Consider the following 115343-nt stretch of genomic DNA (forward strand, 5'->3'; position numbering starts at 1 on the left):
GAGGGGGTGGCAGACGGAATGTGCCAGCGATAGCCCATGCCGTATACGGTCTGGATGGCATCGAACTGGGGGTCAATCTGATTGAACTTGCGGCGGATGCGTTTGATATGGGAGGTAATGGTGTTGTCGTCCAGTACTACGCTGGCGGCGTCCATCAGCTGCTGGCGGTTTTTTACGTGGCCGGGGTGTTTGGCCAGAGCGTGCACAATCCAGAATTCGGTCAGGGTCAGATCCAGTGGCTGCTGACGCCAATTGGCGTGCAGCCGGTCAAGATCCAGCAGCAGTTCGCTGCGTTGCAGTCGGTCCTCTTGCTGACGCGGTTGATTGAGGGCATCCAGGCGACGGAATAGAGCCGTGATGCGGGCCGACAGATGGGGCAGGCTGATGTCTTTGGTGAGGTAATCGTCGGCCCCCAAGCGCAGCCCCGAGATGGCGTCCAGCTCACTGTCGCGGGCGGTCAGGAACAGAATGGGCAGGTGGGGGGCGATCTGGCGCAGCTCCCTGCACAGGTCAAAACCACCTTCGATTTCATCTTTGAGGCCGATGTCGATCACCGCCATGTCCGGCAGGGTCTGCTGCATGCCTGCCAGCGCCTGGGGCCGTGATTCGTAGGTGCTGATCTGGTAGCCCTGCCCTTGCAGAAAGGCTTTGTAGTTTTCGCGGATAGCGGCTTCGTCTTCAATCAACGCAATGTGTTTGGCCATGATCGCTCTCAATATGGGAATGGCTTAAGTGTACAACAGTGTGTTGCTGACAAAAGGCTTTGCCACAATTGATCATGATTCATTGCGGCTTGGTCAGCGTTGGCGGGCTAAATTGCCATGGTGTGGGTGTGTACTGGGGCTTGAGCGCACACAATGAGAGGAGACTCACCATGAATTTGAATGCTTTGCCGTCAACACCCATTAAGCGTCGCTGGAGCAACCGTTGGTATTTCACTGTACTGCTGCTGGCGCTGCTGGTGTTTGGATTGCGTGGGCTGGATGGCCTGGGGGATGATCATTTGGCTGTACAGATTTCGGTGTATCCGGCGCAGTCCGACAGGATTCTGCTGTGATGGCCGTGGCTGACAATGCAGTTTGCAGAAACAAAACAGGCCTCGCAAGGAGGCCTGTTTTGGGTGGCCGGCTGATTTAGATGCCGTACACGATGTTCTTTTCACTTTTCAGCAGTTCGCGCTGCTCCTGCCAGATGTAGTCGCCTTTTTTGCGATCCAGCAGCTTCAGGGTGATGCGGTAGTACACTTTTTTGGTTTTGGGCTCGGTGCGAATCAGGTTGCTGATTTCACCCACCAGCAGATAGTCGGCATCCACCGCTTTGGCCAGATCCAGTCCACTGGCGGGCTCTTCAAACAGCTGATACAGGCTTTCCTTCCATTTTTCGCTTTCTTGCGACATCAGGCCCTGATCAGAAAAGCGGAAGCGGTTCACCTTATTCAGCTCATTCATGATTTGACCATTGATGGTGGCCAGATCCAGCTTGTCGTAGGTGAAGTTGATGAGTCCGAACACGGCCAGCATGGGGCGGCCGCTCTTGGTGGCATTTTGTACCTGCGCGTCCGCCAGCATGCCTTCGAGCATAGACAGCGAGCTTGCGCTGATGCTGTCGGCGCTCACATCCTTGGTGATGGTTTTTGAGGCGGGCGTGTCATCGTATTTTACGGTGTTGGTGCAGCCTTGAATGATTAGGCTGGCGACCATCGCACAACCCAATACGAACTTTTTATTCATTGATTCCCTCTGCTTATTCTTTTTGGGACTACAAACACCTAGTGTCCACGGAAATTGCGCATCAATCAAGAGCATTCCCCTGCTAAAGCCGCTCTAAACTGGCGGATTTACACGTTGTCTACCATAGTTAATGGTGAGTGAATTGATCAATTCCTGGCCAGGAAACCAGGTTTTCGGAACGGCGGAGCCCCCCTTTATATAAGCGTAAAAGAGTATCCCGTATGAAGCAGTTTTCCTTTCTCCAATGCGTATCAGGTCTGACGGCGGCGACTGTGTTGGTTCTTTCAGGATGCGGTGGTGGAGGGGGTGGCGACCCCTATGTGCCCCCCTCGTTGTCCGACGGCGTCATTTTTACTTACCCCATTGATGGCCAGACCGATGTGCATCTGGGCACCCGTTTTTATGTCACCTTCAGCAAGAATGCCAGTCAGTCGGCCGTGGATGCGGCTTGCAGCGTGGATGGCAGTGGCAATGTCACAGGTAACTTTTGCCTGATCGGCCCTGGGGATGCGGTGATATCCATAGCACCCAGCGTCAGCGGCAAAATAGTGCAGTTTGAAACAGATCAGCTGCAACAGGGGACTCGCTACGAACTCTATGTGCGCAGTGCGGTCATTGGCGGCGGCAGCACCAATCTGCCGGCCAGCGATCCATTGGTGACGTTCCTCACCACCCAGAGCGATCCTGTCAGCGGTGTGGCCCCTACAGTTACTGCCATCAACGGTGAAGATCCTGATGTGTATTCCACTACGCTGCCGTCCCCGCCGGATGCCCGTTATCCCATGATGGACTTCTCTACGATGCGAGTGGAGTTCAGCGAGCCTCTGGATGAAAAAACCGTGCAAGTGGGAACCAGCTTTGAGTTTGTGGAAGTGAATGGCGCAACGGAAACCCCGGTGGTGGGTGCCATGGTGGTGCGTAAGCAGCACATCAGCTTTGACCCGGATGAGGATCTGACCCCCGGAGTTACTTATCGATTGCGCCTGGGCAGCGGCATTGTGGATCTCAATGGTGAAGCGGTAAACCCGGTTACCTATGAGATGGTGCCGGTGAATTCCAATAGCTGCGATTGCGTTATTACCCAGCGGTTCAATACCACGGCGGCCTATGGTGAGGCAGGTTTCCCTCAGACCTCCCGTCTCACTGGACGCCCCCTTAATGCCATTGATTTGTATTCGCCGTTGATCGGCAGCAACGATATCAATCTGCGGGATATCACATTGGAGGCGCGGCTGGCAGACCCCAGTGCGTTTGGTGGCCTGATTCCATTTGTGATCCGCAAAGGCGTGTATCTCGATATTACCGGGCTTGATCTGCGGCTGGGCGGTGAGGTGCCCGCCAATCTGCAAACCGGCGACATCACCGCCAGTTTCATTACCGACGTGACCGGTTACATGGATCGCAACCCCTACCGGCCCTACAGCACCCAGGTGGACGACGATAAGTCGCCCATCTTCGTCTATCTGATTTTTGATCTGGCACTCACCAGTGCCGACCCCAATGGCAATGCTGTGCTGAATCAGACCATTCCCCATGTCCAGGCTACCGGCACCGCCTATATCGAAGACGGCACCCTGTACATTGAAAGCGTACGCACCTTAGAGATGGATTTGTTGGGATTGGATCGGGCACCGGCTCACCTGGTGCTGGCGATCAATTCCGATCTGGTGAGCACACCGGTAGAGGATACCGTGGCACCCACCATTACCAGCGCCTACCCCGGTGATGGCAGCGCCGACTTCCCGGTGCGCGATGAGCTGTCACTGATTTTCAGCGAGCCCATGGATAATGCCGGTGTCGACCCTCAGGATGAAATCGTGCTTACCAATGTGACCGATGGTGGCCAGGTTGCCTTCCAGATCACCTGGGATGGCAGCACCATGCTGCTGCAGCCCGACAGCCCCCTGGCCTACAACAAAACCTATCAGATCACCCTGGGGGCGCTCACGGATCTGGCCAATAACGCCTTGGTGCTGGACGGTGCCGATGCCACCGGCGGGGATGGAGCCATTCAATTCAGCACCGAAAACCCAACAGCCACCACGGTTGGCCCGGTGGTGAGTTCCATTCATTCGGGAGCAGCCTGTACCCTTACCGGAGCCGACGCCAGCTTTGCCGGTCGTTGTAGTGGCGGGCTGTCCGGTGATGAAAAATACCTGCCGTTCACGATTCCAGCCGATGTGCGTCTCGAAGTGAGCTTCAGCCAGCCCATGGATTTGTCCACCCTGACCCTGGGCAGTGCCTGTGGCAGCGGTGCTGTGCGCGTAGAAGAACTGGATGGTGGTGGTGCCTGCGTGGGCGTGGTGGATGGCTCATTGATCGCCGATACCCGCAGCTTCAAGTTTGTACCCCGCAACGGCTGGGTCGAGGGTACCGACTACCGCCTGACCCTGGTGGCCGGAGCCAACACCAGCTGTGGCGCCGGTGAGATCTGTAGCGAGAACGGAATCCCTCTCAACCCTGATCCTATTAATGGCGGTCAGTCCGGTGATGCCGGTGGCGGCAATATCGTCAACACCTTTACCGCGGTGGCCGCCAATAATGATGTGTTTCTGCCCCTGAAAATGCAGCCGTTCAGTGATCAGAATGGTAACGGCTACCTGGATGCCGGTGAAACGGCCCATAGCGAAAACAGTGCCGGGGTAGCGGTGACCGGCGTTGGCGGAATTGTTGTGGGCGCGCTGATTGATGGCGACCCCAATATCTACCTGAGTGGCTCGTTACCCGTCACTGTGGGAGAGCCGGAACCCATCACCGTGGATGGCCTCACCTGGGGTATGACCATCGCCGGAACCAGCCAGATACCGGTTACCGTGCACCCCGGTATTATTTATGGCACCTCGATTCGCCTTGATACCACCGCACGGGTCATCGTTACGATACCGATCAATAATGTGGATACAGGGGTCAGCATTCTTCGGTTGCGCCAGGCAGGTGGAGAGCCTGTCACAGGTTATATCGTGGAAGAAGAAGGGGTAGCGGAACCCCAGTTTATTGCACAGCTTGATCTCTATATGGATGCACCGGACATGGTCATCGAAGTGCTCGGAGTGATCAGTGTGGCTCATGATCTAAGCAGCAAACCGGTTCAGGTTACCATAAAAGGGCCTGTGGAGTTTCTGGAGGATGGGCGCATTCTCATCACCCCGGAAAGCTTGTCGCCGGTTGATCTGATCGTCAACGTATCGGCATTGAATCTGCCGGGCAGCATCTTACTGCAGATTCCCTCAGGCGCCATGAAAATGAGCCTTATCGGCAACCCACTCAAAGGTCGTCAATAGGAGACGCGTATGAACAAGGTATTTTCATTCGCCCTGCTGGCGACCATCATCACCACCCCGGTTTGGGCCCAGGTAGAGCAACCTGATCCACACCAGGAAGCCAACTACTGGGATCGATTCAAAACCAAAACACTGGGCATGGAGAAGGGCGCAAAACCCTTTTACTTCCGCGCCGGATACACCTCCCTGCAGCCGGACTCCTCCAGCTCCGAAGTGGTACTCAGTGGTGTGGACGGAGCAGCCAGCCTTGCCATCGACAATGGCCCCATCGCCGGTTCAGGTGCTGGCGTGGAGCCGGTAAGCTTCCCCAGTGCCGTGGTGGGCTATCGCCTGCCGTGGATGGATGGACACCTGTCGGTGGAAACCATCCTGGCGCTGCCCTTTACCGTGGAATTCACTGCCGAAGGTACCCTGGCCACAGAATCCATTGCCCCTTATGCATTGGGCAACATTCCTACCGGGGTGCCGCCTCTGGGTTCAGAGTTTGGCGAAACCAAAGTGCTGCCCCCGGTGGTCACCCTGGTGTACCGTTTCATGTTGGATAAACCCCTGCGCCCCTATGTGGGGGGCGGCATGGCTTATATGATCACCTACGATTCCAAAGTCACCAACCCCATACTCACTCAATATGGTGAGCCCGAACTGGAGGTAGACGACGTCTTTGGCTACGTAGTGCAGGGCGGTGTAGAGTACAAATTCTATAAAGACTGGTGGGTGAATGTTGATGTCAAATTCATTGGCGGGCTGGAAGCAGACGCCAAAGTGACCGGCATCTGGGTGGATACCCCAAGCCTGCCCACCTACAGTCCGGCAGAAGTGGGCGATGCCAGCGTCAGCGTCACGGTCGATCCCTGGGTCTACCATATCGGGGTAGGCTTCGACTTCTAGACATCTGTCATCCCAACGCATCATAAATCGGTATAATGGGCGCAGTTTCTATTCGAATCTGTCGCAAGCAACTCAAAGGAAGCTGTGCCCGTGACCACCTTCTCCGCCCGCCTTAAACAACTGCGCTGGCACCAATGGACCCTACTCGGGCTGGTGCTGGTTTATCTAATTTACATCGCTTTGTCCTACCTGTACCTGCCGGGCAAACTCAAACAAGTCGTGGAAGCCGACGTGTCCGAATTTGTTGGACGCCAACTCACGGTTGAGCGCTTTGAGTACAACCCCTTCGATCTGTCATTACGGGTGTACGACTTTGCTGTGGCAGACAAACCCGATGCGCCACTGCTCGCCTGGCAGCAATTCTATGTAAACTTCACGCCTTGGGGCTCCCTGTTCAGTTGGGACATCAAATTTGAGGCCATCCAGCTGGATCAGCCCCTGGTCAACATCGAGAAACACGGTGATCGCTTCAATTTCAGCGACATAATCGACAAGTTCTCCGGCGATGAGGCTGCGGTGGAGGAACAACAAGGCGACACCCGTATCGCATTGGAAGTGGTAAACACCGCCATCAATCAGGGGGTTTTTCGCTTTACAGATCTCAGTGGCAGCAAGCCCGCCCGCTCCGAAATGGATGACATCACCATCGAAGTGCTGGATCTGTATCTGGCCACCGGTGATGAGCATCTAAACCCCTTCAACATCACGGCTGCCATTCCTGGCGGTGGCCAGATCAAGTTGGCCGGAGAATACCGCCTTGATCCGCTCTACGTGGATACCAACGTGGAAGCCATGGGCATTGAACTGAAGGAATTCAGTGATTTCGTTAATAACGTTGTGCCCATGACCGTGACGGGCGGGCGCTTGGGCCTGAACGCTCACGTGTTGGTACAGCAGCAACAAGAAGACGTCGCAGTCAACATCGATAACACCGACGTTACCGTAACCGAGCTGGCCCTGGATGATGCCATACCCGAGCCGCCCATGGCCCGCATCAACACCATCACCATCAGTGGCCTGCAGTTTGACTTGCTGCAGCAGAGCCTTGAGATCGGCAAACTCAATGTGGATCAGGTGCTGCTGAATCAATGGCTTGATGCCGATGGCGCGCCCCGCTTCCAACACCTGCTGGTGCAAGAAGTGGTGGAGCAAAACATCGAAGCGCAGCACAGCCCAGTGGCAGCCGAACAGGAAGCCGCTCCCTGGAAGGTAGTGGTGCGTCGGCTTGAAGTGGGCAACAGTCAGCTTAACTTCTCGGATCAGAATGAAAAAATCACCCGTGGCCACACTGTTAGTGGCATACAGGTAGCGCTGGATGATTTTACGCTGACCGAGCAGCAGCCGGTGCCACTGAGCATTCAGGCCACATTAGACGAGCAGGGCATGCTCAAAGTAGATGGTGTGGTTACATTAGTGCCGTTCTCCATGCAGCTTGAGTACGGCTTGCAGAATCTGCCGTTACCGTCGTTTTCTGAATACATCGAGCTGGCCACCTATCTGCGTATCGAAAAAGGCAGCCTCAACCTCAACGGCAAAGTGGATCTGAGCACCGAGGGCGAGGTGCCGGTGTCGTCGCAACTGGCGTTGGAAGTGAACGATTTTCAGGCCGAAGACCTGCGTACCGGTAAGCCAGTGATCCAGTTCACACAGATCAAAGCCGCCGACGCCGTGCTGGAAACCCAAAGCAAACAATTCAAACTGGCGGCGCTCACCATCACCGAGCCCAATCTGCTGGTGGAGATCGGCAAAGACAAACAACTGAACTGGGCCACCATCGCCAGACCCGATCCAGGGGTGACAGAGGCGGTCGCCAGCGCCGAACAGGAAGTGGCAGCGGATGCACAGCAAGCGGCAGCAAGCGGCTGGAATTACGTCATCGGCAAAGTAGAAATAAACAATGGCCTCACCCGCTTTGTAGACAACAGCGTATCGCCCGTGTTTCAGACCGGTCTGCACAGCATGGCGTTCGAACTGGATGAAGTGGCCAGCAACAACTCCACGCCGGTGCCGTTCAGTCTCACCAGTAAAATCGACCGTTACGCTCCGTTCAACGTCAAAGGCACCCTCGACCCCATAGCCAAACAGCCAGGCTTTGAATTCAAAAGCCAACTGCGAGGATTGGAGCTGCCGCCACTTTCACCTTATTCCGCCGCTTTTATTGCCCACAACCTGGAGAGCGGCAAGCTCAACCTACAGCTGGATTATCGCCTGCACGACCGTAAATTGAAGGGCGAAAACGGCATTATTGCAGACCAACTCTATCTGGGTGAAAAAGTGCCCAGTGAAGACGCCATTGACGCACCGGTGTCCCTTGGGTTGGCGTTGCTGCGGGATGTGAATGGCGTTATTGATCTGGATGTGGGAGTGTCTGGCGATCTGGACGATCCGGGGTTCAGTATCTCAGGGGTTATCCTCAAAGCCTTCTTGAACGTCATGGTGAAAGCCGCCAGCTCGCCGTTTCAGCTACTGGGCTCGCTGGTAGGCGGGAGCGAAGACATAGGTGAAATTGAATTTGCGGCGGGTTTTGCCGACCTCACCGATGATAGCCAGCAACGCCTGCAGAAGCTCACAGAAGCACTGCAGCAACGTCCGCAGTTGATCGTGCGTTTCCACGGTGGAGCGTTCGCCCCCGAGGATGTGCCCGTATTGAAAAAGCTGCGCATACAGGATCGAGTAGCGGATGATCGTAAAATGTCGTTGCTTGAATTGCGCGAAGAAGCCGGTGATGTGGACTGGTGGAGCGTGCGTGCCAATCGCAAAGCCATACTGCGAATCAACGATGAACTGAAACTGCCCGACACCGGTGAGCGTGAGGATGCGTTGCAGGCGCAGAACCCTGAATTAAAAGGGAATGAGCTGGAGGCAGCCGTCTATCAAGCCATGTACGAGGACGTCGCGGACAAGCAAGAGATCACCTCGACCGACCTGCTGGCACTGGCGGACGCCCGCGCCCTGGTCATCAAACAATATCTAGTGGATGTAACCCAATTGAATCATGGGCGGGTGTCCGTGGCCAAAACCAAAAAAGCCCACCTGAAAGGCCGGGTTGTGAAGCTGGGGATCGATGCCCGATGAGCTCAGTGCAGGGGGATTGGGTTTTTCTGCGGGGGTTAGTGCGTCAGCAAAAACACTGGGAGCAGTTTCCTGAACTGTTTGCCAAGGCGTTTCCAGAAGCACGCATTCATCTGCTGGATCTGCCGGGAAACGGCGCCTTGTGTGATCGCCCCAGCCCGTTAACCATCCGCGAAATGATGGAGTCCGCCCGACGTTTGTTGAAAGCTCGAAGCGTGAACGGCCCTGTCAACCTGCTGGCGATTTCATTGGGTGGGATGGTGGCTCTGGAATGGATGCACCGGCATCGGCAGGAAGTTACCTCTGCCGTAATCATCAACTCCTCCATGCGGGATGTGGGCACGGTGCTGGATCGGCTGCAGCCTGAAAACTACCTCGCCATCTTGAAACAGGCTTTGCTGGATCGAGACCTGCAAAGCCGTGAGCAACTGATACTGGATATCTCCAGTAACCTGTATCCACACAAAGCTCAGTTGGCGCGCAAGTGGGCACAATACGCCCGCACTCATCCTACCAGTACCAAAAACGCGGTGCGCCAATTGATGGCAGCGGCCCGTTACCGAGCGCCCAAGCGCTGTCCTCATGATCGAGTGCTGTTATTGAACAGCGCCCGTGACCGATTGGTAAACCCGATCTGTACCCGGCGCTTGGCTGAGCGTTGGTCGTGGCCGCTGGCAACTCACGCCAGTGCGGGGCACGATTTACCGTTGGATGATGGCCGTTGGATCATTCACCAAATTGAACATTGGCTTCAGGAGTCAGCGTAGCCATGAGCTTGTCGGTGATTCTGCGCTCATCCCGTATTCCGTTTTTGATTTTAACGCCCATATGCATATTTCTGGGGGCAGCAGCAGTGATCGCCCAGGGGCTGCCAATCTCGGGGCAAACCTTAACGCTGGCACTGGTGGGGGGCTTGCTGGCTCACATCAGTGTGAACACACTGAACGAGTACCTGGACTTTGCCAGCGGCCTGGATCTGAATACCCGCCGTACCCCTTTCAGTGGTGGCAGCGGCGCGTTGCCCGAGCATCCGGAGCAGTCCCGTGCGGTATTATGGGTTGGGGTGATCAGCTTGTTGCTGGTCATCGCAATTGGCCTGTATTTTCTGTGGCGGCACGGCCTTGCTCTGCTCCCATTGGGTGTGGCGGGGCTGCTGCTGGTAGTGTTGTACACTCGCTGGATCAATGGATTGCCGTGGTTGTGCCTGATTGCACCGGGTCTGGGATTTGGTGTGTTGATGGTCGTGGGCACCCAGTTTGTACTCACGGGAGATTACCGCATAACCTCCCTGCTGGTTGGCCTGATTCCATTCTTATTGGTCAATAACCTGCTGCTGTTAAATCAATACCCGGATGTACAAGCCGATGCATCCATCGGCCGTAATCACTTTCCCATCGCCTATGGTGTGGCCGCCAGTAATGTTGCTTATGGCATTATGTGGTTGCTGGCTGGCCTGTTGATCGTTTTGTATGCCGTGTCTGGTCTGCTTAGCCTGTGGAGCCTGCTTGCATTGGCACCCTGGTTATTGGGGGCGGTGGCGTGGCGAGGAGCCCGAACCTGCGGCTTTGACATAGGCCAGCAACCGCAACTGCTGGCACTGAATGTCATGGCAACCCTGCTAACACCGTTAACGTTGGCACTGGTGTTAGCTTTGGCGTAGTAACGCATGGCGGATTAGTTAAGCGGTAATCCGTTTTTCAGGCGTCGGCGGAAATCCCACAACAGCGCGCTGGAGGGCAGCTGACGAAGCTGGCGCGGCATACGGTTGTTGACGGCCCCCAGCAACTTAATGATGCGGTTAAAGTTACGCTGTTCTTTGTCACCCCATTTCAAGCCCATTTGCGTGCGGATGCGGGGGTGCAGAAACCCAGCCGTCATCAGTTTGGCAAATCGGCCAAAGGGAATACTCACAGCAGGGCCTGCAAAACTCAGATCCACCAGCTGCAATAACCAGTCTCGTACGTCTTCCGGCATTTCCATGCGGTCAAGGTTTTCATTCCAGTAAACCCAGAACGCATTGATGTCTTTTGGCCACATGTCCGGGCGCACCTGCAGGGTTGTGCCCAATGGCTTGGCGTATTCATAAAACCGCTCCAGATCCGCCTGGGACATCGGGCCGCGCAATTTTTCATATACATCCACATGGCCCCAAAACAAGCAAGCGGCCACCCACAGCTGCAGTTCCGGATCCAGTGCCCGGTACTTGATGGGGGAGGCTTCAGTGGAGGTTACCTGTGCATGGGCGACATTAATGGCGCGCCGATAAGCCAGTTTTTCTTCGGTGGTGCCTTGCATGGCCACCGCCAGATAGGTCAACGTGGTGCGGGCGCGCTTGATGGGGTGATGCAAAATGGAGCCGGACTCAACACGGCTTTCCATCACCCCGTGGCCAACCCCGGGATAGGCCAATTGCATAATGGTATTGGCAACGCCGCTTAATAACCCCACGCTGTCGATGCAGCCCGGAATCGCCGCGTCGATCTCCTTTCCGCTTTGTGGAGCCCACTGGGTTTGTATTGGCTGGTGGCTGGGCTTTGGGTCTTCAACCTGTTTCTTGGCAGCAGAATTCATAATCTTGCTCTTATGGTATGGTATTCAGATATCCTAAACTAAGCGAATATTCAGAAAAACTCGGATATTAATTAAGCAGGATAAGACCCTTTGACAAAGCGACAACAGTTTGATTTAAAAGAGAAAAAGTCTCCAAGGCAGGCGCGCTCCAAGGCGACGGTAGGGGCTATAATCCAAGCAAGTGCTCAGTTATTGGAAGAGGAGGGTTATGCCGCATTAACCACCAATGGGGTGGCAGAGCGGGCTGGGGTCAGCATTGGCTCAGTCTACGAGTACTTCCCTGGCAAAGAAGCCATCGTGGCTGCGGTTGCCACGCAATTGGTCGAAGTATCACTGCAGAAAATGCAGGCTGCATTGCTGAGCGTGGAAGATATGGATTTTGAGCCTGCCATGCGCAGCTGGATTTACAGCCTTTATGCGGTGTCCCGCGATCAACACCGGCTGCTTAAAGTGCTGCTGTTCCAAGTGCCTTTTATACATAAAGTGCCCGCAGTGGAGGGCCTGCGCACAGAGCTGTTTCGGCTGGCGTTGGTTGGGGCCAGTAAAACCCGAGAACACCTGTTTATAACACCCTCGCGGGAATCGCTTTACCTTATCACCACCATGACCGGATCAACATTATTGCAACTGGCCATTATGCCGCCACCGGGTCTGCAGGTAGAGGCAATCATAGATGAGCTAGCCCATAAAATGGTGCAGTGGCTGCACGAGCTGCGGGATTCACCGCCGCCCGGCTAACGCACAGCTAAGCATCTGGGTTTACCCTCGCAACATCACCCGCCCTACCAGGTTAGAGAAGCCCTGTGGGAAAGTGCGGGTGAGTATGTCCAGCACATAAGCATCTTTACCCACCAGCAGCCGCTGCTTGTTCTTCTGAATACCGCCGATGATAATGCTGGCGGCCTTTTCTGCTGTTGTGCCTGCGATTTTGTCAAAGCGGGCGGCTGCCTGCTCTTTGGATAACTTGGGATCCAATGGTTGCACCACACGGCTATTGCGCACGATATTGGTTTTGATGCCGCCGGGGTGTACTGAGGTGATGTGGATATTAGAGCCGCGTAATTCCTGAATCAGCGTTTGGTTCAGTGCTTTCACCGCATGTTTGGCGCAATTGTAGGGGCCATTACTGGGGAACGGAAAGAAGCCGTTTACGCTGGAAATATTGACAATATGACCTTCTGGGCGCTGCCTTAGATAGGGCAAAAAGGCTTTCGTGCCATACAGCACACCATAAAAAACAATATCAAATACCCAATTGAAATCGTCGTAATTCAAATCTTCAATCAGCCCCTGTGATGCCACGCCCGCATTGTTGATGATCACATCAACGCCGCCATGAGCGTTCACGACATCCTCTGCCCATTGATACACCTGATCCTTGTTGGAAACATCAACAATGTGAGTGGTCACCCGAGTTGATGCAGGCAGGCTTGCTGCGGTCTCCTTTAGCCCCTCTGCGTTAACGTCCGCCAGTGCCAGCTGGCAGCCCCGCTCAGCCAGCTGTAGTGCCAACGCTCGCCCAATACCCGAAGAAGCGCCGGTTAAGGCAACCACTTTGTTCGTCAATGATTTCATCTTGGTTCCTGATCGTTATGGTGTTATTAAGGAAGTAGCCAGTCATTGTTATGTCTAAACCTTAAACAAAATTAGAACCGGGAACCAGATGGTAATGGGACGAAATGATTGTCATATCAGGCCAGCTGCTACGGACTTTGAGGTAAACTTGGTTTTGGGGTGAATAGCTGAGGTATGCCATAGTGGATGTAGTATCCTGGCTTGGGCTTTATTGATTTAACTCGCTGCGATGAGTTTAATTCCTATTAAACGATCCAGACTGAACAAAGGAGAGGGGTATGATTACGTATTTTTATTGGCTGGTGGTGGTTGCCCTGGCTGTCGGTGTGCTGGGTATTTTCGGGAAAATGAACCACTGGAAACCTGCCCTGATCGGATGTGGTGCGATTTTAATGGTGGGTTCACTGGCCTACTATTTTCACTTTCAACAAGTGTTTGTTAAGCGATATGGCGGTGTCATGACCATTGAGGTTCCCGCAGGTCAGCAGCATATAGCGGCAACCTGGAAGGATGACAATCTATGGGTGGAGAATTACGACCCTAAAGCAAATGTTTGCCACTTTAATGAATATTCCAAAGGCAACTTATTGCAGGGCAAGGTCACCATAAAGAATTGTTTCCCCATCGCGGCGCAGAATCACAAAAAGCAGTCGCTTGAGGCAAAGTAAGCCCAAGGCATGACAAGTTACATCATCCTAAGCTGGCTATGTATCGTCGCCAGCTTCCCATCTGGGTGATGTCTTTAGCACCATCCAGGCCGCAAGCTTCACAGATAAAACCGCTCTCCCAACGTCCATCATTCAACTGTACTTTGCCGATGCCCAAAGGTGCAGGAATTTCAGCTACAAAGGTTCCTAAGTGCTCCATAGGGATTCTCCACACTTCTACTTCAATGGATTGGCCACCGGTTTCGCATCGCATCATGCCGGGGCGAAAGGGTGGGCCTCCAGCCAGGGCGTAGAGCTTGTAATGCGGAGCTGATTGTGTTTTTTCCACCAGTGTGGCGCCGCGCTCATGTAATTGCCAGTTGAGGGGAAGCCCCTGAAGATGTGCACCGCACACCACCACATTGATGTGGCTGGGGGCGGATCGAAGATCCTGCTTGAATGGGGCACCAGCCAAAGCGGTGGCGCCCAAAGGTAATGAGTTGGCGCGCTGTAGTGCACTGCATAATCCCAGCAGTCTCTTGTCTGAAAACGCTCGGTGGAAAAGTGTGACACCAAAGCCGACACCGTTTTGGTAAAAGCCGGATGGAATTGCAACAGCGCTGCAATCCAACAAATTCATAAAGTTTGTATAGAATCCCAGTTTGCTGTTGAGCTCGATGGGGTCATTCAGTACCTCAGCGACCGTATAGATGCTGCCGTTGGTTGGGGTTAGGATGGCATCTACCTTGTTAAGCTGTAAGTTGGCTGCTTGCGCGTATTCCTGCAGCTTATATTGGGCTTGGAATACGTCAATAGCGGATGACTTGTTGCCACTACTGATAATGGTGTGTATTACCGGCAGCATGGAGTGGGGAGAGCTTTCAATTATATCCTGTGTGGCCAGATAGCGCTCGGTAACCCATGGGCCCTCGTACAGCAGACGGGCTGCACTGGTGAAGGCATCAAAATCTATTTCAATGATGTTTGTACCCAGTGCTTGTAGCTGACTAATGCTGTCTGAGAACAGTGCTTTGGCTTCTTCGTTGCCAAAAAAATCAAGTTGTGAGGGTGCGGGCACGCCGATGGTTAACGCTTCAATTTGGCTACTGTAATAGCGCTTCCCGTTCTCGTACGTGTTGGCGCGCGCATAAGCGTCGCTGCTGTCAAACCGAGCCGCCACATCGAACACCGTATTGGCATCGTCAACAGTGAGTGCGAATACTGTTAAGCAATCCAGGCTGCGGCAGGCGGGTACTACGCCAGTGGTACTGAACAAGCCTTTGCTGGGTTTCAGCCCCACGATGTTATTGAGTGAAGCGGGAACTCTGCCAGAGCCTGCGGTGTCGGTGCCAAGAGAAAAGCACACGAGACCATTGGCAACAGTGACAGCAGAGCCTGAACTCGAGCCACCGGAAATGTATTCAGGGTTCAGTGCGTTGCGACATGGCCCCCATGGCTTGGGCGAACGAACACCCACCAAGCCGGTGGCAAATTGATCCAGGTTAGTTTTGCCTAAAGGTATGGCGCCAGCATCCAATAACAGTTGCACTACGAATGCATTGGCTGGTGGTATGTAGGCGAAATCAGGGCAAGCAGCTGTAGTTGGAATGCCTGCAAGATCAATGTTGTCTTTAATTGCGAACGGAATACCAAACAGAGGGAGGTCTTCAGGTTTGGCATCATTTATACGTTCCAAATACAGGTTGAGTTCATCTTCGCTTAAAAGATGTATCCATACAGGATTGGTTTCGTTGAACTTGGCATTGGCTTCGCGCAGGCTGTGAAGCAATGATGCTGGTGTAAAGTCGCCGTTAGTATAGTGCTGTTGCAACCCGGTGATGGTCATATTGACAGTGCTTAGATCCAACATAATTATTCCTGTTTCAAAATAAGTAGGGGCTGCCCGGCAGAAACCTGTTGATCCTGTTGGCGGCAGAGGGATTGGACTGTGCCGCTATCGGAGGACATTACTTCTATTTCCATTTTCATTGATTCAAGTATGCATACGGTTTGGCCTGCAGAGATCTTTTCGCCTTCTGCCACTTTCCACTGCCAGATGCTGCCCGCAACGTGGCTTTCAATAGCAATGCAGTCATCACCCAGAGCTTGCTCCGATGCTGATTGATCATGCCCTGATGGTGTGGAATCGAAATGGAATTGACCACTGTCAATCCAATGTTGCAGCTCGGTTTCGAATGCTTGATTGCGTTGCTCAGTGAAGCAATGAATGCTGGTTTCATTGTCCATTAGAAACGTCTGGTATTGTTTCAAGCTGAACGTGGTTTCTTCAATCTTCAGCGGATACTGTCCGCGGGGAAACTGTTGGCGAATCTGTTTCAGTTCATCTGCGCTCACTTCGTAAAATTTGATTTGATCGAAGAACCGTAATAACCAGGGTTTGGTGAATTCTGCTGTTTGGCGGTAGCGATTCCACATCTGCAGCGTGCGCCCTATAAATTGATAGCCCCCAGGGCCTTCCATGCCGTAAACGCACATATAGGATCCGCCAATGCCGACAGAGTTCTCGGCGGTCCAGGTGCGGGCTGGATTGTATTTGGTTGTTACCAGGCGATGCCGTGGATCCAGTGGCGTTGCTACCGGTGCCCCTAGGTAGACATCACCCAAACCCATTACCAGGTAGTGAGCATCAAATACAATTTTTTTCACCTCTTCAATGCTGTTAAGGCCATTAATGCGCCGGATAAATTCAATGTTGTTGGGACACCAGGGGGCATCTTTGCGTACTGATTGCATGTACTTCTGGATAGCTACCCGGCAGGCTTCATCATCCCAACTTAAGGGGATGTGAACGATGCGTGCTGGCACTGTTAAGTCTTCTTGATGTTGTAGTTCCTGTTCCGCAGCAATCAGTATCTGAACGAGTTCATCAAGTGGCAGTTTAAGGCTGTCATAGTGAATTTGCAGAGAGCGAATGCCAGGCGTCAGTTCCTTTAGAGCCGACAGTGCAGGGTTGGCATGTTTATTTTCCTCTAGCCAAAGCATTAGCGTATGAACAAGAAACCGTAACTCAACATCCAGTTTCTGTGGGCCGTATTCAACCAATAGATATTTGTCACCGGCTGCGCGATACACCACCTCTACGCCGTTTTCAGCCTCACTCAGCCTACTGTGGATGGGCGCAAGCTCAAACAGCGATGCAGGCTGAGGTTCATAGGCTGACACTTCAAGGTTGCTAATTTGATGCTGTTGCGCCAGTTCCATGTTCTTAGCAGTATGCTGGGTAACAGGAACGAACTGTAGAGTGTCACCTGCTCTTAGTTGACCGAGTTTCCAAAGGTCAGCTGTAACGACGGTGGCAGGACAAACGAAGCCTCCCAGCGATGGGCCATCTGGCCCGAGAATCACCGGCATGTCGCCAGTAAAGTCGACAGTGCCAATGGCATATGCATTGTCGTGGATGTTGGAGGGGTGCATGCCTGCTTCACCACCACTGCTACGAGCCCACTCCGGTTTGGGGCCAATCAATCGTACACCTGTGCGACTGGAGTTGTAGTGAACTTCCCAGGTGTGTGCAAAGAAGCTCTGGATATCTTTTTCTGTGAAGAAATCTGGCGCACCGTGAGGGCCATAGGTTACGTGTAGTTTCCACCGATTGGAGATGGCGGGTTTAAGCGCGTCATCCAGTTTTGGAGTGGCCTCTTTAAGGGCATCTTTGTTGCCAGGATCAGCAGTTGTTGAATTGGGCTGCAGCAAGTGCAATACATCACCACTGCGTAAGGCGCGTCCACTGAAGCCACCAAATTGGCCCAGGGTGAATGTGGAGCGAGAGCCCAGATACTGATTGCCATCGAAGCCTCCACTAACTAATAGATAGGCTCTGGCGCCAGCCGTATCTACTTTTCCCAGTATCAACGTTTGCCCGGCTTGCGCACTTATGGTTTGCCAGTTTGCGATGCCCGTGCCGTCGAGTGTGGCTTCAATGGGCGCGCCCGTAATTATAAATTGAGCGTCGTGATTGAACAGCAGCGTCGGGCCGTTGAGAGTGATTTCCAGGCCTGCGGCCAGGTTGGAATTGCCCAGCAAGCGATTACCCAGTTGAAACGAATAGCAATCGAAGGGGCCAGAAGGCGGTACGCCAACATCCCAATACCCAACTCGGCCGGGGAAATCCTGAATCGTAGTAAGCGTACCGGGGCTGATTACATCCACGGTGGCGGGATGATAGGCTAGATCGTTCAGGTAGCGCGTGTGTATACTGCCGTGCTGGAATGCTGCGGTGCGCAGTACAGTTTGTACATAGTCGATATTGGTCTCGATGCCTTGAATAACGCAATGTTCAAGCGCGCGATCCAGGGCGGCGATGGCATCTTTACGTGTTTCAGACCAAGTAATGACTTTTGCCAGCATCGGATCAAAAAAGGGTGAAACTTCGAGTCCGGAACTGATCCAGTGATCGATGCGCAGCTGTGTGCCATCCGTCGGTGGTATCTCTACTGCAGATAATAAGCCAGCGCTGGGCTGAAAGTTACGGTGAGGATTCTCGGCATAGATTCGGGCTTGCACCGCGTGGCCGTGGGGCTTTAAATTTACACTAAGTTCCTTGAGGGAAGGTAGTTTAGCGCCCGCAAGTTGTACCATCCAACGCACCAGATCTACGCCGTAGACTTGTTCGGTTACGCCGTGCTCCACTTGTAGACGAGTATTTACTTCCAAGAAATAGAATGTCTGATCATTTTGATCGTAGATGAACTCGACGGTGCCAGCATTGCGATAATTTACAGCGCTTACGAGGTCAGCAGCTACTTTATGCAAGGTGCTGCGAATGTTGTCGGGCAGGTTGGGCGCGGGGGTCTCTTCTATGACTTTTTGATTGCGGCGTTGGGCAGAGCAATCCCTTTCACCAAGAGCAATGGCGTTACCGAAGCCATCACCAAAAATCTGCACTTCGATATGGCGAGCCTGTTCGATATATTTTTCCAGAAACACGCCGTCGTTGCTAAAGTTGTTGGCGCTTAAGCGTTTTACACTAGCAAATGCATTATGTAGTTGGTCGGGATGATAACAGGTCTGCATTCCAATACCACCGCCACCCGCAGTGCTCTTTAGCATGACTGGATAGCCGATACGGTCTGCTGCTTCTAGGGCCGAGTCGAGAGTGAGCAGCAGATCCGTACCAGGCAGCAGGGGCACCTGGTTTTGGCGTGCAATATCTCGGGCGGTATGCTTCAGACCGAATACGCGCATTTGTTCGGCCGTGGGGCCAATAAAGACAATACCTGCTGCCTCGCAGCGTTCAACGAAGTCAGGATTTTCGCTTAGAAAACCATAGCCAGGATGTACCGCATCAATTTGTTCTTGCTGCATGATATCAAACAGCTTGTCTTGATTAAGATAGGTTTCTCGAGCACCACCCTCTCCCAGGCTGATGGCGCTGTCTGCCTGCGAGACATGAAGGGAATCTGCATCTCCCTCTGCATAAACGGCAACGGAATGGATGCCCATCTGCTTAAGTGTGCGTATCACTCGAACTGCAATGGCACCGCGATTGGCGATCAATACTTTTTCTAACATGTCGATATCTGTGGCGGGCCGTCCCGCTGTGAAATACTGAGTTAGGTCGTCCTGCTCAGGGTGAATTCATCAGTTCCAGATCAGCACTTCCACGGGCGTAGGGTTGTAACCGTTACAGGGGTTGTTCAGTTGCGGGCAGTTGGAGATCACAACAATAACATCCATGGCTGCATTCATTTCCACATATTTCCCTGGTGCGGAAATTCCGTCCTCAAAGGTAAGCCCACCTTGTGCGGTTACTGGTACGTTCATGAAAAAGTTGATGTTGTGGGTGATGTCGCGTTTAGTGAACCCTAATTCTTCGTGCTCGGCGATGGCCAGCATCCAGCTGTCACGACAGGCGTGCATGCAGCGTTTCTCAAGATCATAACGTACGCTGTTGCTCTCTGTTGCACAGGCCCCTCCCAGTGTGTCGTGGCGGCCACAGGTGTCTGCAACAATAACAAGCATTTCGTTGCCAAGGTTTGACATCAATTTGCTGCCTGCAGTGAGATAGATATTGCCTTGTTCGCGTATGGTATCCATGGAACTGTAGCGTTCAGAAACATCATTAGCATTATAGAATAATGTGTCTGCAGCCTGATTACCTTCTAGATCCAGGATGCGGAGGGTTTGCCCCGCCGCAATGACTTTAAGAAAATAGTCGCCCGCTGGTACTGTTTGACGGAACACGGCGTCCGCTGCTTCTAAGGTGCTTTCTTGTATCATGGTGTCACCTCCTAACGGAAAAAGTGATAAAGGCGATTGTTCTCAAAGCCACGCCGGTTTTCTGGGCAAAAGTTCAAACAGTAATCATCCTCTGGCATTGGTGGCGTGGTCATCAGCTCGCAGTGCACAGGTTTGTAGGGGTACGCCGCTTCACTGTTGAGCGGATGAGGGCAGGTGTGCAGTATTACTAGAGTGTCCATTTCAAAACGCAGAGAAATGTTGGCTCCGGCTTTTATGTGTTTAGCGTCGAGGCTCAGATTGCCTTCGTTATCGACCACAACCTTGCTGAACAGGTTGAGGTTGGAAGCCAGATCCTTGCCGTTCAGACCATATTTGGCCAGTTCGACCAGGAAGCTGTCGTAACCGTTTTGATGCCACTCGTTATGGGCAGACTGGTAGTTTTTCTCGCCCCACTTTTTTTGAACCATGGCTTTGTTTGCGGTTCCGCAAACAGTGTCATGCCAGCCAAAGGAGTCTTCAGTAATTGAACAGAATATTCGGCCCATATCTGAATACAAACAGTTGCCCTGCGTAAGTTTAAAGGTGTGCTGGCATTTCAGGGTGTCTGGTGCATTATACTTTTCAAGCAGGTCTTCAGGGTTGTATAGCATCATGCCTAGATTGGCACCACCTTCTACATCCGTAAGGCGTAAGGTAGTGCCACGACGAATTCGCAGGGACCAATGAGCAGCTGCGGGAACCGTGTATTGATAAAGAGTTTCGGTCATGGTTTTACTCCGCATGTTCCGGATTGGATATTGCTGTTTGTTGAATTGATTTCTCTAGAGTCTTGCTGATGTCTGCGTTTACTGAACCTACAGGTACGTCATAGGTGATACGTGCGCCAAATGCGCCGGGTGCTTGCGGGTCAATTCTGTCTTTATCGAATACCCAAAGTCGTGTGCCTAAATAAAAGCCTTCTTTTAAATCGTGAGTGATCATAAATATTGTGAGCTTATAGCGTTGCCAAAGGTCTAGAACCAATTGATGCATGTCTGCACGAATACCGGGGTCCAGTGCGCCGAAAGGTTCATCCAATAACAGAATGCGTGGCTTTTTGATAAGCGCTTGAGCAATGGCGAGCCTTTGCTGCATGCCGCCGGACAACTCATGTGGATATTTGTCCAGTGCGGCGCTTAGGCCAACTGCCTCAATCATTTCGCGGGCTTCTGTAGCTGCTTTGTGTTTCGCATCGCCAAACAATCTCGAAAGCAATGGGCTCTGCTCAAACTCGCGGGATAGCAACACATTCTGCAGTACGGTGAGGTGAGGGAACACAGAATAACGCTGGAAAACAATGCCCCGCTCTTGATCGGGTTCGTTGCGCAGTGGTTTTCCGGCTATGCTGATGCTGCCTCTGGTTTGGGATTCTGTGCCGAGCAGCATGTTTAGAAAAGTTGTTTTACCGCATCCGGAAGCACCAACAATGGTAATGAACTCACCTTCTTCGACTTGATTATTGATGCGCTCCAGTACAATTTGATCACTGTACTCTTTCCAAACATTATTTATCTCGATATAGCTCATGTCTATTTCCTCTCTGCAGTCTGAGAGTGAAACCATGGGTATTGCCAGCGTGAGAGTAGGCGCAGTAGATAGTCAATTGCGAATGCCAGCAGGGTTATCCATAAGACATAAGGTAGTATTACGTCCATCGATAGGTAGCGTCGCACTAGGAATATTCTATAACCTAATCCATCGGTGGCAGCGATTGCTTCTGCGGCAATTAAAAACAGCCAGGCCGAGCCCAAGGAAAGACGTACGGCCGAGATCAATCGTGGCATGACTTGAGGCAATACAACCCGCACAATAATTTGCCATGTGTTGGCCCCTAGTGTTTGCGCCTTAATGAATTGTTCTGCGGGTATCTCCATCGATCTTTGCTGTATGTCGCGCACAAGAAAAGGGGTTATACCGATTACGATTAGCATCACTTTGGATAGTTCACCTAGCCCAAGTACGATAAATAGTATAGGTAGTATCGCCATGGGTGGAACCAGTGAAATAGCGGTGACCAGTGGCGACAGATTGGCCCTTACGTAAGGAATGGTGCCATTGGCCACCCCCAGGATCAGAGCCAGTAAAGCACTGATGCCGACACCAATCATCAGTCGCTGTAAGCTGCTTGCGGTGTCTTGCCAAAAAACATATTCACCGCTGCGTTTGCTGGGCTCAAAGGCCAATCTTTCCATTGCATCAGAGATGCTGCTGAATGAAGGCAAAAGTTTGTCATTTGGGTTCTCCGCCAGGCGAGCGTTAGAGGCGCCCATATAGAGAACCAATAGAAGTATGAAAGGCGTAATGCCTAGGAACCAGAGACTTGCTTTGTTCGGCTGTTGATTTATGAGTTTCTTCATAATGTGGGCCGCATCAATAGGTGATGAGAGGGGGTGGCTGTAAGCCAACCAGCCCCCTGTACAGTGTCGCTGGATTACAGCTTTTTCTCAGCGGCCATCTTTGTGAAAGATGGATCAAAGCGCAGCTTAATATTGGCTTTGTCTCCGTAAACACCTGATGGGGTTTCGATGCCTATAAAGCCTGCGTCAGCTGCGCCATCACCCAGTAATCCATGTTCGAAAGAGAACTCTGCAACATATTTCATGGTGGTTTTAAGTTTGTCACTGTTAGTGAATTCAACGGCATCTTGTGGTGTATAGAACATTTTGGTAGACGCCAGTTGCGCGTCGTAACCCGCTAGATCAGTGCCGGAAGCCTTGCCCATGAATTCGCGTGCCTCTTTACCCGTTTTACCTTCTGCGCTCATGAGACTCATGATTTCGTACCAGGCGCCTACCAGCGCCTTGCCGAATTTAGGGTTGGCTTTCAGTGTATCGGTATTGACTACCATGAGGTCGATGATTTCCCCTGGGATCTGAGAGGAATCAAATACCATATGACTGTTTGGCATTGCAGTGATTTCGCTCAGTAAAGGGTTCCAGGTAACCACCGAGGTTACGTCACTTGTAGTGTAGGCAGCGACCATGTCGGCGTCAGAGGTGTTCACAACTTTTACGTCTTTTTCAGCCATGCCGACCGATTCCAGGCCTCGAGCTAGTAAGTAATGCGAAACACTGAGCTCAACCAGGTTTACGGTTTGGCCTTTAATATCCTTCAGGGACTTTTTATCTTTCAGTACCACGCCGTCGTTGCCGTTAGAGAAGTCACCAACGATCAGCGCCGTGGAATCGACTCCGCCAGCTGCGGGGATTGTTAATGCATCCATGTTGGTCATGCTGCAGCCATCGTATTGACCAGCCGTGTACTGGTTAATGGACTCAACGTAATCATTGATTTGTACAACATCAATCTTGATGCCATATTTATCCGCCCATTTTTTTACGATGCCTTGCTGCGCGCCGTAATCCCAGGGCATCCAGCCCACGTAAATGGACCAGCAGATCTTGAACGAATCTTTGGCGGTGGCGTGATTAGCAAAGCTGGTAAGAGCGGCGAGGATGCAAAGTGCAGTAGTGAAGCGCTTGGTCATGGTTAACCTCCAGAGGTTACACGTTTTTAAAGCAGAGGAGTCAATGGCATCTATGCCATGATTGCCTCCCGGGCTTTTATCCCGCCGTGTAACCCCTTGCCTGCGAAGCGGCGAAAGGTCGAAAGCTCTCGGACCAGCCATCGATTGCCCATATAACTGGACACCGATCGGAACCCTAGCGTTCTATTGGTGTTGCGCCTAAATGTGTTCAGAGCCAATAGCATGATGCCATTGATTCCTCTGATTAGCTCACTTAAACCAAAAGCAAAGCTTGTGCCATGCCCGGCGCCTGCGGCCGATGTTCGGGTAATTTATTTTAAACCATACCTTTTCTTACGGTAGGCTGCGGTAATCAAGTAAAAAGACGGCCCCGAAAAGGCGCGCTTTTGAGTCTGGCGTACTCTAATGGTGCAGATTTCATCGTGCTGGCTTAATACTTTGCCGCTTGCAGATGTTCCCTCAGTTTTTGAATAAAGCGGGTGTCGCCGCCTTCGTCGGTTGCCAGAAACAACACGAAATCACTGTCGTCTTTACGTTGAATATTGACGATGGTGTTCTCCCCCAGAGTGCTGCCTTTGGTTACCTCGATATCCGCTATATCGCTATACAGGGCCAGCTCGCTGCTTAAGGTGCCGTCTTCTTCTTTCCAATAGGAAAACACGTGGCGCTGCGTGATGCCGTTGCCATCTTCCATGACTGACAGAAAGCCATCACTGTAAAAATAGAGAATGTCATCGCCGGGCTGAATGATGCCCTGGCGCTGCATTTGCTTTAGATCCCGCTGCCACAAACGATCGCCATTGATAACAATGGAGTTGGGGATAGCGCCTGATTCCTGTGCCAGGGTAAGCAGTAACGCAGGTGTTGACACGATCAGCAGCAGAATATGCCTGAATCGCCATTTTGAGAAGTGTTGCACGGCATCTTTATGTTCAGCATTAATGAACAATATGTAGTTTGCCAATGGAAGGCATAAGGCAGCTGAAATAATCAGGCAGGGTATCCACAGTACGGTATTGTTCATCATGATCGCTACAATAAAAAATACCGCTGCTAACAGAGTAGCCAGCGCTTTTCCGGGCAGGTGCGAGGCCTCAAAGCGTGTGTCGTTATCCTGCTTTAAGTGTTGCCATAGATTGAAGTACCACAGGTAGTAAAAGATCCCTCTGGGCGCTGGCATAATCGCACTTTGCTGCTGCTGGCGGATATAGAGAAAATTTCGGTAATACCAGTACATGGGGTATATGCCTAACGTTGCGACCCACATAAACAGAAATTTTGGTAATGTGACAGGGAAGAATATAGCTTCACCATGAAACGGGTTACGCCATTGGTCCAGACGCCACAGCACAAAAATCAGAACGTAGGCGAGCAAATAAATCAGTATGAATATGCGGTAGTCGAGCTCGTGCCACTCGATATTGAACAGGGTGTTTTCGGCGCTGGATGAAGAATCGGTTGGGGCTGGTGTGTCTTCATCATGGTACTGGTAGATGCCGTAGCTTAAGTAATCCTGGGTTTTTTTCAGTGCGTTGATATAGTTGCTATATTCATTGGCAGGAACGTGATCGCTGTTGGATTCATACTTGAAATTGAGCTTCAGGGTTTTGGCAGTTTTGTTGTATTTGGCTCGATAATAAAACGTAAAATAGGGGTTTTTCTCAGTGAAGGTTTCATTGTCGAAATTCCAGTCATCATCTGCGAACTGTATCTCAATGGTTTGCGCAATGCGTTGAGGATAGGTCAGGTACAGCGGTTGTTGACGGCGGAGCTCGTCAGGTATGTCAAGATAGCTACTTAATGCATTGGGATAAAAGGAGCTGGTGAATTTGCCTTCCTTAGGATTGTCCTCCCAGAAGTTATTGATGCTGTAGTATTCCGTAGCGGCTAATCTGTTCTCGCGCTGATCATCTTTTATCGCTATATCTTGTCGTACCTGAATGTCCGGGTAGTAATATTCAAAGAAATCCAGATATTGTTGTTGTAGCTTGGATTGTCCATTGCTGGCCAGTTGGTTGCGCTGCCGCTCTGCATTCCAGCCTTCGTATATGGACGAGGTTGTGAATAGTACTGGCAGGTTGGTGTCGCGTTTCAGAACAAACCGATCCATAACCTCCAGACCGAATTGGGTGTTGTTTGGCGCCATTTCTACCAGCTGGCTGGTGCCAGGGCGAAGCACCAATGCCATACCAAAGTCGGGTTGGTGGATATAGTCGATTAAGCCATGCTGATAGGTGCGCGTGGGGTCTAGCCACCAGGTTTTGCCATTATGATTAACGTAGGTGATGACGTGATCAAAGGCGCGATTGCTGGGCAGGCGTTTTGCCAGTTGTTCGCCAAGGTCAGTGTTTACCAATGCTGGATAAGCCTCTACACCCAATTTGTTCAGCAGTGTAATCAGTACCACGGTTTTATCTTTGCAATCGCCATAACGGCGCTGAAACGTTTCGAAAGCTGTGCTGGGTTTGTGGGAGTTTTCTCCAAGCTCTATACCGAGATAGCGGATCTCGTCTTGAACAAAACGCAGCGCTTTGCTGATGCGTTCTTCATCGGTGTCGGTTGTGTTGTTGATGTCATTGACCAAGGCATCCATTTCTTCATTGCTGAGCCATACCGATTCATAAAGGCTCGCCCCCCAGTCAGCAACTTGCTGCCAATCTTTTGATTCGCTGAAATGGACACTGCCCCAGGGATCGAACCAATCCGGAGTGGAGTCTTCTTTGTGAATGGGCGCGATGTTTTTTGTGTTGATGGAGTACTCTATGCCTTGCGGTGTTTTGTTTTGTGTTACAGCAAGGCTGGAATGAGTGAGTTTGTAATGCAGCTCGGTTGGCTTGTTCCACAGGATGCGCAACTTTAACTGGCCCACGGGTACGCTCCAGTTAAGGTAGTGGCCGAAACCAAATATGTTCCTGTATACCGGGTTTTCGCCGTTGCGTGTGAAGCTGTACTCGATGGTGTCACCTACGCGAACATCATCTAATATGATATTCAGGGTGTGTTCACCGTTGTAGATCAGGTTGCTCATTTCATCTTCCCGCTGCAGGATCTTCATGTCTGCAGTGGGGATCTTGTCGATGCGTGTGCCTTTTCTGATGAGCGCCAGTGTATGCAGTTGCACGGTTTCATAGGCGGGATCATAGCTGATGTTGATTTGTGAATGCTCTTCTACCCCGTTTTGATTCACGATGTGTTCGGCATAGTGCTGAAATACTTCGCTAGGCTGTTGAGGGTTGGCTCGAACCTGAACATCTAAAAACAGATAGTAAATGCCATTCTGTATTTCGGATTCCGGGTATTCGATAGTGGGCGGCACTACCAGCGGTGTGACCCAGGCAGGTGTATTGCTGATGTTGATGGAGTTGGCGAAGCAGGTTGCTTCTAGCAGGAGCAGAAGTAGCCCCAGAATCGGGGGCAAAGCCCAATTTTTCTGTGATGTATGCATGGTCGTAACTGCTTGTAGTTGTGTTCTGACACTGAATCAAGCATCCCTAAGGGCAGTCTATGACTCAGGTACGTATACTTGATTTCAGTCTAGCATAGCCTCGCCACGATAACTGTTAACCCGCTTTAGCCAGCCCGGTAGCCACTTTTGTTGTTCTATCGGCTTTGGCGCCAGCGCGGCTCGACGGGTCAGTATATTGGCCGCCGACTGTGCAAAGGCGTCGTTGGGCGAGCTTGATTCATCCATGTTCTGCAATACCTGTAACAGGCCCCAGCCCTGTCCCTGATACGTTTCCCCGGCTGTGAGTCCTTCACCTTTAAAATTCACATAATCAATTAGCCCATACCATCCCCTGGAGGTGTTGCAGAGGGCGTCCAGTTTTTGCAGCAGCGTGCGCCGTTGTGGTGGCGCAGTGTGTTCTACCAACCGGGGTAGCGCCAGTTGAAGGCGTTGCATCATAAACTCCGTTTGTTCTGCTGTATGCTGTTCCAGAAACTGGCGCAGAATTTCAATATTCTCGCTGTTTGCGCTGCCTATGAATTCGTTGCGGTTGGGCCATGGTGCATCGAAAGGATGAAGCCGTTCCAGCCATTTTGGTATCGGAGCGTTTCTGCTGCGCAAATACTGAATCAGTTGGGGGAAGCTTTCTGTATAACCTTGATCCAGGTTGGCCGGATACCAGATGAAATGACCGATGCCCAAGGAGGGAAAGCTCTCCCCCTGATTCCAGTCCACAAGGCATTGTCGTTGACGATTGCATTCGTTGCGGTAAATCCAGTCGCCGATGCGAATCAGTGCGGAGCGGGATGGAGGCTGCTGGCAAACGTTTGGCTGGGGGGGCAGTGCTTGCGAATGTATACTGACAGCAAGCACCAGCAGGCCAACGATGGTGTGGAGAGTGAATGGTTTCTGCAACCGCATCAGGGCTTGGGTTGGATGGTGTGTGCCGCTTTTGCTTGCATGGCTTGGGGTACGCGCTGGGCTACAGTCTGAACCGTATGGTCTAGGGAGGCGCGGACAGCTGTGAACAGCTTTTTACCCGATGGGGTATTGGCAAAGGCGAGGAACTCTTTGATGGTGTCATCGCTCACGCTTTCCATGGCTACGCTTTGTTGCAGCAGGAGTTGTTTGCTGAGTTGTTCCCGCATGGGGGCTTTGCTTGAATCGAAGCTGGCATGCAGCTGTTGAAAGCTTTGAGGCTTATTGGGGGCAATGATCACACCAAGCCCGCTCATGAAAGCGGCTTGCAGGTTGACCACCATATCCAGGGCAATGTCGTTGGCCTGGGTTGCGGTGCTCATTTGTTGTAATAGTGCTTTGCGTTGTTCGCTGATGTTCGCGGTCTGGGATAGCAGCACCGCGCTCATTTTCTCGATGGCTTCTGGCCGGGTAGCCTGGGTTTGTGCTTCAAGCATGATCCGGGCGTTACTGCTTGTGTACCATTTCATTGAATCCAAAAGAGTGGGTACATCCAGCCGTTTTATTAAATCCGCTGACAGGATGGCAAGCATCTCTTTGGGGTCAAACACGTCGATCAGCGATGTGATCAGTGGGCTGATCAGGCCGCTGGCAGGGTTGTTGGGGGATTCTGCGGTTTGTCGCAATGCTTCCGGTATCTGCTGGATTTGGTTTTGCAGGCCGGTGGCCTCGATCAGTTTCTGGATCTGGGCCGGGTCCGGTGTAGCCTGCTGTGCATGCAATATGGTGCTGGGCAGTAGCAGGGCGATAACGATCAGTAGTGCGCGCATGTTGTATTCCTAGTTTCCATTTTTGGTGCCGGCAAGAACTTCCTTTTCCAAGGCCCAGAGTCGATCCTGGCCCCAGAGTGTGAGCCGGCCGTATTTGAATGCGGGTACTCCCCACAAGCCCAATTTGCCGAGTTCATCCCGGTTCCGTTCTGCTAGTTTGCGCCAGTTGTCCCCACCGAGAAATGCTTCGGCTTCGGCCCAGTCCAGTTCGGCGCGTTCGACAATTTTTTTCATGTGGCTTTTGCGGGTCATATCCAGTCCTTCCGACCAGATTCCGCTCATCACGGACACAACGTATTCTTTGTCGAGACCTTTTTGCTGCGCGAATTCGAACAGAGCCATGGCGTTGTTGATACCATCACCCAGGGGGTCGCTGATTTTGCCGAATGGCATGTTGTGTTTTTCTGCCTCTCGCTTGGCATCCTTAAGGATGTATTTCCGTTTGGCTTTGGGCAGGGCGATCCCCCGGTTGACCATGGGCATGACTGGCTTGGGAATCACAGGAATTTTGTACAGGTCTGCCAGTTTGAATACTCGATCTGCCGCCAGATAGGAGTAGGGGCTGCGAAACGAGAAATAAAAGTCCAGGGTTTTGACCTGTTTGGGGCGCGGCCGCAGAGTGTTGTAGCTCTGCAATACATGGCGATACTGGCGCTGATAATCGGCGATGTCGCCGGTGGCACGACGAATGCCGGGTTTGTTGAGCCGGTCTGCCAGGTGAGCCAGTCGGTCCAGCCCCCAATACCATTCGCCACCATAATACAGCATGGCGGAGTTGTAATGGCCCCGTGCCAACAGTTCGGCTCCCGATTGGGCCAGTAAGTTACGTGCTTCGGCTTCTTTGAGGCTGCCATAACGCTTGGCAGCGCTCTGAAATGTAGTGGTGCTGCAACCCCACAGTGCGCCGGTTACTTCGGTTACCAGATGCAGTAACTTGGGTCGGGTTTGATGTTTCAGCAGAATAGCGGTGGCTTTGAGGGCGTCTTCGTCGGTGGGCAGCTCGGCATCTTCAGGGAATACCAGATCATGCAGTTTGGCGAGACGTTTGGCGTCTTCCAGTGCATAGCGTGCCTGTAGATCTTGATGCGGATTGGCGTCTTCTGTCAAATCCAGCACGAAACGGATCTGCAGGTTGACTTTAAAATCTTCCAGAAAGCGGGGTAATGCTTGCAACAGCAGTAGCGAATAGGGGTCGTTTACCCGATGGTAAAAGATAACCGTATTCAGTGACGGCAGTAGTCGCCGCTTTACTTCAAACCAGCCCCGCTTCAGGTTGCGGGTCTTGGGGCTGGTTGCCATCTTCGCAAAGAATGGAATGAGCATTCTACTTAAAGTCATATTGGTTCTGTATGTTCCCCCAGTTCGCTTCCCGCGAAACTGTGATTTATAACGCCAACGCTCCCTTGCTAGGCGCTTTTTAAAGCTAGGTGCTTTTTACGGTCAGCCGTTTTACAAATACCTTGGAATTGCGCTGGTAATTGTACAGGGATTGACGGTGTTGTGGCAGCTCTGAAATGGTCGCACTCCTGAACCCGCGTTCCATAAACCAGTGTGCTGTTCGCGTGGTGAGAACAAACAGACTGCCAAGCCCTAGCATGGCGGCACGCTGTTCGATTGATTTGAGCAGTGTATCCCCCCGATTGCCCTGGCGATACTCAGGATGAACCACCACGCAGGCCAATTCGCCGCTGCTTTCATCCTGAAACGGATAAAGGGCTGCGCAGGCGATGATTTTGTCATCCCGTTCAATGAGGGTGAAGTGTTCGATTTCGTTTTCCAACAGTTCACGAGAGCGGCGCACCAGTACACCTTCCTGCTCAAGGGGTTCAATCAGTTCCAGCAGGCTGGCTACGTCGTCGATATTGGCAAGGCGCACTTTTTCGTAGGTTTGCTGTGTAATGAGGGTGCCGTTACCGTTTACGGTGAACAGTTCCTGCAGCAGAGCGCCGTCGGTTTCGTAGCTGATGATGTGGGCTCGGCTGGTGCCACGGGTGACGGCGTTGCGGGCGCTGATTAAGGTGTAATTGGGGTCTTCGAGCTGGCTGATCAGTTCGTTGGCCTGGGGCACGGTAAGTTCACGAATCAGCTCGCCAGCAGGTGCCAGTATGCCTTCAGCTTCATTCAGATAGATTATTTTATCCGCTTTGATGCTGGTGGCGGTGGCTTCTGCCACTTCTTCCCAAACCAGGTTGAAGGCTTCGCCGGTGGGAGAGTAGCCCAGTGGAGACAATAGCACCAGATGGCCATTATTCAGCTGCCTATGTATGGCGTCGTGGCGCAATTTGCGTACCTCGCCACTGTGCTGGTAATCGATGCCCTGGTGAACACCGTAGGGCTTGGCGACCACGTAGTTGCCCGTTGAGACGATGCTGTTGTCACCCAGGTGGGCGGCGGCCATGCACTGAACCAGTTGGCTTTGGACTTGAATCGCGGTGCGGCCTATGGCTTCCATCACGGCAGGCAGGCTCGCCTGATCGGTTACGCGGCGGTGGTGTCCGATTTGAATGGGGAGTTGGCTGTCGACCATGCGCTGATCAATTTGTGGGCGAGCACCATGAACTAAAACCACCCGAATACCCAGGCTGTGCAGCAACACTACATCCTGCATCAGTTGTGGGAAGCGGGCAGCCGTGACTGCCTCGCCGGGAAAGGCCACGACGAAGGTTTTTCCGCGATGGGCGTTTATGTAGGGCGTGCTGTTGCGAAACCAGTTTACGTAGTCTGTGGTGTTCGCTGCTTGATCAGGTTGCGTATCGATGTTGCTAAACCTCCGGGTAGTCAGGGGTTATCTTAGCCTTGCGGCCCCCCTGACCTCAATCATCCGTCAATAATTTTGTATTGCCACCGACCGCCGCCGTATTGATGGAGATGGTTTTTTCATTTGCCAAGCGCAACAGATAGTGTGGCCCCCCGGCTTTCGGGCCTGTGCCCGATAGATCCTGGCCGCCAAAAGGCTGAGAGCCCACCGTTGCGCCGATCATGTTGCGGTTGATGTATACGTTGCCGACCTGTGCCCGCTTGGCGACGGTTTCACAGAACTGATTGATGCGACTGTGAACCCCCAGGGTCAAACCGAAGCCGGTATTGTTGATCTGGTTGAGAACCTCTTCAACTTTGTCAGAGTGGAAGCCGATAACATGCAGTACCGGGCCGAATACCTCTTCATGCAGTTCGTTCAGATCATCCAGCTCGATAATGGTTGGTGGAACGAAATGACCTTCTAACTCGGGCAGTTGGCCCTCATACAGTAATCGATCTTTCTGGCGGAAGCGTTCAATGTGCAGCATCAGTTCAGACTGGGAGGCGCTGTCGATCACCGGGCCGATGTCGGTTTCCCAGTCCAGCGGATCCCCCAGGGTGAAGGTATCCAGATAGCCCTTGAGTGTGTTCAGGGTTTTTTCTTTGACATCTTCTTGAATGAACAGCACGCGCAGGGCGGAGCAGCGCTGGCCTGCGCTGTCGAACGCGGACTGGACAATGTCGCGCACGACTTGCTCGGTGAGGGCAGAGCTGTCGACGATCATGGCATTCTGGCCGCCGGTTTCGGCGATCAGGGGAATGATCGGGCCGTCGCGTTCGGCGATCTGACGATTGATTTGCTTGGCGGCGGCGGCGGAGCCGGTAAACATGACCGCGCGCAGGGCCGATTCTTTGAGAATGGTGTCTTCCACCAGCTTGCCGGGGGCGATTACGGCTTGTACCACGTCTTTGGGGAAGCCTGCTTCATGAAACAGTTCGATGGCGCGTTTGGCAATCAAGGGCGTCAATGTGGAAGGTTTGGCGATGACTGTGTTGCCTGCCGCTAGCGCGGCTGATATCTGACCGGTGAAGATCGCCAAGGGGAAGTTCCATGGACTGATGCACAGTACAGGGCCTTTGCCCTCCAGTGAGAGGCTGTTTTCTTCACCGGTGACGCTGGGCAGCCTGGTGGGTTCGAACAGATGGCGTGCCTGATTGGCGTAATAGCGCAGAAAATCTACCGCCTCCCTCACTTCTGCGAGGGCGTTACTGAGGGTTTTGCCGGCCTCTTGCATGGTGATCAGCATTAACTCGGCGTAGTGTTCTTCATACAGGTTGGCGGTGGCCTCCAGCAGGGATGCGCGCTCTTCGACATCCGTTACGCGCCATTTCTTCCAGGCGGCGCGGCTGGCATCAAAGGCGTGATGGCAATCCTGTCGCCCTGCTTTTTTATAGCTGCCGATGATCTCCTGTGGATGGCTGGGGGAGTATACCGGAGTGCGTTTTTCGTCTTCGGTGCCCAGCACAGGCGGTTTTTTGAGCTGTTCCTGCATGGACTTGCTGAGATTTTGCAAGGCTTTAAGGCTATCCAGGTTGATGCCTTGGGAGTTTTTGCGCTCTGGCTGAAAAATTCTGCGGGGCAAGGGAATGCGGGGGTTGCGCAATCTTTCCATGGCTTGAATGTTGGCGCTGGGTTCTTCGATTAGCCAGCTGCCATCGCTTTGCGCAAGCTGGATCTGGCGCACGAAGGAGGTGTTTGCGCCGTTTTCCAGCAGCCTGCGCACCAGGTAGGGCAGCAGTTCCTGAAACCGGCCAACGGGCGCATAAATGCGACAACGGACGTCGTCGTAGCTATTGATTAAATGATCGTAAAGGGATTCACCCATGCCGTGCAGGCGCTGAAACTCATAGCTGCCCACCTTGCTTTGCTGCGCCAGAGTTATCACGCTGGCAACGGTGTGGGCGTTATGGGTCGCAAACTGGGGGTAGAGGAAGTGTTTGTTGCTGAGCAAGGTTTGCGCGCAGTACAAAAAGCACAGATCGGAGTGATCCTTCTGGGTGAAAACCGGATACTCCTCCAGCCCGAGTTGCTGGGCCTGTTTGATCTCGGTATCCCAGTAGGCACCTTTTACCAAGCGCACGGGAATCTGGCAGTGCTGGGTCTTGCTCACGTCCATCAGCCACTGGATCAGCGCAGGGGCACGTTTTTGGTAGGCTTGTACCGCGATTCCCAATTTGCCCCAGCTGCGCAATCGGTTGTGTCCTATGGCTCTGGCGAACAGCATCAGGCTGGGCTCCAGGCGCCAGGTTTCTTCGGCATCAATGGTAACGGCGATGTCTCTCTCCTGGGCCAGCAGTAATAGCTCCATTAGCCGTTGGTAGAGCTGATCAAGGCTTTTGCCCTGACGTAATTCAAAGCGTGGGTGCAGCGCTGACAGTTTTATGGAGATCCCGCCGTGATCCTTGCGGGTTTCCAGTTTTTCGCTCAGGCAGGTAATGGCACCTTCGTAGCTGTCCATATAGCGTTCTACGTCCGCCATGGACATGGCTGCTTCACCCAGCATGTCGTAGGAATGAAAATACCCTTTCTCGGACTCCTGCTGGCTACGCTGCAGTGCGTCTTCGATGGTTTCACCGGCCACAAATTGCTGGCCGATCACCATCATGGCCTGACGGACTGCGCTCAATGCCAGCGGTTCACCCATGCGCCGAATCAGGCTTTTAAAGCTATCAGACAGCCAATTGCCCGGCATATCCTCTTTGGTGAACAGCTTACCGCTGATTAATAGCCCCCAAGTGGAAGCGTTAACCCAGCGGGCATCGCTGTGCCCTAAGTGCTCTGCCCAGTTGCCCTGTTGCAAGCGATCCTGCAGAAAGCGCTCGGCGGTATCCTGATCGGGGATGCGCAGCAGTGCCTCTGCCAGACACATCAGGGTAACCCCTTCTTTGTTGTCCAGGCCGTACTCTTTGAGCAGGGTTTCCACCCGAATGCCGGGTTTGGCGTTGCGAATCGCCACCAATAGCTCGCTGGCTTGGGCCTTGATGCGATCTTTGGAGGGGGCATCCAGGGTGTAGCCCATGAGCAATTCCTGCACAGCGTCTTCCTCGCTGCGCAAGTAGTGGGTAAGCAGGTTGTCAGGGAGTGGAAATTCCAGTCCCATGGATGAAGGGGCTTTACAGCGTGCCACGGAGATTCCTGTGCCAAAACAATGATATTAAAGTAATTTTGGCACAGGTTGGGGGGGAGCGTGAGGTTTTTGGAGAAATGAACACGCAAGGTGTGCGATTGTGCTGAAAAATGGCTGGGTGTATTGCTCAAGTTTAGCCATGAGGGTTTGGTATTCACAGTGGGTTTCAGTACACTGCTGAGCGGTACAGGCTACGAATGGAAAGGTAGTAAGCAGTGTTGCTGGAAGCGTTTGTTAATCGATATCGAAATCCTGGGGTAGCCCCCATTCATTTTGCCACCATCGTGCTGCCGCTGACGATGATTCTGGGTGCATTGATCTGCTTTGTGGGCACTCCCACGGTGATCATTATGGCGGTGTGTGATATCTACCCCGAAGTGTTCAGCCCCAAGCTGTCCATGGTGTGCGCTCTGGCGGGGGGTGGGCTGTTTTTGGCCCCCTTGGCGATCGGTGCCATGCACGGTCAGATCCGTGAGAAACAGCGCGGCATTGTGCGTGAGGGCTACGGCCCCAAGATGATGGCGTATTTGTTTATGTTGGGCATCGCGCTGCCATTTCCTGCGCTGTACGGTGCCAAGTTCTTTTATAACTATCCCTTTGCCCATTATCCTTCTTATATTTTGGAAGTGAAGCCCAGCCCTGAGTTGAAGGCGGAGATCGAGCGATTTGGGTTGGCGGAGATTAAATGGCATACACCTTATGATTACTCGTTGGATCGGCAGGTGATACGGTATGATTTTGGGGAGCCGGTGGATGGGGATTGGAGGAGTTATTATTCTAAATTTGAAATTTTAAGGGAAGTGGTCACTCAGGTTAATCGTGAGTATATAAATGCCGTTGCGTTAGTGTCCCCTGAAGGGCTCGTTTTAAATGATGCGACGTACCCTTTTGTATTAAACGAATCCAGTCCTGATAGAGTTTGTGTCGTGGAAGTGGGTGGGTTTGATGTTGGAAAAGAGAAAAACGTCCGATATAAACTCGGAGACGAGGTTCAAAGTATTCCATTGATAGCATCACGTACATCTTCTGGAGAGCCGGTGATCTACCTTGATCTGTCTTCGGTATTTGGTGCGTACAAAAAAGAAACAGCTTACGGCTATGTTGATAGTGATTACTCCTGTTCCCTGTATTCGTCTTTCGGAGATGCCTACTTTGTTGTTGTGCCTCAATTGATGTTTCCGGTTCTTTATCAAAGTATCTATTCATTCAAGAGAGATAGAAATCTTTCGCTCGACCTAGGGTTTGACAACTTTGTGTTATCGGTTAGATCATTATAAGCCGCGCGGGTCTGAGGTTGCCCATGTATCTGTGTGTTTGTCGCTAAGTTCGTTTTCAAAAACTTCATTTTTTCTGTAGGGAAAAAATACATCGCTCTTAGAAAATAGGTCGTTGTTGGCCGAAGATGTGATCCGAGTCCAGCAGACGAATTCCATGGATTTTAGGTCATCTGTGAGGTCTGATACATGCTGATATTTGAGAGTCCGAATGATGCACAATTTGTTCGATTTCGGCAGCAAGTAGTCTCCATCTGATTCTGGCTCAGATGTAGCAGATATCGAGAAGTGACTGATAGTTAAGGTGGTGCGAGACTTCTTGGTGGAGGTGTCCTGAAGTTGCAATCTAAAGGAATCGACCGAAATTTCTTTGCTGAATACAGATGGTGACTCTGTGATCTGAACATGTAATGACGACTGCCCCTCCACAAAATACGGAGCGTCTATTTCGACGATAAACCGAATGGAGTCGATTTCTCCTTTAAACGGTGTGTACCCGGCTGCGATCGCAGCACGGCCAAACCGTTTATGCATCACCTGCCCATTTGCATCCAAGGCCTGCATGGACAGTTTGGTCTTGACCGGGAACAGGCCATTCAGCAGCAGCTCTAAACTGGCGGTGCCTTCGTGCCCCTCGCGGGTCATGGGTTTAGTGAATTCTTCATCATCAAATTCCCACCAGCGGTCAGAGAAGCGATCCGAGGTATCGGAGGCGATGCTATTCCCCAGCACTTTGTTGATCAGGTTGTCCAAATGTTGACTGACGGCGGCTTTGTTGGCGGCAATGGGGTTGCCGATTTCGGCGCAGGGGATCAGTTTGGATTGCTGCTTGATGTAGATAGTGTTGTCGTGGGGCTGGAGCCAGAACTTGGGCATGGAAGAGGTCATGTGCCCCTCACTGTACATGAGTCCAAGTGGTTTATAATTCTGATCGAGTATCAGTGAGCCCAGTATGCGGCCAGTCAGCTGGAGATCTGGCAGGGGCTTGCCGTGTTCGTCTTTTAGGGTGCTGAATTTCGAGGTCAGGTAGTGCGATATGGTGGCAGCGGTATCTAACTCGGGTCTGGGCAGAGCGCTTAAATGATCCATCACTGCCCTGGTTTCGAAGCCCGGTAGAGCAAATGTGTCCTGCCCGGGTTTTTTGAGAGTGATCTCGGTCAACCCGAAATCGCGCATGGGGATTAAGTGGGATGCGCGCACGGGCTTGTCTGCACTGAATGGCCCCTGTTCCAGCCAGGTTTGCAGCAGGTTGTCTTCCTTGAAGACGAAGGTCTTCAGCAGTACCCCGGCAACCCCAACTACGATACCGATGGGGCCCAGAACCAGGCTAGTCGTGACCATGCCAGCGAAACCGAGTACCCCGCCTACCACCATGACGGCATCGGCGTACATAGCATCATCACCTTCTTGCCGATTTTCGACAAAATCGAGCAAGCCAACCGCAATCCCCAAACCAGCCGAGAAGGTGCCGCAGTAGCCAAGGAATTTGGCGGTATTTAAAGCCGTAGTGGACAGCGTGCGCCCCAGCATAACCTGGCCATAGGTGGTGCTCAGTTTTTCGGCGTTGCTTAAATAGGCGCGATGGCTGTGCACTATTTGCCAGAAATCGGCGATGCTGGAGGCGGTGCCCAGTATATTTGCCACGAGGTCGGTGATATTGCGGCCACTGGTGGCCTTGTCGGAGGTGCCAAAGACGACGCGGGTGATGTTGTAGAGGTTCAATGCATCAAACGCCAGCAGTGCGGAACTTAAGCTGGCATCACGCAGCGCATTCTTGGCGACCCCCTGCGACGGGTCGGCGGCATACAAGTGCTCACCACCTTCTAACACCAAGTAGTTACCTTGCAGTTGTTCATTCCACAGCGTGCTTTGGTATTCATCCAGTACGATGTGGTTGGGGCTGGTGTCGAATTCTGCTTGTTTGGCCTCGAAGTCGGTGGCGCTGCTGGAGGTGATGATCTCGGTTTTGCGGGCCTGCTCCAGGCGGATGGTTTGGCTTTCGTAAAAGTTAAGCAGCTCCCGGCCTTCGGGGGTGGATGTGTTAATGGGCAGTCTGCCTTGCTGCTCAATGTCGTGTACGGTTTTATCGTAGTGTTGGCTGTGCGTGCTGATCTGTTCGGTGGTGTTGGCTTGCAACTCAGCTCTTTGGTTCAGGTGTTGTTGATCCTGTTGGAGGAGTTCGTGCAAGGGGTGTGCAGGATCATGGCTACGTTGATACTGGACGCGATCTTGTTCTATGAGGGTGTCCAGTGCGTCGATGTCTTTACCGGATCGAGCACTGGCCTCGATGTCGTTTTTTAGGGCGGTGATGTCCGCATCGAGTCCGGCGATGGCCTGATCCAGTTCATTCCAGCGTTGCCGTTGGACTTGGTACTCGCCATCGGCAGCGAGCCGCTCTTGTGCGAGGCGCAGGTAGTCTGGATCGCGCTCGGCGGAGGCTTCCATGATCTCTACGTTGCCCGAGCCATCATTGTATTGGCGCACGACCTGATTCATTTCGTTTTGCAGAGCGGCTTTCTGATTGCTGAGGTCCGCCAGGCTGCTGCGCAATTGGTTTTGCTCATGGGTGAACTGTTTTTTGTACTCGGGCAGCAGTTCATCGCGCAGCTGCTTTTTCAGGTTGCGGCGTTCGGTGGCGTGGCGGCGTTTAAGGTCATCGATCGTGGTGTCCAGTTGCGTTTGCTGCTGTGTGGCGAACTCGTCCGGGCTGGTAAGAGCAAATTCCTCGGTCCGTTGCTGCTTGGCACTGGTTAAAAACGTGGCAATGATTTGGGTGCCGTGCTCCAGTTTGTTTTGGTAGATGGTGTCGAAACTGGTGTAGCGCAGATGGGTTTCCTGAACGGTGTTGAAGGCGTGGCGTAGTCGTTCCACGGTGGTGTTCAGTTGATTTGGGCGCAAGGTGTCGCCGGTGAGTTTGATGGCCGACCCACCCAAGGTGCCCAGTACGCTGCTGGCCAGTCGGATGGTGGATAAGCTGACTTTGATCAGGGTGGAGGGCTCTACCTGCCCTTCTTTGTCTTGCGTGTCCTGGTTGCGCTTTTTTTGATGCTGTGTAGCGGCATCAGGGCGATACAGGTTGGCTCTGGGTTTGCCCTCGGTACGTAACGCGGCCAGCAGTTCACGCTCTTGTTGGTAAAGGGTGTCACTGTAGGCTTGACCTGCGTTGGCGTTGATGCGCTGGGCCAGCTCTGTTAGTGGCATCTGAAACCTGTACAGGGCCACTTGCGGTGCGTTGAAGGCCAGTTCGCTCAAGGTATGTTTGCCTGTCAGCAGGGCGGCAATGAGTTGTGGGCCGGGGCTTTTTTCTGCGTCTGCGGCCAGCTCCAGGCCAATGGGGTCGCGTTCGATGAGCTTTGCGGTGGCTTGGGGCGGTGTGCCCAGTAAGGTGAGCAGAGCAGACAGGTGATACCAGCGGCGATGGGCGTAACCCCAGTAGGCGGTGTCTTCGTCATCACCACCAATTGGGCCGGGTAAGTCGGTCATAGCCCAGTAGTCATCCAGGGTGGCGCGCAGAGCGGTGTCCCATTTCTGCCACTGGGCATCGCCGTTCAGCAGCTGGGCGAGGCGCGTTTGCCAGTGGCTGATCAGTTGGTAGAGGCTGCGGCGCAGATCCAGGGCCAGTGCGGACTGGATGTCTTCCAGACTGAGGTGTTTGAAGGCTTCGTCGCTGTATTGATCCTGTTGCCAACGGGTTTTGCCTTTGGGTAGTTCGCCGCGGGTGTAAAACACTTGATAAGCCAGCACGGCGCTTTCATAGAACTTGGCATAAGGGTAGGTCGTGTTGCTGGCGTCTTGCATGTTGGTGGTGACGGTTTGCAGAAGATGCCAGGCAGTTTTTAAGTGGGTGCTCATCTGTTGCCCGATCAGCAGGGGATCTTTTACCGGTAGCAGTACCCAATCGGCGACCCATTGTTCAGGCTGCAGAGCGTCCTGGTGGTTCTGGCAGGCGGCCAGTTCCGGCACGGTGGCAACGAACTCGGCAGGAAACAAGGGGGTCGGCGTTTGGCTCTGGCGCTCCAGCGGGTGCAGCAAGCCCTGGTCTGGCAGGGTGCTGGGGGATTGGGTGATGCAGCGTTCTGTGCGCAGCGCGCTGGCGATTTGCGGGCTCCAGTCGATCAGGTTCGGGTCTTGTGCGGGCTCGGGGATACCGAAGGCGGGGATCTGGTGATCTTTATGTAGTCCACCTAACAGCTGAATACGCAGCCATGGCCATTGACCTTCACTGTAGGCGATTTGGTAGCGGCCTTCCTTGGGAATCAACACATAGGGTGCTGGGGTGTGGGCATCGTCGATTGCCCGCTGATCCAGGCCCTGCGTGGTGATCAGGTCGATGGCCTGGTAGGTGGTTGTGAGGCTGTGCGGATCGAAGGTGGCGCGATATTCAGCCCATAGGGTGTCGTTGCGGAATATGTACAGGTAGCCATCCCGCAGCGGGCGCCATGTGGTGTCGAGCTGGTCTTGGATGATGTCGAGGTGCTGGTCCAATATCACTTGATCATCGGGTACACCCGCCAAGTCTGGTAGTTCATCCACGGCCAGCTGATGGGTAATGGGCACCACAGCTTGATACAGCGGCGGTATACGAATCACCAGTTTGTTGGTGGTGTTCATGCGGAACAAGGTGTCGGGCAGCTGGGTGAGGTTGGCAGGTGTGGTCATGATGGCGTTATTGTCCGTATACTTTTTTCAGCTTGGCCTGGGTCTGTGGGCCGATGATCCCGTCTACATCCAGGTGTTGGTCTTTCTGAAAGCCTTTGGCGGCGGTGCGGGTTTTGCGGCCCATCAGACCATCCACCACACCGGCGTTGTAGCCCAGGTTATTGAGGCGTAGCTGTTGGCCTTTTACGGTGCTGACCTCGGGCAAGGTGTCGCCCTCGGTTTTGAATGCCAGTCGGTGGCTGGGGCTGCCGTCGTCGTTGAGGCCCAGTTCGATTTCTGCCTCGCTGATGGGGGACTCTACAATGACCTCCAGCACACCGTGTTCATCGGTAACCCCCGTCAGGGTGCCGCTGGCGTGGGTCAGGGTGAAGGGTTTGTTGGCAAAGGGGCTGCCCTGGCTATCTTGCACCTGCAACACAAACTTCTCGCCAATAGGTGTGAGGTAGGCGGTGGGAATGTTGTGCTGGCGTGCCCGTCTCAGGTGGCGACCCTGTTCGCTGATGACCTCATAGCCGCTTGCGGGATCGATCCGCTGATCCAGCAAGGCGGTTTCGATGTCGCCCACGTCTCCTTCGCTGTTGGCAAAGCTCTGTTGGTTGCTGTACTGGGCAATGGCAGCCAGGGAGGTGCCTTTCGCCTGCAGTTTGGCGCTGTCGTTTTCCAGAGATTCTATGTAGGGGAAATCCAGCTGCTTTTCTGAGTACAGCATGTGCAGATTGGCGCTTTGATCTGCGCCGTTCAGTTTGTAGGGCACCCATACTTCGCTGAGCCAGTGGCCGTCTGCTTCCCGCTTGTTGGCCTGACCCAGATCGCCATTCCAGTTACGACGAAAGAAGTCGACGTTGATGTCTCGCAGGGTCTGGTTTTGGCCCACTTCCAGTTCTCGCCACAGTTTGCTGTTCCAGAACACGTAGACGTAACCGGGTTTGAGCAGGTCAGTTTGTTCCCGCTTGCGTGCTTTGTTGATGTAACCTAATGGGCGTACGGGGATGATTACGGTATCCCATTCGGCTTTGCTGGTTTGTTCGTCGCTGGTGGGTTGGCCGCTGACCAGAGGCAGTCGGATGGGGCTGGCGGGGCCGCTGGTGGCGATGATCAGGGTGAGGTCTCGGGGCGCATTGGGAAGGCGTTTGAATTCCACCAGGCTGCGGTGTTTGGCGTGATGATCCAGGCGTACACTTTGTGTTTGCTGACGCTCCCCGGTTTGGCTGCCTCCGTTTAACGCGTTGATCTCCAGGCGCTGCTTGTGACAGCGGGCGCGGCCAGCTATTTCTATGCAAATTTTATGATGGGTTGCATCGTCGGTCGATGTGGTGTTGCGATCGGTAACAGCTCCGCCACCGGTTGCTGGTGTGTCAATTCCTGGGCTTTGAGCCAACATGCTGCTGAGTACGCTGCTGCCTTCATCCACCCCCATCATTTGGCGCATGACTGGGTTGCTGAACAGTTGGGAATGGGCTCGTTCTGCCCGGTAAGCAGACGTGCCTGTGGGGGCTTTGGCCGCGCCACCCCCGCTGGCTGTGGTGCCTTTTTGTATTAACAACTGGCCTTTTTCCAGTTGCTCCAGCAGCAGATCCTTGGGCTGCTGATTACCGGCGAGGCTCAGGTAGCGCTTCAGTTCTGGCAGCTGTGCCTCGTTCTGTTCCAGCAGTTTGCCGATAAAGCGTTCAATGTCATGGCGTTGGCGCAGGGGCAGTTTCCATTGATGCACGACTTCGCCTCCCTGGCTGGGATTCACCAGATCGTAAAGTTGGCTATCGACGGAAAAGCGGAACGGCATGCACAGAGCCCCATTATGGTGTGTATGCTTTTATAGACTGAAGTGGGGCAAAAATTTAGCGAGTGGAAAGGTTCAGCCCGTGTGTCGTTTGCGATACTCGCCGGGGGTTTCCCCTGTCCAGCGTTTGAAGGCTTTGGTAAACGGGCTTTGTTCGGAAAACCCCAGTAAAAAGGCAACATCCACCAGCGCCATGTCGGGATCATCCAGATAGTGGCGCGCCAGCTCAGCCCGGGTGTTATCCAACAGCTGTCGAAAACTGGTGCCAGACTGCTCCAGTTGATGTTGCAGGGAGCGGGTAGGCGTGTTCAGGCCGTTGGCGACGCTGTCCAGGGTGCAGCGGCCGTGGGACAACTGTTGCACTATGATGCCCCGCACGGTCTGTTGATATTCGTCGGGGCGCTTCAGATCCTGTATCTGCTGGATTACCTGCGACACCAGTAATTGATGGCTTTCGGGATCGTGGTAGGTGATGGGCAGTTGCAGGTAATCTTTGGGAAATCGTAATTGCGTTATCGGTTGATCAAAGCGCACGCGCCCACCAAACAGGTGTTGATACTGGGTTATATCCCGCGGGGGCGGGCAGGAGAATTCGACGTCGGCTATCAGATCACTGCGACCAGTGTGGCGCTGTGCGAACACCACCCAGCTGGCAACGGAAATTTGCATCAGGGCCGGGTGTAGATCGGGGATACGGGGTATCCACTGCAGTGCGATTTGGTCACCATCGGCCAACAGCTTGGCATCGTTAGCGTCATCAATCAGACGCTCATAGCGGATCAAGATGGCGGCAACCTCCGCCAGGTTCTTGCAGGTCATGGCGGCGTAGGCAAACACTCCCCAGTGTTTGGGGATTATGGATTGGGCGAGCTTGAGTGGCAGATGTTCGTCATCGGTGACGGCGATGGCTTTGGCCAATAGATCGCTCCACAGTGGTACAGGAATTCGCTCACTGAGGCAGTCATCATCCAGGCGTTGTTGCAGTTCCGGAGAAAACACCGACGCGGTGGCCAGGTCATGATCTTCCAAGTAGTCCAACAGTGCTCGGACATAGCCTACGCGAACTGTGCCGGTGACCGCGCTTTCCATTTTGCTTCCTTTTTATTATTTGTACGCACAATGGGTGGCCATATTTAACATGATTTGGCCGTAAAGGATAGCAAAGCATACCTCTAATATGATGGGTTTTGTACTGCTGATGGCGTTGCGCTGTTGGTCTATCGGACTTGGTTTTCGTCAATACGTTCTTCGGCTATTGGTCTACAGTGCGGATGATCATTCAGCACAAAAACAATAACTAAGAGGGTAGGCCGGTGTATATGTTAAAGGGTCGTATGGCGATAGTGGTATTGGGGGCCTTGCTGTTATCCGCCTGTGGGAGTGACTCAGAAGACTCCCCTCTGAACTCGCAGGCTTCGTTGGAGCGTGATGTATCCCTGCAGCAGGAGACTGAGCAGTTTGAAGCAGTAGCCGATGCCGAGTTTAATACGGCACTCTACCATCGTGCTGCCGATTATCCTCGGGTCTACATTGCCCCTATGAGCTATATACCTATATCGTCAGGTCAGCAATTAGGCATGCGCCTGACGCTGCCCGCCGATGAGCAAGGTGAGCCCTTGCCTGGGCCGTTCCCGGTGATTCTGGTGCAAAGTGGTTACAACATTGGTTTGATGTCGATTGCAGCGGCACCCGGTGGGGTGTTGCTTGGCATACCGGATTCGTATTTGGTGCGCCGGGGTTATGCCATGGTGTCGGTGGACGTGATCGGTGGTGGCATCTCCCAAGGGGGATGGGAGCTGTTTGGTGCCAAAGAGCAGGTCGGTTATGGCGATACCGTGGATTGGGTGAAGGCGCAACCCTGGAGCAATGGCAACATCGGTGTGGCGGGTGCTTCTTATATGGGGATTACCTCGCTGTTTACCGCGCAACAGCGGCCCGATGATATTAAAGCAGTGTTTGCCAGCGTGCCGCTGGGGGATGCCAAGCGTGGCATCGTGGGCACGGGCGGGCTGCTGAATGGGGTGTTTATGGGGGAATGGATGACGCTGACCCATTTGACCTCCACACAAAATGTGCCGCTGATGTTAATGCAGCCTGCGCTGATGCCGCAGGTTATGGCGGCCACGCAAGAACATATCGATCATATGGACGATTACTATCTGCCGTTGATTGAAAAAGCGATCACCGGCGACCCCGAGCTGGCCTACGACAGCCCGTTCTGGCGGGTGCGTTCACCGTTGGAGAATATGGATCGAATTAAAGCGCCTACGATCATCACCGGGGCGTTGAATGATCTGTTTCAACGGGATGCACCTTTGCTGTACGAAAGTCTTAAAGATCGTGTCGATGCGCGCTTGATGTTGTTCGACGGTGATCACCTCAGTAATTTTGCGCAGGCTATTCCAGGTACCGATAAAAGCAGCCCGGTGTTGCATGTGATGCTGCAATGGTTTGATAAACACCTGAAAGGGCTCGACTCCGGTACTGAATCTATCCCCCCCGTTACTCAATATGTAAAGCACTACAAACAAGGTAATTGGCAGGGCTTTATTACGGCGCAGGATTGGCCTCACCCCGCTGCTGAACCCCAGCGCTGGTACTTACATGGTGATGGTGCGATGTCGCAACAAATGCCGTTTATGGAAGAACAAACCCGCACCATGGAGGCCGCCCCCTTTGCAGATTACGAATACGGCAAAAGCGACGATGGCGGTTTTCTGAAATTGCACATTACGCCCAATGATGGCTCTGAGTGCTCGCTGAGCTATGTGCAGTGGACGCTGGGCGTAGCGGGGTTGACCGCGATAAAACCCTGTTTTTGGGATCATCGCAAGCTGGAAGCCAATGCGTTGAATTATGAGACGGCAGTGATGGCGGAAGACTATGTTATCGCCGGGCCCATACAGGCGGATCTGTGGGTCTCCAGCACCGCACATGATGCGGTGGTATCGGTGCGGGTTGAAGAGGTGTTGCCTGGTGGACGAGTTGTGCCCATTACCAACGGTTTGCTGCTGGCGTCTATGCGTGCGGTGGATGAAAGCCGTTCCCGTTATGTATTGGGCGAGATGGTGCAGCCCTATCATTTCTTAACTCAAGAAAGTGAGCAGTTATTAACGCCGGGTGATGTGGTGAAAATGCAAGTGGAAGTGTTTCCCACCAGTGCGATGATTCGCGCAGGCAGTCGTCTGAGGGTGTCGATCAGCCCCAGCAATCAGGCTCAGGGAGTGCTTAATTTAGTGCAGCGTGAGAATGTGGTGGGTGGTGTTACCAGCCTGCATCACGGCCCCCAATACCCTTCTAGCTTGGCCGTGTTGTCGGTGCCATTATCTGAATTAAATTAGTGCTTGGCTGTTTGCCGCGGCGTAGCAGTGCACACCACACTGACTACGCCGTTTTTTATCCGTTGACTGCCGACTCTCCTGGGAGCGGTTCATCGCGGGCCGACGGTGCATCCTTTTTATCACCAAACAGTTTCAGCAACAAAATGGGCAATAGCACCAGATCCACCAGTACAGCGCAAATAATGGTTATGATGGTGATCAGCCCCAGATCCTGATTGGGAATAAAATCCGAAAACAGCAGTGCGGTGAAGGCGATGGACATCATGGCGGTGGTGAGCAGCATGGCAACGCCGACCGTATCCATGGCGTATTCCACGGCTTCATAGTTGTTGAGATGCAGTTGTTCGCGGGCGTATTTATACTTGGCCAGAAAGTGAATGGTGTCATCCACTACGATGCCCAGCGTAATGGTGATGCCAACGGACATACCAAAACCGATTTTGCCGCTGATCAGAGCCCATACACCAAATGCCATGGCCGCCGGGAACAAGTTGGGGATCATGCTGATCAACCCCAGGGACCAGGAGCGAAACATGGCGATCAGCAGCAGTGAGATGAAGATCAACGCCACCACAAACCCTTTCGACAGGTTGTTCACGTTGGTGTATTGCATGTGGGCAAAAGCCAGGTTGGCGCTGCCGATGATAGCGTGCTTTGTATCAAAGGCGTGCTGATCCAGCCAGCTTTGAATATGCCCCTCAAGATCGATGAGCTCCTTATCCGACAGTTGATCGTACACTGCGATCACACGGGTTTCCGAGCGATCAAAATTGATCAGGTTGTTCAGATCCTGGCCGAACGGCAGTGACATTTCGTACATCAGCAGATACTGGGAGGCAAGCTCCCTCGATTCAGGGATGCGATACCAGTCCGGGTCGTCTTGGTGCAGATTTTTGTTCAGAGTTTTCATTACCTCCAATAGAGAGGTGGTGAAACGCAGTTGTGGGTTTTGCTGTAGCCGCTGCTCCAGATCGTCCAGCAGGTTCAGGTATTGGGGATCGTAAATGCCGCCGTTTTCGGTGGCGGGAATACTGATGTTCACCACCACGGAGCCGCTGATGCGTTCGATCATGAAATCCATGTCGCGGCGTACTTCCAGTTTCTTATCAAAAAATTCAACGAAGTTGTCATCCAGGCGGTTCAGGGGAATCAACGATGCCAGGGTGATCATCACCAGTACAAAGCCTACGATGATTTTGTTGCCGTGGGGTTGATAGTAGTGAATCAGGCGGCCCATGGAGGGCAGCTTGGTGACGCCACGGGCTTTGCTGGGCAGGTAATACACCAGCGCCGGCAAGAAGGTGAGTGAGGCCAGCATGGCGTAGAGTATGCCGACGCCAGCGGCAGTGCCCATGTGGGCAAACGGTGGCGATTCGCTGAAGTTGAGGGCAAAAAAGCTAACGGCGGTGGTGAGGCTGGTGAACACAATAGGGGAAAAGTTTACCTCGATGCTTTTTTCCAGGGCGGTTTTCTTGTCCAGCCCTTTGTTCAGCCCCTGGGCGTAATTCACCATTAGATGAATGCAGTCCGCCATGGCAATGATAACGATGATGGCCGGTGTGTTGACTAAAATGGGTGACACTTTGACACCGCTCCAAAGCACCGCACCCATACCAGCAAAGATGGCCAGCACAGAGGTGGCAATGCAGGCCAGGTTGCCGATCAGATCCCTTAAGGTGAAGCTGAGGAAAGCAAACACCAGAATCAATGCAAACGGAAAAATGGTGCGGCCATCCTGCTGCACGATGGCGGGCAGGGAGGTTTCCACCGCTACACCGCCTACCACGCGGAAATCAATGTCCGGATATTGTTGGTCGATTGTTGCAACATAGTCACGCACGTATTCCACTACTTTTACCGCGGCCTGTCCGCTGTCCTGTTCGGGAAAGTTCAGGATGACTGAGACCAGCGACAGATCGCCGTCCCGAGTGATCAAATAGTCCTTTACCCCGGTTTTCTGCGTGGCGTAGCGTTTGCGTGCCAGCAGTTCCTGGGGGGAAAGCGCGTTCACGTCTTCCACCAGAAATTCCACCATCAGCTCGTCGCCGTCTACGCGGGTGTAGAGATGATTACTCAGGGATTCCACCCGTTGGGAATAGGGGATAGACCAGCCGAATTCGGTCAGTTGTTGGATGGCGCGCAGGGCGTTGGGGCTGAAGATATTCTTGTTGCGAGGTTCCACCAGCACCATGACATTCTTGTCGCTGGTGTAATCCTGCTCGATTTTGATCAGGTTGTTGAGGTTCTGGTCCGTTGGTTTGAAGAAGTCCCGCTGATTGGCCGAGAACTGGGCGTCTTTGCCGCCCATGCCCAGCAGCAGCGCCCCCAGAACCACCAGCATAATGCTGGCGATGCGGTGATTCATCACCCACTTTGCCCACTGTCTTGCTAACACGTTGACTGCCCTCTGTGTCTACTTCTTATAAAGCGTCTAGGTATATAGAGTGTTTTGGATGAGACATGATAATGGCGCTGTCTTGTGGAAGACAGCGCAAGAAGAGACAGAAAAATGTGATTTTGTGCCAGTGTGGGGCTGGCGCAGGGTTATCTGCGCACGGGCCCCAAGGGGGAGTTGCTGAATCCTTGCTCATCAAACGAGTCCGGATCCGGAGTGCCGTTCGATGTGAGGCTGTTCTGGGTATTTGGTGCAACAGCGTGCAGGGCGCGGGCAACCGAGCTGCTGGTAGCCGCAGGTGGCACCACCTCAACAAAGTCGGCGGCGTTGGTGGCCACGATGTTGATGAAGGTACTGAGGTCGGTAGAGGTGCTGAACAGGCGGCCATTGCGGTCGCTGGCCAGCAGCAAACCATCCTCCCGTAGGTTCAGGTCGTACAACGAGCCTCCTACGTTCAGGCTGGTATCAATGGTTCCATCTACATTATGGCGCTGAATCAGGCCTCCCCAGGTGGCGCTGTAAAGGGTGCCGTTGGCGTCCACTGCGATGGCTCTTGCCTGGTTGATGCCCGTACTGTTCATCAGCGACAGGGACTCCAGGTCAAAGGCATGAACGGTTGTACCCCGATCATCCAGAGCATACAGCACCCCATCCAGACCCAGGGTCAGATCGATGTAGTCGTCTTCGGCAAAGTAGGTGACTTGTCCGGTGATGGCATCAAAGCGAATCAGACCGCCCCGGTTGTAGCGGGCGTTCCTCATGTTGCCCACGTAGACATAATCACCGCTGCTGGCGATGCCACCGTAAGTGCCATTGTTGATGAGGGACCAGTCCTCTGCCTGCAGGTGCGTCCAGCGGTGGGTGGCCGGGTTATAGAGGCTGAGCTGGGGCGAGAAGGTGCCGTTGAATACAGCGATGCGGCCGTCATCCAGCAAGGTGAGATCCCGGGGGTAGTCGCAGCAGCCACCAGCCGGGGGCACGGCCACTTCCCGCATTACTTGGCCGTCTGCTGAATACAGGCGCAGAGATTCGTCGTAGATGGTCAGGAACGCGCCGCTTTGAGCGGACCAGCCGGTGCGGCGGGAGACCTGCACGTTGTCCAGATAGACTGTGCAATTCGAATCAGCGTGGAAGCGGATGCGATTGAAGCCACGGGCCACTGGGAAGGTGAAGGTGGACCAGCCGGGGGCTAAGAGGGTGAAGCTGAAGGTTTCCTGGCCAGTGTCTATCTGTAGCAAACTGTTGAACGAGATGCAGTTGCTGGCGGCCTGGATCTGGACATTGTTGCCTGCGAAGAAGCCGCTCCAGATGATGCTGCCGTCGCTGTCAGGTGCCTGGCGTAGGGCTTGGTTGCCGTCACTGGCGAGGCTGGTGCTGAGACTCCAGTCCGGGCTGCCGTCGGTTTCCCAGCCGGTGGGCAGCTGTGGGTCTTCGAACGAAAACGAACCAAATTCAAGGTACGGCGGAGTGGAGGTGGGATCATTGGGATCGGTGTCCGCCAGTGATTCTTCATGGTTGCTGCTGGTGTCGCCATCCGGGTCGAGGTTGGCGTCGGTGGGATCGTTGGGCAGCAATTGGTGACGGGCTTCCCAGCCATCACTCATCTTATCGCCGTCGGTGTCCGGCAGGTCTGCCTGGGTGCCGTGGACGCTGACTTCGTCGTAATCGCTCAATTCATCGCCGTCGCTATCCGCCAGCAGGGGGTTGCTGTAATGGGCATATTCCTGGCTGTTGGTGAGCAGGTCGCCGTCGGTGTCAGTGTTGGCGTCATCGGTGAAATAAGGATCCAGACCATAGCGACGTTCCCACCAGGTGGGCAGGCCATCGCCATCGTAATCGGGTTGGGTGTTGATGGCGGATAAGCGGCCTTCGTCCGATAGAATGTACAGAACATGGTCACTTCCCAGCAGCAAATGGCCGCCGGAGTTGAATTGCCAGTGTTCTGCACCGCTGGCTCGATCCAGTGCATGGGTTGTGGTGGCGGTGGAAATCAGGATCAGGTTGCGGGTGACGATGATGGCACCGGTGGCGTTGGTCGGTGCATCCCATTGCCACAAAATACGTTGGTCGGTAGCCGCAATGGCCTGCACACTGGAGCCATTATTGATGGCGTAAACAGTGCCGTCGGCGTAAGCCGGCTGGGCTGAAAACTCCTCACTGAGCTGCCAGTCAAGCGTCATTTGATTGAGGTTGAAGTTGAGCAGTCGACCCTGTTCCGCCACGATGGCGTTGCCTTGGCTGGTTAACACGGGCGCGTATTCCACGTCATAGCCATGCCAGCTGTAATCGGGGTCGGTGATGCTGCCCAGCACGCTTCCTGAGTGGCGATCCAGCAGATGAAGCGCACCATCCATATAGCCAGTTACCCAATCTGCATTGACTGCCGGGGTCCAGCTATCGAACTGGGGTAACTCCGTGAACCAGAGCGATGTCCCGCTGGAGAGGTCAAAGGCCTGGAGGCCACCGAAAGCTCCGGCGTTGACGTAAACGGTGTCGTCAAAGGGGGTAGGTGCCAGATAGTCTTCCCATTGGGCGCTGAACATGCTGGCGAATTGCTGTGCGCCGGTGCTGGCGTTGAAGCTGTATAGAAAGGGCTTGTTGGTGCAGCTGCTGCATTCCTGGCCTACTTGCAGTAATACGCTGTTGGCTGCGTAGGCGGGGGGATTGACTGAAGTGACGGCTGAGCTGAAGCGGTGTTGCCAGGCCTTGGAGCCATTGCGAGTGCGCAGAGCTTGCAGGGTCTGGTCAGCCACAATAAACAGGTGCTGGCCGTTGCTCACTGGAGGTTGATAACTGGTGCTCCCCAGGTCCGTTTGCCACAGCAGGGAAAAGTCATCTGCATTCAGGGTGATGGGTACGTAACCGTCGTGGCTGGCGTTGCCCTGCAAAGTGATCCAGTCCGGTGCTGCGGATTCTTCTACAAATAGGCTGACCTGCGTTTCCCGAGAGACAGCGTCGCCATGGCTGGCGGTGTAGGTGAACCTATCCCAGCCGCTGTAGCCCGCCGTCGGGGTGTACATCAGGTTTGGTGCGGTACCGCTCAGGGTGCCGTGCTCAGGTTGGCTTACTTGGTAGGTGAAGCTGGAGCTGTCCAGATCTTTGGCATTCAGGGAGATAGCCTGGCTGCTGCCGGCAGGAACCACCTGGTTAATATCCGTTGTGGTGGGTTTGCAAGCCGCAAGACCGAATGCCACGGCAACCAGCATACCTTTGCTGATCAAAGCGTGTGTCTGGGTTTTCATTAGATTCCTTCCTTTTTTTGTTATAACTAAATTTCAGAACGGAGTGGCCTTTCAGAAGGCTCACCCTGTTCTGCTCGTTCAGTGCTTACTTGGCCGTCTTACTGGCCCGATCCATCTTGTCCATGATCTGCATGCACAGGGCTGAGACCACAAAGCCCATGTGGACGATTAGAAGCCACATGATCTTGGTTTCGGCCATGGCGTCGCTATCGGGCTTGAATTCCATATATACTTTCAATAGATGGATGGCTGATATGGCCACAATCGACGCAGATAGCTTCAGTTTCAGCGATCCTGAGTCCATCTTCCCCAGCCAGCTCAGTTTTTCGTCGCCTTCGTCAATGTCAATTTTGGAGACGAAGTTTTCGTAGCCAGAGAACATGACCATCACCACCAGGCTGCCCACCAGGGTCAGATCCACTAAGGTCAGGATCTTCAGGATCAAGGTCTGCTCCGGCATGGTGAGCAGCGCGGGTACAATATGGATCAGCTCCTGAAAGAATTTGAAGGCCAGCACCACCAGCAGTAAGCTGAGGCCTAGATAGACCGGAGCCATCACCCAGCGGCTGGCGTAGAGGGTTTTTTCGATCAATGATTCCATGGGGATATACTTCCGAGTGACCGTTTGGATGAGGCAAAGATACCGGAAATTTGGTGCGGGGTCACGGTTCTGTAAAGCTATGGTTGGTTTGGATAAACGCTTGAGTCTACAATTGTTTTAGTACCAACCCTTCGGCCGGTGTTTAAGCCGGGGCCACTAACCAGCAGAGCATTCAATGTGACCAGTATTCAGAAAAGCAAAGCCAACTTTATGCAGCCCAGTATTCGCATCGATATACGCTGGGTGCTGGATGGCCTGTTTGAGGATGGTCGTATCAGCGAACGGGACCTGAATTTCGTCTCCGGGCAGCGGCGTGAAAAGTCGGAGTTGAACTGGAACCCGTTGCAGTTTCTGGCCAAGTTTAATCTGCAAGATCAGCAGAATGAGTCTAAAACCCTGGATTTGGACAGGCTGACCGAGTGGCTTGCCAAGCGTGCGAATCAGTCGCTTTACCATATTGATCCACTGAAAGTGGATGTGGCCGCTACGACGGCAGTGATGTCGTTCCAGTTTGCGGAGCGTCACGAAATTCTGGCAGTGGCCGTGGATGATGAAACTGTCACCATTACCAGTGGCCAGCCATTCAGTCGTGACTGGGAACAGGGTTTGGAGCAGACCCTGAAAGGTAAGCGCATCAAGCGGGTGATTACCAACCCGGCCGAGATCCGGCGTTTCACTCTGGAATTCTACAACCTGGCGCGCTCAGTAAAGGGGGCCAGTGGCGGTAAAGGGCCATCCAACGTTACCAATTTCGAACAGTTGCTGCAGTTGGGTGAGCTGACGTCGCCGGATGCCAACGATCAGCATATTGTTAAGATTGTGGATTGGTTGCTGCAGTACGCCTTTGACCAGCGTGCCAGTGACATTCATCTGGAGCCCCGGCGGGAGGCCGGTAATATTCGATTCCGCATCGACGGCGTGCTGCACGATGTTTATGAGCTGCCGGCACCGGTTATGGCCGCCGTAACCAGTCGTATTAAAATCCTCGGTCGCATGGATGTGGCAGAAAAGCGTCGCCCCCAGGATGGTCGCCTTAAAACCAAGAGCATGGAAGGGGATGAGGTGGAGTTGCGTCTTTCTACTTTGCCTACCGCGTTTGGCGAGAAGATGGTGATGCGTATTTTTGATCCGGAAGTGCTGGTTCGCTCTTCGGCTCAAATGGGTTTGGCAGACGAAGACTTCGAGCGCTGGAATGCCATGGTGACGCAGCCCAATGGTATTGTGTTGGTAACCGGGCCTACGGGTTCGGGTAAAACCACCACGCTTTATTCCACTCTTAAGCAGCTGGCCACTCGGGAGGTAAATGTCTGCACCATCGAAGACCCCATCGAGATGGTAGAGCCTTCCTTTAATCAGATGCAGGTTATGGATAATATTGATCTGACGTTTGCCGATGGGGTGAAGTCGTTGTTGCGACAGGATCCTGACATCATCATGGTGGGTGAGATCCGTAACCTGGAAACCGCCAATATGGCGATTCAGGCCGCCCTCACCGGTCACTTGGTGATCTCCACTCTGCACACCAATGACGCGCCTTCTGCCATTGTGCGTTTGATCGATCTGGGGGTGCCGCCTTATATGATATCCGCCACTCTGCTGGGGGTAATGGCGCAGCGTTTGGTGCGAACTCTGTGCCCTCACTGTAAGCGCGATACATACGTAGACCCCGATGCCTGGCAAAACCTGATCAGCCCCTGGAAAGGTAAGCAGCCGGAGAAGATCAAGGCTCCGGTGGGTTGCCTGGAATGCCGCAAGACCGGTTATTTGGGGCGGGTGGGTATTTACGAGGTGATGCCTCTTTCACAGGAGCTGAAAGACATGATCAGCCACTCGGCCGATCTGAGTGATCTGCGTAAGCAAGCCATGAAAGAGGGTATGCGTACCCTCCGATTGAGTGGTGCGCAAAAGGTTGCAAGCGGGCTTACTACCCCGGAAGAGGTCATGCGTGTCGCCCCTGTAGTGGGTTCTGGCTAGGCTAATTTGGTTTGTGAATCAGCCTGCAAATATGGGATTCTGCGGTTAAGGTTTCCCTAAAAAGTGAATCCGTTGTTAGAATGGGGCATCCGAATAATACAGACTCTTTATCAGGAAGATGAACTTGCTGTCGGGAGCCATTGGGCACAGCGGTCTGACATAACAATAAGAAGTGACAAAAATGAGTTCCCTGTTGTCTGCGTTTTCACCAGTTCGCAACCTGAAACAACTCTTTGTTCGCCCGGAATCTAATTTTCCTGTGCTGGATGGTTTCCGCGCGCTATCCATGCTGTTGATTCTGGTGTTCCACACTTTCAGTATTTACTGCGTTTATAACCCGGAAGTCGAGCTCATCGATATGGTGGAAGCCAGTGGTTGGTCTGCGTGGATTTGGAACGCGGATAAGGGTGTTGATATCTTTTTTGTGATCAGTGGATTCCTGATCACCGGCATCTTGTTGCGCCAAATCGATCGTGATGGGCGCATTCGCTTTGGTAATTTCTATTGGCGCCGCTTTATGCGCTTAAGCCCCGCTTACTGGTTCATGATTGCACTGTACGCCTGGATGGGGTTATCCACTATGGATCTGGAAGCGCGGCAGCAGCTGCATCTGGATAATCTGTGGGCCAACCTGCTGTATGTGAACAACTTTATCCCTTATCAAGAGCAGGCCATGAATTGGACCTGGTCTTTGGCTATAGAAGAGCAGTTCTATCTGGTATATCCGTTGGTGCTGTTTGTGCTGGTGAAACATACCCGGCGGCCTCTGCTGGGTATGTGGGTATTGATGGGGGTGTCGTTTTTGGTGCGTTTTATGGTGATCATGTTAGATGAGCCCATTCGCACCATGTCTGGTAGCGATCTGGCTTTGGATAAACAGTTCCATGCCTACCACTTCTCGGTGTTGTACGACAATTTGTACACGCGTTTCGGTGCGTTGCTGAGTGGTTGTATCGCAGCATTCTATTATTTTCATAACGAGCAGGCTCTACGACAGTTTTTGAATTCCACCCTGGGCAAGGTGTTGGAGTTTGCCAGCTTTGGCATCATTGTTTTCGTGATGTGGTTGCCGGTGCTGAGTCGCAGTATGGATGATCAGCAGGCATTCACCATATTGTACCAGACGTTCAGCCGCAATCTGTTCAGCGGAGCTGTGGCCTATCTGGCGCTTGTCTGTCTTGAGAAAAGTTATCTCAGTCGTGTTCTCAACCTGCTGTTTTCCAATCGTCTATGGTATCCCCTTGCGCAGCTTTCCTACTCCATGTATCTGCTGCATATATTCCCCATATTGATTTTGGTGCAGTTGGGGGTGTCGGCTATGCAGAAGTATCCTGAGCGTTATGACTATACGCACTGGGAGGCCATGAGCCTGATCTGTGTGTACGCTACCGGTATTACCATTCTGGGCGCAGTGATTGTTTATCTGATCATTGAGCGCCCAATCATGAATTTGCGGAAATAACATGACTTCAATGGCTTTGGATAAGCGTGCCTGGTGTGCGCTGGTATTGGGGATCGTGTTGGCGTTGCCTTCCCTGTGGGTGGGCATGCAGCTGGATGATTATTTTCATTGGGGGCTGGTGACTCAGCGTAGTCAGGTGCTGCAGACGGTGAGCCCCGCCAGCCCCTACGGGCTGTTCAGTTTTGTGGATGGTGATCCTGCGCGGGTAATGGATTTGATGAACCTGGGTCTGGCCCCTTGGTGGACCTATCCTCTGGTGGAATACGCGTTCTGGCGACCCCTCACTGAATTGACCCATGGTCTGGATTATTCGGCCTGGCCCCATTTGCCGAAACTGATGCACGTGCACAGCCTGATTTATTTCGGCTTGATGTTGTGGTGTGGGTTTCGTCTGTTCAAGCTGATTCAGGGCCAGTCATCCGCTTGGCTGTGGGCGGCGTTCATTTTCGCTCTGTCCTACACCCATGGGGTGCCTGCGGGCTGGTTGGCCAATCGCAACGCGGTATTGGCTGTATTGTTTGTGGTTCTTACGGTCGCCTCTCATCATCAGTGGCGGCAGGGCAGCCGTAGCCCCCTGGATTTCAAATCCAGCGTGTTTTTCACCCTGGGATTGTTGTGTGGTGAGATGGCGGTGACGGCGGGTGCCTATTTGTTTGCTTATGCCCTGATGCTGGAGCGCGGCGCATTGCGGGAGCGCATTTACTCCTTGCTGCCATACGGTGTGATTGGTGCTGCCTGGCTGGGGATGCGATCTTTGCTTGGGTATGGGGCCAGTGGTTCCGGTCATTATATTGACCTGCTCCAAGCGCCGGGGCTGTTCCTGCAGATGCTGGTGGGGCGTGGGCTGGATTTGCTGGGTGGTCTGTTCTGGATGGTACCGCCCGAGCTGGGCTCCGGTTTGCCTGAATGGCGGCGGCTGGTGTTCATGCTGCTGTTTGCGCTGTTGCTGGTTGTGTCCTGGCCGCTGCTGAAGGCGGATCGTCGAGCGCGTTTTTGGCTGCTGGGTGCGCTGCTGTGTTTGGTGCCGGTGGCCAGTACCATTCCCCATAGCCGTTTGTTGATCGCAGCCAGCGTCGGCAGTGCTGGTTTTATGGGGTTGTTGTTTTCCGCTTGGCGCAATGGCGAGTTGGCCGTCAGCGGATGGTTGAAAGGTGTCACCACGCTGCTGGTGGGTGTGTTGGTGGTGCTGCAGATTGGTTTGTCGGGAGTGCTGTTGCCATTAGAGATGGTGTCCATGCGTCTGGTGGGGGATAACTATCTCAACAGCGGTGCCCGTTCCTGGGATCTGAGTGATATTCCCCGTAAGACTACGCCCATCCTCATTAATCCACCGCTATCCAGTGCCGGTGGTTATATTAATGGTGTGCGGGCCTATGATGGCTTGCCGGTGGCGTCAAAAACCTGGTTGTTGGCGTCGGGCATGCAGCCTCTCACGCTGACGGTGCTGAATGCCTACACCCTGGATCTTTACAGTGAAAGCGGCTTGTATGATGGCGTGCAGGAAGGCGTGCTGCGGGGCCCACAGGTTCCCTTCACCAAGGGAGACAGTGTGCAGCTGGCGGGTATGATCGTCACGGTCATGGAAGTGAGCAACGGCGTCCCGGTGCGAGCCCGCTTCCAGTTCTCAAGCCCCATCACCAGCGATCTGTATCAGTTTTCCCACTGGAACAGTGGCAATGTAGCGCTCTGTGTATTACCCGAAAAGGGGCAGTCGATAGAGTTGAGGCTCGATTCTACCCAGTGCGCTACGCCTTAAAGGTGTGTGTCAAAGGCTTGCTTCCTGGCAATTTGTTGCAGATCATGGTGCCGACTCCCGCCTTGACTAATAATCAAGGCATCTGAGCCAAACGGCCTGCAAAAAAAGGATCACTGCCTGCCATGAGTTTGTTTTCGCTGGATCGTATTCCCGCAGCGGTGCTGCCTGCACTGCAATCCAATTTACATCGATATGAAGAGGCCCTGTCCGACGCCGGCCTGCTGGATCAGGTTGCCGGTCTGGGGGCTGCCCTGCTTCAGGAATTACAGGGCTGCTTTCTGGCCAGTGATTATGTGGCCGCACAACTGATTCGCTTTCCTGAACTGCTGTTGGAGCTGGCGGGTAGCGGTCAACTCCATCGCAGCCACGAGCCTGGATATTACGCCTCCACACTGCATACCCTGTTGCAGCCTGTTGCCGATGAAGCCGGGCTATCCAAGCCGTTGCGCCAATTCCGCCGTCGCGAGATGGTGCGCATCATCTGGCGGGACAGCAATGGGCTCGCCGATTACCAGGAAACCGTCCGTGACCTCAGCGCCATGGCAGACGCCTGTATCGATCAGGCGTTGAATAAGATTTATCCCTGGATGGAGCCTCAATTCGGGCTGCCCTATTACAAAGACAAGTCCGGCGGGCAGAGCGATCAAACCATGCCCTTGGTGGTGCTGGGAATGGGCAAGCTGGGTGCGCGGGAGCTGAATCTTTCCTCCGATATTGACCTGATCTTCGCCTACGCCCATGAAGGCGAAACCCGAGGTGGGCGCAAGGACATGGCCCATCGTGATTTCTACAACCGTTTGGGTCAAAAGCTGATTAAAGCGCTGGATGAAAACACCGTCGATGGCTTTGTGTTTCGGGTGGATATGCGTTTACGTCCCTATGGCAGCAGTGGTGCCCTGGCACTGAATTTCCGGGCCATGGAAAGCTATTACGAAGAGCAGGGCAGGGAATGGGAACGTTACGCCATGATCAAGGCCCGCGCCATTGGCAGTGATAATGGCGACGGCGAAAAACTGCTGCAGCGGCTGAAACCATTCGTGTATCGCCGTTACGTGGATTTTGGTGTCATCGAATCCCTGCGTGAGCTGAAAAAGCTTATAAATCAGGAAGTGCTGCGGCGTGGCAACGAGGATAACGTCAAAACCGGAGCGGGCGGAATTCGTGAGGTGGAGTTTATCGCCCAGGTATTCCAATTGATCCGGGGGGGGCAGGATGTGGAGCTGCAGCAACGTAACCTGCTGCAGGTAATGGGCATTATTCGGGATCTGGGTTTGTTGCCCCCCGAGATAGTGCAAACCCTGTGTGATGATTATGTTTTTTTGCGTAATGTCGAGCATCGCATTCAGGCGCTTCAGGATCGCCAGACCCAACTTCTGCCAGAAGAAGAGGTACAGCAGGCGCGCATTGCCATTGGCTTAGGCTTTGCCGATTGGGCCACGTTCTACCAAACCCTGAATCAGGCGCGGCAGCGGGTGCGTACCCATTTTGATGCAGTTATTGCCGCCCCCCAGGATCAGGATGAGGTGGCCGTGCTGGATCAAGCGGTGAGCCTATGGTTGACGGAGCAGAGCGCAGAACAAGCGATCGAAGACCTGCAGCAACTGGGTTTCAGCGAGCCCCAGAACACCTGGAATCTGCTGCACGAATTCCAGACCAGCCGTCAAGTTACCCACATGCAAGCGGTGGGGCGCGAGCGTCTGGATAAGCTGATGCCCCTGCTGATCAACGCCTGTGCTCAGCAGGCCGATCCGGATCTGACCTTTCAGCGGGTGCTGCGTCTGGTGGAGGCCATATTGCGTCGCTCTGCGTACATCGCTCTGCTGGTGGAAAACCCCTCTTCATTAGAGCGGCTGGCGATGCTGTTTGCCGCCAGCCCCTGGGTGGCCGACACCATCGCCCGCTACCCCATGCTGCTGGATACGCTGCTCAATGAAGCTACCCTGCTCAAGCCCACCGATGTCGACACCCTTAAGAACGAACTGCGTCAGGTTTTGCTGCGTATACCCGAAGATGACCTGGAGCGGCAGATGGATGCGTTGCGCCAGTTCAAACACAGCCACGTATTACGGGTGGCCGCCTCAGAGATAGCCGGTACGCTGCCTATAATGAAAGTGAGTGATTACTTGACATGGCTGGCTGAAACCTTGCTGCAGGCAGTGCTGGATCTTTCCTGGCATCAGATGGTGGAAAAATACGGTCGGCCCCTGCGGGCCGATGGCTCCCCTTGTGAGCAGGATTTCATCATCATAGGGTACGGCAAAGTCGGGGGTATAGAGCTTAGTTACAGCTCTGATCTGGATCTGGTGTTCATTCATGATGCCGACTCCAGTGGCTCCACCGATGGGGAAAAGAGCATCGACAACAGCGTCTTTTTCGCCCGGCTGGGGCAGCGCATTATTCACATACTGACAAGTAAAATGGCCTCCGGTGAACTCTACGAAACCGACATGCGCCTGCGCCCTTCCGGCAATGCGGGCCTGCTGGTGAGCACGCTCAAGGCCTTTCAGGATTATCAGCAGGAGAAAGCCTGGAATTGGGAGCATCAGGCGTTGGTGCGAGCCCGTGTTGTGGCCGGTTGCCCGCAATTGGCCGAACGCTTCAATGCCGTGCGCGAAGGCATCCTGTCTGCCCCCCGTGACGAAGCCAAGCTCAAGCAGGAAGTTGTTGAAATGCGGCAGAAAATGCTAAGTCATCTAAGCACCTACAAAGAGCTGGAGCTAAACCCAGACCGTCTGGGAGCGGATTTCACCTTCAACCTTAAGCAGGATCCCGGTGGCATCGTAGATATCGAATTCCTGGCGCAATACCTGGTATTGCGCTGGTCTGGCGAAAAGCCGCCAGTGGCACAACGGACTGACAACATGAGGATACTCGATAGCGCGCTGGAGCAAGGTGTGATGAGCCCCGATGACGTTTCAGCACTGCAGAGCGCCTATCTGCTCTACCGCAGCCAAACCCACGCCCTGGCGCTGCTCAATGGGGGAACCAGCGTCAGTGCTGACCTGTTCATCAATGAGCGTCGACAAGTGCGTGAAATCTGGCGTAAAACCTTTTCTTAGTATGTTATAGTTGCGGGTTCGGGCGACCCGCCTGAAAAATCCATTATCGGAATCTGAATTTCATAGGAGAAGTAGATCATGTCCATGGCCGACCGTGACGGTCTTATCTGGTTTGACGGAGAAATGGTTCCCTGGCGCGATGCCCAGGTGCACGTGCTGACTCACACCCTGCATTACGGCATGGGTGTCTTTGAAGGTGTCCGCGCGTATGAAACCGTCAACGGCCCGGGCATTTTCCGCTTGCAGGAGCACACCGATCGTTTGTTCCGCTCTGCACACATCATGAACATGACAATTCCGTTCACGAAAGAACAAGTGAACGAAGCCCAGTTGGCGGCAGTACGTGAAAACAACCTGCCCCACGCCTATCTGCGCCCCATGGTGTTCTACGGATCAGAGGGCATGGGCCTGCGTGCCAACAACCTCAAAGTACACATGATCGTTGCTGCCTGGGAATGGCCATCCTACATGACCCCGGAAGCCAAAGAGATCGGCATCAAGGTGCGCACCTCTTCCTACACGCGCCATCACGTCAACATCACCATGTGCAAGGCCAAGGCCAATGGTAACTACATCAACTCCATGCTGGCGTTGAACGAAGCCCTGTCCTGCGGTGCGGAAGAAGCACTGCTGCTGGATCCAGAAGGCTACGTGGCTGAAGGCAGTGGCGAGAACGTATTTATTGTCTACAAAGGCAAAATCTACACACCAGAGCTGACCTCTTGTCTGGATGGTATTACCCGCGCCACCGTCATCACCCTGGCCCAAGAACTGGGCTATGAAATCATCGAAAAGCGCATTACGCGGGATGAAGTCTACGTAGCAGACGAAGCCTTCTTCACCGGTACAGCTGCAGAAGTACTGCCCATTCAGCAACTGGATGGTCGCGTGATCGGCTCCGGCAAGCGTGGCCCCATCACCGAACAGTTGCAGAAGCTCTATTTTGACCATGTAATGGGTCGGACCGACAAGCATCCAGAGTGGATCAGCCTGGTTTAAGGTGGATTTTGTCCCAGCGCATGCCGTGATGCGGCAATAGGCAGACCATTCATGACAAGTGCCAGCCCCCGTGTATTGTGGATCGTTACCGACGAGAAACCCGGCCACCGTAGCCAGCAAGAGGGCTTGGTGGAGCGGCTACAGGCGTTGGCCCCGTTTGAAGTGCATTGGGTCAACGTCGACAGCCTCAGTATTGCCTGGTTGGATGTAATACTGCGGCGCCGGGTGCGGGCCGATCTGCCCCAACCGGACTGGATACTGGGAGCCGGTGCCGGTACCCACAGCCTGATTCTGAAATTGAAACGCATCTTTCGCGCAAAAACCATCTTGCTGATGCGGGGCGCTTTCCCCATGGCCTTATTCGATGCCAACATCACGCCGGTGCACGATAATCCCCCCAAGCGCAGCAACGTACTGCCCACAATTGGTGTCATGAACCCAGTAACCCCTCGTTATGAAGGTCGTGATCGTAACACCGGTACCTTCCTGATCGGAGGCACTAACGATCATTACCAGTGGGATGACGCCGTCATTATTGAGCAGGTGGAACAAATCTGTCGGGCACAGCCACAAGTACAATGGTTGCTGACCGACTCCCGGCGTACGCCAGAGGCCTTCTTGCCAGCCTTGGCGATGAAAAGCCTGCCCAACCTGAAATTGATCTCCCACAAAGACACCCAGCGCGGCTTTATCAAACAGCAGCTGGATACCACCGGCCAGCTGTGGGTCACCCGTGACAGCGTGTCCATGGTATACGAATGTATTACCTCCGGCGCCCCCACTGGCCTGCTGGATATGAAACCCCTGCGCCAGTCCCGTGTAGTGAAAGACATGAATAAACTGCTGGGGCAAAAATGGGTGCGTGACTATGCCGAATGGAATGTAACGCAGTCGCTGCCAGAGACAGAAACCAAACTGTGGGAGGCGGATCGGGGGGCTCGTTGGTTATTGGCGTATCTGACTTAACCTTGATTACCTGTGTCTGATTCGTGAGTAGAATTCTATGTATTCCCGCAGGATATGCTGTTTGCAATAACCCTCTGCATACACCTTGCTGCCACCTGTAATCAGGGATTGGCGCAAATCATCGCTTTCCAATACTCGCACTATCGCCTTGCTGAGAGCATCAGCATCGTCAATCGGTGTGATCAACCCGCTGAGTTCATCGGTGATCGCTTCCCCTGGGCCTTGGGAGTTGGTGGCCACAATCGGGCAGCGGTGCGCCCAGGATTCCATCACGATAGAGCCTAGCCCCTCGTGTCGTGAAGGGCACACAAACAGATCCACACTGGCCATCAGGGTGGTCACATCGTTGCGCCAGCCCAAAAAACGAACTCGCTCATCCAGACCCAATTGATGGCATAGAGCTTTAAGATTGGTTTCTTCCGGCCCAGAGCCCGCCAGCCACAAGGTGACATTAGGCGTTTGGGACAGGCTGTGCAGCAGCACATCAAAGCCTTTGTTCACATGCAACCGACCTGCTGCCAATATTAGAGGTCGTTCGGCGGGGGTGTTAAAGCTATCCCGAGGAATCGGATTGACAGGTGTCTCGTCGGCAAAGTTGGGTATATAGACAACCCTTTCTTTGGGGAAGCCGCCATCAATCATATGCTGGCAAATGCCACGACTGATACCAACCCAGTAGTCTGCATGGCGATAGTACTTTAGCTTATAGTAATGCCCCAGCCGGTTGACCAGTTGATACTTTTTTGATGCCGGAGTGCTGCCACTGGCCCGACTCATCCAAGTCATTACAATTTCAGGATCGAAGGATTTCAAAGCGTGTAGATACTGCCACTTACCTAGCAGATCGAGCTTGCCACCAAAACGAAAGCCTTGCGTATCGACGTGATTGTTGCGCAGAGAGTCAATGCGGTGGGCGTGGTCACGAATAAACGCTTTCTCATTCAGTTCGGGGCACCCATTTAGCCCGCTTACTAGTCGCACAAAGAAGTTTTCCGCCCCGCCTTGTTCGGCACCGGCCAGTACCTGAGCGACGCGAATGGGGTTACTGTTCATGGTCTTTATCCTCTACTCCTTCATGAAACAGCTGGCCGTGGAAGCCGGGGAAGGTGTCGGCGCCGCGCTGATTCACGAGCGCTTCTATTCGCTCTCGAAGATTTTCTGTTTTACGACGGGCTTTGTTGCGGCGTAATGTCAGTGGCTGTAGCCACATGGGTAAAATGTTTTGATTGCCTAAGCCATCAATCAACACCAAGCGTACAATAAGGCCTTTGTGATTTCTTTGGGCTACAATGTTGTGTAAAAGAAGATCTCGAGAGGGTACTCCCAGGTCGATCCATTGATTACAGAACGTGTTTACCGCGTGCTGGCTATCTTCTGTGTGATCGTGATCCCAAAGGTATTGCTTGAGAGTGTGGGATATGTGTCCGCTGTGATCGCGTATTAGTTCTGACGTCAGTCCTCGGCCCATGTCAGTGTCTTCAAAACCGTAGCAGCGGCTAATCAGGTTGAATATGGGCATGCCAAACTGCTGTTCAAGCTGTTGCATGACATGAAATTCTTCAAGGTTGTCATCAAAACTGGAAAGAGGTTTAAGGTTCTTAGGGAACCCCTTTTTGCGTCGTCGTGCTTCCAGAGAAAAATCAGGGCGTCGAACTTTCACGCAGCGGTCAGGGTGCTTTGGGTGTACAAAGCATAACCGGTTACCACCTTGGGCAAAAGGGCGCTGCGACGATAGCATCAAAGTCATTTCATGGTGCCGTTAAGGTTGATATCCTGCGCCCAGACGTAGTTGTGGCTAAATGGAGTGAGGGTAGACGCTTCAAGAATGTATTGTGCATATAGTTTGGAATTCATTTCGGAATGGAAAAATTCGTGAGCCCTAGCTGCCCACGCCTGGCGTTTCGCATCATCGTTATGGAATTCACGAATTTTTCTTAATAGATCATCTTCGTGTCGAAAATAGACGGCGCTTTCTGCGGGCAAGAGTTCGTTAAACATTAGATCCGAATGTGTGAACTGTAAAATTCCATTCCCGGCCAGTTGTGCCATGCGTGCAGAAGAGTACCAATAGTGACCTTCTTGGCGGTTAAGGTTTAGTCCCATTTTTGTGTTCGCCAGTGCTCGATCATAATCGCGCCCCCATACGGGTGGCTCGCCAAAGCTGCCGTAGGTTTTGAAATTCATTTCATTGGATAGGGCATCTTTGAATCGCTTGATCATTTGCAAACGTTTGGTGAAATCGTTGCTGTTGCTACAGAAAAGCAAATCTATGGGCAGGTCGGATCTTTCGTGATTGTTGAGGTTCTCGATAGATGCGTCCACTGGATTGGGCATGTGGTAGACGCGAGCACCAAAGCCTTCAAATATTTTCAATTCACGACGACCGGTTGAAACGAAAACGGCGTCAGTGACTGTAGCGCGATGCTTGATGCGCTTGACATTACTGGGAACAAAAAGCGGGTCGTTGTTACAGTGAACGACAGCGCATTCGGGAAAACGCTTTTTAATGGCCGCAAGAGTATCGTTGCTGATCATATCGCAATGACCAGCGATTACTAAGTCAGGCTCGAAGGCATCTACGGTTTCCAGTAAGCGCCGATTGGCTTTTTTGACGCCAAGATCTCGTATGCCCAAAGGTGCCTCAAACGCGGCGACGTCACGATCACTGAATCCCTGGGTATAGTGATCGTTCTTAATTAGTCCGAAGGTCAGTTTCTGTGCCCAGCTGACCCGTGTTTTCCCGTAGCGGCGCAGCTGTTGGTAAGCAATATTGAGTACTCTCATGGAGTGGTGTTCCCAGGGGTGATATTAGCGTAATTTGCTCTCGATTATACCAGTGCTGGTCGCAGCGCATAACCCGTGCGGGTGCAGGTCAGCGCTTTTGTTGCAACAGGCTTTCATAAACCGCCAGGGTGCCTTGCACCTGACTTTCCAGATAGAATTCCTTTGGCAGGTAGATATCGTATTTGGTGCGTAACAGATCACTGACACGCGAGGCAAAAGCTGCAATGTTGTCCGGTTCCACCAGCCCTTGCTGGAAACCCGCATTCAATGATTCGCTGGCGCCGCCGCGGTTGTAGGCCGCAACGGCGCAGCCGCAAGCGAGAGCCTCTGGCACGGTCCGGCCGAAAGGTTCGGATTTGCTGGACATATGACATGTGATGTCGGCTACACCATAGAAGGCCTGAATATCTGAACGGTGACCCACAAAAGTTACCTTGTCGTTCAGGCCCAGCTTATCGCGAAGTTGCAGAAGTTCGTCAAGATAGTGCTCTTTGTTGGCCTCTGCTGCTCCCACCACCACGCCGTGGACGCCAGGCTCCCTTTCGATTAACTTGGCCATCATCTGCAGAAACGCCTCCTGGCCTTTCCAGCGAGATAGGCGCCCCGGCATCAGAATTATGCGCTTTCCCTCTAGTTCGGGGTATTGCTTAAGCAGTGTTGCTCTCCATTGCTCCGAGCAAGCTCTCGGGTTAAACGCTGAGGGGTCCAACCCGCGGTAGATGCGGGTTATGTTTTCCGGGGGTACATCGTAGTTATCCAAAATATATTGATGTACACAGTCAGAAATAGAGATCACCCGTTCAGCCTTGCCCATTATTGCGCTATAGGGTGTTACCGAATACATACCATGAAACGTGCTCACCAGGCCTGGGCGAGTGCTTGGCGGCATCTTGCGCCAGGCTAGCCAGACGATCCAGGCAGGGATGCGTGATCGCACGTGAACAATATCCGGCTTGAGCTCCGTAAGCAGCTTCCGCATTGGCCTGACTTGCAGCAGAGAGCTGAGGGACTTCTTATGTACCGGCATTTCTATGTGCTCGGTGCCCTCAGCCACTAGCTGATCGACCATGCGCCCACCGCTGGAGACTACAATTGAGTGATGCCCTTGCGCTGCAATCTCTCTGGCAAACTCCACGGTGCCGCGTTCCACCCCGCCCGAATTTAAGGCAGGGAGAACCTGGACAATCTTCATTGGTTTGTCAGCTTGGTTCACTTGATTGGAGCCAGAGAATCCCCGCGACCCACAGCGTAATAAAGGAAGCCTGCGGCCTTGGCGTCCTCTGGATTGTATAGATTTCGACCATCAACCACCACGCTGAACTTGAGCTGCTGCTTGAGCCAGTCAAAGTCCAGTGTGCGGAATGCTTTCCACTCGGTGCAGATCACCAGTGCGTCGGCTCCGGCAACAGCCTCATTGCGATGCTCGCAGAAAGCCAAGTCATCGCGGTCACCGTAAATGCGGTGGGTTTCTTCCATCGCTTCAGGGTCATAGGCCCTCACCTTGGCACCAGCAGCCCAAAGGGATTCCATTAGATTACGGCTGGGTGCTTCGCGCATGTCATCGGTGTTGGGTTTGAAGGATAAACCCCACACCGCGATGGTTTTACCCTTCAAATCGCCGTCGAATGCCTTGTTTACCTTGTCGAATAGCACGGACTTTTGACGTTCATTGACGTTTTCAACAGCTAACAACAATTCAGGGTTGTATCCAATATCCTGTGCCGTTCTGGCAAGTGCTTTGACGTCTTTCGGGAAGCAAGAGCCGCCATAGCCACAGCCAGGATAGATGAAGTGGTAACCGATGCGCGGATCGGAACCGATACCTTCACGTACATGCTCGATGTCGACGCTCAGTCGCTCCGCCATTTGCGACATTTCGTTCATAAAGCTGATTTTGGTGGCCAACATGGCGTTAGCGGCGTATTTGGTGAATTCTGCCGCACGCACATCCATAAACATGAGCTTGTTGTGGTTGCGCATATAGGGGGCATAGCATTCTTGCATGACCTCTTGAACCCGCTCTGAGTCCGTACCCACTATGATACGAGCGCCTTTAGTGAAATCCTCAAGCGCGCTTCCTTCCTTGAGGAATTCAGGGTTAGAGCATACGTCGAAGTCGATGGCCTCACCTCGATTGGCCAGCTCGCCGGCGATCGCTGCCTGAACCTTTTCCGCGGTACCCACAGGAACGGTGGACTTATCCACAACGACTTTATAGTCAGTCATGTGCTGGCCAATGGTTTTGGCAACAGCCACCACGTACTGCAGATCTGCAGCGCCGTCTTCGTCGGGCGGAGTGCCCACAGCGATGAATTGTACCGTGCCATGAGCAACACCTTCGGCAGCAGATGTGGTGAAATTCAAAGTGCCTTCCGACACGCAGCGCTTCACTACGTCCTCTATGCCGGGCTCAAATATTGGGATAAGCCCTTGTTTTAACTTGTCTATTTTAGCTTGGTCTATGTCTACACAGACCACGTTATGACCCACATCAGCCAGGCAGGCGCCAGTGACAAGACCTACGTAGCCGGTTCCGAATACGGTGATTTTCATAACTAGTGCTATCCTGCATTGCTATTTGTGAAGTGTGTGAATGTTCAAGGCTTTACGACAATCAAAGGGCGAAGGATAAACGTCTTGTGGGCAAAATTCTACGTGCATTTCTTACATGCAGGGGCTGTTTGTTAGGAATCATCGTGCAGATTATTTATAACATTAGCCGCAAGTGAATAGCGCTCAATACGTTATAATGCGCGGACATGTGTATTCGAGGCTAGTGAATGACAGAGCAAGCGAGATTGTCCCGTACGAGTCTGCAGACCTATTGGCGGCTATTAGGGTACTTGAGTGGTTTGAGAGGGTATTTTGCCTTAAGCGTATTCGGATTTTTGGTATTTAGTGTTTCTCAGCCAATGCTGGCCAAGCTAATGGAGCTGGTAATTAATGCAATCGAGCACAAAGATGCAGATGCTCGATGGGTGTTACCATTTGTTGCTGTTGGCATATTTGCTGTGCGTGGGTTCGGCATGTTTATGGGCAACTATTTTAATGAGTATGTTGGGGCAAGTGTCATTCGACGCATAAAATATGAACTTTTCCAGCATTTAATCGTTCTGCCAGCAAGGTACTATGATCAGGCATCTCAGGGACAGTTGCTGCATAGGCTTAATAGTGGTGTTCATCAAATACAGACTGCAGTGACGAATGCTTTGAAGGTGCTTGTTAGGGAAGGCTTCACGATAATAGCTCTATTATCGTGGGCATTTTACCTTAACTGGAGGCTCTCCTTGACGTTTCTTGCATTGACACCGCTGCTTGTGCTTTTGGTTTCTTACTCGACAAAACGCCTAAAAAAAGTAGCAAAAAAGAGTGAGGGTGCACTAGGCGATGCAATGCAGGTTTCTAAAGAGTTAATAAGTAATTACGGTGTAGTTAGAGGTTTTGGTGCGGAAAAATATGAAAGCCAACGATATGGCAAGGCCTTGGATAGAGCATTTAAAACACAATTAAAAATCCGAAAAATATCATCAATATTTACTCCGTTATCGCAATTAATAGTTGCATCTGCAGTGGCTATAATCATTTTCTTGCTTCTAAATCCTATATTTCTGATGAGCAGTACAACTGGTGAGCTAGTGGGTTATCTCACAACCGTGGCGTTGCTACCTAAGTCGATGCAACAACTCAGCGGTATTAACGTGACGATACAACGAGCATTGGTTGGAGCAGATTTGGTTTTTTCGATTCTGGATGTTGAGCCAGAGAAAGATTTGGGAAATTTCGAAATTCAACGAGTGCAGGGAGCTGTTCGTTTTGATGGCTTATGCTTCCGCTATCCATCTTCAACACAAGATGTGCTTTCTCAAGTCTCGTTCTCCGTTAACCCAGGAGAAATGGTAGCTTTGGTGGGGCGTTCTGGAAGCGGAAAAACCACTCTGGCAAGTTTACTTTATCGGCTTTATGAGGTGGACGACGGCTCCGTTTTTGTTGATGATGTCGACGTCAATCATTATAAACTGACCAATCTTCGAAAGCAGATCGCGCTTGTAAGCCAAAATGTGTCGCTGTTTGAAGATACTGTGCGTAATAATATTGCTTACGGGGATGCTGCATACACAGATGAGCAGATAAGAGGTGCTCTTTTAAGCGCGCATGCTGAAGATTTTGTCAATGCACTTCCTCAAGGTTTGGATACAATGATTGGAGAGAATGGATTAATGCTGTCTGGAGGGCAGCGTCAACGAATTTCAATTGCGCGAGCATTTCTAAAGGATGCTCCAATATTGATCTTGGATGAGGCAACTTCTGCGCTGGATAACGAATCTGAATCTAAAATTACACAGGCTATAGAGGAACTTGCTGATAGTCGTACTACCTTTGTAATAGCTCATCGATTGTCCACAATATTAAAAGCAGATAGGTTGATCGTGATGGATGCAGGGCAGATTGTGGAGCAAGGGCGCCATGAGGACTTGCTTGCTAAAGGAGGTTACTACGCCAATTTATATAACTCTGAGTTGGTAAATGATTGAATGAAAAGCTTTCTCGTTAGGAAATTTGGTAAAAAGAAGAAGTGGGATTACCCTATCATTGATGGGATTACCTATGTGCATCACAATCCCAGTCGCGGCAATATAGGCGATTTTCTTTGTTCACCTCGTCATTATTTTACATGGAGTGAGCCGCTGGAAAATGTTGTTATTGTCGGTGGAGGTGTTTTTGTTGAGTTTGCTGTACCTAAATTGAAGGCGCAAAGTGTGGACTTCAGGAAGGCTGTGCTTTGGGGGGTAGGGCAGTCGATTCGAGATGAAAGTATGAACAATAAGCAAGTAGCGAGTTTACCATATTTAGCATGGGGGGTAAGGGACAAAAATTTTTTGTCAGATGAACGCCGTTTTCTGCCGTGTGTAAGCTGTTTGCACCCTATGCTTGATCAGGGTAGTGAATCAGATGAGACGTTGCTCTTCTTAAATTTTGACCCCAAAGTAACTCCCCCTCAGGCGCTCGAATCTGTCTGCTTGTTGGCGCAAAGCAATGGGTGGCGTCTGTTGTTTAACAATTGCAGTGAGGGCGAGTTTAGGAGTGCGTTGGCGTGCTCAGAACGAATTATCACTAACTCCTATCACGGAGCGTATTGGGGGCTTTTGTCTGGCCGGAGAGTCAACCTTATGGGTTACTCTTCCAAATTTTTTAGTTTACTCAAGAGCTTTGGGTTGTCATCGAGAGCGTGCTTTCCTGTAGGGCGAGGAAGTGTGGAGGATATTTTGACGGCACTGGTTGATGATTCCTTTTTGGACGCTGAAATAAAATTGGATGACTCACAATGTGTTCTCGCCGGATACAGAAGAATTAATATCTGCTTTGCAGAAAGCCTCATAGAGGTAGGATTGTTTGGTGGGTTTAATTTAAGAGTTGCCTAGTTAACTCTTCTGACCAACATTTCTTTAGCGGGCGGAATTTTTCACTGTTTGCCCAGTCTATTATTTGGCCGATTGACAGGTTGTTTAGTTCGCAGCGGATTATCTTGCCTGATTCTTCGAGTTGTTCAACCATAGGTGTTACTAGGTTGTTGTAGCCCCTGCCCTGGGGGCGAATGGTAACGGTTGGTAAGCGTGCGTTAACACCTTCGCTAATCATTGAAGCGCTGTCTTCTGTCGTGACTAGGATATAGCATTGGGATATTGCATCTATTAAAGAAATTCTTTCATCGTCCTTGTGCCATAGGTGGAGTTGGATTCTTTCGTTGGTTTTTGGGAAAGCCTTACTAAGGATTTTTGTGCATGTCTCAGGGGTTCTAGGGGATGTCGATATCGTCCATTCAATTTCCAGATCAATGCTGGAGTCAAGTATGTATTGACAGAGCCTTTCCCAGAATTCTTCGGAATACTGGTAGCCCTTGGTGTTGCCTCCAATTAGTAAAGTAAGTTTCTTTTGGTTTGTCAGGGCGCGTCGGGACAGTGTGAACTGCTGGAAAGTAATGCTGGTTGGTAGTGTTTGAAGGTTAATGTGGGCATGTTGTGCTGGAGTGGATGGGGTAGATATTAGCGTTGCGATTGTTTTGTGATCGATTCGCTTAGGTGCTCCCATATATATGATGCAGCTCGAATAAGCTTTCGATAATATCAAGGCCGGATATTCGAAGGGGGCCGTTTTAGCGATGATGAATGATCCTGCTTCAATTTCGGGGTGCTGCCCGATGCAGGCCCAAGCGATAATCCTCTTTAGGCTAGGGTTTTCTATTCTAGTTAAGGCCCATGCTGCAATTTTATATAAGTTGAAAAATATGCTTCTGCGTGACCGTGTCTCGCAATGAAGTTTGTTGATTAGGTCTGGATTGCTCTGTAATGCATTGGCAATGGCGTTAAGTTGGATGTTACTACCAATATGCTTTGATTCTAATACATATATCATTGGTTGATGCGTGCCCATTTTTGATGCCATTAATAGGTTGATTGGGGTAGATTATAAGTCATAATCGTAAGCCTGTATTTTCTTTAGGCAATCTAAAGCATTGCTCCATACATTCACTTGAGGTTAGAACAGGTAAACGATGCTGCACTACTTTCTAAAAAAGCGCCTCAAAAAGCACGATGAGAATAATAATATTCGATTAAAATCGATGATGACTATGCTTCATCTTGAGCAGTCGGCCATCGCTCGTTGTGGGTCTGGGATAGGGAACGATTGTGCTCAGAACATTGTTGTGTCATTGACATCCTATGAGAAACGCATAGACGAGCTTTATTTGTGTATCGAGAGTTTGTTTAGACAATCGTTAAAAGCAGATAGGGTTATTCTGTGGCTGTCGGTTAAGAATTTCCCCGGAAAGGATTTACCTAGAACGCTCTTGTCTCAGTGTGAAAAAGGTCTTGAAATTAGATTTATTGAGGATGATCTTGGACCCTATAAGAAGATCATATATACCCTTGACGAGTGCCCTGAAAGTCTCGTAATCACAGTCGATGATGATGTTCTGTATCCGGTGGATATGGTGGAGAAGCTATATCGATCTTACTTGCTCAGTCCTGCTGCAGTTCACTGTCATCGGGCCTATAGAATGCGGGTTCGCAATAACAATCAGCTCGAACCTTACAAGAAGTGGGATGTCGTTGGTTGCGAAGGGCAGACCGGTATCGATATTTTTCCGACAGGTATCGCAGGTGTATTGTATCCTCCTGGGAGTCTCCATCGGGATGTGCTTGATGTGAATCTGTTTATGCGTCTTTGTCCGGGGGCGGATGATGTGTGGTTGAAAGCGATGAGTCTTTTGGCGGGCAGTCTTTCTTCCAAGGTTGAAGATTCTCGTTCATGGAAGAGTCGATTCTTGACAATCGAAGGCTCGCAAGCCCAGAGTCTTAAGCGCGATAATTGGAAGCCGAGAAATGGTAATGACAGCAAGATCAACGCCGTCTTTGGTCACTATGACTTGTATCGGTTTTTGTGTGTATAGTTAATGCCTAATTCGTTTGCTTCTTCCAATGTCTTTGGGTGGAGTTGATGCAGGGAAGAAATCTGCGTAGTGCCGAAATCTGAAGTAGTGTCTTCGTAGGCTCCGATAAAGTTTGTTAAGTCTCCATCTGAGGATTACCTCAAAATTCCGACTTATGATCCCTTCAGTTTTCTTAATGGTTGTTGGGTGCGTTTTTTCGTAGATGGCGTGGGGTTCTACGCTATAGCATCTTAGGTTGTACAAAAAGAAGCTGTCGTAGAACTTATCGATGGGCATGGATATCTCTGAGCCGTGCTTAAGTATTATTTCCATCCCTCTTCTGTTTGCTATGTATCCCTGTGTACCTAGGCCTCCTCTTATTGGGCGAGTTAGGATGTGAGTATCAGTTAGCATCTTGATTCTTTTGCGCTTTCTGAGTTTTAGCGACATGAGTCTAACTAGGTGGGCGCCCTCACCAAGATTCTCGATAGCGTCCATTACATCGCCAATGTGCGCTTCCGCAATGACGTCGTCTTCAAATATGGCTACATGTTGGAGGCCAGAATTGTATGCTGTTTTAATGGCCCTGAGGTGTGACAGGTAGCATCCAACTTCTGATTTTGTCAGTTCGGCCTTTCGGTTCGTTAGTGCTTTGTGTTGATTGATGGATTCGCCCTTAAGCAGTTGTGGAAAAACGATCCTCCCATCAACCGCTGGAAAAATTTCCGCATCAACGCCGTCTCGTGCAAGTGCGTTTTGGAGGTTTCTTGCGGTCTCATTGTCTGGTGAGAGAGAAATGATAAAAGCTTTCATTTTGAGTTGATCTGCTGCTTATGGATGTGGGTATGATTGGGCCAAGTATAGTGAAGGGTGATGCCGGTTAGTAGGCCGTATATATATATGCCAGTAGAATAAAACATATACGATTCGAAGCAATTTACAATCAACCACATTGAAAAGTATGCCATATAAAACGCATAAATATCGGTGTGAATCATGCGCCGTCGCCAGGCCGAAGTGATATGAGTGAATGTCCAGAAATAAAGGGACGCTAATGCTGCGAGCCCTAAAGCGCCATAATTTACAGCGACTTCCAAGTATGTATTGTGGAGATGTCTGAATTTGTTCCTAATATTCTCTGGAAGGTTTGTCGAAGTTTGGATGGCAAGCTTCTTTCCATTCCCTCCCCAGCCTACAATGGGGTGCTGTTTGTAAAACTTGGCTGCTTCTAGCCATGTGTGAATTCGAATTCCAATGCTAGAATACGGCATTCTTTCAAAGTTGAAAGAGGTAATGGCGCTCAACGTGCGGGACTCCTTTTGCCACCTCTCGGACTTTATGTATTGGTAATTGAAAGCAATAATGCTTAGCAGCATTGCAAAGCAAATGGAACCGTATGTTAGCGATCTCGCTTTGTGCCCACCTTTGAGATTCTGAAAGAGGAAGAACGATATGGTTGTAGCAATGGCTATAGAAAACCCTAAGAATATCGCCCTAGTATCAGAGAGCTTCAGTAACACTGCTGCATAGATCATTGCTGTCACAGTTGCTATGATTGCAAGGGCTTTTGATCGAGATGTTTTTTGGCTTTGGTATACCCGTCTGCTGAAAATGATTAGGCCGATCAAGGCTGCCGCAGATAGCATGCTTGCGTGTTCCCAATTTACAACGCCGAATCTAGGCCGTTCACCATTAAATCCTTTTATGAAGTCATCGATACCCTCACCGTTCGTCCATGCGGCGAGAAAGAAGCCGGTTAGCGCTAGGGTCAATAATAACCACGGAGATTGGTTGTTCGTGCGCAAGGTCCAAGCCACTGGTATGAACAGAAACCAAGGAGCCAGACGGTGTAGCTTAAGGGAAGTTTCGGCTAGCTCTGGATGGTATAGGTGGCTGTTAATCCACGAGATGGTTTGTACTAGTATGCATAGGCCAAATAGCAAGAAAGGTGTGGTTCTAAGAGTGCTCTTTTGCATCAGAATACTAACGCTTGCAGCTAAGATCAGTAGCTGCATTAGCAGCTTTCCTGTATCTGGAAAGCAAAAATAGGTGAACGTAAACCCATATAAAAGCCAAAGACATAGGAGGTTAATTTTTCTCTCGCTGATGTGAAGTGCTTCTCTGAAGCCAGAATTTGAGTCAGATAGGGGCATGGTTGCTACTGGGCTTTTCGCTATTGCTGAATAGGGGTAAAGTATCAGGGTTTGGCTGTGACGAGGCAAGTGCTGGCTTGTAAATTAACAAGGTCATGGAATATTTGTGGCGTCATTACTATGGTCTTAAGTGTCCACCCATTATACTCCCAAATATAACAATCATTTGGATCTGCAATGCTGACTCGCTGGCTTTACACTTTGGCCTTCTATGTGGCTGTACCCTTTCTGTTGCTGCGTTTACGCAAGCGGGCGAAGAAGAACCCTGCGTATCGCCTGAGAATAGGTGAGCGCTTTGCGCTGTATCCCCCTGGTAAGCCGCTACAGGGCTCGCTCTGGTTTCATACGGTGTCGGTGGGCGAATTTCTGGCGGCAAAGCCGCTGATTGATCGTATCCTGCAATCTTACCCGGATTCGCCCTGTCTGATCACCACCATGACGCCTACCGGGTCTGATCGTGTGCAGCAAGCCTATGCTGATCAAATCCGGGCTGGTCGCGTGCATCATGTCTACTTGCCTTACGATTTGCCGGACGCCATCGGCCGTTTTTTGAAGCGCTTCAACCCTAAGGTGCTGGTGATTATGGAGACGGAGCTGTGGCCTAATACGCTCCATTTCACTCACCGCCGCGGAGTGCCTATCGTTGTTGCCAATGCGCGTTTGTCTGAAAAATCTGCAGAGGGTTATCGCAAAATATTGCCATTGTTTCGCCCTATGATGCGCGAAGTTTCCCTGATTGCCGCGCAGTCTGATGTGGATGGGGATCGGTTTGTGGAATTAGGGTTGCCGCCCCGTAATTTGCAGGTCACCGGTACGGTGAAGTTCGATATGGATATCAAGCCCGAGACCAAGGCGCAGGCGCTGGCGTTGCGGGAGCAGTGGGGTGGTCAGCGTAAGGTGTTGATCGCCGCCAGCACTCACGCTGGTGAGGATGAGCAGGTGCTGGAGGCTTTCCTGTATCTGCGCAGTAAGGTGCCAGGCGCGTTGCTGGTGATCGTGCCAAGGCACCCTGAGCGTTTTAATGATGTGGCGGAATTAATAGAGGCTATGGGGTTGACCCTAAGCCGTGTGAGCACCCAAGACCCTATCGGAGCAGAGACAGATGTGATTCTGGGGGACACCATGGGGGATTTGCTGAAGCTGCTGGGTGCTTCTGATGTGGCCTTTATCGGTGGTAGCCTGGTGCCGGTGGGTGGGCACAATATGCTGGAGGCGTTGGCTATGGGGGCGCCCGCGCTGACCGGGCCTCACGTGTTCAATTTTCAGGTGGTAGCTCAGATGCTGACCGAGCTTGATGTGCTTAAGACAGTCACCACCCCTTTGGGGCTTGGTCAGGCGGTAGAGATGTTGTTTATGGATGAATCTGCCCGTTATGCGCTGTCCAAGCGTGGCAAGTGCGTGGTGGATGAAAATCGCGGTGCAATGGACCGTTTATTTGGGCTCATTTGCCAGCAGATTTCCTGACGCCGGTTGCTGCCGTCTGGCGCACTGGTTATAGTTCCCCTTCTAAGTTTCACCAAGGTTACATTGATGTATTGCGGGTTTGACCCCCGTGCATTTCGAGTAAAAACCCTGCATTTTCTGCGGTTTTAGCCTCCATTCGCAACCATAGAGAGCACCATGAGCGCTTATTCAGACGATTTTCTCAGCCAGAAAGCCAAGGTCGACGAGGCCTCCGTTCAACCGTTTCCCAATTCTCGCAAAGTGTACGTAGAAGGGAGTCAGCCGGACATTCGTGTGCCCATGCGAGAAATATCTCTGGGTGACACGCCCACGGATTTTGGCGGCGAGAAGAATCCGCCAGTGTATGTGTACGACACTTCGGGAGCGTATTCTGATCCTGCGGCAACCATCGATGTGCGCAACGGGCTGGATCCCATTCGTCAGGGTTGGATTGAGCGGCGCGCCGATACCGAAACGTTGTCCGATTTGACCTCAGCCTATGGCCAGCGTCGTAAGAATGATCCCATGTTGGCGAATTTGCGCTTTGATCATCTACGGCAGCCGCTGCGGGCCAAGCCCGGCGGTAATGTGAGCCAGATGTATTATGCGCGTCAGGGCATCATTACCGACGAAATGGAATTTGTTGCCATCCGCGAAAACATGAAGCTGCAGGACGCCCGTGAAAATGGTGCTCTGCAGCAACAGCACCCAGGCCAGCCATTTGGTGCCAAGATCCCTGATGAGATCACGCCTGAGTTCGTGCGGCAGGAGGTGGCCATGGGGCGCGCCGTTATTCCTGCCAATATCAATCATCTTGAGCTGGAGCCGGCAATTCTGGGCCGTAATTTTCTGGTGAAGGTTAATGCCAACATTGGAAACTCTGCCCTGACTTCATCCATTGAAGAAGAGGTCGCCAAGATGACCTGGGCCACTCGCTGGGGGGCCGATACGGTGATGGATCTTTCCACCGGCAAGAACATTCACGAAACCCGAGAGTGGATTGTACGTAACTCGCCTGTACCCATTGGCACTGTACCCATCTATCAAGCGTTGGAAAAAGTGGATGGCGTGCCCGAAGAGCTTACCTGGGATATTTTCCGTGACACCTTGATCGAGCAAGCGGAGCAGGGGGTGGATTACTTCACCATTCACGCCGGTGTCTTGTTGCGCTACGTGCCGATGACGGCCAATCGCCTTACCGGCATTGTGTCTCGCGGTGGCTCTATCATGGCCAAGTGGTGTCTGGCTCACCACAAGGAAAGCTTCCTTTACACCCATTTTGATGACATCTGCGAGATCATGACCGCCTATGATGTCACCTTCTCGCTGGGGGATGGTTTGCGCCCCGGCTCGATTCGGGATGCCAACGATGAAGCGCAGTTCAGCGAACTGCGTACCCTGGGCGAACTGACCCACAAAGCCTGGGAGCACGGTGCTCAGGTAATGATCGAAGGCCCAGGTCATGTCCCTATGCACATGATCAAAGAGAACATGGAAGAGCAGCTCAAGCACTGCAGCGAAGCACCGTTTTATACGTTAGGGCCGCTGACCACCGATATCGCACCCGGTTACGATCACATTACCTCTGGTATCGGTGCCGCCATGATTGGCTGGTATGGCACTGCCATGCTCTGCTACGTAACGCCCAAGGAGCACCTGGGCCTGCCGAACAAGGCAGACGTAAAAGAAGGCCTGATCACTTACAAAATCGCCGCCCACGCTGCTGATCTGGCGAAAGGCCATCCTGGCGCACAGATACGGGATAATGCCATGTCCAAGGCGCGATTTGAGTTCCGTTGGGCGGATCAGTTCGCCCTGGCGCTGGATCCGGATACCGCCAAGGCATACCACGATGAGACTCTGCCCAAGGAGGCTCATAAAGTGGCTCATTTCTGCTCCATGTGTGGCCCTAAATTTTGCTCCATGAAGATCACACAGGATGTGCGGGACTATGCTGCTGCTCAGGAGGCCGACAAAGCAGCGGCCAGTGAGGCGGAGCAGGGCATGCTTGAGAAGTCTCGCGAGTTCAAAGCGCAAGGCGCTGAAATCTATAAAAAAGTCTAAAGTCAACCGGCCGGGTGCGAAAATAGTGCCCGGCCTTGCGTTGTCGCAGGCCGGTATTCTGGCTAGCCTTAAGAGAGAGTTCACTGACGGATAAAGGTGTATTCATGGATCGGAATGAAGGGCACTGTTTTGGCCACGAAGACGTAGAAGTGGAGAAAAAGGAGCTGGTGTATGACGGCTTCTTCAAAATGCAGCGTTATCAGTTACGTCACCGCCTGATCGAGGGTGGCTGGTGTAAGCCTTTGATTCGAGAGTGTTTTGATCGTGGCCCTTCGGTTGGCGTGCTGCTCTATGACCCTTACAAAGATACTGTGGTATTGGTGGAACAGTTCCGTATTGGCGCTTTGGAAGGTAATGAAGGCCCGTGGCAGCTCGAACTGGTAGCAGGCATCCTGGAAAAGGGTGAATCGCCAGAGGATGTTGTGCATCGCGAGGCCATAGAGGAAGCCGGCAGTGACGTGCTGGCGTTGGAATATATCTACGAGTATTACCCCAGCCCAGGCGGTTCCAATGAAAAACTGTACCTGTACTGCGGTGGCATCGACTCCTCTGGTGTGGGTGGTGTGCATGGCCTGGCTGACGAGGGTGAAGATATCTGGGTGCAGGTCTTCCCGCGGGAAGAGGCCTGGCACATATTGCAGGAAAACTACATTAATAACGCGGCCACCATCATTGCCCTGCAGTGGTTGCAAATGAATTACAAGCGCTTGCAGGAAAAATGGCAGTAATGCGGTCATGAAACCGAAAAAAGGCTACACCCCGAATCTGAGCAAGCTGATGAGTGATTGTGAAATCAACTACCATCGGCTGATGCGCCTGCTGCCCGAGATCGATGATCTGGAGGAGTGGCGTTTTGGAGTGGACGCCAATACCGAGCAGTTAAAGCAGGTAAGCATCCACATCGTTGAGCGCAGCAAGTACACCACGACAGTGGCCGTGGCGCAGGAATCCCTGCTGGATGACTGGGTTCCAAAGCCCACATTGACTGTGCGGCTGTATCACGACGCGCAGATGGCAGAGGTGCTGACCTTTCAGCGTAACCGTTATATTCGTCAAACCTACGCCTACCCGAACGAGAAAATGTTCCAACCTGATGAGAAGGCCCAGCTCAACGTGTTTTTGGGCGAGTGGTTGGAATTCTGCCTGCGATCAGGCCGGGCTTTGTTGAAAGCCTGATGTGATATGGTGCACAGACTCTGAAAAAGTGAAAATTCACGCTAAGTTGGTTTTGATTTTGACGTATTGTTTTGTCCCTGTGGATAAAAAACCCGTTATACTGGACAAATTGCCGTCTCTCTTGGCAGCGCCCGAACTCGTGGGTTATAAGCACCTAATGACAAATAGAATGGATTGACCTTTGGTTAGAGACACTACCCATCCCTCAATTCGTATTGTTCAGCTCTCAGATTGCCATCTGTTTAAAAGCACAGAGGGCAAGTTGTTGGGTTTGAACACCGAGCATAGCCTGGCGCAGGTCATGGACCTCATTTGCGCCGAGCAGCCTGCTATCGACTTGGTGTTGGCCACCGGAGATCTTTCTCAGGATGGCAGCAGCGAGTCATATGCACGTTTCCACAAAACCATGGATGCCTTCAGTTGCCCTGTTTACTGGCTTCCTGGCAATCACGACCTCACCGATATTATGGGTAATCACCAGATCGCCCAGCGCATGAGCCCTTGTGTCATCGATCAGGGTGATTGGCAAATCCTCATGCTGGATTCCACCATCCGAGGCAAAGTGCCTGGTAATTTTTCTGATACCGAACTGCAATTTCTAGAGCAAGCCCTTGTGGAATCGACAGGCAAGCATGTGATGATTGCATTGCATCATCAGCCGGTACCGGTAGGCAGCAGTTGGCTGGATCAGCAAATCGTGGGCAATGCGGCTGAGTTTTTCAAAATAGTCGATCGATTTTCCAATGTGCGCGCCATCATATGGGGGCACGTACATCAGGTGTTTGAAGCCCAGCGCAATGGCGTACAGCTGATGTCAGTACCTTCTACCTGTGTACAGTTCATGCCCAATAGCCAGGATTTTGCGGTCGATAAAGCGAACCCCGGCTATCGTTGGATTGATCTGAACGCCGATGGCAGCCTCAGTTCTGGAGTGTCTCGCGTGACGGGTGTCGAATTTGTAGTGGATTACAGCGTGAAAGGCTATTAGTCTCACCACATGTCACAGCGCTTTCATCTTTTCTACATACACGGTTTCAACAGTTCTCCTCAGTCCACCAAGGCCCGTATACTTCAGCAGGCACTGGCCGGATATGACGGAGTTCAGTTTCATGTACCCGCGCTACCCTACGATCCAGAGCAATCCATCCAGATCCTGCAGCAAGCGGTAGAAGCCTGCCTGCCAGAGCCGATAGGATTGGTGGGCAGCTCCATGGGCGGCTTTTACGGCACCTGGTTGGCGCAGCGTTATGATCTGCCATTGGTGCTGATAAACCCGGCAATCAAACCGTACGAACTGCTGCAAGACTATCTGGGCATTAATGAGAATATGTATACTGGTGAGCGCTATGAATTCACCGAGCGACATATCGACCTTCTACGGGCCCTCGATGTGGCGCAAATTACCAAGCCAGAGCGCTACCTGCTGCTCACACAAACCGCCGACGAAGTGTTGGACTACACTCAAGGCGTGACAAAATACGCCGGCAGCAGACAAATTGTAGAAGAGGGCGGCTCTCATGGCTTTGATGGCTTTGAACAACACCTGCCCACCCTCTTCGAGTTTTTTAATATCACACCATCAGACCAAACATCGGAATAACCACGCTTTATGGCAAACGACAATTACACATCCGAATCCATTGAAGTCTTAAGTGGACTGGACCCGGTGCGCAAACGCCCCGGTATGTACACCGACACCACGCGCCCCAACCATTTGGCGCAGGAAGTTATCGATAACAGTGTGGATGAGGCACTGGCAGGGCACGCCAGCAAGATAGAAGTGACCCTCTATAAAGATGGATCACTGGAGGTGGTGGATGATGGTCGCGGCATGCCGGTGGATATCCATCCCGAGAAAGGCATTCCCGGTATAGAAGTGATTCTGTGCACCCTTCATGCAGGTGGCAAATTCTCCAATAAGAACTACCAATTCTCCGGCGGGCTGCACGGAGTTGGTGTGTCTGTGGTCAACGCCCTGTCAAACATGCTGGAAGTTACCATTCGGCGCGACGGTAACGTGTATCGCATGGGCTTTAAAGATGGTGAGAAAGCCTCCGACCTGGAAATCATCGACACCTGCGGCAAGCGCAACACCGGTACATCGCTGCGCTTTCTTGCTGATCCCAAATATTTTGATACCAACAAATACTCCGTTGCCCGGCTAACGCATCTGCTGCGGGCGAAAGCTGTGCTCTGCCCCGGCCTGCATGTAAAATTCACCGATGAAAACAGCGGCGAAACCACCGAATGGTACTACGAAGACGGCCTCAAAGACTACTTGCTTACCGCTAACCGTGGTTGGACTCTGTTGCCGGAAGACCCTTTTGTGGGTGTGATGAGCGCAGATACTGAAGCCGTAGACTGGGCCGTTCAATGGTTGCCTGAAGGCGGCGAGCTGATCACCGAAAGTTACGTTAACCTGATTCCCACCGCCCAAGGTGGCACCCATGTTAACGGCTTGCGTACTGGCCTGTTAGAGGCCATGCGCGAATACTGCGAAAACCGCAACTTGCTGCCCCGTGGAGTGAAGCTCACCGCAGACGACGTTTGGGACAAGTGTACCTACGTATTGTCAGTAAAAATGCAGGATCCCCAGTTTGCAGGGCAAACCAAAGAGAAACTGTCATCCCGACAAACAGCGGCATTCGTATCCGGTGTGGTAAAGGATGCCTTCAGCCTGTGGTTGCATCAGCACACAGCAGAGGGGGATGCACTGGCAGACCTTGCGATCAACAACGCACAGAAGCGCATGCGCGCCAGCAAAAAAGTTGTGCGTAAAAAGGTCACTGCTGGCCCGGCGCTGCCTGGCAAACTGGCGGACTGCTCCAGCCAGGATTCTGATCGCTCCGAACTATTCCTGGTGGAGGGTGATTCGGCAGGAGGCTCCGCCAAACAGGCCCGCGACCGTGAGTTTCAGGCCGTGATGCCGCTGCGCGGAAAAATCCTCAATACCTGGGAGGTCGATTCCAGCGAGATACTGGCATCGCAGGAAGTTCACGATATTTCAGTCGCCATTGGGCTGGAGCCTGGGTCGGATGATCTAAGTAATCTACGTTATAACAAAATATGCATCCTGGCCGATGCCGACTCCGATGGTTTGCACATTGCAACACTGTTGTGCGCGTTGTTTGTGCGGCATTTCCGCCCGCTGGTGTTGGCTGGCCATGTCTATGTGGCCATGCCCCCTCTGTATCGAATTGATGTGGCGAAAGATGTGTACTACGCGCTGGATGAAGATGAAAAGCAGGGCGTTCTTGATCGTATCAAGGCAGAGAAAAAACGCGGCAATATTCAGGTCACCCGTTTTAAAGGCCTGGGTGAGATGAACCCTTTGCAGCTACGGGAAACCACCATGACCCCTGATACTCGCCGCTTGGTGCAGCTAGTGGTGGAGCCGGGTGACGACACGAATGAAGCGATGGACCTTTTACTGGCCAAGAAAAGGGCGGGGGATCGTAAGGAGTGGCTGGAGAGCAAGGGTAACTTGGCGGTGGTGTGATTTTTTGTAAATTAGTACATAAAGTTGAACAGTTCGACATAAGCTTGAACAAATAAGTACATAAGTTTGAACAAAAGCCCCGCCAAACTCGATTTGCCGGGGCTTTTTTATGGGCCACGCAATAATAAGAACAAAATCTATTGGCTTGTGATGATGTTCTGACGATCTGTTCGATAAGAAGTGAACTCAGATTTCATGGTCACACAATAAATTAGTTTTCGAGAGAATACTTTTGGATACTTTGACATACTGCGGGTCATAACATCTTTAAGACTTTAGGTAGGATGTGCATATGCCTCGCCCTGAATTTGATTAACTCTATGTCAAACCTTGGTAATCCATGATCCCGATTTCGCTAGAGCGAATACTCGACCTATTGCGCGATGACCTGTACTCCGGTTGTGTCGCGCTAGTTGTCGAAGCTGAAAACCGTCATCAAGTTATTACGTTGTTAGAGAAGCTTGGAAATGAACGGTGTGGCCGCGTGCAGATTATGACCTTGGATTCGGAGACAGCAATTGACCTGCCCTTGGAGTCCATTGATGGCGATCTATTGCTTGTTGATGGTTTGAGCAAGATTGACCCCTATAGCCAAGAGGCCTATTCGCTGCGGACATTCCTTGATGTCAGAAGAAATACAGCGGGGAAAACGATCATAATCTTAGACCCTAACGGCTACAGATCCCATTTCTCCGACAGCAATGCACCATTCTATTTGTTTTGCGATTTTGTCTTCGAATCAGATCTTTCTTGAACGGGTGGCTATTTATCGATAGCGGTGCAGGCCTATTTCAGCAATGAAAGGTTCATCGTGTATGCTGGATTCGCGTTGAATTCGGGGTTCGACATGCTCGCGTTGAGATGGCGGCTGTCGCCATTGCAGTCGTGGCAGGTTTTTCTGTGGCAAAACGACTACACCGGATAAGGGCGTTGATTTCGGTATTCGAACGCCATCTTCAAAATAGGCATAGTTTGCCCGGAGCTGCTCCTTCAGGGGAGTAACCTTTGCAAATTCATTGTCAGAGCATAGCGCCAGGGCTTCGAGGGCAGATTCTTTTTCGTCGTCGGTAAGATTTTTAGCCAGTTTTAGGGCGTCTGACCGTGTGACTTTGGTTATCCGCTTGTGTGAGCTTGACCAGGTCCAGCTAAATACGTCCATGTCTTTTGGTAAAACACGAATCATGCAGCGGCATGCTTGGAGATCGATCTGGTTGTAAATAATCTGTTCACGTGTCGCGAGATCAAACAAAGATCTTTGTGTCCCTTGCTTCAGTTCATTGCGGAGCAATGTTGATATAAACCGTCCTGGTGTGGAGCTATTCGACACACCATAAATGCGTTGGGCTTTTGTGGTTAAGTGAACGAAGGTGTTCTTTGCATTGTTGAAAACTTCGAATTTTCTGGCAAGTTGATCTGAAGTGCACAGGATGCCAGCCGTAAGGATTTTATCATCTCTGTTTGCCCTGAAAATTTGGGTCATGCTGTCGATTGCTGCCAGCCGGGCAACACTTGACCTATGTTCTTCTTCAGATGTGCCTATTGTGGGCACATAAACTGGATAGGAATCCATCTCTTCTAATGCAAGCTCTCGGATATCTTGTGCTACTAGAATGATGTCGGAGAGGGAAGAAAAAAGCCTTTCCACAAGTTCGGCTTGAAGTGATCGATCCACGAATGACTCTAGAGTTTATGAAAGTATTTTAAATAGGTATATGCAGGGGCCAGGTAGCGGCCAATCAGGTGGTATGTCGGAAATCCAAGCACCGCAAACAGCGTCAATATGAATCCTAGCTTTGTTGCAAGTGGTACCGATAATAGAGCGACATTCAATCCAATTCTAATGGTGGCAGCGGTGGCTGTTAGTAACACTACGCAACCAAACAAAAAAAGAACGGTTTCAAGAACCGAGTGCCGGATAGCTTGACCATCCTTTTGTATGTACCGACCAACAAACAAACGGTGCACCAGAGTGTCATTGGGAAGCTTCTGGAAGAGTAAGTTCTGTTTTTCTCGCTGGGCGGCAGAAAGTATGGTTCCGTACAGTAGTGTTTCTTCATGTCTTTGAAATTCATTGAAGCGGGTTTTCGCTGCAAAATCATTGTAGTCATTTTGCGAGGTGATCTGGTTAAGCGCCTTGAAAGAAGCATGAAGCTTGATCAGAGACCGGAGCCGACCAAAGAGTATTAATGATAAAAGGTGGCGGAACACGGTCATTTTTGTGCAGCTTGTTTGCTGGGAGATTGAATTTCGGTTAACAAATCCAAAAACCGACTGAGCCTGTGCTCCAAATCCAGGAGTCGGCCTTCTTTATCTCTACAATCCTGGTCTGCTTGGATGAAGGCTTCTCGAAGGTGTTGGATGTCACATTGATCATTTGCCAGCGTGGCGTTTGGCAGTAAGACATGCGGACGAAATCCCAGCTCAAATAGCTTATCCAGGTAGTCGGCATTGGGTGCCCGCTTGCCCTGTTCATACAAATACTGAGTACCAGCCTTAATTTCGCAGGCATCTGCTACATCGTTCACCTGTAGATTCAGGCGTTTACGCTCCGAACTGAGAGCTTGCCCGAAACGTTTCCTGTCCAAACCCATTAACGTAGGCTCCCATCTATCGTTTAGTACAAACATATTGAAAAGTGTTTGTAACTGTATAATATTGTCATAAATGTATCAATTGAGAGTTTAGTTGAATCCCATGAAATCACCCGAAGAGGTCAAGCAGGAGTTTGCCGAGCGCGGCCTCAGCATCAGTGGCTGGGCCAAAGAGAGAGGCTATTCCCAGGCATTGGTGTATCAGGTGCTGAATGGGAGCCGGAAAGCGTTGCGTGGTGAGAGCCACAAAATTGCCGTTGAGCTTGGGTTAAAGGAAGGAAAAACAGGCTGCTACGAGGATCTGAGCTTCTATAAAGCTGAGGTGATTCAATGACTTAGAAACAAAAAACCCGACAACAATTGCTTGCTATCGGGCTTTAGGTGTAGGTGATACCTACGGTGTGGTGCCTAGAAGTATCTCCCCTCCCTGCTGTCCCGTCAAGAGCAAGCCCCGAATACTGCCGCGAATCGACATCCGTCGAGGTTGGCTCGTGTCTGCGATCCAGCTTTGAGCCGAGAGTGGATTGCGTGGTTGCGCCCAAAATTCACGGATTCGGCATTATTGCTCAATGCCGGGAGGTACTCTTATGCGCCGAAAACCCGCTCGGAAGATCAAGGCTTCCGCTGTTAAAAACATCTTCAAGTTTCCGTCTACCAAGTCATTTGTTGAGCCCTGCCATCGGAGATATCAAATGGTGTTGGTGGAGTCGATGCTGGAGAAAGACTATTGCTTTCACTTGGAAGCGAATCCAAACGTCGTGGTGTACTTCCCTCAGCCCAAGACCTTCATGGTCAATAGCACGTTGTTGAAGAATCGGGAGTACACGCCAGACTTTGAAGTCCATTTTCGCGGCGGTCGAAAGGCTTATGTGGAGGTCAAGAAGGACTTCAGCTCTCTGGATACGGTCTATCTGCATAAGCTGGAAATAGCGGCGATTGAAATGCGGCAAGCCGGATATGACTTTTTATGTGTCGATGAACCTCAGATACGCATAAATCCTCTTCTGCAAAACCTCCGCAAGTTGCAACGCTATCGTGACAGATTAACGAGTAACTCAGGCACCCTTACGTTGCTTCAAAATGCCGTTCCTCATCCAAGAACGTTGAAAGACCTGATTGCAAATCCACTGGGCATACGTTTGGAGACCATTTACAAGCTCATTGCCAACGGGCAGATAACGGCAAATCTCTCGGTAGCTAAGCTCTCGTTGGATGCAGAGGTGCGCTATGCATAATCTTTCGAGATGGATGCCCGGCATTGCATTCTGTGCAAATTTCGATGGTCGGGATGCTATATGGATGATAAGGCGGATCAACGGTTCAAATGTCACCTTGGCCGATATCGATAATAAATCTGTGTTGGTGAAACCGGAGGCGGAGCTTGAAGAATGCCTGGAGAACAAGGCGCTTCAGTTCATGGCAGATGATCGCTATAACGGTGAAATCGTATTTCAGGATTTGCCGGAGGAGTATCAAAAGGAAACCGCTCGCAGATATGCATACGTTCGAGAATTTCTTGATTCGGATGATCAAAAAAGATCGAAGAAGAAGCTTGAGAAAATAATCGAAAAGGTAGCTGAAAAGATAGACGATGATACGCCACCGGCCTGGAATACGTTCAATAACTGGCTGAATAAGTATTTCAATGCCGGTTGCCGAATTAAAGGGTTGTACCCAAATGATCCTAAAAAGGGTCGCCGAGATATAAGGGTTGATCCAAGAGTTCGTGAAATAATTGATCAATCGGTGAAGTTGTATTTCAAAAATGGCCAGATGCTAGTGAGCAGCATTCATCAGATGGTGGAAGCGAAAGTACTAAAACACAATCTGAGCAATCCAGATGATCTGTTGGCTATCCCAGCCTACAGCACTGTGGACTACCATATTAAGAAGCGAAGTTACCAGGAGCATGTTAAGGGAAGAATTGGTAAAAATGCTGCTCGCTATGAATGTGCCAATGTCGGTGAAGCACCTCAAACAAGTCGTATTCTTGAGCGCGTTGAGGCCGACCACACCCCTCTGGATATCAATGTTCTGCATGATGAAACCAGAACACTGCTGGGTCGCCCGACCTTAACGCTCTTGATAGATCACTATTCTCGTATGGTCATGGGCTTTCAGATTTCTTTTGAAGAGCCTTCATATGCGTCCGCTGCCATGGCTATCGGGAGTGCCATATTACCCAAAAAGGATCTGCTTGAATTTTACGGCGTCGAAGGCGATTGGCCTGCTCATGGTGTCATGGAAATGCTGGTCGCCGACAATGGCACAGAGTTCTGGGGTGACAATCTCGATATGGCGATCAGTGAGGTAGGCTCAGTGCTTCAATATGCGCCAGTCAGGAGCCCAAATTATAAAGGTGTTGTAGAGCGTTTCTTTCTTACACTGAGAACAGGATTAATTGATTCTCTGCCAGGCAAGACAAATGGCGTCGGTAACGGGTCAGACGAATACATTGCTCAGAACGAGGCAAAGCTCACATTGTCGGAGTTCAAAAAGATATTCCTGACCTGGCTTGTGAATATCTATCACCTTGAGCCACACGGCAAAGCCGAAAAATCTCCTCTTGATCTTTGGAATGAATCTGCTCGCGAGTTCCCGGTGGTTGAGGAAGATGCTAAACGCATTGAGACAGCCTTGATGTGTTCCGATACGAGAACTCTACAGCGATCAGGTATTCAGTATGAAAACCTTGAATACAACTCAGACCCTCTGCGAGATATCTACCGGCGAGAAGGGGTTGTCGAACTGTTGATCAGATATAGTCCGTTCGATATTGGTCACATTTATGTGTGGGATGAGCTCAACCGGATCTATATCCGGGTGCCATGCGTTAACTACAGGTATGCAAAAGGCCTGTCGATGTATGCTCACAAGGCCATCCGCAAACGCATTAATACTGCGCGTAAAAGCTACAAGGATAATGTGATTCTCCAAAGAGCCAAGGTTGAGCTTTTTGGCGATCTGGAAAGTTTGCATGATCGTAATGTTAGGAAAAAATCGCAGGCGACCGCGAAAAAAGCCGCTCGCATACATTCGCTGGGCGTAGAAGAGTTTTCTGCCAACACAATTCTCAATGATCCAGCCCCAGTGGTTATTCAGAATATTCAGGCTGAAGAAGTAACGGATGACTGGGAGGTATGGTGATGATGAACCGAAATACCTACCCTTTTGTAGCCACTGGTGATGTCAAACATATCTTCAAAATTTTGGATGATCTTCGGATTAACTATATCGAAGAAGGTGACACCAATTGCCTTATCACCGGTGAGTCGGGATCTGGTAAATCTGAGCTGGTAAAACGGTATGCTGCGAAGTATCCGCGTCGGGAGTTGGAGGAATATACCCACATTCCCGTGTTGTATGTTCAGTTGAGTTCACCGCAAACCGCCAAAGCTTTCACCCAGCAGGTGCTTGCTGCGTTGGGCGATCCCCAGGGCGGCAGAGGAATAAAAACCAAAGAGGAAGGCTTTTCGCTAATTAAAAAATACTGCCGTGAGTGCGGTGTCGAGCTCATTATTCTTGATGAAATGCAAACGGTCATCCAAAACCGCTCATTAGGAGTAATTGCCAACATAACGGCTTGGTTTAAAGACTTAATGAACCACTCTAAAGTGCCAGTGGCGTTAGTTGGTATGCCTTGGTGTCTCGGTGTCGTTAAAGAAAATGATGAGCTCGATACACGTGTAGGGTACCGTTATTATCTGGAAACCTTTAGGGTCTCCAGTCGGTTCTCCCATTTTGAAAAATTTCTTGAGCTTTTTTCAGCGGGCTATGAATTTGCGAATGACTTTTCACTTCTTGAGCGTGAAACAGCCTATCGGCTGTTTGCGTATAGTTCTGGAATTATAAGGGCTATCAGGGGGCAAATCATCCGAGCGGCCAGTTTGGCGGAGGCGGCGGGAAAACCAATTGATTTGGCCTGCTTTCAGGACGCGATTCGTTCAAGGGGGATAAAGGATCACAACAACGTCTTTATCATGCCGGTGACGGAGTTGCGGCTGAGGGAAATTGTGAATTCATCCAAGTGGATACAGCAAAAATCTTACAATAAGGAAAGCTTTCAGAGTGCTGAATTCAAAACCTACCGGCTGACCAAAAAGCTTGAACTAATCGAAGCCGATGACGACTGAGCAAAAGTTACTGATCAGGCCAGTTAAGCACCCGCTGGAGCGGATCGATGACTACGTTGTCAGGCTCTCCGCTGCAAATGGTTTCTCTTCAGCAATGACACTGAGCACCTATTTGCGAGCATGGTGCAAAGTGGCTGGGTACAGTATTCGCGGATTAGACAGCGCCGATACGATGGCCAGGATGTTAAGCCGTTATCTTGATCGTATCGTCGAAACAAAATCCTTCGACCGGCCAGCGTTCGCCAAAGCCAATCTCATCTTGAAAACCTGTAAGGCTTGCCTCAGCGAACATAAGGCTATCCCGTTTTACTGGTATCTGGATGATTACCAGGTTTGCCACATCCACTACCAGCCGTTGAGCAAGCCAGATTCCAACGAAACATTCGACCATGTGGATGTTGATCTGCCCCAGCACCCCATAGTCGATTTTCTGGATTCCAGTGACCCCTGGTTGGCATACACCAACATGCAAAAATGCGCCGACGAGCTCCGGTGGCTATGCTGGCGTTTGAAGCAGTTCTACGAGGCTCACCTGGGAATCCGCGTACATACGATGAACGCGCTGGGCTGGATAAACAGCACCCCTCCTGCGGAACGTTACTCTGATGGCAGATTCGATCGGGTTGCCAGCCTAATCACAGAGCAATCAGGTCTCCAGGAAAGCGATGTGCGCTTGCTATCAGCCCTTTTGCTCTGGCAGCGCATGGTGCCAAACAACCTGTTCCGGGCTGCGGGTGCAGGTGCGGAAGGTGCCACCGAAGCTAGCCTGGAATGGGCATCCCGGCAGCTGATCGCCAGTGAGCCCATGCTCATGTTTATCTGCGATGCACACCAGGCTCCGCGAAACACTCCAAAACTCTGTCTGCGCGACTATATCCCTCTGCTGGCAGGCCTGGATGAGGCCACCGACAAAGCGCTGCGCCAGGCGGTTTATTCCTGCGGGTTAACCACTGAGTTGTTGATAATGCTTCCCGGTAGACCGGGTGAGCATAGCTGCAAAGTGAAAAGTTGGTCTAGCGTGGCAGTTACCTAGCTAGGGATTCAGCACTGGTCGCGAATAATTTAGTTTTTGCGCTAAATATTTCATCTAATCTTTAATTATTTCAGTCTTTTGGGTTAATATCGGGCCTGACTCTGTAAACCGTAGGGCCCGGTCATGATACGTTGCCATCTCGCTCGCCTGATGGGGGAGCGAAAAATGAAGATCTCCGATGTTTTGCGCGAAACCGGGCTAAGCCGGAATACCGTGACCCTAATGTACAAGGAGACGGCGCAAAGGATCGATATCGAGGCTTTGGATAAGCTCTGTCGCCTGTTTGAGTGTGAAGTGGCCGATATGTTGGAGTTCACGGATGAGCAAGCCTGAATCAAAAAACAAGCAAGGGCTTCGAACACTTGTGAGCTGGGTTGGGGGAAACGACCTGAAAGCTACGGGCAGCAGTGATGCAGAGGGGCAAGCCCTTGGTCCGATTGCAGCTACTCTCAAAGAGCAGGTATTCGACAGCGTAGAGCTGCTCTACAACTATCCAGAAGATCAGGTAAAGCCATATCTGACATGGCTGAAGAAGCAGACCGCTACGCCGATCCACGCTCAAGCCATTTCCCTGTCTTCACCGGTCAATTTTGGTGAAATCTATGTCCAGGCCAATCAGCAGCTGGCCAGGCTGCAAGCATTGGGTTGTGAGTTGTCCATTCTGTTAAGTCCAGGAACCCCGGCCATGCAGGCGGTTTGGATTCTTTTGGGCAAAACCCGCTATGCCTGTCAGTTTTATCAATCGTCACTGGAACAGGGCGTTCAGCAGGTAGAAATTCCATTTGAGCTTTCCGCAGAGTACCTGCCTGCCGCTCAAAACATAGGCAGTGCCAAGATCAGTCGGCTGGTAGAAGGCAATGCTCCCATCAATGCGGCATTCGACAATATCGTTACTCGCAACCCTTGGATGCAGGCTCTGAAGGCACAGGCCCAGATACTGGCGGAACGTGAAGTACCGGTATTGATTTATGGCGAGACCGGCACCGGTAAAGAGCTCTTTGCTCGCGCCATCCACAATGCCAGCCAACGGGCCAATAAAGCATTTGTGCCGGTGAACTGTGGTGCCATTCCCGGTGAACTGGTCGACTCAGTCCTCTTTGGCCACAAGAAAGGGGCATTTACCGGTGCTACATCTGACAAGCCTGGAGTATTCGAGCAAGCTGATGGCGGGACCTTGTTCCTGGATGAATTTGGCGAGCTGGAGCCCAGTGTGCAAGTGCGCCTCTTGCGGGTATTGCAAGAAGGGGCATTCGTTCCGGTAGGGGGCACCAAAGAACAAAAGGTCGATGTTCGCCTGATCACAGCTACACATCGCAACTTAATGGAGGCGGTAGCCAACGGCCGTTTTAGGGAGGATCTGTTTTACCGCGTGGCTGTTGGTGTTTTGCATCTGCCACCGCTGAGGGAGCGAGAGGGCGATCTGTCGCTCCTGACGGATACCTTGATCAAAGCGATGAGTGATCATGACTCAATGCTTGAGGGTAAAAATATTTCTCCTGACGCAAAAAATATTATCCTTCAGCATCCTTGGCGAGGAAATGTGCGTGAGTTGCAATCCACTTTATTGCGCTCCGCCTTGTGGTGCCAGGGTGATGTGATCAATGCTGCCGATATCCGTCAGGCTTTGTTCAATATGCCGGAGCAGGATTCGGGATTGCTGAACAAGGATGTTTCTCAAGGTGTTGATATACAAGAGATAATTGGTTTTGTTGCTGCGAATTATATCCGTAAAGCATTGGCTCATAGTGGCCAGAATAAGACCCGTGCAGCACAGCTTTTGGGCTTGAAAAACTACCAGACACTGAAGAACTGGATGGAAAAATACGGTATTTCCTAGTGATTAAGTAAACTTGGCACGGCCTTCGCTATAAGGCTGTCATGGACAGAATAATTTTTATGAAATCAGTGAACTTCGAATTCTTGAGACCCGAGAATGACCTACTTGCTAACCTCGGTGGTTTGGCCGAGGCGGTCCTGCATATTGATCCGGGTAGTGCTTTGACCCGTTTGCGCAGTTTTGCTGAAGAGCTGACCAAGGCCATCTATAAGGAAGAGCTGCTGCCGCGTATGCCGCAGTCCAGCTTCTACGAGCTGATCAAAAGTCCGGTTTTTGAGGATTGCGTTAGCAAATCACTGATTCATCAGATCAACTTTTTGCGTATTCAGGGCAATGACACCGCCCACGGCGCAGAGGGTGAATTACGTAATGCACAAATGGCTCTGGGTACGGCGCACCAGTTGGCTATGTACATGGGCATCAAGTATTACGGCAAGAAGAAGGAACAAATCGCCGCATTTGTTGATGTAAAAGATCCAACAGCAACCTTAAATCAGCTACAGAAATCCGTTTCGAGCTACGAGAAAGAACTGCAAAAGCAGCAAGAAGAGCTCGAAAGAGTCATGGATCAGCTGGAGCGTGAGCGCACCAGAAACATCGAAAAGCTGGAGCCGCCTGCCAGGGCCGATCAGCAAAAACGCCAGCAGCAGAGTCAGCAGGTAGCCGACAGCTTACAATGGAACGAAGCTAAAACACGCGCCCTATTGATCGATGCCATGTTGTTGCAGGCTGGCTGGGATATTCAGAACCGCGATCAGGTCGGCCAGGAAGTTGAAGTACAGTTTCCCAACAACCCAAGCGGCAAGGGATATGTGGATTACGTGCTCTGGGGGGATAACGGTCACCCACTTGCTGTGATCGAGGCCAAGAAATCCGGCAATACCAACCTACAGGCTGGTCGAGAACAGGCCAGGCTATATGCCGATGCCTTTGAGCACATGGGCTATCAACGCCCTGTCATTTTCTACTCCAACGGCTACGAAACCTTCATCTGGGACGATCACCAGTACAACACCTACCGGCCAGTTTATGGCTTTTACAGTAAAGACAGCCTGGATTACCTGATTTATCAGCGCCACTATCGCGCCGCAGAGCTGGAAAAGTTCAATCCAGAACTCAGCATTGCTGATCGCCCTTACCAGATTGAAGCCATCAAAACGGTCGCTGCGCATTTTCAAAGCCAGCGTCGCAAAGCGCTCATCATTCAGGCCACCGGCACCGGTAAAACTCGCGTAGCTATCGCGTTGGCTGAGCTGCTGTTGCGTACCGGCTGGGCCAAGCGGGCATTGTTCCTGTGCGACCGAAAAGAGCTGCGCGTACAGGCTGATGATGCCTTTAAGCAAAACCTGCCATCCGAGCCGCGTTGTGTGATTGGTGAAACCAACAAGATTGATCAAAGTGCGCGGATCTACATTGCCACCTACCCCGGCATGATGAATCGCTTTGCACAGTTAGATGTTGGCTTTTTCGATCTGATTATTGCCGATGAATCCCATCGCAGCATCTACAACAAGTATCGTGACCTGTTCGATTACTTTGATGCATTGCAAGTGGGCTTAACCGCAACCCCAGTGAAATTCATCAGTCGAAATACCTTCGACATCTTCGACTGCGAAACCACCGATCCGACATTCGAGTTTGGCTTGGACGCGGCCATTAATAACGAACCGCCTTACCTGGTACCCTTCCGGGTGAAAGACCTGACCACCGATTTTCTTCGCGATGGTATTCATTACAACGACCTGACAGAAGAACAAAAGCGTCAGTTGGAAGAAGACCTGGGCGAAGAAGAAGCCCGCAATACCACCATTGCAGGCAAAGATATTGGCCGTAAGATCTTCAGCGAAGATACCGATCGCATCATCCTTGAAAATCTGATCAACAACGGCATCAAGGATGAGACAGGTTCCCTGGTCGGCAAAACCATTATCTTCGCTCAGCGCCAAGACCATGCTGAGCACCTGGAAAAGCTGTTCTGCAAGCTCTACCCGCAATATGGCACCAAGGTGTGCAAGGTCATCCACAATGCGATTCCCCATGTGGAAAGCCTGATCAAAGAATTCAAAAAATCCGATAACGATTTTCGCATCGCTATTTCAGTGGATATGCTGGACACCGGCATCGACGTGCCTGAAGTCGTCAACCTGGTGTTTGCCAAGCCGGTAAAGAGCTGGGTGAAATTCTGGCAGATGATTGGTCGTGGCACGCGCTTGCGCCCGAATCTCTTTGGTCCAGGTAAGCATAAAACCGAGTTCCTGATTTTCGACCATTATGGCAACTTCGACTTTTTCGAAGAAGAGTATCAGGAGCCTGATGACACCGGCAGTAAATCCTTGCTGCAAACCACCTTTGAAGCCCGTCTTGAGCTGGCGCAGGCGGCATTACAGCAAAACCATGCGGCCGCTTTTGATACGGCCATTGAGCTACTGCGGGCCGACATTAATGACTTGCCCGACACCAGCATCGCGGTAAAGCGCGAACTGCGGGTCGTACACCAGCTACAGCAAACCGATCTGCTAAAGGGGTTCGATGCGAAAACCCAGCATCTGCTGGCCAATACCATCGCACCCTTAATGTCTGCACGTGTGCTTCGCGACAAACATGCAACCCAGCTGGACAAGCTGATGGCCACCATTGAACGCTGCCTGGTAGAACAAGCGAGCTGCTTTGATGATGGCAGAGATCTGCTGCTCACCGAGATAGACAAACTGGCCGTGAATATTCAGGCGGTACGCCAGAAAGACGCCATCATTGCAGAAGTGCGCAGTGCCGACTTTTGGCAAGCGCCCAATATTGAAAGGTTAGAAAAGGCCCGTAAAGAGTTGCGCGGCATTATGAAATATCGCCAGCAGCGAACTGGCCCCGGTTATGAGACCGGCACCACGCGTGCAGGGGATTCCGGGGTGCGTGAAGCTGAGCGTGAGGTAAAGATCGCCGGTGCCAACGAGGCCATGATCTACCGCCGCAGGCTCAAGGATATCCTGGATCAAATGGTGGCTGCCAACCCCACGTTGCAGAAAATCCGTAAAGGGGAACCCATTGCGGAGCCAGAATTAAAAACACTGACGTCTACCATACTCACCAGCCACCCAGGTGTGAGTCTGGAGGTGCTGAATGAATTCTATGGTCGTACGGCGGATCAATTGCACCTGACAGTACGTGAAATTATCGGCCTGGACGCACAAGCCATTGAAGACCACTTCAAGAGCTTTTTACACGCTCATCCAGCGCTAACCGCTCAGCAAGTGCGGTTTATGAATCTGCTCAAAAATTACATCGCTCAGCACGGCTCCATCGTGATCGAAAAGCTCTACGACGCGCCATTTACCTCCGTCTCACACGAAGGAATTGACGGCGTATTTACCCCAGACGACGTGGGTGAGCTGATTGCCGTGTTGAAACCCTTTATCAAGGCTGAACCCAAATCATCGGGTTCACAGCCAGAAAGCACACAGGAGTAAACATGCAATCACTGGAATGGACAACTGAACTTATTATTACTGCCTCGGTAGCAGGCTTAGTGCTTGTTGTACTGGGATATTTGCTGGCGATGGTATTGCTGGGCCGCAAGAACACTGAACTAAGCGGGCAGCTGAGGCAGGCCGAGCAAGCCCTGGAATTGGCCAATACGCAGAGCCAGAAGCAGCAAGAAGACATCAAGCAGCTCAGTGCAGCCCTACACGAGAAGGATCTGTCTGAAAGCAAGTTGCAGACAAGGCTGGATAGTGTTCAGGCTACAGCCCAAGCCACCGAACAACGCCTGAATGACACAGTAACAGAACTGAAGGGGCAGCTGGCATCTCAGCAAAGCGCGTTGGATGAGGTTAAAGGGCAGCATCACAGCACCGAAAAGCAATTGGAAACTGCCCAAGCTGATAACCGATCGTTGAAAGATCAAACGCTGGATTTACGAAGCCGTCTGGAAAAAGCGGAACAGAACATTCAGCAAGAGCGCTCTCTGGTGAGCCAACTCAAAGAAGAATTGGCTCAGGAAGGCAAAAAGGCCAAAGAGCTTGGATCGTCCAACTTTGAAGCGCGTGAGCAACTAAAGGAAGCCAAGCAGAGCCTTATGGAGGTTCAACAGCGTAATACCCAGCTTCAGGAACGCTATCAGTCGCTCAGTAATGAGTATACAGAACTGAAAACCACGCTGGAACGCAAAGAAGAGCACTTCAAAGAGCAGATGCACCAGCTCAGTGAGACCAAACAATCGCTCACCAAAGAATTCGAGAATCTGGCAAACAAAATCTTCGAGGAAAAAGGCAAAACCTTTACCCATACCAGCCAGGCCAGCATCGACACCATGCTCAAGCCCTTCCGCGAGCAGATCGAAGGCTTCCAGAAGCGGGTTAACGAAGTGCACGATGCGTCGCTTCAGGGAAATACCAGCCTCAATGCCGAGATCAAAAAGGTGCTGGAAATTGGCCTGCAAATGAGCAAAGAGGCCAATAACCTGACTTCAGCCCTCAAGGGTGATTCCCAGCAGCGAGGTGCCTGGGGTGAAGCGCAACTGCGCCGCACCCTGGAGATGAGTGGTTTGATCGAAGAAGCGCACTACGAAGTGCAAAGCTCGTTCAAAGACGCCGAAGGCAAACAAAAGCAAACCGATTACTTGATCAAGCTGCCTGATGGTAAGCACATCATCATCGACAGCAAGGTAGCCCTGAATGCCTACGACCGGGCTGTAGGCGCGGAATCGCCAGAAGAATACCAGCTTGCCATGAGCGAGCACGTAAAAGCCGTGCGCAAACACATTGATGATCTGGCATCGAAGGACTACACCAACCTGGTGGGTATGCGCAGCCCCAGCTTTGTGCTCATGTTTATGCCGATAGAGCCCGCCTACATTGAGGCGCTCAAGAACAACAAAGATCTGTTTGAATACGGCTACAAAAAAGGCATCGTGCTGGTCTCCCATACCACCTTGATTCCTATTCTGCGCACTGTTTCCAACCTGTGGATGATTGAACGCAGTAACGCAGAAGCCCGAGAAATCAGCGAGAAAGCAGGCGATATTTACAACTCTGTGTGTACGGTTGCTGAGCGATTGAGCAAGTTAGGTGGCACCCTGAGCACTGTCAGCAATCACTACAACAACACAGTCAAAGCGTTGGCTGGCCAGCAAGGCTTGTACGGTAAAGTGGATCGATTCAGTCAGCTCTCCGCCAAAGTCAGCAAAAGCTTGCCTCATCTGGAGGCAACCCATGTGGATTTCGAAACTGAGCGTTTGGCCTTAATTGTTGAGCCCATAGAAGAGCCATTAATAGAAGAGCCATTATCAAAGCCGGAACCAGAGCATTTAGACAGTGATGCACAATCGGCACCCACAATCGAATCAGAAACAGCAGAAAACCATTAAGCGAGTAACTCAATGCTAACAGGCAAAATACGTAACGATATCGACAAGCTCTGGGAGAAGTTCTGGACTGGCGGTATCACCAACCCATTAACGGTGATCGAGCAGATCAGCTACTTGATGTTTGCCCGCATGCTCGACATGCAGGAAGATATGGCAGAGCGCAAAGCGAACGCTCTTCATAAGCAAGGAAAAGGGGGCAAAGACTTTGACCGCCTGTTTCCCAATAGCCCAGAAGGTCAATTGCTGCGCTGGAAGAATTTCAAAAATCTCAGCGGCAAAGAGCTGCATAAACACCTTAAGCAAAACGTATTTCCTTACTTTGCCAAGCTGGGTAAAAAATCGGATGAGCAAGATGGGCTAGGCAGTGATGGCGGCGCCATAGAGGCGTTAGGCCATATCGGCGAATACATGCAAGATGCCGACCTCGAAATCAAAAACGAATCGGTACTGGTCAGCGCTGTAGAAATGGTGGACGAGCTGCCGCTCACCCAAAGCGACGTAAAAGGCGATATCTACGAATACCTGCTCAGCAAGCTCACAACTGCTGGCATTAACGGCCAGTTCCGTACCCCGCGCCATATCATTGATGCCATGATCGAGCTGGTCGATCCGCAGCCTACCGAGAGCATCTGCGACCCGGCCTGTGGCACGGCCGGATTTCTCGCCCGCACCATGGAGTACCTTAACCATGTACATTCCAGTGAGGCAGGTACCTTTGAAGATGAAGAAGGCAACAAACACTTCACCGGTGACCTGTTAGAGCCTTACCGCGACCATATCAACAAAAACATGTTCTGGGGCTTTGATTTCGACACCACCATGCTCCGCGTCAGCAGCATGAACATGGCCCTGCACGGGGTGAATGGCGCTAACATTCTGTACCAAGACTCCCTGAGTAAATCCATCAAAGAGAACTTCCCCGAGCAGGAAGAAAACTTCTTTGATGTGATTCTGGCCAACCCGCCCTTTAAAGGCAGCCTGGATGAAACCAACACCAACCCGGATGTGCTCGGCCTGGTAAAAACCAAGAAAACCGAGTTGCTGTTTGTGGCGCATATTCTGCGTGCGCTCAAGCTCGGTGGCCGTGCCGCCGTGATTGTGCCTGACGGCGTGCTGTTTGGTTCTTCTAAAGCGCACCAACAATTGCGCCAGGAGCTGATAGAAAACAACCAGCTAGAAGGCATTGTTAGCCTGCCCAGTGGTGTCTTTAAACCCTACGCCGGTGTCAGCACCGCGATTCTGATGTTTACCAAAGGTGGCACTACCGAGCGCGTCTGGTTCTACGACCTGCAAGCTGATGGTTATTCATTAGATGATAAGCGTAACGAGCTGAAGGGCGAAGGCAGCAACGATCTGCCCGACGCCATTGCTAAGTGGAAGCAGTATCGCGCCTTGGTTGAAAAGAACGCATCGATCAAAGAAATTGTTAAAGCCTTTGGCGATAAAACCCAGAAAGCGTTTGTGGTCGACGCCAAGGACATCGCTGACAACAAATTTGACCTTTCCATCAACCGCTATAAAGAGGTGGTTTATAAGGAAGAGCGATACGATGACCCGAAAGAAATTCTGAAAAAGCTCAAAGCGCTGGAAAGCGAGATTATGGCCGATTTGGATGAGTTGGAGGGAATGCTGTGAGTTGGCCATTAGTTAAATTGGCTGAAGTCGCGACAATCAATCCTAGGTTGCCAAAAGATGTCGACGAAGCGCAGGAGGTTTCTTTTGTTGCGATGGCTTCCGCATCCGAAGAGGGTTCGCTGCTAGCTGAAGAGAGCCGTGTTCTATCTGAAACGAGGAAGGGCTTTACGTATTTTGAAAAAGGCGATGTGTTATTGGCTAAAATAACCCCTTGTTTTGAAAATGGTAAATGTCTTAGGCCAAATCAAATACGTAGTCAAATTGGCTTTGGCTCAACAGAATTTCACGTGTTAAGGGTAGATCCTGAGAAATTGGATAGCCAGTATCTTTTCTACATGGTGTGGAGTGATAAATTTCGCTGGCTTGGCGAGTCTTCGATGTCCGGGGCTGCTGGACAAAAGAGGGTAAGCGCTGATTTTCTGAGAGGCTTTGAAATCCCCCTCCCACCCCTAGCTGAACAAGAGCGTATCGCCGCCATTCTCGACAAAGCCGACGTCATCCGCCGCAAACGCCAGCAAGCCATCCAGCTCGCCGACGAATTCCTCCGTGCCGTGTTTCTGGAGATGTTTGGTGATCCGGTTACGAATCCGAAGGGCTTTAAAAAGGTTCCTATTACCGACCTCGCAGATGTCATTACAGGGTTTGCTTTTAAAAGTAATGAGTACGTTAGCGATTCTCCAGAAGCAGTGCGCTTGTGTAGAGGTGCAAACACTCTTACTGGATATTTTGACTGGAGCGATACTGCATTCTGGCCGAAAAATAAACTAGAGAAACTCGATAGTTATTTTATACAAGCTGGCGACATTATTCTTGCCATGGATCGTCCGTGGATATCAAGCGGGTTGAAAGTATGTGTGTTTCCTGAAAATCAACGGGAGACATATCTAGTTCAGCGAGTTGCTAGATTGCGTCCTCACCGAGGCGCCTACACGGATTACATCTATAGTTGCATCAAGTCGCAATCCTTCGAAAAGCACTGTTGTCCAACTGAAACAACAGTTCCGCATATATCGCCGATCGAACTTAAAAACTTTGAAGTTCTTTTCCCGAATGCAGAACTTATCGATAAATATCACTTAGTTGTTTCAAATATCAATCGTAATTTAGCTAGGATGGTTGATGGTAAGTGCCGTAGTGAAGATATTTTTTCTGCATTAAGCCAGCGTGCTTTCTCAGGCCTGCTATAGAGGTAGGTAAAATGGACTTATTTGGCCCGCTGACGATAAAGCTTACCTTACCTCAAAAGTCGGCTCCTGCACGAAAAGTTGGTGGCAATCTTATTCACAAACTCTTGTTCAGAGCAACAAAAGTTGAGGCTCAAATCAAAGTTGCAGAGTTCTCAGGGTATTTTGAGCTTGTCACAGGGCTGAAGCCTCCTCTGAATATCGTCTATTTAAAAGACCCAAATGTCAGGGGGAAGTGCAGACAAGGATTTCCGTCTCTTAAAAGCAAAGAAAATTTCTCCTTAGATAATTGGTCGGAAGATATCCAGCTAAGTTGGGAACAGTTTCCGGAACAATCATTTCCTGCAGAACCTGATGAAATTAACGACCTTTGGCGTCATCAATTTCAGTTTAAAGAGGAAAACGCTGAACTTGGCCTCCCCGGCCTTCGAAAACCTCAGTTGGGTGCTCTCCACGCGATTTCAGGCTATTTTTCGACAGTTTTGCAGGTGGAACCGGCTACCGTTGTATTGCCTACCGGAACGGGAAAGACTGAAACGATGCTGGCCACTATGGTGTACCAGCAATGTAAAAAAATACTTCTTATTGTCCCATCTGACTCTCTCAGGTCACAAATATCTAAAAAGTTTATTGATCTGGGTTATTTGCCAGAACTAACGGTCGTGCCAAGAGATATTGCACTCCCAAATGTTGCCGTTATTCGAAAAGGAATTCAGTTGGCCGAAGAGGCAAGACAGCTGGCGTATGCTTCCAACGTAATAGTGGCAACAACCAGCGTCTTGTCAGCCTGTTCTGATGCAGCCTTGAATGCACTTTGTGAGGCGTGTAGCCATCTTTTTGTAGATGAAGCCCATCATATATCGGCAAATTCTTGGCAAACGATTAGAGAGAAATTTAAAGGCAAGCGTGTAGTCCAGTTTACGGCAACTCCATTTAGAAATGATAAGAAGTCCCTTGGCGGGAAGATCGTCTATAACTACACCATGGGAGAGGCGCAGCGAGCGGGCTATTTCACAAATGTCAATTTGTTGCCTGTTGAAGAGTATTATCCTGATCTTATAGATGCCGCAATAGCGGAAAAAGCTATTCAACAACTGCGTGCAGATATAAGCAATGGCCTTGATCACTTGCTCATGGCGCGAACGAGTAATAAACATCGTGCGGATGAGCTTTTTAGTCTTTATCAGAGCTTAGCGCCAGATCTTGATCCAATCGTTGTTCATTCTGGACACTCTAGAGGTTATGTTAAAAAGCGCCTTGATACCTTGCTAGCAAAGAAATCCAAAATTGTAATTTGCGTGGATATGTTGGGTGAAGGTTATGACCTACCCAATTTGAAAATAGCAGCGCTTCATGATCATCATAAAAGCTTGGCGGTTACCCTGCAGTTCATTGGCCGCTTTACACGTGTCAATCAATTTCAAAATTTAGGGCAAGCGACAGTAGTAATGAATGTTGCTGACCCCGCTGTCGAGGGCGAGTTGCAACATCTCTATTCAATAGGAGCTGATTGGGACAGCGTTCTCAGAAGGCTCTCAGAAGGAAGGATCGCTCGTGAGGTTAGGCTTCAAGAGTTAGTTGATGCCTTAAAGGAAAAAGGTGATTTGCATGATCAGATTTCCTTATGGAATCTTGAGCCTAGCTGTTCCGCGATGTTATTTAAAACCTCCTGCGATAATTGGTCTCCAGAGAGGTATGAAAAGGACTTGCCAAAATTCGATGAGTATTGGCATGCAATAGCAGATGATGAAAACCTGCTTGTGGTTCTTGCTGTCCAATCATCCGCCGTCCGCTGGGGTAGCTACAAGGATTTAAAAGATACGAACTATAAAATTCTAATTGCACATTGGGATTCTGATAGGTCTGCCTTGTTTGTTTTTACGAATGATTACAAAACCTTTCGTGTTGAGAAACTGGCAAGCACTATTTGTAATGAAATGTGTGAGCTTGTTAGTGGTGACAAGGTGTTCAACGTTTTTAATGGGATTGAATACCCTCTGGCAAGAAATTTGGGGGCGTCTCAGATTGGTGCTATTAGTTTTACTCAATACTTTGGACCGAACGTAACTGAAGGGCTTTCATTAATTGAGGCCTCTCAATCCAGCTTGAGCAATATCGCTGCACTAGGGTATGAATCGGGCAATCGCGTAATTTGGGGATGTTCTCAGCGCAAAGGTAAAGTCTGGTCGCCGCAGAAAGGTGGCAGCATTGCTGATTGGTGTGACTGGGTTAAGCGCGCCTGGGATAAGATTTTCAGTTCGGAGCCAGATCCCAACAATTTGACACGTAACTTCTTGCGTCCCGTGCCACTTCTCGAACCTTATAATGAGTATCCGATATCAGCTCAATGGGGCGAGTACTTGCTCACTGCGTTTGAGGATAAGGTCAATTTTTATTTTGGATCTATAACGGTTCATTTATATCTGGTCGAAGTCAGAACCACCGGCAAGTTTGATGATGGCAGTGTACGACTTGTGTTTTCTACGGATGAAATTGAATCTGAATATAAGCTTTGCCTCTTAGGGGCCTCGACGCCAAAAGGCTATAGCTACCAGCTGATTTCTGGCCCTGAGGTCTTTGTGCAGCGCGGCGAATCTGATCTCATACCTCTTCCAGAGTATATGGAAATTGACCCAGTGATGATTCATTACGCCGATGGTGCATTTTCTTACAATGCACATATTGTTCATGTCAGCCAGAATATTGGCCTCTATGATAGGGGGGAAATTGTTTCATTTGACTGGACAGGGACCAATATTCGGAAGGAGTCCATGGGATACGAGCGCGAACAAACGTCAATTCAATGGCGATGGTTCACTGAAATACAAGATGATTATGATGTCATTATTAATGATGATGACAAAGGCGAATCTGCCGACTTGGTTGGGCTAAAGATCATAGACGATTGTATTTTATTGACCTTAATTCATTGCAAGTACTCGGGGGCAGATGAGCCAGGGGCTAGGCTTAAGGACTTGTACGAGGTATGTGGGCAAGCACAGCGCTGCATTCGCTGGAAGCACCTTAATCTTAACTATTTGTATCACCATATTAAGCATCGAGAACAACAGTGGCGATCACGCGGATATTCGCGTTTCTTAAAAGGCACAATCAAAGATCTGGTTGCTATGAAAGAACGTTCGAGAACTACGCCTATTCGGTTTGGCGTTGTTATTGTCCAACCGGGAATTGATGTCAGCCAAATTAATGATGAAGGGCTTAAGTTGCTGGGTAGCACAGCGCTTTTTATAAAGAAAACGACGATGGCTGATTTAGTGGTAGTGGGGTCCGAGTGAGTTGTGAAATGCTACCCTATTAATATTAAAGAAAGAATATCGTCGCGACTCTAGGGAGAGGATATGATAGGAGAAATCATAATAGATCCACCGCTGGCGACTTATCTGAGCTCGGCAAGGCTCGGTGATCTGCGTCGTATCAATTATATCTTCGGCGCGAATGGTACGGGAAAAACGACTATCAGCCGTGTGATTGCCGCAGAGCAAGGGCACGAGCACTGCCAGCTAGTTTGGCGAGGTGGAAGTGAACTTGAACGCATGGTGTACAACCGGGATTTTGTTGATCGTAACTTTAACCAGGATGGCCCTCTGCAAGGGGTGTTTACTTTAGGTGAGAATCAAGTTGAGGCCGAGCGCGAAATTGCTCGTTTACGTCCAGAGATAGAAAAAGTAGAGGGTCAAATTACAAGCCTTAAGTTTCAATTGGATGGGGAAGATGGTCAATCTAGCAAGCGAAAAGAGCTTTCAGATTTAGAGCCTGTATTAAGGGATAAGTGCTGGAAGCAAAAGGAACTCCATGACGCCTATTTCAAAGAGGCCTACGCTGCAGCGAGTGTTCGGGGTAATAAAGAGAGATTCAAAGAGAAAGTGTTGTTGGAACAGGCAACCAACACGGCGGATCTCTTGTCGCTGGAAGAACTAAAACAAAAAGCTCAAACTGTTTTCTCAAATGAACTTGAGCGGGCTGTTCCGCTTGAGATCCTTTCCGCTACTGACCTTGTGTCCGTAGAGGGAAGTGCGTTACTGCAAAAAGTGATTGTCGGTAATCAGGATGTCAATATTGCGGCACTGATTAATCGCCTTGGTAACAGTGACTGGGTGAAACAAGGGCGTCAGTATCACGAGCAAGAACCCGAAATCTGCCCTTTCTGCCAACAGTCCACCGGCAAACAATTTGCGGATGATCTCACAGCGTTTTTTAGCGAAGCCTATGACAACGACGTTCAATCATTAAGGCAGTTACAGGTAATCTACAAGGGTGAAATCGAACGGCTATTGGCAACAATTCAGCGCTGTGTGGAGGCTCAAAACCCATTTTTGAAGCAGGATCTTTTTAACGCAGAAGCTCAGGCCCTTACAGAAAGATTGAAAAGTAATTTGGCCATATTGAACAAGAAGATTGATGAGCCTAGCAGGAAGGTTGAGCTGGAATCGATCGATCCATTGGTTGCGCAGTTGCAGTCCTTGTTGGTCGAGGCCAACGAAGCAACTAATGAGCATAATCAGATGGTGGCAAATATTGCTGTTGAAAAGCGCACCCTGATCGGGCAAGTCTGGCGCTATGTATTGAATGAATTGTCGGATGATTTACAGCAGTACCATCAAAGTAAAGATCGTCTTGAAAGAACGATTGAAGGTATGGAGCGAAGTCTACGAGAGAAGAACGTATTTCTTCGTGGGCTGAAGGATCAAGTAAAGGAACTAGAAAAGCAAACAACATCCATTCAGCCAACGATTGCTGCTATAAATGACTTGTTGCAGAAGTTTGGCTTCACTTCATTTTCAATTGGAGAGGCGGATGAAGGTCGTCACTATCGAATAATCCGTGCAAATGGTGAGGATGCAAGTCGCTCACTTAGCGAAGGTGAGAAGACCTTTATAACATTTTTGTACTTCTACTACTTAATCAAAGGTGCTCAATCCCCCTCAGGTATTACAGCCAACCGAGTCGTTGTTTTTGATGACCCCATATCGTCGCTAGACAGCGACATTCTTTACATCGTAAGCAGTCTTATTAAAGGCGTGATGGAAGAGGTAAGAAGCCAGAGTTCTCAGATCAAGCAAATATTTGTGTTGACTCATAATGTCTATTTTCATAAGGAAATTAGTTACAACAGAAGCAGGCCGGATGATAAAGCTCTTAATGAGGAAAGTTTTTGGCTGGTAAAGAAACTTCAGCAGGGTTCTGTTGTTGAACGTTGCATTACTAATCCAATTCGTTCGGCCTATGAGCTATTGTGGGAAGACGTGAAGGCAGAAAATATTTCCAGTGTCAGCCTTCAAAATACATTGCGTAGAATACTTGAGAATTATTTCACAATGTGGGGTGGAATGGGCAAAGACGAAATTTGTGCGCTCTTCGATGGGCGAGACAAGTTAATTTGCCAGTCCCTGTTTTCCTGGGTCAATGACGGGTCTCACTCAATTCATGACGACCTTTATATCAATCATGGCGAGCAAACAAATGAGGCATACCTTCGTGTCTTCCGTAGTGTCTTCGAAAAGGCCCGTCAGTTAGGTCACTACAACATGATGATGGGAGTTGCCAATGAGGATGGCAACCACCAGGCTGAATTAGCTGTCAAACCGGAAGTCACATCATGAGGATATCTATACGGAACAATAGCAGTTACATCATTGAGTTCGATCAGCTTATTGTTAGCGGGCGCGAAGCGGCAGGTGGGTATGCCTTTAGTTTCACTTTGCGCGGTAGCCGTCCGGCATGCAGTGCCCCCGTCAGTATTTTTGATATAAGCCTGAGCCTTTCTCTCTCCGACCCCGTTAGACCATTACTAACCGCTGTTCCATCATCGACTCAAGTGGTTCAGTGCCACAGCTTCGGTAATAACAGTGAGCAGATTCATTTTGAGTGTGTGTTAACTAAGGGGCAAGTCAACGCGATTGAAGACTATCGCTTGGAAGGTGACCTTAAGCTAAATGTGGGCTTAAGGGCCTTAACGACGTCGAGTGATGGCCTGCTTACCAGCTTCGATGTGGCAGATGTTGTTGTACCCAGAGAGCATTGGCTTAACGCGCTGAAAAGTGCCGGATTCAGACAAACCTTACTGTTTGAAGTACCGCTTCCCGCTGTTTCTGAAGAACTATCAGGCCTTATGGGTAAGGCCCAAGAGTTTATCGAAACCGGCCACTATAAAGATGCAGTCATGCAGTGTCGTCATATCATAGAGCAGATCGAAAAAGTGCGTGATGATAAAAGACAATCTTCTGCAGCCAATGCAAAAGCACATAGTAAAGAGCGTCAGGATATGTCTTCCATAGAGCGGTTGCTGAGCCTCCGCGAACAACTCAAAAATGTGTGCCAGTTGGGTGCCCATGGAAGTGAATACTTTACCCGATCACAGGCCAAGGCCGTGCTTGCAATAATGATAGCATTGTTGGCAGAGCCGACTGTTGGGTTTGTATATGGTGAGGAGTATGCTAATGAGTGAGCTATACAATGTTTACTGCGACGAATCATGCCACCTGGAAAATGACCGACAGAAGGTAATGGCGCTTGGTGCGGTCTGGTGCCCCATCAGTAAGCGACGTGAAATTGCTGATCGAGTACGGGATATTAAAGCCAGACATGGCTTGAGCCCGCAACATGAAATTAAGTGGACAAATGTTTCGCCAGGAAAGCTAAATTTCTACCTTGATTTAGTCGATCTTTTTTTTGATGACGATGATTTACATTTTCGAGTGTTGGTAGTACCAGATAAAACCGTGCTCAATCATCAGGGTTTTCAGCAAGATCACGATCAATGGTATTACAAAATGTATTTCACCATGTTGAAAACCATTTTTAATCCACATGATCGCTATCGCGTTTACATCGACATCAAAGATACGCAGGGCGCAGAAAAAATTCGCAAGTTACACGATGTTGTATGTAACAACCTATACGATTTTTCAAAGAATATCGTTCAGCAAGTGTCTTTGGTGGATTCTGCTCAGGTTCAGCAGCAACAGCTTGCGGACTTGTTAATCGGCGCGACCATGTATGTGAATAGAGGCGAACTCAATAGCACTGCCAAGGAGTCTGTAGTGAAGCGTATACAGGAGCGCTCTGGTTACTCGTTAACGCGCACAACGCTTCCCAGGGAGAACAAATGCAATGTCTTCATTTGGCAAAGCAATGGGGGGCGAGGATGAACGGTGATTCCGTTGACTGGTTGCCGCCCTTGGTTTTAATGGGTGACAGCGGTGGCGTTTGGGAGGCTTACCTCGATATTGTTTACCATTTTTTTGTTGCCGATTTTGTTGATAGCAAGCCTCTCTATATGGGCAGGCGATTGGGCTTAAAGCGTCACCCCGTTATTGATGGGAAAGAAGCAACATTCTGGCATATGACCAGTGAGGGTGAAGTTGAAGCCGATAGAACGCCTGATTTTCGACGAATGGAGCGTATTCGTTGGCCAAAGCCGGTTATAGAAAACACTGATGAGCGCCAAGATGCACCGGTGGTAAAAGTATGGCGCAATGTTCGGGGCAAAAACGAAACCCGGATTTTAATATGGGTGGAAACTGAACAGTATCTAGTTGTACTGGCTGATAGGGGTGACTACATACTGCCTTGGACGGCATACCAAGTAACGAGATCGCACCAGCAGCGGAAACTGCAAAAAGAATACGAAAAGTATTGGGAATCAAAGGCTTAGGTAGGCTGACAATGCCATATTCAGCGATATGACATTGTCGTTACTCCTTCTACATCATGGTAGATGAGCTGCGCACAAGTATGGTGATGGAGAAGGAAAAAATCAAGTGCCGTTATATGACTAAAAGTCATAACTTCGCTGCATATTGAGGGGTAAGTACAAAAATGGCAGTTCAACATGGTATCTGGAAGATTGGCGAGAAACCTCAGCCTTTGGCCGCCATCAGGTTGGATAGTGAAGCGTTGCTGGAAGAGCAGATTACTCGTGATATATCCATTCTGAGCAGTGGTTGGATGTTGATCGGTCGCCAAGTCTACACCGACTTTGGTAAGTACATTGACCTGCTCGCCATTGATGCCACCGGCTCTATTATCATTATCGAGCTGAAAAAACATAAGACGCCAAGAGATGTTGTAGCGCAAGCAATTGACTATGCCGCTTGGGTAGAACACCTGCCCTCAGAAAAGTTTGTTCAGATCTATTCGGAATTTGCTGAAAGGAATGGTTTGCCCGAGAAGAGTTTCGATGAGGCGTTTAAAGCGCGATTTGGAGCTTTGCCGGTAGAGGACGATATTAATAGCTCTCATCAAATGGTGATTGTTGCGGCTGAGCTGGATGCAAGCACGGAGCGTATTATCAACTACCTGAATGACAAGGCCAGTGTGGCTGTCAACGCCGTGTTTTTCTCGGTTTTCCAGGACGGAGATAATCAGTATTTAAGTCGTGCTTGGATGATCGACCCTGTCGAAACCGAAGAGCATGCTGTTAACACCCGCCAAAAAGGTGAGTGGAATGGCGAATTCTACGCGAGCTTTGGTGCCGGGCCCGGAGGTAGAAGCTGGGAGGACGCTATCAATCATGGTTTCATTTCGGCTGGCGGTGGGCGTTGGTACAGCAAGACATTGTTTATGCTTAAGCCAGGCGATCGAGTGTGGGTGAATATCCCTGGTACTGGTTATGTGGGAGTGGGCAAAGTAACAGGCCATGCCGTGATGGCCGATGAGTTCATCACCCCTGAATTGCATCTGAAAGGCGAATACAACCTGGCCTCAGACTGTGGCGAGGATGAAGCTGAGTACTTCGTACCGGTTTCCTGGCTTCACCAGGTGCCAGAATCTCAAGCAGTGAATGAGGTTGGGCTGTTTGGGAACCAAAACTCGGTTGCCAGGCCTCGTACCCCCAAGTGGGAGCATACGGTGAAAAGAATAAAAGAAATGTGGGGAATTAAGATTTAGATTTGTGAAGTGATATGAATGCAGCAGATCTCTATGGAATTGTCAGTCAATCCAAACGGAAATTTACAATTTGTTTAAAGCTAAAAGGTTTGGTTGTTGATTCTTTGAATGAGTGATTTAGCTGTGATTTCGCAAGCATATTAAATACGTCTGTGATCATGAAGCCTTGCTTTTGTAGTCCGCTTAGTGATTTACCTTTTGGGCTCTCGTGTTGCAGGGCTGGTTTTTTGAGATTGTTAATCATGCGCTGCCATGACCTTTTACAGATTAACCAATCTCGGTTCTGTGAGTCAGCCCTTTGCAAGGCTTTAACAAGTCCTGCATCAAGTAGCTGCTTAAGCTGGTAGCGGGAAAGTTCGGTCTCAATGACAGCTTGTTCCATTGACCAGTTATCTTGGTACAGCCTAGCCAGAGCCCCGACTTCCTCTCTGTTGAAGTAGGCTTTGCCTTTGAACTTATGGAGCGTTATTTTGCCTTGGGCTATCAGACTATGAATTCGGGGCTCCCGACAATCAAGGAGGCGTTGTGCCTCCTTTTGGGTTATTAGCGGGCGCTCATCGGATGACAAAGATATTCTGGTCAGCCGATGTGTTTGAATTGCATTCGGCCAGTTGATCTCGATGAATTGGTCAAACGCGGCTCTTAGGCGAGCAATACCTTTGTTCTCTCGCTGCCGATACAGCTTTTCGTGAATGTCGCGGAAGTGCTTGTTGATACCCGATTGCCCGCGTTCGCTCATCGGGTTATCAATGTACTGGCTAAGCAGCAGATGGAAACCAAGAGGCCAGCGTTTCAAGGCTTGCCAGGCCTGGGTGTAATGGTGAGATACAGTCAGGTTGTCCAAACTAGCCGGTGTGAACAGTGTTTTGTGGAACAGCCTGTACTGGTAGTGTGCAATGAAATGGATTAGAGACAAGGCTTCAGCGAAGTTCAGGCCCCTAAGCACGGTGGGAATCGATTTTGGTGGGTTACGTCCCTCAATCAGATGAGTCATTGCCCTGGTGAAGGCTAAGGTTGCAGGCGAGGCCTTTGGTATCGAATTAACCGGTGGGAATGGGTCGCTTTCACCGAATTCATTGAGAGAGCGGCGGTACCAGCTCAGCCTCTTCCCTGTCTTGGGGCTAGTATCGACGAGTAACAGCTTGTGCTTGATACAGGCTGTATAGGCGATGTGGCTCCATAGGTCGGAAGAATATCCCATCTCTTCGAGGCATTCGGGGCAGATTTTCGGGGTTTTGACGAAGATCTTGGTGGTAAAGTGCGGCACTTGGGACGATTTGAAGGTGTCAGCTGTTCTCGGATAGGTATAATCGAGCCCCAGCTGGGAAAAGTACGGCGCTATGTCATACTCTCCAGTAATTATCTGGTGGGCTGGTATCCGGAGGTTTTTCCACGGTAGACCGGCATGCTGGAGCAAATGGCCGATATGGTGAAAGCCATTTTGCTCGCTGACCCGGATGAGATAACTGACCATGCACTCATCGGGTTGCCGATGGGGTCGAATTAGTAGTCTGCTCATGTTTTGAGCATAGAATTTCAGCGCATGGTCGTGAAGAGATAGTGAGCTGGGATCGGTAAGAAACTTGTTCAAACTTATGTCGAACCCACGTGGTGCGTGGGCCTTAGGCGTTTTTTGGGGATAGCAGAAATTTGTTCAATCTTTTCTCGAAAGTTTTGTTCAAACTTATCTCGAATCGAGCCGAAAAATGCGGGCTGTAGAGGTGTTTTGTTCAAGCTTTTGCGAGGATTTACATTTTTTGTGGATTGTAGGGAAAACCTATAAATTTATAGGACTACCTTATAAATATTTTTAGGGAAACCTTATAAAGAAGCGTATAGTTTGAGCAAGGATGCTTTGGATACGCCTTTACATGAGCTCGCAAGCTCAAAAGATCTGCTGTCAAAAACATCGTTCGTTTTCCGCCGGTTAAGGCGAATGGCGGAAAATCCATCCTCGTAGAATCCATTCTGGAATCAAAATATTGCCTCTATCTCGAATTTGATTCGAGCGTTGAGGAATATTTTCCACAGCCTCGAACATTCACGGTTTCCGTCGGTGCTGAACTACGTACCTACACGCCGGATTTTGAAGTGCGATACGTATCTGGTGGCCGAAAATATGTCGAGGTGAAACCATCTGAGCGAGCCAAGAGCGAGCATTACCAAGAACTTTTTACTGGTTTCGAAGAATCGCTAGAAAACACTGGTGCAAGTTTTTTGCTGGTTGATGAAACAGAGATCTACCAGAGACCACTACTATCAAACTACGAAAAGCTTTATCAATACAGAAAGCGTCCCACCTTGGATGTACGAAATCTTCATCGGTGCGCTGAACTCATAAGTTCGGCGATCAGATCCCGTTTCCTCGGGCAATTATAAGATCTGTAGGAAAAAGCGAGATTGTTGTTGCGGATATTAGCAACGGTTCTTCGAAAAGAATAAGCAGAGATGAACTCGATAAAATATATTCAGCTGGAGGGATAAAGATTCTCTCTGAATCTCGAGATTTTGGTGAGCTGAAGTTTTTTGATCTTACAGAAAAAGAACAGAGAGAAACTAACCGAAAATACCAATATATTAAAAAGATAGTGGAGAAAGGTGTTACAAAGATTACGGAAAAGAATGTAGGGGAGATAATGCAGGGGGTGAGGGCGTTCAAAATTCTGTGTCAGCCTAGCGGCGTCATAAGCTGATGCATTTCTCCAGCCGGTCTGGGAAGTGGATTGTGAGCTGTGACAGCGTCAGGTTCCAGTTCTGTATCGGGTGAGTCCATCGCTCAGTGGCTTTGAGTATACCGGCATACAACAGCTTCAGTAAGCTGTTTTCATTAGGGAAGCCGCCTTTCGTCTTAGTGAGTTTGCGGAACTGGCGGTGTACAGCCTCGACAGCGTTTGTCGTGTAGATCGCCTTCTGCACGTAATCCGGGTACTTAAAGTAAGTCGATAACGTCGGCCATTTACTGCGCCAAGACTGGATTACCATTGGATATTTGTCGCCCCATTTGGCTTCCATATCGAAAGTAGGTTTGGTCATAGGTCATCTCTTTTGGTCTAATGATAAAGAAATGACACAGAATTCTGAACACTACCAAATAAACGCTATTACTGACACTATAGCCGTAATCAGTTTTATCCAGTCCATGTTAGTGGTAACTCCCTCTGCTTAAAGCATGTTTCGTTTCAAGAATATCAGGACAAGTAAACTGTCAGCACAATTTACCCTTGTGAAATCACCCATATTTATATAATTTATCAAAATTAGATAAATCCCTTTGATTCCCAGTCAACTCATAGCCAAACAATGAAAGATAAAGAAATATACAGCCGCATAAAGCAGGTCTTATCAGGCGCGCCGCGCAACCAATACACGGCCGAGCTTCACCTGCAAATGATCAAGTATGCTGACCAACTTGAAAAGGTCACTGCCAAAGAATTCTGTGAAGGCGTTGGGCTCCGGCAGAGTTTCGGCACCGAATTCAGTAAAATGCGCAACCTGACTCAGCGCCTGAAAGCAGCAGGCCTGAACCCCGAGCTGCTCTAACCAACATAACAATACCAACGGAGCCTCACCACTCCGCAAGGATCACCAATGGCCATCAAGAAAACCGCCCTCTATTCCTCCCTCTGGGCCAGCTGCGACGAGCTGCGCGGCGGCATGGACGCCAGCCAGTACAAAGACTACGTCCTCACCATGCTGTTCATGAAATACGTCTCCGACAAATACAAAGGCGACCCAAACGGCGTGATCGTAGTGCCCCCCGGTGCCACCTTCGACGACATGGTGGCCCTCAAGGGCGACAAGGAAATCGGCGACAGGATCAACAAAATCATCGGCGCCCTGGCGGAAGAGAACGACCTCAAGGGCGTTATCGACGTGGCCGACTTCAACGACGAAGACAAGCTGGGCAAAGGCAAGGAAATGGTCGACCGCCTGACCAAACTCATCGGTTTGTTTGAGGGGCTGGACCTGTCCGCCAACCGCGCCGACGGCGACGACCTGCTGGGAGACGCCTACGAATACCTCATGCGCCACTTCGCCACCGAATCCGGCAAATCTAAGGGCCAATTCTATACCCCCGCCGAAGTGTCCCGCGTTTTGGCCAAAGTCATCGGCATCCACCCCGATACCTCGCAAGATGTGACCGTCTACGACCCCACCTGCGGTTCCGGCTCCCTGTTGTTAAAAGCCAGCGACGAAGCGCCACGGGGCCTGTCCATCTTCGGGCAAGAGATGGACAACGCCACCAGCGCACTGGCGCGCATGAACATGATCCTGCACAACAACACCACCGCCAAAATATGGAAAGGCAACACCATTGCCGATCCCCAGTGGAAGGATGATAACGGCCAACTCGCCACCTTCGACTTTGCCGTGGCCAACCCGCCGTTTTCCAACAAAAACTGGACCAGCGGCATCAACCCCGCCGAAGACGAATTCGGCCGCTTCACCTGGGGCATCCCGCCGGAGAAGAACGGCGACTACACCTTTTTATTGCACATCATCAAAAGCCTGAAAAGCACGGGCAAAGGCGCCGTGATCCTGCCCCACGGCGTCTTGTTCCGGGGCAATGCCGAAGCCCGCATCCGCGAAAACCTCATCAAACAGGGCTACATCAAAGGCATCATCGGCCTGCCTGCCAACCTGTTTTACGGCACCGGCATCCCCGCCTGCATCATTGTTATCGACAAAGAGCACGCCCACGCCCGCAAAGGCATCTTTATGGTGGATGCCAGCAAAGGCTACATGAAAGACGGCAACAAAAACCGCCTGCGCAGCCAGGACATCCACAAAATCGTCGACGTCTTCACCAAACAACTGCAACAGCCACGCTACAGCCGCATGGTGCCCTTGAGTGACATCGCCGCCAACGACTACAACCTCAACATTCCCCGTTACATCGATGCCAGCGAGCCGGAAGACCTGCACGACCTCAGCGCCCACCTGCAAGGCGGCATCCCCAATCGGGATATCGACGCCCTGGATTCATACTGGCAAGTGTTCCCCAGCCTGCGCGCCGAACTGTTTGCGGACGCACCAGAGAGCAAAAAGCGCCCCGGTTACAGCAAAGGCCTGGTGAAAGCGGCCGAGGTCAAAAGCACCATTCTGGGTCACCCGGAATTCAAAGCCTTTGCCGCCCGCAGCCTTGCGCCCTTTACCGCCTGGTGCCAACGCGCTGACCTGAAAGCCATCCAGCCCGCAGAACAACCCAAAGCCATCATCCACCGCATCAGCGAAGACCTGCTGGAAAGCTACAGCCAAACCCCCTTGCTCAGCAAATACGACATCTACCAGATCCTCATGGACTACTGGGCCGACACCATGCAGGACGACACCTATGTATTGGTGCAGGATGGTTGGGCCGCCGGTAAAGTACTGCGGGAACTGGTGGTGAAAAAGGGCGAAAAACTGAAGGAAACCCCCGACCTCACTCTGGGAAAAACCAAATACAAAGCCGAACTGATTCCCCCGGCCCTGATCGTGGCCCGCTACTTTGCCACCGAACAAGCCAACCTCGACGCCCTGCAAGCCGCGCTGGACAGCACCAGCCAGGAACTGGAAACCTTCATTGAAGAAAACAGTGGAGACGATGGCTTGCTCAGCGAAGCCCTCAACGACAAAGACAAAGTCACCAAAGCCAGCGTCACCGCGCGCTTGAAACTGGCGAAAGATCCAGAAGAAAAAGCCGCCCTCAAACAGGCGAAGAACTTATTCGACGCTGAAACCGACGCCAAAAAATCCCTCAAAGAAGCCCAGGACGAACTGGATTTGGCTGTATTCAAGCAATACCCGGAACTCACCGAAGACGACATCAAAACTCTGCTGGTGGACGACAAATGGCTCGCCACCCTGCAAACCAATATCGAGGCAGAGATCGAGCGCATCACCCAGCAACTGGCCAATCGGGTGAAGGAATTGGAAGAGCGCTATGCGGAGCCATTGCCAGCTATTACCCAGTCGGTTGAGAACTTGAGTGAGAAAGTGGCAGGGCACCTGAAA

General features: G+C 51.2%; 82 protein-coding genes, 1 pseudogene and 1 riboswitch (2 of these 84 cut by a window edge). Of the genes and pseudogenes, 47 read left to right on the plus strand and 36 right to left on the minus strand.

Features of this window, described 5'->3' with window-relative positions; all coding sequences use genetic code 11:
• Positions 1-704: the 5' portion of a proteobacterial dedicated sortase system response regulator gene (gene pdsR, locus Kalk_RS13705; protein ID WP_101894785.1), read on the minus strand. Its footprint begins 13 nt before the window's first position; 704 of the gene's 717 nt are visible here — the first part of the coding sequence; it begins with the start codon at positions 702-704; the stop codon falls past the left edge of the window.
• A 170-nt stretch (positions 705-874) separates the two neighbouring features.
• On the opposite strand from pdsR, the gene Kalk_RS13710 reads away from it, so the two are divergent.
• Positions 875-1057 carry a hypothetical protein gene (locus Kalk_RS13710; RefSeq protein ID WP_101894786.1) on the plus strand — a complete coding sequence of 61 codons (183 nt, stop codon included), beginning with the start codon at positions 875-877 and terminating at the stop codon, positions 1055-1057.
• Positions 1058-1133: 76 nt separating this feature from the next.
• Here the strand turns inward: Kalk_RS13710 and Kalk_RS13715 are convergent, their stop codons facing one another.
• A complete protein-coding gene (locus Kalk_RS13715) occupies positions 1134-1730 on the minus strand; it encodes a penicillin-binding protein activator LpoB (protein WP_158643490.1) in 597 nt (198 codons plus the stop codon).
• 221 nt (positions 1731-1951) lie between these two features.
• Here Kalk_RS13715 and Kalk_RS13720 point away from each other — a divergent pair, with 221 nt between their 5' ends.
• The 5 genes from Kalk_RS13720 to Kalk_RS13740 all read left to right on the plus strand — a co-directional run bounded on the left by Kalk_RS13720 (position 1952) and on the right by Kalk_RS13740 (position 10631).
• Entirely contained in the window at positions 1952-5011 is a 3060-nt protein-coding gene (locus Kalk_RS13720; RefSeq protein WP_101894788.1) for an Ig-like domain-containing protein, read from the plus strand.
• 9 nt (positions 5012-5020) lie between these two features.
• A complete protein-coding gene (locus tag Kalk_RS13725) occupies positions 5021-5899 on the plus strand; it encodes an OmpW/AlkL family protein (RefSeq protein WP_101894789.1) in 879 nt (292 codons plus the stop codon).
• A 90-nt stretch (positions 5900-5989) separates the two neighbouring features.
• Entirely contained in the window at positions 5990-8974 is a 2985-nt protein-coding gene (locus Kalk_RS13730) for a DUF748 domain-containing protein (RefSeq protein ID WP_158643491.1), read from the plus strand.
• Positions 8971-9738 carry an alpha/beta fold hydrolase gene (locus tag Kalk_RS13735; protein WP_101894791.1) on the plus strand — a complete coding sequence of 256 codons (768 nt, stop codon included), beginning with the start codon at positions 8971-8973 and terminating at the stop codon, positions 9736-9738. The genes Kalk_RS13730 and Kalk_RS13735 overlap by 4 nt, the downstream gene beginning before the upstream one ends.
• Positions 9739-9740: 2 nt before the next feature.
• Complete coding sequence (locus Kalk_RS13740; protein ID WP_101894792.1) at positions 9741-10631, plus strand: prenyltransferase; 891 nt, start codon at positions 9741-9743, stop codon at positions 10629-10631.
• Between the two features lie 14 nt (positions 10632-10645).
• Here Kalk_RS13740 and Kalk_RS13745 read toward each other — a convergent pair whose 3' ends face one another.
• Positions 10646-11542 (minus strand): oxygenase MpaB family protein, encoded by an 897-nt coding sequence (locus tag Kalk_RS13745; RefSeq protein WP_101894793.1) that lies wholly within the window; start codon positions 11540-11542, stop codon positions 10646-10648.
• Positions 11543-11632: 90 nt separating this feature from the next.
• On the opposite strand from Kalk_RS13745, the gene Kalk_RS13750 reads away from it, so the two are divergent.
• Positions 11633-12280: a TetR/AcrR family transcriptional regulator gene (locus tag Kalk_RS13750; protein WP_101894794.1), complete on the plus strand. Its 648-nt coding sequence runs from the start codon at positions 11633-11635 to the stop codon at positions 12278-12280.
• A 21-nt stretch (positions 12281-12301) separates the two neighbouring features.
• Here Kalk_RS13750 and Kalk_RS13755 read toward each other — a convergent pair whose 3' ends face one another.
• Positions 12302-13117, minus strand: a complete 816-nt coding sequence (locus Kalk_RS13755; protein ID WP_101894795.1) for an SDR family NAD(P)-dependent oxidoreductase — start codon at positions 13115-13117, stop codon at positions 12302-12304.
• A gap of 278 nt (positions 13118-13395) precedes the next feature.
• Here Kalk_RS13755 and Kalk_RS13760 point away from each other — a divergent pair, with 278 nt between their 5' ends.
• On the plus strand, positions 13396-13785 hold the full coding sequence (locus tag Kalk_RS13760; RefSeq protein ID WP_101894796.1) for a hypothetical protein: 390 nt from the start codon (positions 13396-13398) through the stop codon (positions 13783-13785).
• A gap of 22 nt (positions 13786-13807) precedes the next feature.
• On the opposite strand, the gene atzF is transcribed toward Kalk_RS13760, so the two are convergent.
• The 13 genes from atzF to putA form a co-directional block, all read right to left on the minus strand.
• Positions 13808-15634: an allophanate hydrolase gene (gene atzF, locus Kalk_RS13765; RefSeq protein ID WP_101894797.1), complete on the minus strand. Its 1827-nt coding sequence runs from the start codon at positions 15632-15634 to the stop codon at positions 13808-13810.
• A 2-nt stretch (positions 15635-15636) separates the two neighbouring features.
• On the minus strand, positions 15637-19296 hold the full coding sequence (gene uca, locus Kalk_RS13770) for an urea carboxylase (RefSeq protein ID WP_101894798.1): 3660 nt from the start codon (positions 19294-19296) through the stop codon (positions 15637-15639).
• A 69-nt stretch (positions 19297-19365) separates the two neighbouring features.
• Entirely contained in the window at positions 19366-20004 is a 639-nt protein-coding gene (locus Kalk_RS13775; RefSeq protein ID WP_101894799.1) for an urea amidolyase associated protein UAAP2, read from the minus strand.
• A gap of 11 nt (positions 20005-20015) precedes the next feature.
• Positions 20016-20732 (minus strand): urea amidolyase associated protein UAAP1, encoded by a 717-nt coding sequence (locus Kalk_RS13780; RefSeq protein ID WP_101894800.1) that lies wholly within the window; start codon positions 20730-20732, stop codon positions 20016-20018.
• Between the two features lie 4 nt (positions 20733-20736).
• Positions 20737-21531: an ABC transporter ATP-binding protein gene (locus tag Kalk_RS13785; RefSeq protein WP_101894801.1), complete on the minus strand. Its 795-nt coding sequence runs from the start codon at positions 21529-21531 to the stop codon at positions 20737-20739.
• Between the two features lie 2 nt (positions 21532-21533).
• Entirely contained in the window at positions 21534-22361 is an 828-nt protein-coding gene (locus Kalk_RS13790; RefSeq protein ID WP_101896327.1) for an ABC transporter permease, read from the minus strand.
• A 74-nt stretch (positions 22362-22435) separates the two neighbouring features.
• On the minus strand, positions 22436-23491 hold the full coding sequence (locus tag Kalk_RS13795; RefSeq protein WP_101894802.1) for a putative urea ABC transporter substrate-binding protein: 1056 nt from the start codon (positions 23489-23491) through the stop codon (positions 22436-22438).
• A gap of 63 nt (positions 23492-23554) precedes the next feature.
• A riboswitch (guanidine-I (ykkC/yxkD leader) is annotated at positions 23555-23681 on the minus strand.
• 240 nt (positions 23682-23921) lie between these two features.
• The gene (locus Kalk_RS13800) at positions 23922-26936 is read right to left on the minus strand and encodes a DUF3857 domain-containing transglutaminase family protein (RefSeq protein WP_101894803.1); all 3015 of its coding nucleotides are present in this window, start codon (positions 26934-26936) and stop codon (positions 23922-23924) included.
• A gap of 84 nt (positions 26937-27020) precedes the next feature.
• Complete coding sequence (locus tag Kalk_RS13805; protein WP_101894804.1) at positions 27021-27857, minus strand: hypothetical protein; 837 nt, start codon at positions 27855-27857, stop codon at positions 27021-27023.
• On the minus strand, positions 27857-28684 hold the full coding sequence (locus Kalk_RS13810) for a hypothetical protein (protein ID WP_101894805.1): 828 nt from the start codon (positions 28682-28684) through the stop codon (positions 27857-27859). The genes Kalk_RS13805 and Kalk_RS13810 overlap by 1 nt, the downstream gene beginning before the upstream one ends.
• Positions 28685-28693: 9 nt before the next feature.
• Positions 28694-30022, minus strand: a complete 1329-nt coding sequence (locus tag Kalk_RS13815) for a DsbA family protein (protein WP_101894806.1) — start codon at positions 30020-30022, stop codon at positions 28694-28696.
• A gap of 85 nt (positions 30023-30107) precedes the next feature.
• On the minus strand, positions 30108-31442 hold the full coding sequence (argA, locus tag Kalk_RS13820) for an amino-acid N-acetyltransferase (RefSeq protein ID WP_101894807.1): 1335 nt from the start codon (positions 31440-31442) through the stop codon (positions 30108-30110).
• A gap of 55 nt (positions 31443-31497) precedes the next feature.
• Positions 31498-34611, minus strand: coding sequence for a bifunctional proline dehydrogenase/L-glutamate gamma-semialdehyde dehydrogenase PutA (putA, locus tag Kalk_RS13825; RefSeq protein ID WP_158643492.1), 3114 nt, complete (start codon positions 34609-34611; stop codon positions 31498-31500).
• A 215-nt stretch (positions 34612-34826) separates the two neighbouring features.
• Between putA and Kalk_RS13830 the strand changes: the two genes are divergently transcribed.
• Positions 34827-35888, plus strand: coding sequence for a hypothetical protein (locus tag Kalk_RS13830; protein WP_101894809.1), 1062 nt, complete (start codon positions 34827-34829; stop codon positions 35886-35888).
• On the opposite strand, the gene Kalk_RS13835 is transcribed toward Kalk_RS13830, so the two are convergent.
• The 3 genes from Kalk_RS13835 to Kalk_RS13845 form a co-directional block, all read right to left on the minus strand.
• Positions 35883-40544 carry a toxin VasX gene (locus tag Kalk_RS13835; protein WP_101894810.1) on the minus strand — a complete coding sequence of 1554 codons (4662 nt, stop codon included), beginning with the start codon at positions 40542-40544 and terminating at the stop codon, positions 35883-35885. The two genes, Kalk_RS13830 and Kalk_RS13835, sit on opposite strands and share 6 nt — an antisense overlap.
• A gap of 7 nt (positions 40545-40551) precedes the next feature.
• Positions 40552-42324 (minus strand): peptidoglycan-binding protein, encoded by a 1773-nt coding sequence (locus Kalk_RS21365; protein ID WP_199767918.1) that lies wholly within the window; start codon positions 42322-42324, stop codon positions 40552-40554.
• Between the two features lie 72 nt (positions 42325-42396).
• Positions 42397-43410, minus strand: coding sequence for an AraC family transcriptional regulator (locus tag Kalk_RS13845; RefSeq protein WP_101894811.1), 1014 nt, complete (start codon positions 43408-43410; stop codon positions 42397-42399).
• 230 nt (positions 43411-43640) lie between these two features.
• Between Kalk_RS13845 and Kalk_RS13850 the strand changes: the two genes are divergently transcribed.
• Complete coding sequence (locus Kalk_RS13850) at positions 43641-45662, plus strand: CocE/NonD family hydrolase (RefSeq protein WP_101894812.1); 2022 nt, start codon at positions 43641-43643, stop codon at positions 45660-45662.
• 55 nt (positions 45663-45717) lie between these two features.
• Here Kalk_RS13850 and Kalk_RS13855 read toward each other — a convergent pair whose 3' ends face one another.
• The 3 genes from Kalk_RS13855 to Kalk_RS13865 all read right to left on the minus strand — a co-directional run bounded on the left by Kalk_RS13855 (position 45718) and on the right by Kalk_RS13865 (position 51900).
• Positions 45718-48027 (minus strand): efflux RND transporter permease subunit, encoded by a 2310-nt coding sequence (locus Kalk_RS13855; protein WP_101894813.1) that lies wholly within the window; start codon positions 48025-48027, stop codon positions 45718-45720.
• A 179-nt stretch (positions 48028-48206) separates the two neighbouring features.
• Complete coding sequence (locus Kalk_RS13860) at positions 48207-51299, minus strand: outer membrane protein assembly factor BamB family protein (protein WP_101894814.1); 3093 nt, start codon at positions 51297-51299, stop codon at positions 48207-48209.
• Between the two features lie 85 nt (positions 51300-51384).
• Positions 51385-51900, minus strand: coding sequence for a TIGR00645 family protein (locus tag Kalk_RS13865; RefSeq protein WP_101894815.1), 516 nt, complete (start codon positions 51898-51900; stop codon positions 51385-51387).
• A 210-nt stretch (positions 51901-52110) separates the two neighbouring features.
• Between Kalk_RS13865 and Kalk_RS13870 the strand changes: the two genes are divergently transcribed.
• The 6 genes from Kalk_RS13870 (at position 52111) to Kalk_RS13895 (ending at position 62116) form a co-directional block, all read left to right on the plus strand.
• On the plus strand, positions 52111-53874 hold the full coding sequence (locus Kalk_RS13870; protein ID WP_101896329.1) for a GspE/PulE family protein: 1764 nt from the start codon (positions 52111-52113) through the stop codon (positions 53872-53874).
• Between the two features lie 181 nt (positions 53875-54055).
• Positions 54056-55336 (plus strand): acyltransferase family protein, encoded by a 1281-nt coding sequence (locus Kalk_RS13875; protein WP_101894816.1) that lies wholly within the window; start codon positions 54056-54058, stop codon positions 55334-55336.
• A gap of 1 nt (position 55337) precedes the next feature.
• Entirely contained in the window at positions 55338-57092 is a 1755-nt protein-coding gene (locus tag Kalk_RS13880; RefSeq protein ID WP_101894817.1) for a hypothetical protein, read from the plus strand.
• 122 nt (positions 57093-57214) lie between these two features.
• Positions 57215-60151: a bifunctional [glutamate--ammonia ligase]-adenylyl-L-tyrosine phosphorylase/[glutamate--ammonia-ligase] adenylyltransferase gene (gene glnE / locus Kalk_RS13885; protein ID WP_101894818.1), complete on the plus strand. Its 2937-nt coding sequence runs from the start codon at positions 57215-57217 to the stop codon at positions 60149-60151.
• A gap of 78 nt (positions 60152-60229) precedes the next feature.
• A complete protein-coding gene (locus Kalk_RS13890; protein WP_101894819.1) occupies positions 60230-61150 on the plus strand; it encodes a branched-chain amino acid transaminase in 921 nt (306 codons plus the stop codon).
• Positions 61151-61201: 51 nt separating this feature from the next.
• Positions 61202-62116 (plus strand): mitochondrial fission ELM1 family protein, encoded by a 915-nt coding sequence (locus Kalk_RS13895; RefSeq protein WP_101894820.1) that lies wholly within the window; start codon positions 61202-61204, stop codon positions 62114-62116.
• 6 nt (positions 62117-62122) lie between these two features.
• On the opposite strand, the gene Kalk_RS13900 is transcribed toward Kalk_RS13895, so the two are convergent.
• From Kalk_RS13900 to Kalk_RS13920, 5 genes are all read right to left on the minus strand, one after another.
• Entirely contained in the window at positions 62123-63169 is a 1047-nt protein-coding gene (locus Kalk_RS13900) for a glycosyltransferase (protein ID WP_101894821.1), read from the minus strand.
• On the minus strand, positions 63159-63863 hold the full coding sequence (locus Kalk_RS13905) for a YrbL family protein (protein ID WP_101894822.1): 705 nt from the start codon (positions 63861-63863) through the stop codon (positions 63159-63161). Before Kalk_RS13905 ends, Kalk_RS13900 begins: the two co-directional genes overlap by 11 nt.
• Entirely contained in the window at positions 63860-64900 is a 1041-nt protein-coding gene (locus Kalk_RS13910; RefSeq protein ID WP_101894823.1) for a glycosyltransferase family protein, read from the minus strand. The genes Kalk_RS13905 and Kalk_RS13910 overlap by 4 nt, the downstream gene beginning before the upstream one ends.
• An 88-nt stretch (positions 64901-64988) precedes the next feature.
• The gene (locus Kalk_RS13915) at positions 64989-66092 is read right to left on the minus strand and encodes a glycosyltransferase family 4 protein (RefSeq protein WP_101894824.1); all 1104 of its coding nucleotides are present in this window, start codon (positions 66090-66092) and stop codon (positions 64989-64991) included.
• A gap of 17 nt (positions 66093-66109) precedes the next feature.
• Complete coding sequence (locus Kalk_RS13920; protein ID WP_101894825.1) at positions 66110-67453, minus strand: UDP-glucose dehydrogenase family protein; 1344 nt, start codon at positions 67451-67453, stop codon at positions 66110-66112.
• Positions 67454-67680: 227 nt separating this feature from the next.
• On the opposite strand from Kalk_RS13920, the gene msbA reads away from it, so the two are divergent.
• Together msbA and Kalk_RS13930 are read left to right on the plus strand one after the other, a co-directional pair.
• Complete coding sequence (msbA, locus tag Kalk_RS13925) at positions 67681-69432, plus strand: lipid A export permease/ATP-binding protein MsbA (RefSeq protein WP_101894826.1); 1752 nt, start codon at positions 67681-67683, stop codon at positions 69430-69432.
• The gene (locus tag Kalk_RS13930) at positions 69433-70320 is read left to right on the plus strand and encodes a hypothetical protein (RefSeq protein ID WP_101894827.1); all 888 of its coding nucleotides are present in this window, start codon (positions 69433-69435) and stop codon (positions 70318-70320) included. It begins immediately after the preceding gene.
• Here the strand turns inward: Kalk_RS13930 and Kalk_RS13935 are convergent.
• Positions 70301-71329 (minus strand): ELM1/GtrOC1 family putative glycosyltransferase, encoded by a 1029-nt coding sequence (locus Kalk_RS13935; protein WP_158643493.1) that lies wholly within the window; start codon positions 71327-71329, stop codon positions 70301-70303. The two genes, Kalk_RS13930 and Kalk_RS13935, sit on opposite strands and share 20 nt — an antisense overlap.
• Positions 71330-71450: 121 nt before the next feature.
• Here Kalk_RS13935 and Kalk_RS13940 point away from each other — a divergent pair, with 121 nt between their 5' ends.
• Positions 71451-72350 (plus strand): hypothetical protein, encoded by a 900-nt coding sequence (locus tag Kalk_RS13940; RefSeq protein WP_101894829.1) that lies wholly within the window; start codon positions 71451-71453, stop codon positions 72348-72350.
• On the opposite strand, the gene Kalk_RS13945 is transcribed toward Kalk_RS13940, so the two are convergent.
• Both Kalk_RS13945 and Kalk_RS13950 read right to left on the minus strand, forming a co-directional pair.
• Positions 72351-73142, minus strand: a complete 792-nt coding sequence (locus tag Kalk_RS13945) for a glycosyltransferase family 25 protein (protein ID WP_101894830.1) — start codon at positions 73140-73142, stop codon at positions 72351-72353.
• Positions 73139-74344, minus strand: a complete 1206-nt coding sequence (locus Kalk_RS13950) for an O-antigen ligase family protein (protein ID WP_158643494.1) — start codon at positions 74342-74344, stop codon at positions 73139-73141. Before Kalk_RS13950 ends, Kalk_RS13945 begins: the two co-directional genes overlap by 4 nt.
• 318 nt (positions 74345-74662) lie before the next feature.
• Between Kalk_RS13950 and waaA the strand changes: the two genes are divergently transcribed.
• The 8 genes from waaA (at position 74663) to Kalk_RS13990 (ending at position 83418) form a co-directional block, all read left to right on the plus strand.
• On the plus strand, positions 74663-75946 hold the full coding sequence (gene waaA / locus Kalk_RS13955) for a lipid IV(A) 3-deoxy-D-manno-octulosonic acid transferase (protein WP_101896330.1): 1284 nt from the start codon (positions 74663-74665) through the stop codon (positions 75944-75946).
• A 156-nt stretch (positions 75947-76102) separates the two neighbouring features.
• Positions 76103-77989: a phosphomethylpyrimidine synthase ThiC gene (thiC, locus tag Kalk_RS13960; RefSeq protein ID WP_101894832.1), complete on the plus strand. Its 1887-nt coding sequence runs from the start codon at positions 76103-76105 to the stop codon at positions 77987-77989.
• Positions 77990-78093: 104 nt separating this feature from the next.
• Positions 78094-78717, plus strand: a complete 624-nt coding sequence (locus tag Kalk_RS13965) for an NUDIX domain-containing protein (RefSeq protein ID WP_101894833.1) — start codon at positions 78094-78096, stop codon at positions 78715-78717.
• 7 nt (positions 78718-78724) lie between these two features.
• Positions 78725-79165: a DUF1249 domain-containing protein gene (locus Kalk_RS13970; protein ID WP_101894834.1), complete on the plus strand. Its 441-nt coding sequence runs from the start codon at positions 78725-78727 to the stop codon at positions 79163-79165.
• Positions 79166-79346: 181 nt separating this feature from the next.
• Positions 79347-80153 (plus strand): 3',5'-cyclic-AMP phosphodiesterase, encoded by an 807-nt coding sequence (cpdA, locus tag Kalk_RS13975; RefSeq protein WP_101894835.1) that lies wholly within the window; start codon positions 79347-79349, stop codon positions 80151-80153.
• 9 nt (positions 80154-80162) lie between these two features.
• Entirely contained in the window at positions 80163-80765 is a 603-nt protein-coding gene (locus Kalk_RS13980) for a YqiA/YcfP family alpha/beta fold hydrolase (RefSeq protein ID WP_101894836.1), read from the plus strand.
• Between the two features lie 9 nt (positions 80766-80774).
• Positions 80775-82664, plus strand: coding sequence for a DNA topoisomerase IV subunit B (gene parE, locus Kalk_RS13985; protein WP_101894837.1), 1890 nt, complete (start codon positions 80775-80777; stop codon positions 82662-82664).
• Positions 82665-83004: 340 nt separating this feature from the next.
• On the plus strand, positions 83005-83418 hold the full coding sequence (locus tag Kalk_RS13990; protein ID WP_101894838.1) for a hypothetical protein: 414 nt from the start codon (positions 83005-83007) through the stop codon (positions 83416-83418).
• A 12-nt stretch (positions 83419-83430) separates the two neighbouring features.
• On the opposite strand, the gene Kalk_RS13995 is transcribed toward Kalk_RS13990, so the two are convergent.
• Genes Kalk_RS13995 through Kalk_RS14005 form a run of 3 tightly spaced genes read right to left on the minus strand, consistent with a single transcriptional unit; the run spans position 83431 to position 85255 of the window.
• Positions 83431-84336 carry a hypothetical protein gene (locus Kalk_RS13995; protein ID WP_013261232.1) on the minus strand — a complete coding sequence of 302 codons (906 nt, stop codon included), beginning with the start codon at positions 84334-84336 and terminating at the stop codon, positions 83431-83433.
• 8 nt (positions 84337-84344) lie between these two features.
• Positions 84345-84878, minus strand: a complete 534-nt coding sequence (locus Kalk_RS14000; protein WP_101894839.1) for a hypothetical protein — start codon at positions 84876-84878, stop codon at positions 84345-84347.
• Complete coding sequence (locus Kalk_RS14005; RefSeq protein WP_199767920.1) at positions 84875-85255, minus strand: helix-turn-helix domain-containing protein; 381 nt, start codon at positions 85253-85255, stop codon at positions 84875-84877. The genes Kalk_RS14000 and Kalk_RS14005 overlap by 4 nt, the downstream gene beginning before the upstream one ends.
• A 103-nt stretch (positions 85256-85358) precedes the next feature.
• On the opposite strand from Kalk_RS14005, the gene Kalk_RS14010 reads away from it, so the two are divergent.
• From Kalk_RS14010 to Kalk_RS14090, 17 genes are all read left to right on the plus strand, one after another.
• Entirely contained in the window at positions 85359-85589 is a 231-nt protein-coding gene (locus tag Kalk_RS14010; RefSeq protein WP_041485979.1) for a DNA-binding protein, read from the plus strand.
• 253 nt (positions 85590-85842) lie between these two features.
• Positions 85843-86490 (plus strand): TnsA endonuclease N-terminal domain-containing protein, encoded by a 648-nt coding sequence (locus Kalk_RS14015; RefSeq protein WP_013261236.1) that lies wholly within the window; start codon positions 85843-85845, stop codon positions 86488-86490.
• The gene (locus Kalk_RS14020; protein ID WP_101894842.1) at positions 86483-88402 is read left to right on the plus strand and encodes a Mu transposase C-terminal domain-containing protein; all 1920 of its coding nucleotides are present in this window, start codon (positions 86483-86485) and stop codon (positions 88400-88402) included. The genes Kalk_RS14015 and Kalk_RS14020 overlap by 8 nt, the downstream gene beginning before the upstream one ends.
• The gene (locus tag Kalk_RS14025; RefSeq protein ID WP_101894843.1) at positions 88402-89388 is read left to right on the plus strand and encodes an ATP-binding protein; all 987 of its coding nucleotides are present in this window, start codon (positions 88402-88404) and stop codon (positions 89386-89388) included. Before Kalk_RS14020 ends, Kalk_RS14025 begins: the two co-directional genes overlap by 1 nt.
• Positions 89378-90421: a TniQ family protein gene (locus tag Kalk_RS14030; RefSeq protein ID WP_101894844.1), complete on the plus strand. Its 1044-nt coding sequence runs from the start codon at positions 89378-89380 to the stop codon at positions 90419-90421. The genes Kalk_RS14025 and Kalk_RS14030 overlap by 11 nt, the downstream gene beginning before the upstream one ends.
• A gap of 165 nt (positions 90422-90586) precedes the next feature.
• Positions 90587-90754, plus strand: a complete 168-nt coding sequence (locus Kalk_RS14035; RefSeq protein WP_456077566.1) for a helix-turn-helix domain-containing protein — start codon at positions 90587-90589, stop codon at positions 90752-90754.
• Positions 90741-92258 carry a sigma-54 interaction domain-containing protein gene (locus Kalk_RS14040; protein ID WP_101894846.1) on the plus strand — a complete coding sequence of 506 codons (1518 nt, stop codon included), beginning with the start codon at positions 90741-90743 and terminating at the stop codon, positions 92256-92258. Before Kalk_RS14035 ends, Kalk_RS14040 begins: the two co-directional genes overlap by 14 nt.
• A 59-nt stretch (positions 92259-92317) precedes the next feature.
• Positions 92318-95719: a DEAD/DEAH box helicase family protein gene (locus Kalk_RS14045; protein WP_101894847.1), complete on the plus strand. Its 3402-nt coding sequence runs from the start codon at positions 92318-92320 to the stop codon at positions 95717-95719.
• Between the two features lie 2 nt (positions 95720-95721).
• On the plus strand, positions 95722-97617 hold the full coding sequence (gene rmuC / locus Kalk_RS14050; RefSeq protein ID WP_101894848.1) for a DNA recombination protein RmuC: 1896 nt from the start codon (positions 95722-95724) through the stop codon (positions 97615-97617).
• Positions 97618-97629: 12 nt separating this feature from the next.
• Positions 97630-99252 carry a type I restriction-modification system subunit M gene (locus Kalk_RS14055; protein WP_101894849.1) on the plus strand — a complete coding sequence of 541 codons (1623 nt, stop codon included), beginning with the start codon at positions 97630-97632 and terminating at the stop codon, positions 99250-99252.
• Positions 99249-100439: a restriction endonuclease subunit S gene (locus Kalk_RS14060; protein ID WP_101894850.1), complete on the plus strand. Its 1191-nt coding sequence runs from the start codon at positions 99249-99251 to the stop codon at positions 100437-100439. Before Kalk_RS14055 ends, Kalk_RS14060 begins: the two co-directional genes overlap by 4 nt.
• An 11-nt stretch (positions 100440-100450) precedes the next feature.
• Positions 100451-103732 (plus strand): DEAD/DEAH box helicase, encoded by a 3282-nt coding sequence (locus tag Kalk_RS14065; protein ID WP_101894851.1) that lies wholly within the window; start codon positions 100451-100453, stop codon positions 103730-103732.
• Positions 103733-103795: 63 nt separating this feature from the next.
• A complete protein-coding gene (locus tag Kalk_RS14070; RefSeq protein ID WP_101894852.1) occupies positions 103796-106057 on the plus strand; it encodes an AAA family ATPase in 2262 nt (753 codons plus the stop codon).
• Positions 106054-106902, plus strand: coding sequence for a hypothetical protein (locus tag Kalk_RS14075; RefSeq protein WP_101894853.1), 849 nt, complete (start codon positions 106054-106056; stop codon positions 106900-106902). Before Kalk_RS14070 ends, Kalk_RS14075 begins: the two co-directional genes overlap by 4 nt.
• A complete protein-coding gene (locus tag Kalk_RS14080; protein ID WP_101894854.1) occupies positions 106895-107605 on the plus strand; it encodes a DUF3800 domain-containing protein in 711 nt (236 codons plus the stop codon). The genes Kalk_RS14075 and Kalk_RS14080 overlap by 8 nt, the downstream gene beginning before the upstream one ends.
• On the plus strand, positions 107602-108111 hold the full coding sequence (locus Kalk_RS14085) for a hypothetical protein (RefSeq protein ID WP_101894855.1): 510 nt from the start codon (positions 107602-107604) through the stop codon (positions 108109-108111). The genes Kalk_RS14080 and Kalk_RS14085 overlap by 4 nt, the downstream gene beginning before the upstream one ends.
• 164 nt (positions 108112-108275) lie before the next feature.
• Positions 108276-109346: an endonuclease NucS domain-containing protein gene (locus Kalk_RS14090; RefSeq protein ID WP_101894856.1), complete on the plus strand. Its 1071-nt coding sequence runs from the start codon at positions 108276-108278 to the stop codon at positions 109344-109346.
• 46 nt (positions 109347-109392) lie between these two features.
• Here the strand turns inward: Kalk_RS14090 and Kalk_RS14095 are convergent, their stop codons facing one another.
• The gene (locus Kalk_RS14095; RefSeq protein WP_199767921.1) at positions 109393-110937 is read right to left on the minus strand and encodes a TniQ family protein; all 1545 of its coding nucleotides are present in this window, start codon (positions 110935-110937) and stop codon (positions 109393-109395) included.
• A 377-nt stretch (positions 110938-111314) separates the two neighbouring features.
• Here Kalk_RS14095 and Kalk_RS21790 point away from each other — a divergent pair, with 377 nt between their 5' ends.
• Positions 111315-111725 (plus strand): TnsA endonuclease N-terminal domain-containing protein, encoded by a 411-nt coding sequence (locus tag Kalk_RS21790; protein WP_407656830.1) that lies wholly within the window; start codon positions 111315-111317, stop codon positions 111723-111725.
• A gap of 303 nt (positions 111726-112028) precedes the next feature.
• Here Kalk_RS21790 and Kalk_RS14100 read toward each other — a convergent pair.
• Positions 112029-112361: pseudogene (locus Kalk_RS14100) on the minus strand (transposase); the annotation flags it as partial.
• Positions 112362-112646: 285 nt separating this feature from the next.
• Between Kalk_RS14100 and Kalk_RS14105 the strand changes: the two are divergent.
• Entirely contained in the window at positions 112647-112886 is a 240-nt protein-coding gene (locus tag Kalk_RS14105) for an HTH-like domain-containing protein (protein WP_101894857.1), read from the plus strand.
• Positions 112887-112934: 48 nt separating this feature from the next.
• Positions 112935-115343, plus strand: partial view of a type I restriction-modification system subunit M gene (locus Kalk_RS14110; protein WP_101894858.1) — the 5' portion only. The gene runs 27 nt beyond the window's last position; 2409 of the gene's 2436 nt are visible here — the first part of the coding sequence; its start codon is at positions 112935-112937; its stop codon lies beyond the right edge, outside the window.

Source organism: Ketobacter alkanivorans, assembly GCF_002863865.1.
In the GTDB taxonomy this organism is placed as follows: Bacteria; Pseudomonadota; Gammaproteobacteria; order Pseudomonadales; family Ketobacteraceae; genus Ketobacter; species Ketobacter alkanivorans.

What these genes read in the sequence shown, in the direction of transcription:
- Kalk_RS13710 (WP_101894786.1), top strand. Translation starts at nt 875, where the DNA reads ATGAATTTGAATGCTTTGCCGTCAACACCCATTAAGCGTCGCTGGAGC.
- Kalk_RS13715 (WP_158643490.1), bottom strand. Translation starts at nt 1,730, where the DNA reads ATGAATAAAAAGTTCGTATTGGGTTGTGCGATGGTCGCCAGCCTAATC.
- Kalk_RS13720 (WP_101894788.1), top strand. Translation starts at nt 1,952, where the DNA reads ATGAAGCAGTTTTCCTTTCTCCAATGCGTATCAGGTCTGACGGCGGCG.
- Kalk_RS13725 (WP_101894789.1), top strand. Translation starts at nt 5,021, where the DNA reads ATGAACAAGGTATTTTCATTCGCCCTGCTGGCGACCATCATCACCACC.
- Kalk_RS13735 (WP_101894791.1), top strand. Translation starts at nt 8,971, where the DNA reads ATGAGCTCAGTGCAGGGGGATTGGGTTTTTCTGCGGGGGTTAGTGCGT.
- Kalk_RS13740 (WP_101894792.1), top strand. Translation starts at nt 9,741, where the DNA reads ATGAGCTTGTCGGTGATTCTGCGCTCATCCCGTATTCCGTTTTTGATT.
- Kalk_RS13745 (WP_101894793.1), bottom strand. Translation starts at nt 11,542, where the DNA reads ATGAATTCTGCTGCCAAGAAACAGGTTGAAGACCCAAAGCCCAGCCAC.
- Kalk_RS13755 (WP_101894795.1), bottom strand. Translation starts at nt 13,117, where the DNA reads ATGAAATCATTGACGAACAAAGTGGTTGCCTTAACCGGCGCTTCTTCG.
- Kalk_RS13760 (WP_101894796.1), top strand. Translation starts at nt 13,396, where the DNA reads ATGATTACGTATTTTTATTGGCTGGTGGTGGTTGCCCTGGCTGTCGGT.
- atzF (WP_101894797.1), bottom strand. Translation starts at nt 15,634, where the DNA reads ATGTTGGATCTAAGCACTGTCAATATGACCATCACCGGGTTGCAACAG.
- uca (WP_101894798.1), bottom strand. Translation starts at nt 19,296, where the DNA reads ATGTTAGAAAAAGTATTGATCGCCAATCGCGGTGCCATTGCAGTTCGA.
- Kalk_RS13775 (WP_101894799.1), bottom strand. Translation starts at nt 20,004, where the DNA reads ATGATACAAGAAAGCACCTTAGAAGCAGCGGACGCCGTGTTCCGTCAA.
- Kalk_RS13780 (WP_101894800.1), bottom strand. Translation starts at nt 20,732, where the DNA reads ATGACCGAAACTCTTTATCAATACACGGTTCCCGCAGCTGCTCATTGG.
- Kalk_RS13785 (WP_101894801.1), bottom strand. Translation starts at nt 21,531, where the DNA reads ATGAGCTATATCGAGATAAATAATGTTTGGAAAGAGTACAGTGATCAA.
- Kalk_RS13790 (WP_101896327.1), bottom strand. Translation starts at nt 22,361, where the DNA reads ATGAAGAAACTCATAAATCAACAGCCGAACAAAGCAAGTCTCTGGTTC.
- Kalk_RS13795 (WP_101894802.1), bottom strand. Translation starts at nt 23,491, where the DNA reads ATGACCAAGCGCTTCACTACTGCACTTTGCATCCTCGCCGCTCTTACC.
- Kalk_RS13800 (WP_101894803.1), bottom strand. Translation starts at nt 26,936, where the DNA reads ATGCATACATCACAGAAAAATTGGGCTTTGCCCCCGATTCTGGGGCTA.
- Kalk_RS13805 (WP_101894804.1), bottom strand. Translation starts at nt 27,857, where the DNA reads ATGCGGTTGCAGAAACCATTCACTCTCCACACCATCGTTGGCCTGCTG.
- Kalk_RS13810 (WP_101894805.1), bottom strand. Translation starts at nt 28,684, where the DNA reads ATGCGCGCACTACTGATCGTTATCGCCCTGCTACTGCCCAGCACCATA.
- Kalk_RS13815 (WP_101894806.1), bottom strand. Translation starts at nt 30,022, where the DNA reads ATGACTTTAAGTAGAATGCTCATTCCATTCTTTGCGAAGATGGCAACC.
- Kalk_RS13835 (WP_101894810.1), bottom strand. Translation starts at nt 40,544, where the DNA reads ATGACCACACCTGCCAACCTCACCCAGCTGCCCGACACCTTGTTCCGC.
- Kalk_RS21365 (WP_199767918.1), bottom strand. Translation starts at nt 42,324, where the DNA reads ATGCCGTTCCGCTTTTCCGTCGATAGCCAACTTTACGATCTGGTGAAT.
- Kalk_RS13845 (WP_101894811.1), bottom strand. Translation starts at nt 43,410, where the DNA reads ATGGAAAGCGCGGTCACCGGCACAGTTCGCGTAGGCTATGTCCGAGCA.
- Kalk_RS13850 (WP_101894812.1), top strand. Translation starts at nt 43,641, where the DNA reads ATGTTAAAGGGTCGTATGGCGATAGTGGTATTGGGGGCCTTGCTGTTA.
- Kalk_RS13855 (WP_101894813.1), bottom strand. Translation starts at nt 48,027, where the DNA reads ATGAATCACCGCATCGCCAGCATTATGCTGGTGGTTCTGGGGGCGCTG.
- Kalk_RS13860 (WP_101894814.1), bottom strand. Translation starts at nt 51,299, where the DNA reads ATGAAAACCCAGACACACGCTTTGATCAGCAAAGGTATGCTGGTTGCC.
- Kalk_RS13865 (WP_101894815.1), bottom strand. Translation starts at nt 51,900, where the DNA reads ATGGAATCATTGATCGAAAAAACCCTCTACGCCAGCCGCTGGGTGATG.
- Kalk_RS13870 (WP_101896329.1), top strand. Translation starts at nt 52,111, where the DNA reads ATGCAGCCCAGTATTCGCATCGATATACGCTGGGTGCTGGATGGCCTG.
- Kalk_RS13875 (WP_101894816.1), top strand. Translation starts at nt 54,056, where the DNA reads ATGAGTTCCCTGTTGTCTGCGTTTTCACCAGTTCGCAACCTGAAACAA.
- Kalk_RS13880 (WP_101894817.1), top strand. Translation starts at nt 55,338, where the DNA reads ATGACTTCAATGGCTTTGGATAAGCGTGCCTGGTGTGCGCTGGTATTG.
- glnE (WP_101894818.1), top strand. Translation starts at nt 57,215, where the DNA reads ATGAGTTTGTTTTCGCTGGATCGTATTCCCGCAGCGGTGCTGCCTGCA.
- Kalk_RS13890 (WP_101894819.1), top strand. Translation starts at nt 60,230, where the DNA reads ATGTCCATGGCCGACCGTGACGGTCTTATCTGGTTTGACGGAGAAATG.
- Kalk_RS13895 (WP_101894820.1), top strand. Translation starts at nt 61,202, where the DNA reads ATGACAAGTGCCAGCCCCCGTGTATTGTGGATCGTTACCGACGAGAAA.
- Kalk_RS13900 (WP_101894821.1), bottom strand. Translation starts at nt 63,169, where the DNA reads ATGAACAGTAACCCCATTCGCGTCGCTCAGGTACTGGCCGGTGCCGAA.
- Kalk_RS13905 (WP_101894822.1), bottom strand. Translation starts at nt 63,863, where the DNA reads ATGACTTTGATGCTATCGTCGCAGCGCCCTTTTGCCCAAGGTGGTAAC.
- Kalk_RS13910 (WP_101894823.1), bottom strand. Translation starts at nt 64,900, where the DNA reads ATGAGAGTACTCAATATTGCTTACCAACAGCTGCGCCGCTACGGGAAA.
- Kalk_RS13915 (WP_101894824.1), bottom strand. Translation starts at nt 66,092, where the DNA reads ATGAAGATTGTCCAGGTTCTCCCTGCCTTAAATTCGGGCGGGGTGGAA.
- Kalk_RS13920 (WP_101894825.1), bottom strand. Translation starts at nt 67,453, where the DNA reads ATGAAAATCACCGTATTCGGAACCGGCTACGTAGGTCTTGTCACTGGC.
- msbA (WP_101894826.1), top strand. Translation starts at nt 67,681, where the DNA reads ATGACAGAGCAAGCGAGATTGTCCCGTACGAGTCTGCAGACCTATTGG.
- Kalk_RS13930 (WP_101894827.1), top strand. Translation starts at nt 69,433, where the DNA reads ATGAAAAGCTTTCTCGTTAGGAAATTTGGTAAAAAGAAGAAGTGGGAT.
- Kalk_RS13935 (WP_158643493.1), bottom strand. Translation starts at nt 71,329, where the DNA reads ATGGGCACGCATCAACCAATGATATATGTATTAGAATCAAAGCATATT.
- Kalk_RS13940 (WP_101894829.1), top strand. Translation starts at nt 71,451, where the DNA reads ATGCTGCACTACTTTCTAAAAAAGCGCCTCAAAAAGCACGATGAGAAT.
- Kalk_RS13945 (WP_101894830.1), bottom strand. Translation starts at nt 73,142, where the DNA reads ATGAAAGCTTTTATCATTTCTCTCTCACCAGACAATGAGACCGCAAGA.
- Kalk_RS13950 (WP_158643494.1), bottom strand. Translation starts at nt 74,344, where the DNA reads ATGCAGCTACTGATCTTAGCTGCAAGCGTTAGTATTCTGATGCAAAAG.
- thiC (WP_101894832.1), top strand. Translation starts at nt 76,103, where the DNA reads ATGAGCGCTTATTCAGACGATTTTCTCAGCCAGAAAGCCAAGGTCGAC.
- Kalk_RS13965 (WP_101894833.1), top strand. Translation starts at nt 78,094, where the DNA reads ATGGATCGGAATGAAGGGCACTGTTTTGGCCACGAAGACGTAGAAGTG.
- Kalk_RS13970 (WP_101894834.1), top strand. Translation starts at nt 78,725, where the DNA reads ATGAAACCGAAAAAAGGCTACACCCCGAATCTGAGCAAGCTGATGAGT.
- Kalk_RS13980 (WP_101894836.1), top strand. Translation starts at nt 80,163, where the DNA reads ATGTCACAGCGCTTTCATCTTTTCTACATACACGGTTTCAACAGTTCT.
- parE (WP_101894837.1), top strand. Translation starts at nt 80,775, where the DNA reads ATGGCAAACGACAATTACACATCCGAATCCATTGAAGTCTTAAGTGGA.
- Kalk_RS13990 (WP_101894838.1), top strand. Translation starts at nt 83,005, where the DNA reads ATGATCCCGATTTCGCTAGAGCGAATACTCGACCTATTGCGCGATGAC.
- Kalk_RS14000 (WP_101894839.1), bottom strand. Translation starts at nt 84,878, where the DNA reads ATGACCGTGTTCCGCCACCTTTTATCATTAATACTCTTTGGTCGGCTC.
- Kalk_RS14005 (WP_199767920.1), bottom strand. Translation starts at nt 85,255, where the DNA reads ATGGGTTTGGACAGGAAACGTTTCGGGCAAGCTCTCAGTTCGGAGCGT.
- Kalk_RS14010 (WP_041485979.1), top strand. Translation starts at nt 85,359, where the DNA reads ATGAAATCACCCGAAGAGGTCAAGCAGGAGTTTGCCGAGCGCGGCCTC.
- Kalk_RS14015 (WP_013261236.1), top strand. Translation starts at nt 85,843, where the DNA reads ATGCGCCGAAAACCCGCTCGGAAGATCAAGGCTTCCGCTGTTAAAAAC.
- Kalk_RS14020 (WP_101894842.1), top strand. Translation starts at nt 86,483, where the DNA reads ATGCATAATCTTTCGAGATGGATGCCCGGCATTGCATTCTGTGCAAAT.
- Kalk_RS14025 (WP_101894843.1), top strand. Translation starts at nt 88,402, where the DNA reads ATGATGAACCGAAATACCTACCCTTTTGTAGCCACTGGTGATGTCAAA.
- Kalk_RS14030 (WP_101894844.1), top strand. Translation starts at nt 89,378, where the DNA reads ATGACGACTGAGCAAAAGTTACTGATCAGGCCAGTTAAGCACCCGCTG.
- Kalk_RS14035 (WP_456077566.1), top strand. Translation starts at nt 90,587, where the DNA reads ATGAAGATCTCCGATGTTTTGCGCGAAACCGGGCTAAGCCGGAATACC.
- Kalk_RS14040 (WP_101894846.1), top strand. Translation starts at nt 90,741, where the DNA reads ATGAGCAAGCCTGAATCAAAAAACAAGCAAGGGCTTCGAACACTTGTG.
- Kalk_RS14045 (WP_101894847.1), top strand. Translation starts at nt 92,318, where the DNA reads ATGAAATCAGTGAACTTCGAATTCTTGAGACCCGAGAATGACCTACTT.
- rmuC (WP_101894848.1), top strand. Translation starts at nt 95,722, where the DNA reads ATGCAATCACTGGAATGGACAACTGAACTTATTATTACTGCCTCGGTA.
- Kalk_RS14055 (WP_101894849.1), top strand. Translation starts at nt 97,630, where the DNA reads ATGCTAACAGGCAAAATACGTAACGATATCGACAAGCTCTGGGAGAAG.
- Kalk_RS14065 (WP_101894851.1), top strand. Translation starts at nt 100,451, where the DNA reads ATGGACTTATTTGGCCCGCTGACGATAAAGCTTACCTTACCTCAAAAG.
- Kalk_RS14070 (WP_101894852.1), top strand. Translation starts at nt 103,796, where the DNA reads ATGATAGGAGAAATCATAATAGATCCACCGCTGGCGACTTATCTGAGC.
- Kalk_RS14075 (WP_101894853.1), top strand. Translation starts at nt 106,054, where the DNA reads ATGAGGATATCTATACGGAACAATAGCAGTTACATCATTGAGTTCGAT.
- Kalk_RS14080 (WP_101894854.1), top strand. Translation starts at nt 106,895, where the DNA reads ATGAGTGAGCTATACAATGTTTACTGCGACGAATCATGCCACCTGGAA.
- Kalk_RS14085 (WP_101894855.1), top strand. Translation starts at nt 107,602, where the DNA reads ATGAACGGTGATTCCGTTGACTGGTTGCCGCCCTTGGTTTTAATGGGT.
- Kalk_RS14090 (WP_101894856.1), top strand. Translation starts at nt 108,276, where the DNA reads ATGGCAGTTCAACATGGTATCTGGAAGATTGGCGAGAAACCTCAGCCT.
- Kalk_RS14105 (WP_101894857.1), top strand. Translation starts at nt 112,647, where the DNA reads ATGAAAGATAAAGAAATATACAGCCGCATAAAGCAGGTCTTATCAGGC.